Below are 112,032 nucleotides of genomic sequence, written 5' to 3'. Positions count from 1 at the left end.
CCCCCGGTGGTGCCGTCTCAGCCCGCGTGCCGCAGCCACCCGTACGCGACCGGCTGCGGCACGTTCCACTCCGCGGCCTGCACCGCGGGGACCGGGACGGAGCCCGCCCCGAGGTGGCACCGCAGTGCGGCGGCGTTGTCGGGGTGGACGCGCAGGAAGACCTCGGCCAGGCCGGTCAGCCGGGCCCGGGCGGGCCAACCCGGCGACCGGACGCCGTCCGACTCCGCGGCCGCCGGCGGCGGGCCGCGACGATGAGGCGGGCCGGTTCGACCTCGTCCTCCTCAACGTCGAGCCGGAGTTCGCCGGTCACGGCGAACTCCCGCCCGTCGTGGAGCAGGTGAGCCTCCACGTCCTCCGCGTCCTGCTCGCGGCGGTGCTCCGCCGGCGCCCCCTCTGCGGGCGTGGCCGGCTCGCCTCAGGTCGCGGGCTGCGGGCTGGGGCCCGGAGGCGGGAGCGGTCCGGGTTCGGGTCCGGGGCCCGGCGGCGTGGGGTCCGGGGGCACGGGGTCCGGCCCGGGCGGCGCGGGCGTGGGCGGCAGCGGGTCCGGGCCGCCCGGCGGCACGGGACCGGGCGCCGGACCGGGCTCCGGGCCCAGGGGGCCGGGCGACGGGGTGGGGTTCGGGGGCACCGGATCGTTGGGGGGCGTGGCGTTCGTCGTCATGCGTTCCTCCCGGTTCGGGCCGTTTCGGCTGAGGGGCGCGTACCCGGGAGTCCGCCGCTCACGCGGCCCCGTCGCAGGGACCGTGGCCCCGACCGTCCGCCGGCCGTGCCCCCGGCAGCCTGCTGCGGGCGGCGGCCAGCGCGGCCTCCACGTCCGTGGTCCCCGTGGCGACGCACAGCGTGTACGCCACGTCCTCCACCCGGCTGCGCGCCTCGGATCCGCCGTCGTCGGCGTTCGCCGCCCGCAGCGTCTCGTACTGCTCGACCAGCATGTGCAGAACCACGGGATGGGCCATCAACATGATCGGGATCCCTCCGTCACGACACCGGGACATTCTCCGACTCCGCGACCGAGTACCCCTCATCCCTTCCGCCATTCGGGGTAAGGGACAGGCATGGGTGGGTGGTGGAGGGGGCGGTGATGGAGGGTTCGGGGCTCACGGAGCGCGAACGGCGTGCGCTGGCGGAGATCGAGGACCTGCTGCGCGACGACGACGTGCTGGAACGTCAGTTGCGCACGATGCGCTTGGACCCGGAGCCGGACCCACGCCCGGGCCCGGGGCCGGCTGACCTGTTGCGGCGGCCACGCGCCCTGCTGCTGGCGCTGCTGGCGATCGTGTGTTTCGGGCTGCTGATCGCCGCGACCGTCACGACGCTGCTGGCGGTCGTCTGCGCCTTCGTGGTGACGTGGCTGGTCACCCTGTTCGTGGCGGTCCGCTTGCCGGGTCCGGCCCGTCGCGCGGGCGCCCGGCGCCGCCGCGGCCGTCGCCGCTGACCCGCCGCCGCGTCCCACGGCCGTGTGGGCCCCCGGGCGCCCCGGCCGGGGCGCCCGGGGGCGTCCGGGTCAGGGCGGGTGCCGCCCACGGGTGGCACCACAGGGGACGCGATCGGGGCGGGGGGACCGCTCACCCGCTGCGGGCGGCACGGCGGCGCAGCGCGCGGCGCTCCTCCTCGGACGTGCCGCCCCAGATGCCGGGGGACTGCCCGGTACTGAGTGCCCACTCGAGGCAGTCGCCGACCACCGGACACCTCTCGCAGACCGCTTTGGCGCGGGCTTCCTGCCCCGCACCCGGGCCTGAGGAGCTGACCGGGAAGAACAGTTCCGGATCCTCGTCTGCGCAAGCGGCGCTTCGCCACCAGCCCATCGTTTCGACTCCTTCCGGAGGAAGCGTTCGGGGGTGCCACGGACATTGCCGTGCTGCGTCGCGTACCCGGTGTGGCGCAGCCGATGCCGCCCGATCCGGAGCCGATCCGGAGCCGATCGCGCGGAGGCTCACCGAGGCAGGCGGTCCCAGAACGAGCAGTGGTGGGCGGAGTACGCGTCGACGGGGTGGATTCCGCCTGGTCCGGGAGCCAACGACTGCACCGACCGCGCGAGAGGTGACGAAGGGTGCAGGGCAGGCCAGAGCGGGGCGCCGGGGGTGTTCGGGTTGCCGGTGCGCGCGAAGTTCGTCCAATAGTCGACCATCCGGTCGGACAGGGCGCGCTGGGCGTCGGTCAGCGGTCGCTCGGTGGGGAAGGCGGCGAACAGGAACGGCATCTCGAAGCCGTGCGCCGCGCCGTAGGGGAAGCCCGGGTTCACCGGCAGACCGGCGAGGACGGGAGCGTCCGGATCGCTGAACTCGTAGCCGTAGAGCGGGAGGGCGGGGGCACGGGCGGCGATGGCCCGGCCGGCTGCCAGCGTGGTGCACGTGAGGGATCGATCGGTCAGCACCGCGGCCCAGGCCAGTGCGGGCGTGGGGTGTCCTGCTGCCGGGTACCGTGCCTCGACGGCGGGGGCTGCGGGCCCGAAGGCGTCCACCAGACGGGCGCGGTAGTCGTCCTCGGTGCGGATCGGGAACGCGGCGAGCGACAGGCCGACGAACATCCGCATCTCGTCGTGGTTGGTGCCCTGGACGACCGGCACGCGGTGGAAGCGTCCGGTCGCCAACGCCTGGTCCGGCGCCACGGGCAGCAGCGGATTGCCGAAGGCGGGCCGGTTGAAGGACTGCATCAGCTGCGCGGTGGCCAGGCGATCCGCGCCCTGCCCGCGCAGGCACGCCAGCACCTCGTCTCCGCCGCCCTCGGTGCAGCCCAGTTGCCGGGCGGCTTCCGCCCCGGCCGTCTGGACCTCGCGCTGTGGGGCGAACGGCTCGTACGCCGGTGTGCCGGGTCCCAGAGCGCCGCGTGGAAAGGACATGTGGCAGGAGCCGCTCTGGAGCACGGCCCGCCGGAAGAGTCCGGCGGCCGCCGACGAGGTGAGGTGCGCACAGATGCTGAGGGCGCCCGCGGACTCACCGAAGAGCGTGACATTGCCCGGATCGCCGCCGAAGCGCTCCGCGTTCGCCCGCACCCAGCGCAGGGCGGCCTGCTGGTCCGCCAGGCCGAACGGCGGGGCGGAGCCCAATGCGGGGTGGCCGAAGTAGCCGAAGATCCCCAGCCGGTAGTTGACCGTCACGACGACCGTGTCACCCCGGACCGCCAGTTGTCCGGTGCCGTAGTCACTGCCGGAACCGCCCAGGAACGCACCGCCGTGCGTCCACACCAGCACGGGCCGCTTCCGCCCGGCTGGCTTCGGCGTCGGCATGGTGACGTTGAGGTAGAGGCAGTCCTCCGACCCGAGCACAGCGCCCGCACCCGGTGCCGGCATCTGCACACAGCGCTGAGCCGCCGCCGTCGCATCCCGGACACCTTGCCACGCGGCGGCGGGCACCGGGGCGCGCCAGCGCAGTGGTCCGGTCGGCGGGGCAGCGTAGGGAATGCCGTCGAAGGTGGCGTACGAGCCGTGTGACACACCGCGTACCAGGCCGTGGTCGGTCCGTACGACGGTACCGCTCGGCCCCGCGGAGTGCGCGGAACCGGGTGGTGCGCCGGTCGCCGGCACGGCGGTGCCCGCGAGTAGTGCCACCGCGCAGAGCAAGGGGAAGAGCACCGCACGGAGCCTGTCTCTTCGGCCTGGACGCGGTGCTGTCATGGTCGGGGACATGCGTATCCACCCTTCGTGGTCGGACGAGGTCGCATGAGGCCGGAACAAGGCCTGAGCGGTGGGGAAAACGATGCGGACCGACGTGGCCGGTGATCAGTACGCTAGGACCTCCCGCGCGCTGGAGGTTCAAGAGCCCGTGACGCAAGACACGTGGAGCATCGGTGAACTCGCGGCCGGAACGGGGGTCCCGGTGAAGACCCTCCGCTACTACTCCGACAGCGGTCTGCTGCCCGTGGCCGGCCGTAGCGCCGGTGGTCATCGCCGCTACGGTCCTGAAGCGTGGGAACGGATCCGTCTCATCAGACGCTTACGGGCGCTGGACACTCCGATCGCCACCATCACGCAGGTGGTCACCGGTGAGCGCTCCCTCGGCGAACTGGTGGCGACCGAGCTCGAAGCGGTGCAGGAACGACTGACCGAACTGCGGTGGCGCCAGGCCACACTCAAGTCCCTGGACGAGGCCCCGAGCGAGGAACGGCTCCGGCGTCTGGAGATCCTCTCCCGTGTGCAGCGGCTCCCGCAGGCGCATCGCACCCTCACCGACCACTGGTATCGCGAGCTGTCCGCGGCCATGCCCAAGCGCCGGCTCGACATCATGATCGGCATGCTCTGCCCCGACCCCCCGCAGGACCCCGATCCCGCTACGGTCCTGGCCTACGCCGAGCTTCATCTGCTCATCTCCACACCCAGTTTCACCCGCTGGACCCAGGACCACGACGAGGAGATGAGGGACGGCCCGGCCTTCTACGCGGAGATCGACGATGCCGCCGCTGCGACGGCCGCCGCTTTGGCCCAGGGCCTGCCGCCCGGCGCCGGGGATGCGGTGAACGCCTTCGTGTCCGCCCACGCGCGAGCCCGCCGGGAGTCGGACACCCCCGCCTTCCGCGCGTACCTGCACGGGCTGGTGTCGAGGTCGTCCGGCTTCGACCCCCGCCTGGAACGCTATTGGGCCCTGGTCGGCACCGTCACCGGCGGGCGGGTGCTGAACATGACGGTGGCCCACAGATGGCTGACCGAAGGGCTGTCGATCTCGATGGCCGACGGTGCACCTGCGGGGAGCCCGGTTCCGCGGACTCCCGACCGCGCGCACCGAGTGGTTCCGGGCGAGATCGACCGCTGAAGCGCGCGTACGGCGGTCGGCGCGGCGAACGGCTTCCCCGTCCTGCCGTGGCGCGGCCGGCCGTCGCGTTTCCTACGATGGCGTCATGACGATCTCCGGGCCGGAGCAGCCACAGATACGCGTCCTGTACGACGAGTCCCGCCAGGACTGGCGGGAGCCGGCTCGTCCGCGCCCCGTGCGGCTCTACCTGTGGGAGCCGGCGCAACCCCCGGCCGCCTCCTCCCCGTTGGTCGTCGTGTCGCACGGCACCGGAGGTTCGGGCGGCGCCATGGAGTGGCTGGTGGATCCGTTGCGCGAGGCGGGTTTCCGGGTGCTGGCCCTCGACCACCACGGCAACAACTTCGTCGGCGGCTACGAGCCGGAGGGCTTCCTCCACGTGTGGGAGCGGCCACGGGACGTCTCCTTCGCCCTCGACGTGCTCGCCCGGGAACAGCCGTTGGGGCCGGTCGGCGCGGCGGGCTTCTCCGTGGGCGCCCACACGGCGGTGGCGCTCGCCGGGGCGCGCCTCGACCCGGACGTCCTGCGGGCCGTGCTGTCGGGGGCCGTACCGGTGCCGGACATCCCCGAGTTCCCCGGTGTGCTCGAGGCGCACCGGAAGAAGTACCCGGACGACCCGTCGGCGCGGGGGGCGCTCGACGGAGCGGGGGCCGACCTGTCGGACGCGCGGGTGCGGGCAGTCTTCCAAGTGGCCCCGGGCGTCGGGGGATTCGTGACCCCGAGGAGCCTGGCGGCCGTGCGGGTGCCGGTGGGGATCCGCTGGGGTGGTGCCGACACGGTCAACCCGTACGACGTCGACACCAGGCCGTACGCGGAACACGTCCCCACGGCTAGCGTCCGCTGCGCCGGCCCCCACGTCCGCCATGACGACTTCTTCGCGCCGGAGCCCGCCGACCCGGACGTCCGCGTCCGGGTCGGCAGGGAGGCAGCCGACTTCTTCGTGCGGCACCTGCGCTGACCGTGTCCACGCGGTGTCCACGGTGGTGGCCGGAGCCGGGAGAGGGCCTCACCCACCGCCAGGCTCTGGCCCCCGGGCGGTGCGACCCCCCGCCTCCCGGACCGCGGGGAACGACGCCTGGAAGGCCAGCCGGCGGTCGGCGTCGGCGGCGATGTCGCCGAGGAGCCCGTCCAGCGCCAGGAACACCTCCCAGCGTTCGGCGCCGGTCGCCGCGGCCAGCCGGTCGAGGACCAGGTCCTCGAGCTCCGTGACGCGGTTGCCCTTCCAGACCTTGTCGGCCACGCTCACCAGCAGGTCCTCCATGGTGACGGCCGCGTCCGTCCACGAACCGTGGGTCGCCGCGAAGCGCGCCAGGCGCGGCGGGACGCCCTGCGCCCGCAGCAGTGCACGCCCCGCCGTCTCGTGGGCGTTGCCCGGCCCGGACAACTCGGCGACGTGCAGTGCCTTGCCGATGTCGTGGGTGGCCGCGCCGAAGAGCACGGCCTCACGGTCGACGACCAGGGCGGGGCCGTACTGCCGGACCCAGTCGACCAGTTCACATGCCGCGTCGTGCACCAGCCGCAGATGGGCCGCGAGCCGCGACGGAGCCCCCACCTCGCGCAGCAGACGCGCCACCTCCGGCGGCAGCGGCCGCTCCCGTCCCCAGGTGAGGGCCCGGTCGAGGTCCGGCGCCCGCTCGGGTCCCCCGACCTCGGCGGTGGCCCCGGCGGCGCGCAGCGCGGCGACGGCCGACTCGGCGTCCTCCTTCGGCGCGTTCCGCAGCACGACGAGAGGGGTCCCGCGGATGAGGGCCCGGCAGTGCTCCGTGCCCAGACCGGTCAGTCCGCCCAGCACGGCGACGACCTCCGCCGCGCGTGGCCCCACCTCCCTCAGCACGGCCGTCACCGGCACCTCGTCGCCCCCGGCCCTCATGTGCTGCGCCCCTGTCATGAGCCCTCCCCGTCGCTCCCGGCCGTCCCGCCGCGGACAGCGTGCCCGAAGCCCCGCCCGAGGGGAACTCCGCGTACCGTGCGCCCGCGCACGGCCCGGGCGCCGCCACTTCCCCGCCGCTTCCTGTGAGAATGCCCGCGACCGCTGCCCCGCCCCCGACCGCTGGAGGACGACGACGCATGGGTGGACACCCACACCCGGACGGCACCCCCGGCCCCGCGCCTGCGCAGGCGCCGCCGATCACCTGCGACGAGCCCGGTTCCTTCGCCCGCAGCGTCTTCCAGGAGCGGCACCCGGTGCTGGTCCGGCGCATCCTCGACGCCGTCCCGTACGGCCCGGAGCGCCGCCGGGACTTCGCGGCGCTGCTGGAGGAGTCGCGGTCCGGCACGGTCGCCCCGCTGCCGCGGGACGCGCCGGACCTGGCGGCGTGGGAGGAGTGGGGCGAGGGCCGTTTCGGGCGGCCGTGGGCCGAACTGCCGTTCCTGTGGTCGGAGTCGTACTTCTACCGCCGGCTGCTCGACCCCGCCGGTTACCTCGCCGCGGGGGCGTGGCACGGCGTGGACCTTTTCGCGCCGTTCAAGGACGCCGAGCTGGACGGTCCCGGCTTCGCCGCCGACCTCGCCGCCCTGGACGGGCTGCCCGGGCTCGCCCCCGCCGAGCGGGAACACGCGCTGCTCGCGGCCGCCGTGTGGGGCAACCAGGCGGACCTCGGCTTCACCATGGTGGCCGATGCCGCCGCCCCCGAGGCGTCCGGCACCCTCGTCGCCGACGAGTCGGAGCGGCTGTGGTCCCTGCTGGACGGCGGCACGGTCGTCGTGGTCACCGACAACAGCGCCCGTGAGGTCCTGGCCGACCTCGCCCTCGTCGACGGCCTTCTCGCGGGCGGACGCGCCGACGAGGTCCACCTGCTCGTCAAACCGCGCCCGTACTACGTCTCCGACGCCACCACCCAGGACGTCCTGTCCTGCCTGCGCCGGATGACCGCCGCCCCCGGCGAGGCCGCCCGCATCGGCGGGCGCCTGCTCGCGGCCCTGCGCGAAGGGCGGCTCACCCTGGCCGCGCACCCCTTCGCCTGCGCGCCGCTCGGCTACCGCGACATGCCGGACGACCTGCGGGAACGCTTCGCGGCCGCGCAGCTGACGGTGATGAAGGGCGACCTCAACTACCGGCGCCTGGTGGACGACCGGCTCTGGCCCCCGACGGTGCCGTTCGGGGACGTCACCGCCTACTTCCCGGGGCCGGTCGCCACCCTGCGCACGCTGAAGTCCGACACCGTCGCGGGGCTCACCCCCGGGACCGTGGCCCGGCTGGACGCCGCCGGCACCGCGTGGCGCACCAGCGGCACGCACGCCCTGATCCAGGTCACGGTCCCGGGGTGACGGCCCGCGCCGTCGGTGCGGCCTGCCCGGAGGAGGCCAGCCCCGGCGGGGCCGCCGCCAGCGCGGAGCGGATCGCGTCGACCAGCGCCAGCGCCGCCTCCTCGGTGAGCTCGACGGCGACCCGGGCCGAGGGCCCCAGGGCCGGGTTGAGGAAGTCGATGTTGACGGTGTGCTCGTACGGCGCGTGCTGCGGGTGGTCGACGTAGACCATGGCCTCGGTCAGCCCGAAGTAGCCCTGGGCGCCCTTGCCGCTGCCGTCGATGCGGATCTTCTCGGTGAGGTACGTGCACATCAGAGGTGCTTCTTGAAGAAGGCCAGGACCTTCGACCAGCCGTCGACCGCCGCCTCGGTGCGGTAGCTCGGCCGGTTCACGGCGAAGAAGGCGTGGCCGGCGTTCTCGTAGGTGTGGAACTCGTACGGCTTGCCCTGCGCCTTGAGCTCGGTCTCCAGTTCGGCGACGTGCTCGGGGGAGGGGTAGCTGTCCTCCGCGCCGAACAGCCCCAGCAGCGGGCCGCGCAGGTCCTTCGTCAGGTGCACGATCGGCTCGACCTGGAGCGGGAAGCCCTCGGGCGGCGTGCCGGCGACGAACGCCCCGTAGCAGTCGACGCCGGCCTGCACGTCCAGCGAGGCCAGGGCGAGGAACGCCTGGCGGCCACCGGAGCAGTAACCGATCACGCCGACCTTGCCGTTGGAGGAGGGCAGGCCCCTCAGGTACTCGGCGGCGCCGGCGGCGTCCCCCAGGAACCGCTCGTCGGGCACGCCGCCTCGGGCCCGCGCCGCCGCGGCCGCGTCGTCCGGCGACGCGCCGGGCGCCTCACGGCTGTAGAGGTTCGGGCAGACGGCGGCGAAGCCCTCCGCCGCGAATCGCCGGGTGATCTCCTTGGTGGGGTCGTCGTAGCCGGGCATGTGGTGGATCACCACGACGCCGCCGTACGGACCGGGGGCCATGGGGCGGGCGGAGTACGCCTCGATGCGGTCGCCGCCGTGACCGGTGACGGTCACCGTCTCGGCGAGCAGTGCGTCATACATGTACGCGGTCCTTCCGGGGGACGGATGATCAGCACTCTATTCCGCATGCGCTTTCCCCCTGCCGCCGCCCCGCCCTGGACCCCGGCGGGAGCCGCTCCGTAGGGTCGCCTCATGAGGCAACGGCCCGAGGGAGTCGGCGAGGAGGAGCTGGGCGAGGCGCTGCGCGCGTGGGGGATCGACGCCGCGTCATGGACCTACGAGCCCGTCGGCTTCGGCGACCACCACTGGACGGCGGCCGACGCCCGCGGCCGGCGCTGGTTCGTCACCGTCGCCGACCTGACGCACAAGCAGCACTGCGGGGCGGACGCCGAGTCCGCCTTCGAGGGACTGAGCCGGGCCATGGACACCGCACTCGCCCTGCGGGAACGCGCGGGCCGGGAGTTCGTGGTCGCCCCGCTGCCCGCCGCCGGGGGCGGCACGGTACGCAGGATCGGCGCGCGGTACGGGGTCAGCGTCTTCCCCTACGTGGACGGCGTCGCCGGCGACTTCGGCGACCGTCTCGACGCGTGCGGACGCGGCGCCCTGCTGGACACCCTCGCCGTGCTCCACCGGACACCGCCCCCGGCCCCCGTCCCGCGCCCACGACTCGCGCTCCCCGGGCGGGCCGCCCTGGAAGCGGCGCTCGCCGGGTTGCGCGACCCCTGGCACGGGGGCCCGTACGGCGAGCGGGCGAGGGCCCTGACGAGCGAGCACGCCGGGGCGATCCGGCGGCGGCTCGGGGAGTTCGACCGGCGTGCCGCCGCGCTCGAACGCGCGGGAGGGGAACACGTCGTCACCCATGGCGAGCCGCACCCCGGCAACCTGCTGCGGCAGGACGCGGGGCACGTGCTCGTCGACTGGGACACCGTCGGTCTCGCCCCGCCCGAGCGCGATCTGTGGCTGGTCGTCACCGGGGCCGAGGACCTCGACCGCTACCAGGACGCGGCCGGCCGCCGCCCCGACCCGGACGCCCTCGCCCTGTACGGGCTGCGCTGGCGACTGGAGGACGTCGCCTCCTTCCTCGGCGACTTCCGCTCCCCGCACCGCGCCACGCCCGATTCCGACCTGGCCTGGCGGTCCCTGGCCGCCACCGTGCGCGCCTTGGCATGAACACCCCTCAGCGGTCGAGCCGTTCCTCCCGGCTGTGACGGAGCGGGCCGCCGGAGCTCATCGCCGCGCCGGCCGCAGGGCTCACCGGTCGGTGGGGCGCAGTGCCTCGAGGACGCGGGTCGCCGTCTCGACGTCCTGCCCGGAGAGGGTGACCGTGACGCCGTCGTGCTCGAAGGTCATGTCGGGGGCCGAGGAGCGGGCCGCGCGCCAGGCGAGCCAGGCCAGGGCGAGGTTGGCCAGCCGGAAGCCGCTGTCGAGGGCGATCCGGATGCCTTCCAGGGTGCCGCCGACGCCGACGCCGACGCCGCCGATGCGGCCTACCGCGGGCCCGCGCCCCTGGAGGGCGACCTTGGCGTTGCGCCGCACATAGGAGTCGTCCAGCAGCCAGGTGTGGAACGAGCGCAGCTCGTCCTCGGCGTCCCGCGCCTGCGTCGTGACGATGAGGTCCATCGGCACCGTTCCCCCTGGGTGAGCACCGCCGTGCCGTCACTCTGGCACAGTCGCACGCGGTGACGCAGGCATCCGCGCAAAGCGGTACGAGACGTACGGCGGCGTGCGCCACCCGTCGCTTGCCGTGGCCGGGCGGCGGGCGCAGGCTGGAAACATGGCTGCTCAGGGCGGGCCGACGCTCATCACGTCCGTCCAGCGGGCCTTCCGCCTGCTGGAAGCGGTGGGCGCACACGAGGGCGGCGTACCGGCGAAACAGCTGGCGCGCGAGACGGGGCTGCCGCTCGCCACCGCCTACCACCTGCTGCGGACCCTCACCCACGACGGCTACGTGCGCAAGCTCGCCGACGGCGGCTTCGCCCTCGGCGAGAAGCTCGAGGCCCTGCACGCCGCGAGCCGCCCGCAGATGCCGCTCAGCCGTATCCGGCCGGCACTGGCCGCGCTGCGTGACGACCTGTCCGCCGCCGCCTACCTGACCTTCTACGAGGACGGCGAGATCCGGGTGGCGGACATCGTCGACGGCCCCCGGACCCCGCGGGTCGACCTCTGGGTGGGCTTCGAGGAGGCGGGGCACGCCACCGCGCTCGGCAAGTGCGTGCTGCGCGAGCTGGACGAGGAGGCCCGCAACGACTACCTCGCCCGTCACCCGCTGGCCGATCTGACCCCGCGCACGATCACCCACCGCGCGGAGCTGCTGCGGTGCCTGGAGAGCGCCCCCGCCCCTCCCGCCGTCACGGACCTGGAGGAGTACGCCCTGGGGACGGTCTGCGTCGCGGTGCCCGTCTACAGCGGCAGCACGCTGGGCTCGCTCGGTGTGTCGCTGCGCGCGGACCGGGTCGCCGCACTCGAAGACGTGCGCGCCAAGCTGCTCTCCACGGCGAGCCGGGTGACCCGGGGTCTGTCGCTCACTATCTGAAATTCCCGCCCTTGTGGTCGGGGTGCATACACCCATTAACTGGTGGAAACGGACATCGGCGGTGTGACGCCTCGCACAGGCAGGGATTGCGGACGAACATGAGTCAAGCCCCGGACCAGCGGCATGGCGGCCGGCCGACCTGGCACGTCGCCGCGGGAGCGCCCTTTGCGATCATCTGCGGGGTGGCCCTCGTCGCCTTCGTCAGCGGCAGCGGCCCCGACTGGCTGCCTCTGCTCGCCGTCGGGCCGGCGCTCGCCGCCGCCGTAGGGGGACCGTGGCGCGTCCTGCGGGCGGGCGTGCTCGCGGTGGCGCTGGCCGCGGTCCTCGGCGCCTACAAGGGCACGCACGGCGACAAGCTGGCCATCGTGGTGGCCGCGCTGGCCGCGGTCACCCTGGCGAGCGGGCTGGGAGCCGCGGTCCGGGGGCGCCGTGAGCGGGTGCTCGCGGCCGTCCGGTCGGTCGCCGAGGCGGCACAGCACGCGCTGCTGCTGCCCGTGCCGGAGACCGTCGGCCCCTTCCAGGTGGCCGTGCGCTACAGCGCCGCTGCGGCGGAGGCCCGGATCGGCGGCGACCTGTACGCCCTGGTGCCCACCCCGTACGGGGTGCGGCTGATCGTGGGCGACGTCCGCGGCAAGGGGCTGCCGGCGGTGAGCACCGCCGCCCTGGTGCTGGGCGTGTTCCGCGAGGCCGCCTACGACGAGCCCGACCTGCTCGACGTCGTCGACCGCATCGAGCGCAGCCTGGCCCGCAACCTCGGCCCGGACGACTTCGTCACCGCCGTCGTCGTCGGGCACCCCCGCCCGGGCCGCATGGAGGTCGTCAACTGCGGTCACGCCCATCCGCTGCTGCTGCGCGGGGGCGACGTCCTGGCCGTCGAGTCCTCCGGCCACGTCCCGCCGCTGGGGCTGCGCGCCCTCGCCGGGGAGGAGCCGGTGCTCCAGGTGCTGCCCTTCTCCGAGGGCGACCAGCTGCTGCTGTACACCGACGGCGTCATCGAGGCCCGCGACCGCGGCCGCCGCTTCTACCCCCTGGACGAGCGCGTCACGCGCCACCTCACCGACGACCCCGCGCGCACCCTGGCCGCGCTCCACGACGACCTGCTGGACCACGTCGGGGGCAGGCTGCACGACGACGCGGCGCTGCTCCTGCTGCGCAGCACCTCCAGCGCCGCGTCCGTCACCGAGCTGCCCGTCCCCGTCGTGTCCGGCGGCGCCGACAGGGCCCAGGCCGGCTGAGCCTCCGGTCGCGGGAAGGCGCACGAGTGGCGCACTTTTTCGGCGATTTGCTGCACTTCAGGCGATATGCGATACGTGGAGGAGGGGCCTTTCACCGCTCGCCGAGGAAGTGCCATGACAGGAGCGCACGAGGACGTCGGGCGCGTGGTCACCGGTCGCTACCGGCTTCTGCGCCGGCTCGGCGTCGGCGGCATGGGACGGGTGTGGCTCGCCTACGACCAGGAGCTGGCCTGCGAGGTCGCCGTCAAGGAGATCGTCCTGCCGCCCGGAGTCCCCGAACGCGAGGTGAGCTCCCGCATCGCCCGGGCCCGCGGCGAGGCCCGGCACGCCGCCCGGCTGCGGAACCACCCCCACGTCGTCACCGTCCACGACATCGTGGAGGAGGACGGCCTCCCGTGGATCGTCATGGAGTTCGTCCCCGGCGCCATGGACCTGGAGGCGGTGGTGCGCGAGCGCGGGCCGCTGCCGCCCGCGGAGGTCGCCCGGATCGGGCTGGCCGTGCTCGACGCCCTCCTGGAGGGCCACCGGCTGGGCATCCTGCACCGCGACGTCAAACCGGCCAACATCCTGCTGACCCATCCCGGCTCGCGGCCCTCCTACCCCACCGAGGGCGGCGGCCGGGTGATGCTCACCGACTACGGCATCGCCCTGGAGCCCAGCTCGGGCGAGACCCGCCTCACCGCGACCCTGGAGATCCTCGGCACCCCGCGCTTCATGGCGCCGGAGCGGGCCAACAACCGGCCGCCCACCGCGGCGGGCGACCTGTTCTCGCTCGGCGCCACCCTGTACTACGCGCTGGAGGGCACCGGGCCCTTCGACCGCGAGACCGCCCTCACCACCCTGAGCGCCCTGCTCTTCGAGCCGCCCGCCCCGCCACGCCGGGAGACCCGGCTGACACCCGTCCTCGTGGGACTGCTCGCCAAGGACCCCGCGGACCGGATGGGCGCGGAGGAGGCCGCCCGGCGGCTCTCCGCCGTCGCCGCCCAGCCGTACCACCTCCACCCGGCCCCTGCGGGGGAGCCGGCGGCCCCCGCCGAGAACCCACCGCCCGAGCGGTCCCCCGCACCGGAGCCGCCGCGCCCCCAGTCGTCGGCCGCCCCGACGACCGAACTCCCGCCGTCGGCCGAACTCCCGCCGCCGGCCGGGCAGGAGGAACACGAACGGTCCGGCCCGCCCCCGGGGCCGCTGCCGCCGAAGGGCGGCGAGGGCCCACCGCGGTCCGGTCCGCCCCGGCCACGGCGCCGGCGGGCCGGGCTCGTCGCCGCGGTGGTGCTGGTGGCGCTGGCCTTGGTGGGCGGCGGCATCTACCTGGCGCAATCCCCTTCCCCGGGCCCTGAGCACGCCACGCCGGCATCCGTGCAGTCGATCAAGGTCGGCGACTCCCCGCACGGAGTGGCGATGTCCCCGGACGGGGGCCGGGGCTACGTGGCCAACTACAGCTCGGGGTCGGTGTCGATGATCGACACCGAGCTGAACCGCACCGTGGGCGATCCCATCCCCGTGGGCCGCTTCCCGAAGGGGGTGGCGGTCTCACCGGACGGGCGCAAGGTCTACGTGACCAACAACTACGCGGGCTCGGTCTCGGTCATCGACACGTCGAGCAACCGCACGGTGGGCGATGCGATCTCCGTGGGCTCCAGCCCGGAGGGGCTGGCGGTGTCGCCGGACGGGAGCCGGGTCTACGTGGCCAACGGGACGTCCGGTTCGGTGTCGGTGATCGACACCGCGGAGAACCGCACGGTCGGCGACCCCATCCCCGTCAGCCGCTTCCCGCGGGGGGTGGCGGTGTCCCCCGACGGGCGCAAGGTCTACGTGACCAGCTTCGGCCGCAACAGGAGCTCGGCCTCGGTGTCGGTGATCGACACCGCGGAGAACCGTACGGTGGGTGATCCCGTCCTCGTCGGCCGACGCCCTGAGGGGGTGGCGGTGTCGCCGGACGGGAGCCGGGTGTACGTGGCCAACGGGGGATCGGGTTCGGTGTCGGTGATCGACGCCGCGGAGAACCGTACGGTCGGCGATCCCATCCCCGTCGGCTCCAGCCCCGCGGGGATGGCGATGTCCCTGGACGGGCGGCACGTCTACGTGGCCGACGGGGGTTCCGGTTCGGTGTCGGTGATCGACACCGCCGAGAACCGCACGGTGGGCGGCGCGATCGCGGTGGGCTCCAGCCCTGAGGGGGTGGCGGTGTCGCCGGACGAGCGCCGCGTCTACGTGGCCGACGCGACCTCCGGTTCGGTGTCGGTGATCACGTTCTAGCGAACGTGCGGGTGGGCCGGCTCAACTCAAGGCGGGGTGCAGCCCGGCGGCTCCCAGACGGGGTTGCCGTCGCCGTCGTTGTGGTAGCTCGTGCAGTCCTCGCTGGGCGCCAGGCGTGAGGTCTCCGTCGTGGCTCTCGTCGTTTGAGGCGCCGCCTGGGCGCTCGCCACGCCCACCGTTCCGGCGAGCAGCGCTGCGGCGCACGACGCTCCTACGAGGTGCCGGATTCGGCTGCCTTTCTCCCTGCCTATCGCCATGATTAGCCCCTTTTCAGTAGAAATGTCGCTCACGTATTCACCAGGGTGGGAGTTCGGCCGCGACGGTGTCAACGCCATCGACGGCGAACCGTCCCGATGTTGCAGAATCGGGAAGTTCGCCGGGTCGGGCCCTGCCGGGCCCGGGTCCGGTCAGCCGCCGTCGGCCCCGTCCGGTGCGGGTAGCGGCTGCTCGGCCCAGATGGTCTTGCCGCGGGCGTGGTAACGCGTGCCCCACATGGAAGCGAGCTGCGAGACCAGGTAGAGCCCGCGTCCGCCCTCGTCCGTCTCCAGGGCGCGCCGGACGTGCGGGGAGGTGCTGCTGCCGTCGCCGACCTCGCAGATCAGCCGGCGGTCGCGGATCAGCCGCAGTCGCACCGGCGGTGCGCCGTAGCGGATCGCGTTCGTGACGAGCTCGCTGACCAGCAGCTCGGTGGTGAACTCCAGTTCCGCGAGGTCCCACTCGGCCAGTTTCCCGGTCACCAGCCCGCGCGCCCGCCCGACCGACTCCGGCGCGCCCGCCAGGTCCCAGGTGGCGTGGCGGTCCGGCGGCAGACGGTGCAGCCGTGCCACCAGGAGTGCCACGTCCTCCCCGGGATGCCCGCCCGGCACGAGCCGGCGCAGTGCCTCGTCGGCGATCTCGCCGGGCCCGCACCCGGGACCGGCCCCGGCCAGCGCCTCGCCGAGCCGGAGCACCGCCGCGTCCCCGGACGCCGGGGCGAGCAGCCCCTCGGTGTAGAGGGCCAGGAGGTCACCGTCGGCATGGGCCACCTCCGAGCATTCGAAGGGCACGCCGCCGGTGCCCAGTGCGGGCGTCGCCGGGGCCCCGGCCACCGAAACCTCGCCGTCGGGGCTCACCCGTGCCGGCATCGCGTGCCCGGCGCTCGCGACGGCGGAGCGCATGGTGATCGGGTCGAAGATCGTGTAGAGGCACGTCGGGGCGGAGATCCCGGGGGTGGGCCCGCCCTGTTCCTCGTGGAACCGCTTGACCTGGTCGCTCAGGTGCGTGAGCAGCTCCTCCGGGGCCATGTCCAGGTCCGCCAGCGTCCGCACGGCCGTCCGCAGCCGGCCCATGGACACCGCCGAGTGCAGCCCGTGCCCGCCCGCCTCGCCGATCACCAGGGCGGTACGCGCGCCGGAGAGCGGGATGACGTCGAACCAGATGCCGCCGGGCCCGGCGTGGCCGCCCCGTGCCACGTGGCGCGCGGCGGCTTCCACGGTCGCCAGCGCCGGCAGCCGCTGCGGCAGGAGGTTCCGCTGCAGCGCCAGCGCCGTGGCCCGTTCGCGGGTGTAGCGGCTCGCGTTGTCGATGCACACCGCGGCGCGTGCGACGAACTCCTGCGCGAGCATGACGTCGTCCGCCTCGAACGAGTGTGCCCGGGTGAACCGGATGAAGAGCACCACGCCCAGCGCCGCCCCGCGCGCGAACATCGGCACCAGGAGCCAGGACCGGACGGCGAAACCCTGGATCAGCTCCGCCCGGGCGGGATCGGCGGCCTCCAGCTCGACCAGCAGTTCCTCGCCCGTGAGCAGGACGGGCTTGCCGGTGGCCAGGGCCCGTGCGGCCGGGGTGCCGGGCAGGGACGCAAAGCCGTCCACGTCGCCCGGCGCCACCACGGTCCGCGCCGGGCCGCCGGGGACCATCGTCGCCGCGGCGCGGCGCAGGGGCACCGTGTCGGCGACCGGCCCGGGCAGCGGCTCCTCACCACCGATCACCGAGTCCACCAGGTTGACGTAGGAGAAGTCGGCGAACCGCGGCACGGCCACGTCCGTCAGCTCCTGCGCCGTGTGCAGCACGTCCAGGGTGCTGCCGATCCGCGCGCTGGCCTCGTTGACCAGGTCGAGCCGTTCCCGCGCCCGGGCCTCCGTGGTGAGGTCGAAGACCATGTGCGCCAGGGCCACCACGTCACCGTCGGCGCCGCGCAGGGGCAGGATCGTCTCCGACCAGACCGTGTCCCGGTCCGGGTCGCGGGGGTCGCGGCCGCGCACCTCGCTGCCGATCATCGCCCGGCCCGAGCTGAGCACCAGCCGCTGGCGCGCCTCGAAGGCGTCCGGGTCCAGCAGCCCGGACGGCGCCACCTCGCGCATGGTGCACCCGACGAAGTCCTCGGGGAAGCCCGTCGCGCGGATCTGGGAGTCGTTGCGGGCCAGGAAGCGCAGGTCCGTGTCGAAGACGTCGATGATGAACGGTGACTCGGTGAACAGGCCGCGCAGCAGCGCGCCGAGCAGGTCGTCCTGCCGCACCGCCTCGGCGTCCTCCGCCTGCAGCAGCCAGCGGTCCGGCGCGAGGGGATGTCCCCACAGCACCACCGCGACCGGCTCGCCCTCCCGGTGCCGCAGCAGCAGGGGGCCGAGGAAGACCGAGTGCTCCGCGTTCATGATGCCCGCGACGCGGGCGCCGTCGGGGCGTGACCACAGCAGCCGGGACACCGGCCCGCAGGCCTCGGCGGTCGTCCAGCCGAGCAGCCGCTCCGCGCCGGGGGTCCAGTTCGTCACGGTGCCCCGTGCGTCGACGACGGCGAAGGCGGCGCCTCTGGACCGGGGGAAACCGTCAGGGGCGTCGGCGAACAGCGTGCCGCGCATGTCCACCCGTCACGCCCACCCGGCCCTGGCACACCCAAGGATTCCCACAGACCAATACTGCCCGCCGTCAAGATCTGAGGCACGCGGTGCGTGCCTCACCGCCGTGACCTGCCGGGACGCGACCGGAGGAAGGCTGTCCCCGCGTCCCGCGATGAGTTTCCGGCACCGCACCGGTCCTCACCGGTGACGACAACCGACACCCGGGGGAACCCCATGACGCACCATCCCGACCTCCGTCCGGCCGCCCGGGACGTGAGCGCACTCCTGGAGCGGATCGACGACGAGCAGCTCGACGCGCCCACGCCGTGTCCCGACTACACGGTGGCCCACCTCATCGGGCACATCGCCGGGCTCTGTGCGGGCTTCCGCGACGCCGCCCGCAAGGACTTCGGCCCCACCACGGACGGCGATCCCGGCGCGGTGGTCCCCGAGCTCCCGCCCGCCTGGCGCGACGTGCTGCCCGTCCTGCTGACGGAGGTGTCCGCGGCCTGGCGGCACCCCGGGGCCTGGGAGGGCGAGACGAGGGCCGGCGGAATCACCCTGCCCGCGGACGCCGCGGGCCGTTTCGCCCTGAACGAGCTGCTGGTCCACGGCTGGGACCTGGCCCGCGCGACGGGGCTCGACCACCGCCCCGACGAGTCCGCCGTCGAGGCCGCGATCGCCCTGCTCACCGGCTTCCGGACGGCCTCCGGCGACCGCTCGGGGCCCTTCGGCCGGCCGGTTCCCGTCCCGGACTCCGCGCCGGCGCTGGACCGGCTGGTCGGACTCACCGGCCGCGATCCGGACTGGAGCCCGCCGCGCTGAGCGGCCGGCGACCCCAGGCGGAGACCATGGGCGCCGTGGCCAGGTCGAGCGTGCCGGTGGCGACGTTCGCCAGATGGCGGTCGACCTCCTCGTCGGTGGCCAGCCCGGCCGCCACGAGCCCGTCCCTGATGTGCCGCACCGTTGCCGCCTCCAGGACCGCGCACGCCGGTGACGTGATCGGGAAGTACGCGTCGGCCCCGACCTCCTCGAGACCTGCCTCCCGCAGCAGCCGCGGCAGCGTCCGCCCGTAGGCCAGGTCCGCGCCGCGCCCGGCCATCAGCGTGCGGAAGCCGGAGCGCAGCCGGTTGGCGAGCCGCTGCTCGGGTCCGGACTCGTCCGGGCAGAGCAGCGGCTGCAGCCCGGGATCGGCGTCCTCCAGCAGCAGCAGGCCGCCCGGGCGGAGGGCGCCGATCATGCGCCGCAGCGCCTCCGCCCGGTCGGTGACGTGCACCAGCACCAGCCGGGCGTGGACGAGGTCGAACCCGCCCGGCGGTGCGGGGTCGGCGGCGACGTCGTGCCGCAGCACCTCGACCGCACCGCCCGCGGCGTCCCGGGTCCACGACACGTCGATGTCGGTGGCGACCACGGCACCGCCGGGGCCGACCCGTGCGGCCAGTCCGAGGGGCACCGAGGCGCCGCCGGCACCCACCTCCCAGCAGCGCATCCCCACCCCGATGCCGAGCGCGTCGACGTGCCGGAACGTCACGGGGTCGAAGAGCTCGGCGAGGGCGTCGAAACGTGTCCCCGCCTCGGCCCGGCGGTTGTCCAGCAGGTAGCCGTGGTCGTGTCCCGGGCCGCCCCCGTGGTCCGTGTCGCGTGTCGTCATGGCGCGATTCTCCGTTACGGGGGCCTCCCTCCGGCCGCCGGGGGCCGCCCGACGATCAGGGCACTCGTGTGGGTGACACGGAAAAGCCCGGGCGGCGGTGCCCGCCGGGTGGATGCATCGCGCAGGTAGTCGATATTTCAGTCGAGATTGACAGATGTCGCTTACAGCTAACAGTTACGGATATGTCCGCATTATGTAACGCGAAGCGATTGTTCCGGTTGTGCGCGTCGCCGCTGGGTCAGAGTTGGGTCATCGGCAACCGCCGAAGCATCCGCACCGCGGGAACGGCCCGAAAGGACCAGGACCGCACCTTTGTTGAGGGGGCATCATGTCTGCTCGTATCACCCGTCGCGTCATCGCCACCGTCCTCGCCTCCGGAGCGGTCGTGGCCGCCGCCGCCCTGCCGGCCACCGCTGCGCAGAGCCGCGACCACGGCCGCCACTCCGTGGTGATCGGTGACGTCAACACCCGCGACGGCCACGGCCACGGCCGCGGCGGCCGCGGCGGGCGCGGCGGTGACGAATGGATCGAAGTGGTGAACACGGGCCGCGGCTCGGTCAACCTGCGCGGCTGGAGCCTGTCGGACCGGGACGGCAACCGCTACCGCTTCAACAACGTGTGGCTCGCCGGGCACTCGAAGGTGCGCGTCCACACCGGCTTCGGCCGCGACGGCCGGCGCGACGTCTTCCAGGACCGCCGCAACTCCGTCTGGGACCGCCGCGACGTCGCCACCCTGCGCAACGACCACCGCCAGGTCGTGGACGTCAAGTCCTGGAGCGGCCGCCGCTGACCGGCACCCGAGCCGGGCCGTGCCGCCGCAGCCCCGTGGCCGGCACGGCCCACCCCGTCACCCCTTCACGGCGTGCCGCGGCGGAATCCCGCCGCGGCACGCCGCCGTGTTGCGCGAGGGCGGCGGCGAGGACGGAGCGCCGTGGTCCCGGCCGGAGAAGAACCGGCCGGGACCACGGCGCTCGCGCGTCCCTCCGCTACGGGTTGGTGTTGATGGTGAACGTGGACGTCGTGTTCTTGATGTTCTGGTAGTTGTCGCTCATCGTGAGGTTGTTGAAGGTGACGGAGCCGACCGCGGGACCCTGTCCCGCCTCCGGCATCTCGTTGGCCCACAGGCCGAAGCCCGACTTGGCGTCGTAGGCGTCACCACTGCGGTGGGCGCCGGTGATGGACACGTTGGTGAGGACCGTGTCCTTGATCGGGTTCTGCGGCTGACCGCCCACGTAGTTCGTCTGGAACATGATCCCGCTGTAGGTCGGGTCCACGATGTCCACGTCGCTGACGCGGATGCCCTGGAAGACCTTCGAGGCGGAGAAGAGCCAGATGCCCGGGAAGGTCTGGCTGCCCCAGAAGTGCCCGCCGCAGCGGACGATGGAGATGTTCTGGAGGTTGGTCGGGTCGGTCCCGAAGCCGTTCATCGGGTAGCCGAAGTCCAGGGAGCTGATCGTGACGCCCGAGTAGACCAGCGTGTCCGCGACGAGGATGTTGCGGAAGGTGTTGGCGTAGCCGCCGTAGACGGCGATGCCCGCGGCGCGCCAGGTCAGCAGGGACGTCAGGTTCTCGTAGAGGTTGTTCTTCTCGTCCGCCCCGCCGGCGTCGATCGCCGAGAAGAGGGCGAAGCTGTCGTCACCCGTGGCACGGGCCTCGATGTTGTCGAGGTGGTTGTCCGTGCTGCCGTTGGTCATGTTGACGCCGTCGGCGAAGGTGTCGCGGATCCGGGAGTTCGTGATGGTGATGTTGTCGGTGTTGGCGCCCCAGTAGAGGCAGACCGTGTGCTCGTTCCAGACGTTGTCGATGGTCATGTTGGCGACGCCCGCGAAGTCGAAGACCTTGCCGGGACCGTCGATGCGCGAGGTGTAGTTGCCGAAGAAGGAGAAGCCCGAGAAGGACGAGCCGTTGGCGGTGGAGTCGGCGCGGAAGCCCGCGTCGGTGTTGGACTGGCTCGTCGGCGTGTGGAAGCGGGTGTACCAGGGGCCCGCGCCGATGATCTTGACGGTCTTGCCGTAGACCTGGAACTTGCTGCCCGTCTCGTAGTCGCCCGGCGGCAGGTAGACGCCCTTCAGGGTGCCCGTGGTGTCCATCCGGGCATTGTCCAGGGCGTTCTGCACGTCCTGGTGGGTGAACCCGGTCGGCGCGGTGTAGGCCGCGGGGTCGGGGTTGGCGATCGGCGCGACCTGCTCGGTGTTGACGAAGTCGATCGCGTACTGGCTGCCGTTGGCGGCGTCCTTCTGCAGTTTGATCTTCGCCCCGGCCTGCACGGTCGTGCCGAGCATCAGGTTGGCCTCGTCGTAGATGTGGCGGGGATTGCCGTCACCGGGGTTGTTGCCGGGGGCGGTCTCGCTGCCGTACAGCCACGCGTACTTGGAGGTGAGGTCGATGGCCTTGAGGAAGCTGCCGTTGACGTAGACGTTCAGGGTGGAGTTGATCCCACCGCCGCCCGCGGCGTCGGGGATGGAGTAGCGGACGACCAGGGTGTTGGTGCTGGCCCTGGTGGTGAACTCCACCGAGCTGCCGGTGCTGTTCAGCGTGACGGCCTTGCGGCCGGACGCCTCACCGGCCAGGTCGCCGACGGTGCGGTTGGGGCCGACCACGGCGGCGCTCCCGCCGAGGACCCCGTCCTCCGCCTCGTACATGTCGTACGGCATGTTGGCGCCGCGACCGACGAAGAGCGACTGGGTGCTGGTGTTGTTCTGCTGCTTGACCGCCAGTTCGTTCGCGTCGGGCGCGATGACGGTCTTGACGGTGTACTTGCCGTTGGCGGCGGTCCAGGTGCCCAGCGAGACGGGGCTCGTGGTGGCGCCCGCCGCGATGGCGCCGCTGTAGGAGCCGGTCAGCGTCTTGACGACGGAGCCGGAGGTGGTGTCGGTGACCGTGAGGGTGATGCCGTGGGAGCCGCCGGCCGAGGCGACCGTGCCCTGGTTCTTGATCGCCACCGAGAAGGTGACGGTGTTGCCCTTGGCCGGGTTGCCGGGGGACCAGCCGGTGGGGGAGGCGATCAGGTCGGAGCTGTCGACCGGCCTGACGACCAGCGGGGTCGGGCTGTTGTAGGTGTTGTTGGTGTCGTTCTGCTCGATGACGTCCCCGGACTCGTCGACTTTGGCGCTCAGCGGGTAGCTGCCCGCGTCCCGTACCCCGATGTTCGCCGTCACCGTGGTCGAGGCGCCCGCGGCCAGCGCGCCGACCGCGGCGGTGCCGACCTTGGTGGTGCCCAGGTAGAAGGTGACGTTCGTGGCGCCCGAGGCGAGCTCGCCGATGTTGCGCACGGTCGCCGACAGGCTCACCGAGTCCGTCTCGACCGGTGCGCCGGGGGAGACGGACATGCCGGTGACGGTCAGGTCCGGGTTCGGCGCCGGGGTGCCGATCACCTGGAACTCCGCCACCTGGCCCGCGGCCGCACCGCTGTTGGCGGTGAACTGCAGCCGTACGTCGGCGACCCGGGCGCTGACCGGGATGGTCACCGTGTTCCCGGAGGACGGGTTGAAGGTGTAGTCGGCGGCCGCCTTGAGGCTGGTGAAGCCGCTCGCGCCCTGCTCCCGGCCGAGCACCTGGACGGTCTGGGTGCGGGTGCCCCAGGCGCTGTCGGGGTTGAGCTTGAGCACCAGCGAGGTGACGTCGGCGTTCGCCCCGAGGGAGACGGTCAGCGTGTTCGGGTAGCTGCCGCCGGCGCCCTCCCAGTAGGTGGTGACGCTGTTGTCGTTGGCGTTGGCCGCGACGAAGTTCTGGGTGCTGGACGACGCCGTGATCGGCTTGCCCACGGCCATGTTGGAGCCGGTGCCGCCCGAGCCGTTGCGGGTGACCGTGGCGCTGGCGACGCTGCGGTTGCCCGCCGCGTCCTTGGCCTTCACGTAGTAGGAGACGGTCGCGGTGTCGGGCTGGCTGTCGGTGTACGTGAGCGTGGTGCCCGACACCGTGGTGCGCAGGACCTCGTTGGCGTAGACCTCGTAGCCGGTGACGCCGACGTTGTCGCTGGAGGCGGTCCACGTCAGCTTGATCTGGCCGGAACCGGGCTGGGTGAGGGTGAGGTTGCCGGGCTGGCTGGGCGCCTGCGTGTCGCCGCCGGAGCCCGTCCGGGTGACGGTGTTGCTGTTGCCGGAGACGTTGCCGGCCGCGTCCTTGGCGCGCACGAAGTAGCTGACGGTGGCGCTGTCGGGCTGGTTGTCGGTGAAGGTGAGCGTGCTGCCGGAGACGCTGGTGCGCAGCTCGCCGTTGGCGTAGACGTCGTAGCCGGTGACGCCGACGTTGTCGCCGGCGGCGTTCCAGGTCAGTCGGATCTGGCCGGAGCCGGGCTCGGTGTAGGCCAGACCGGGGGGCGCGTTCGGCGCGGTGGTGTCACCGGTTGCGGGGCCGTAGACCTCCAGCTCCGACAGCTGCGCGGCGGTCCAGCCGGTGTTGCCCGTGACGTTGACGCGCAGGTAGCGGGTGGTCGTGCTGCTCAGGCTGATCGTGACGGTGTTGTTGTCGCCCGGGTTGAAGGTGTAGTCGCGGGACGCCACCAGGTCGCTGAAGGACGAGCCGTTGGTGCTGCCGCGCAGGGACAGCGTCTGCGTCCGTGCCTCCCACGAGGGCGGCAGCTTCAGCACCACCTTGGTGACCGCGACGGAGGACCCGAGGTCGGCCTGGATCCACTGCGGGAAGGCGTTGTTGGCGCTCTCCCAGTAGGTGGTCTGGTTGCCGTCGTTGGCGTTGGCGGCGACGTAGGGTGCGTTGCCGCTGCTCGCGGTCAGGGTGCGGCCCTGGGCGAGGTTGTCGGTGGAGACGGCGGAGCCGTGCACCTCGAGCTCGGAGACCTGGGCGGCGGGCCAGCCGGTGTTGGCGGTGATGTTCAGCCGTACGAACCGGGTGGTGGTGGCCGAGAAGTCGATGGTCACCGTGTTACCCGAACCGGGGCCGAAGTTCCGCCCGGCCGAGCCGGACAGCGTGGAGAAGGTGGAGCCGTCGGGGCTGCCCTGGACGGCGAAGGTCTCGGTCCTGGCCTCCCAGGAGGCGGGCAGTTTGACGACGACCTGGTCGATGCTGGTGCTGCTGCCCAGGTCGACCTGGACCCACTGCGGGAAGGAGCTGCCTGCGCTCTGCCAGTAGGTGTTCTGGTTGCCGTCGGTGATGTTGGCGACCCCGTACTCGGCGTGGGAACTGCTCGCGGCGGCCGGCGCCCCCGCGGCGAGGTTGGGGCCGCCGGCGGCCGCGGCGGGCAGCGCCGACTGGCCGAGCAGCACCAGGCCCGCTGCGATCACCCCCGCCAGCAGCCGTTGGATGAACCGTTTCCTTGGCATGTCGTCCCTGTGCCTCTCGTCAGAGTTGTTGGTGCCATGACATGTCACATGCGGTACGGCTGCCACGCAGAGGAAATTGCATCGATTGCTTTGGTAATTGCGCGGCCCGAGCCGATAGTTGCAGAGGTGTTTCCGGGCGTCTATGCCCTCGACCGGGCTTTCATCTCACCTGGCATGGGCTTGCGCTGGAGTGTCGTGCAGCCGACAGGGCGTTGCGGAAGCACCGCAAAAACTTGCGCGTCCTACTCCGTGGTGCGCAGTGCCTGGTACATCGACCAGAGGACGGAGACGAGCGGGACCGCCACGACCGCGCCGATGACCCCGGCGGCGATGGCACCGCCGATGACGGTGAGCGCGACGACCACCGGATGCAGGCGCACCGCCCAGCTCATCACGATCGGATGCAGCACGTGGCCCTCGATCTGGCCGATGACGACGATCAGGCAGACGACGACCGCCGCCACGACGGGCCCGTTCGCGGCCAGCGCCACCACGGCGGCGACCGCCAGGGCGATGGGGGAGCCGATCAGCGGCACGAAGGCGGCGAAGAACTCCAGCAGCGCCAGCGGCAGCGCGAGCGGCACCCCCAGCAGGAACAGCGCGACCCCCACCAGGATCGCGTTGGTCGCCGCCACCAGCACGATCCCGTGCGTGTAGCCGGTGAACGTGCGCCATGCGGCACGGCCGGCCACGGACACCCGGCCGCGCACCGTCCGCGGCAACTGCCCGCAGAACCACGACCACTGCCGGTCCCCCGAGTGGAGGAAGAACACCGAGCAGAACAGCGCCAGCGCGAAGACCGTCAGCACCTCCACCAGGCGCCCGGCGCCGCTCAGCGCGGTGCTGATCAGGGTCGACCGGTGGGTGGACAGCCACTGCCCGACCTTCGACTGGAGGTCGTCGAGCGCCTCGGGGTCGAGCCGGAACGGCGGGGCCTCCAGCCAGCGCTCGATCCGCGCCAGCCCCGCGCCGAACTCGCGCTGCAGCCCGGCCGTCTCGCCGGCGACCACCTCGCCGACCATGGCCAGGATGCCGAACACGACCAGGATGCTGCCGATCAGCGAGACGGCGACGGCCAGCGAACGCGGGATCACGCGGGCGAGCAGATCGGCCAGCGGTCGCAGCATCGCGGTGCCGACCAGTCCGAGGAAGACGGCCACCGCGATCTCGTGGAACCGTCCCAGGGTGGCGAACACGGCGTAGACGACCGCCCCCACGACGAGCAGCCGCCAGGAGTAGGCGGCGGCCGTGTTCAGCGCGGGGAACACCCGGACGCCGGGCCGCCTGGCGGGCCCGCGCACCTCCCGGCGCCCCACGCGGATCCGGCTCCGCCGTCCTCGGGACACCGTTCGCACCTCCCCGTCGAGCCCGTCGTGCGCCCGCGTCCTGCGCGCCTGTCCCTGCTTGCTACCACCGGCGGGGTCCCGGCCAACGCGGCGCAAGCCGCATTCGCCCGAAGGCACCCCCGGGCCGGCGGTGGATCCCCGGGGCGCCCGACTGCTAAATTGGTCTAAACCAGTTACGGTCTCCCTCACCAGATCGGCGGTCCCGAAGTGGAAGTCGTCATCGTCCCGGACGCCACCGCAGGCGGCGAACTCATCGCGGGTGCCATCGCGGACCTGCTGCGCCGCAAGCCCGACGCGCTGCTCGGCGTCGCCACCGGTTCGACCCCGCTCCCGGTCTACCGGGCCCTCGCCGGCCTGGCCGGCGAGGGCCGCGCCGACGTGTCGCGGGCCCGGATCTGCCAGCTGGACGAGTACGTCGGACTGCCCGCCGGGCACCCGGAGTCCTACCGCTCCGTGGTGCTGCGCGAGGTCGTCGAGCCCCTCGGCCTCGCCCGGGAGTCGTTCATGGGACCCGACGGCACCGCCGAGGACATCGTCGAGGCGTGCGCGGCGTACGAGCGCACGCTGGCGGCGGCCGGCGGGGTGGACCTGCAGCTGCTCGGCATCGGCACCGACGGCCACATCGGCTTCAACGAGCCGTGCTCCTCGCTGGCCTCCCGGACCCGGATCAAGACGCTGACCGAGCAGACCCGCAAGGACAACGCGCGCTTCTTCGACCGCCCCGAGGCCGTGCCGCACCACGTCATCACCCAGGGCATCGGCACCATCCTGGAGGCCCGGCACCTCGTGCTGCTGGCCACCGGCGAGGCGAAGGCCGAGGCGGTCGCCCTGGCCGTCGAGGGCCCGCTGGCGGCGGTCGTCCCCGCCTCCGCGCTCCAGCTGCACCCGCACGCCACCGTCGTCGTCGACGAGGCGGCCGCGTCCAAGCTGAAGCTGGCCGACTACTTCCGGGCCACCTACGCGGCGAAGCCGTCCTGGCAGGGTCTGTGATCCGCTTCGTTCAGGCGCGGGGCGCCGGGGCGGGCGGCAGGAACAGCGTGCCGCGGGCCCCGGCGCGGACGGTCCGCACGGCGACGAGCGCCCATGCCGCCACCAGGCCCGCGTACAGGATCAGCGCCGCCCCCTGAAAGGCCGTCGAATGCAGCCGCAGCGCCAGCGCGCTCGTCCCGGTCACGCACGTGCCCAGCGGGAAGGTGAAGCTCCACCAGCTCAGGGTGAACGGCAGTCCGCGCCGCGCGGTGCGCACGGTGAGCGCCGCCGCCAGGGCCAGCCACATCATGGCGAACCCCCAGGTGGGCACGCCGTAGAGGTAGCCGAAGACCTCGGCCCCGGTGGCGTAGGGGCGGGGCAGGGCGGTGGGCGCCGCGTGCCCCAGGAGATTGGCCGCCGTGACGGACTGCCCCAGCGGGCCGAGCACGATCCACAGGGTCGGCACCATGGCCGCCGGGCCCGTCTTGTGGCGCACCAGCCGGCCCCAGATCTGCGGGATGATCACCAGGCTCGCGATCAGGCTCATCCCGAACATCGCGTAGCACGCCAGCAGCAGCGTCAGCCGTGCCTGCCCGGCGGGGAGGTGCGGGACGAGGGCGGCCCCGGTGGCGGCGGAGACCATCGGCGGGACGACGGGCATCAGCCAGCCGCCGAACGCCGAGTCGTCGCCCACACGGTGCTCGGTCATCGCACGGTACGGGATCCACACCCAGGTCACCAGGCCCAGCAGGGTGCCCGCCGACCAGAGCACCGCGTCCACCGCCAGGGCCGCGTGCGGCCCGATCCAGTCCGAGCCCAGCGCCAGCGTGCCGGCGCCCACGGTCAGCAGCGCCATCGCCGGGGCACCCCAGAAGTGCGCCATCACCGGGTGGCCGGCGTGCGCCCGCGCGCGGTCGCGGTACCGGGTCCAGTGCACCGCCCAGCCCGCCGAGAGCGCCACCAGCCAGGCGGCTGCCAGCGCCCATACGACCGTGGCGGCCGTCCGCAGCCCCGGTATGTGCGCCGGGAGCCCGGCCGCCGCCGTGGCGACGATGCCCGTGCCCATCACCGAGGCGAACCAGTTGGGGCCGAGGTCGCGGAAGAGCTGGGAGGGGTGGTCCAGCTCCCGCAGCAGCCCGGTGCGCGGGTGGGCGCCGGGCCGGGAGGCAAGGGCGAGCGTCGAAGGCATGTCCGTAGCGTCGCCCCGGCCGGGCACGACCGGTAGGGAGCACTTCCGGATGGGCTCATAGACTGGGCTTATGCCCCTGCCCGAGCGCGTGAGCGACCTGGCGGCGTACGACCTGCTGCTGTCGGTCGCGAGCCTCGGCAGCGTCGGTGCCGCCGCGCGGGCCCACGGCGTCAGCCAGCCGGCCGCGAGCTCCCGCCTCCGGCACCTCGAACGCCGGCTCGGTCTGCAGTTGCTGGAACGCTCACCGCGCGGTTCGCGGCTCACCGAGCACGGCGCGCTCGTCGCGGACTGGGCGCGCACCGCCGTCGACGCCGCAGCCTCGCTGGACGCCGGGGTCACCTCGCTGCGCGGCACCGCGGAGAGCCGGCTGCAGGTGGCCGCGAGCATGACGGTGGCCGAGTACCTCCTGCCGCAGTGGCTGCTCATCCTGCGGGCGGGCGCCCCGCGCACCACGGTCGCGCTGACCGCGGGCAACTCCGAGGACGTGGCCGCGGCCGTCCTGGCCGGCGAGGTGCACCTCGGTTTCGTCGAGGGCCCGGACGTCCCGCGCGGGCTGGTCGCCCAGCCGGTCGCGCACGACGAGCTGACCGTCGTCGTCGCCCCCTCCCACCGCTGGGCGCGCCGCCGGTCCGGCATCGGCGCCGCCGAACTCGCCGCGACACCCCTGGTCAGCCGTGAACGAGGCTCCGGCACGCGCCGCTACCTCGAGCACGCCCTGGCCGAGGGGACGGGGCTCGCGCTCACCGATCCGCTCCTCGAACTCCCCTCCACCACCGCCATCAAGACCGCCGTCGCCGACGGGCTCGCCCCGGCCGTCCTCAGTTCCCTCGCCCTCACCGCGGAACTCGCGGGCGGCAGCGTCGTCGCCGTCCCCGTGGCCGGACTCGACCTGACGCGGACGCTGCGCGTGGTGCGCGCCCGCGGGCGCGACCTGACCGGGCCGGCGCGGGAGCTGGCAGGGATCGCCCGGCAGGGCGCGGTCAGTGCCCGTCAAGGGGTGGGAAGCGCAGATTCCGCAGGTCGGGCGGGACGGGGGAGTTCGGTCGGTACAGCGGCGGGACCTCCCCGTCGGCGGCCGCGGCCGGGGCGTCACTGAGCCGGAAGCGGTCGCGCACCCGCCCGTAGAAGTCGGTCGGGCCCAGCCGGATCAACCGCAGCCGGTGCCGGGCCTTGTACACCCCGACCCAGTCACCCGGATCGAGGACGCCCCTCAGCTGGCCGTCGATGCTGACCGCGACCCGGCCGGAGCGGGTCAGCACGCGGACCCCCAGGACCTCGTCAGGGGCCGCCACCAGGGTCCGGTCGAAGGCCATGTGCGGCGCGACGGGGGTGAACACGATCGCGTCCATGTGCGGGGAGACCACCGGGCCCCCCGCGGCGAAGCTGTACGCGGTGGAACCCGTCGGGGTGGCCACGACGACCGCGTCCGCGGAGTAGGACGCGAACAGACGGCCCGCCAGGTACACCGCGAGACTGGCCTGCCGGTCCCGGGCGAGCTTCTCGAAGACCACGTCGTTGACGGCGTTGACGGCCATCGGCACGCCCCAGCCCACGTCCTCGGGGTCGCCGGGCCGCACCCGCGGCGGCGGCAGCGCGGGGCCGCGCCCGTACCGCAGCAGGGACTCGATGCCCTCGGGGATCTCCAGCGGCCGGGACGCCCGCAGCGTGAGCGTCATGCGGTCCTCGACGGTCGCCCGGCCCTCGTGCACGCAGTCGAGCGCCCGCTCCACGTCCTCGGTGCACACCTCGGTGAGGAAGCCGACCCGCCCCAAGTCCACGCCCAGCACGGCCGCCCCGCACGCGGCGGCCACCCGCGCGCCGCGCAGGAAGGTGCCGTCGCCGCCGAGGGTCACGATCAGGTCCGGGTAGCCGGCCGTGGCCGCCTCCTCCTGACCGCTGTGCCGGGGCCGGTCCTTGCGCCATACGTCGATCTCCACCGCGGGGACCCCGTGCCGCGCGCACCAGCGGTCGACCGCCGCGGCGGCCTCGCTCGCGTCCTCGCGCGCACCGTGCACGACCATCCCGATCCGGCCCACTGGCATCACGGCCTCCCCGGCGGCGTCCGCTCCGGCGTCATGCCCCCATGGTCCGCCTCCCCGGAGCGCGCGTCGCGTCGGGACACCGCCGTCCCGCCGCCCCGCCGTCGTGCGGCGGCACCCTGGGCGGAGTACCGTTCCGCTGTTCCACTGCTGCAGGGAGGACGAACGTGGAGACCAAGCCCGAGCCGGGTGTCCTCGCCCAGGTGGCGGATCTGATCGGCCGTACGCCCGTCGGGCAGCGCGGAGCGCTGTGGCGGCTCGGCGCGGACCGCCGCCAGCTCGACGCCAACGTCATCCGCCTTCCGGCGGGCACCGAGGTCCGGCCGCACGTCGAGGCCGACCTGGACGTCCTGCTGTACGTCGTCGACGGCGGCGGGTACCTGTCGGGCGACGACGGCGGACGCCAGACGACCCTGGCGCCCGGCGCACTCGCCTGGCTGCCCCGCGGCTCCTGCCGCGCGCTGTCCGCCGGCGCCGTGGGGCTGACCTACCTCACGGTGCACGCCCGCCGCCCCGGCCTCACCATCGCCGGGCTCGCCCCCGCGCCGGACGCGGGCGAAGCGGTCTGCCTGCTGCACCGCGTCTGCGCGGACTGCGGCCGCCTGGCCGGCGAGAGCGACGCCCTGTACTGCTCCCGCTGCGGCACCGCACTGCCGCCCCGCTGAGCCCCGTGCGGGGGCGGGTCGTCGTACGGGCGGAGGGCGACCGACGGGCCTGCACCGCCTTCGGGCCGTCAGCCACCGAGACGCGGTGCGGGACCAGCGTCGGTTGGGACGCCGGGCAGGTGCGGTGCCCACGTGCCGTAGCCGCTCAGAAGGCGGCCTGCAGGGGCTGCTCGGCCCAGATCGTCTTGCCCTCGCGCGTGTAGCGGGCGCCCCAGCGTTCGCTGAGCTGCGCGACCAGGAACAGCCCGCGCCCGCCCTCGTCCGTCGTCCGCGCCCTGCGCAGGTGCGGGGAGGTGCTGCTGGTGTCGGAGACCTCGCAGATGAGGTGGCTGTCGCGGATCAGCCGCAGTGTGATGGGCCCGCCCGCATAGCGGTACGCGTTGGTGACCAGCTCGCTGACGATCAGTTCGGTCACGAAGGCCGCCTCCTCCAGCCCCCAGGTGGCGAGCTGGGACTCCACCAGCGTGCGGGCCCGTCCGGCGGCGGTGGCGTCCGGCGGGAGGTCCCAGGTGGCGACCTGTTCCGGCGCGAGGACGCGGGTCCGGGCGACGAGGAGGGCCACGTCGTCGGCGGCCTCGGTGGAGCTGCGTGCCTTGAGGAGGGTGTCCTCGACGGCGCTGCAGGTCTCCTCCAGGGAGCCGGACGGCGCGGTGAGCGCCCCGCACAGCATCGCGAGGCTGTCGTCGAGGTCGCGGCAGCGGGTGCACAGCAGGCCGTCGGTGTAGAGCGCGAGGATGCTGCGCTCGGCCAGCTCGATCTCGGCGGTCTCGAAGGGGAGGCCGCCGAGGCCCAGCGGCGGGCCCGGGGGGATGTTGACCAGGCTCGCCCGTCCCTCCGGGGTGACGACCACGGGGGGCGGATGGCCGGCCCGGGCGAGCGAGCAGCGCCGGGAGACCGGGTCGTAGACGGCGTAGAGGCAGGTCGCGCCGACGACCGGTGGGGCGTTCTCGTGGCTCTCGCGCTGTTCCGAGGCGAGCCGGTCCACGAGGTCGTCGAGGTGCGACAGCACCTCGTCCGGGGTGGGGTCCAGGTGGGCCAGGGTGTGCACGGCGGTGCGCAGCCGGCCCATGGTGGCCGCCGCGTGCAGACCGCGGCCGACGACGTCGCCCACCACCAGGGCGATGCGGAGACCGGAGAGCGGGATGACGTCGAACCAGTCGCCGCCGACCCCGGTGGCGGTGTTGGCGGGCAGGTAGCGGTGGGCCACCTCGGCGGCGGGGTGCCAGGGCACGTCCCCGGGGAGCAGGCTGTGCTGGAGGGTGAGGGCCGCCTGGTGCTGCTGGGTGTAGCGGCGGGCGTTGTCGATGCTCAGGGCCGCGCGGGCGGCGAACTCCTCGGCGAGGGTGAGGTCGTCGGCCTCGAAGGGCTCGCGGCCGCGGGTCCGCCAGAGGCTGATCAGCCCGAGCACGAGCCCGCGGGCGAGCAGCGGCACCACCATCAGGGAGTGCGCGCCGACCGCGCGGGCGGCCCTGGCCCGCACGGGGTCCTCGTCGAGCCAGGCGAGGGCCCGGCCCATGTCCGACTCGAAGACCGGGCGGCCCTCGGCCAGCGACCGCGCCTGCGTCGACCCCGGAGGGATGCGGATGGTGTGCCCCACCGGGTACATGATCTTCTGGGTGTCCGGGAAGACCGACTGGACCGCCGCGCGGCAGACCGTACGGAACGAGTCCTGGGCGGGCTCGTCACCCTGGGGCACGGCCTCCAGCAGGTCGACGGAGGCGCTGTCGGCCAGCCCGGGCACGGCCACCTCGGCCAGTTCGCGGGCGGTGCGGCCGACGTCCAGCGTGGTGCCGATCCGCGCCCCGGCCTCGCTGAGCAGGGACAGCCTGCGGCGGGCCTGGTAGCGCTCCGTGACGTCCTCGACGGTCTGGGTCACCCCGAGGACGTGCCCGTTGGCGTCCTGCATCCGGAACGCCGAGACGGACACGTACAGTTCGCGCTGCGGGTCGCGGCGCAGCCGGCAGGGCTGCTCGGAGAAGATCGAGGAACGGCCCGTCTCGAGCACCCGCCGCAACTGGTGGTCCACGGCGTCGGCGTCCGGCCCGAAGAGGAAGTCCCCCGTGCGCAGGCCCTGGTGCTTCCCCGCGGGGACCCCGCTGAACTTGGTGATCGCCCGGTTCACCCGCAGGAAGGTGAGGTCGGGGGCGTAGACCGCGAGCCCGATGGGGGAACGGCGGAACAACCCCTCCAGCACCCACCGGTCCGTCTCCCACCGGACGACCTCGGCGGCGGGCGCCGCGACCACGTACCACTCGCGGCGCCGGTCCTCCCGCGCGATGGCGCGGACCCGGCAGCCGACCTCCACCCGCCGTCCGTCCCGGTGCAGCACGGGTACGACCCCGAACCAGCCGCCCGCCCGGACGCAGGCCGCGGTGGCGGTCAGGACCAGCTCCAAGTCGCCGGGGTGGAGCAGGAGTTCGGGAGCCGACCGGCCCAGGACGTCCTGGGCCCGGTGGCCGAGCAGCGTCTCGGCGCGGGTGCTCCACCCCACCACGGACGCATGGTCGTCCAGCACCACCGAGGCCGCGGCGTGCACCGAGAACGGGTCCTCCGGTGACTCGCTGAACGTCTTGGCCGGGTTGTCCATCGCTATCACCGTCGCACGTGCGGGAGAAGCGGGCGAGCTGCGTCACCTGGGGTGGTTCTCCGCCGGGGCCCGGGAGGGACGCCCATGGGGGCGTGGTTCCAGTATCGGCCCGCACGGCCGGTCCCGCGTGGCCCGCAGGGCGCCGGCGCCCGCTCAGTGCGCAGGCTCATGGCCGGTGGCGGGGTGGAGCGGCCGGGCCAGCAGGATCGCCACGTCGTCCTGCGCGCCGTGGGGCAGGAGACGGGCGAGGACGCGGTCGCAGACCCGGGAGAGCGGCTCGCCGGGATCGCGCAGGGCGCGGGTGAGTTGGCGCATGCCCTGGTCGAGGTTGCGGTCGCGGGCCTCGATCAGGCCGTCGGTGTAGAGGACCAGCACACCTCCCGGCGGCAGGAGCACCCGTTCAGTCTGGAAGTCCCGGCGGCCCACGCCGAGGGGTGTTCCGCTCGGGCCGTCCAGGAAGGCGACCTCGTTCCCGGCCCCCGCCACCGCCGGCGGCGGGTGCCCGGCGCGGGCGACCAGGCAGCTGCCGTCGGCCGGGTCGTGGACGGCGTAGACGCAGGTCGCCATCTCGTTCTCGCCGACGTCGGCGACGGCCGCGTCCAGGGAGCGGAGCAGCTCGGCCGGGGGGATGTCGTGGCGGGCCAGGGTGCGCACCGTCGTCCGCAGCTGCCCCATGACGGCCGCCGCGTGCACCCCGTGGCCCATGACGTCCCCGATGACCAGGGCGGTCCTGTCGCCGGGCAGCGCGATGACGTCGAACCAGTCGCCGCCCACCTCGTGGTCGCTCGCGGGCAGGTACCGGCCGGCCAGTTCCAGCCCGGGCACCGTGGGCAGCGCGGTGTTGGCGAGGCTGCGCTGCAGGGTGAGGGCGGCGCGGCGCTGGGCGGAGTACATCCGCGCGTTGTCGATGCCGAGCGCCGCGCGGGCGGCGAGTTCGTCGATGAGCAGGTCGTCCTGGTCGTCGAAGGGCTCGCGCCTGCGGGAGCGGGTGACCATCATGATGCCCAGCACCGTGCCGCGGGCCACCAGCGGGACCATGCGGGCGGAGCCGAGGGTGCGCAGGTAGCCGCGCAGCCGCTCGTACTCCGGGCCGGGCACCAGCCGGGGTATGTCGGCCCTGGTGAGCCGCATCGGCCGGCCCTCCACCATGACCTGCTCGTACGCGGACGCCCGGGGGACCTGGTGCGTCATGCCGACGGCCAGGTCCTCGGCGGGCGCCGCCGGATCGGCGAAGGAGACCGCCAGCCGGCGCACCATGCCGTGGGCGGAGGCGGCGGCCTCGTCCGGGTCGAGGACCTCCTCCAGCAGGTGCACGTCGGCGGAGTCCGCCACCCGGGGCACGAGCACCTGCACCACCTCCTCCGCGGTCCGCCGCAGGTCGAGCGTGGTGCCGATGCGGGTGCCGGCCTCGGCGAGCAGGGCGAGCCGCTGCCGTCCGCGGGTGGCCTGGAGCTGGGCCCGCTCCTCGCGGGTGATGTCGATCAGGGTGGCGATCACGCCCAGGCGGCGGCCGCCGCCGCCGAGGAGCGGGGAGAAGGAGCACGACCACACCCGCTCGTTGAGGGGGTCGCCCCCCGTGCGTCCGACGCCCCGGAAGTCCACCACCGGCTCGCCGCGGGCGAGCACCTGGCGCATCACGGTCTCCAGCGCCATGGTGTTGAGCCCGGGGACCACCTCGCTCACCCGCCTGCCGATGTGCTGGGCGGCGGGGACCCCGTTCATACGGGCCAGAGCCTCGTTGACCCGTACGTAGCGCAGGTCCGGGCCGAGCATGGCCAGGCCGATGGGGGACTGCGTGAACAGGCCCTCCAGCGCCGCCAGCGAGTCCCGCATGCGCAGCACCGCGGAGGTCTCGGCGGCGATGCCCATCAGCCCGGTGCGCCCCTGCGGGTCGGCGGTGGGGCAGATCCACATCTCCATCGTCACCAGGTGGCCGTCACGGTGGCGTACGGGGAGCGTGCCCACGACCGCCTCGCCCGACAGCACCCTGCGCGTCAGCTCGTCGGCCAGGTCCCAGTTCCTCACGGGGACCAGCAGGGGTGTGGCGCTGCGGCCGAGCACCTCCTGCGCGGTGTGCCCGAAGAGTTCCTGCGCGGCCAGCGACCACTGGGAGATCCGACCCTCGGAGTCGATCCGCCACATCGCGAGGGGCAGCAGGTCACGGAACACCCCTGCCTGCCCCACCGCCGTCTGGGGCTGACCGACATCCTTCGCCGACTGCTGTATGTCCACCGCGACGACCCATCCCCGGGAACGAGGCGTTCTCATCCGGTCGAGCACCGCCGGTCGCCACCTGGTGCAGTAGACCGGCCAATGTCGCTTATTGTCGGGCAATTCTGACAAAACGGCCTAACGGAGAAGCCGGGCACCGCCCCGGGGAGCCGGCTCCCGCAGCGCCGCGCGCACCCGATCTGGGTTAGCGTCGTAACCATGGGGACCGTCCGGCGGATCCTCCGCCTCGTGCCGGTACTCGCCGTGATCCTCGGCGTGCTCTGCCTCGTCGCCGCGACGGGCTCCGGGGCGCGCGCCACGGGCGGGCTCGACGCGGCCGCGGCGGCCCTGCGCGACGGCGGTCCCGTGTACGTCGACCCCCGGGCGCGGGACGTGCTGTCGCCGGGCGACGCGGACACCCTCGCCGGGCGCATCGAGAAGGCCGACCGGCCGGTCTTCGTCGCCGTCCTCCCGGACACCGCGGAGTTCCCCGCCGCCACGCTGCTGAAGGACCTGCGGACCAAGGTCGGCATCACCGGTGTGTACGTCGTGGCCCTCGGCGACCGCTTCGACGCCGGGGCGGACCCCGCCGTGATGCCGCACAACGCCGTCGAGAACCTGGCCGGGGCCGTACGGCGCTCCGACCCCGGCGACCCCGCGGCGATGGTCACCGGCTTCGTGGACGAGGCGCTGCCGCAGGCGCGTGGCCACGCCCCGGCGTCCTGGGGCGACGACTCCGTCGGCGTCGGCGCGGGCAGCGGCGGCGCCGGGCTCCTCGTCGCGCTCGGCGTCCTGGTCGTCGCCGGCGGCGGCGGGGCTGTCCTGCTGTCGCGACGCGCCAAGCGGCGCCGCGAGGCGCAGGACTGGGCCCGGCTGGACGAGCTGCGCCCGGTGGTGGACGAGGACATCACCGCCTTCGGTGAGGAGCTGAGCCGGATCGGCTTCGACCCGGGCGGCGCGACGGCCGACGACGCCATGCGCGAGGACTACACGCGCGCCCTGGACGCCTACGACACCGCGAAGACCGCGATGGACCGGGCGCGTTCCGCGGAGGACGTGCGGCCGGTCAGCAGCGCCCTGGAGGAGGGGCGCTTCGCGCTCGCCACCTTGGAGGCGCGCATCGAGGGCAGGCCGCTGCCCGAGCGCCGCCCGCCGTGCTTCTTCGACCCCCGGCACGGCCCCTCGGTCCAGGACGTGCCCTGGACCCCCGAGAGCGGCGGGGCCGAGCGGACCGTTCCCGTGTGCGCGGCCGACGCCGCCCGGCTCGCGGACGGCCTGGAACCCATGGCCCGCCAGGTCGGCACGCCTCGCGGCCCCCGCCCGTACTGGGAGGCGGGCCCGGCCTACGCCCCCTGGGCCCAGGGCTACTTCGGTGGCGGGATGCTGCCCGGGATCCTCGTCGGGACGCTGCTCGGCAGCTCCCTCGGCGGCCCCGGCCCTTACGCCTACGGCGACTACGGCGGTGCCGCGCCGGACCAGCAGGGCGGCGACTACTCGGGCGCGGACTTCGACCCCGGGGACTTCGGTGGGGGTTTCGGCGACGGGGGTGGCTTTGGCGACGGCGGAGGTTTCGGCGACGGCGGGGGGTTCGGGGGCAGCTGAGTCCGGTCGTCGTGTGCGGGTGCGTTGTGGTTGCGGCGGGCGTCCACCCGCCCGCCCGCCCGATTGCCCGGCGCGGTCAGTGCGGGTCTCGCACCGTGTGCCTGGGTCGGTGCCGCGCCGGGACACGTCCTCAACGCTCGCGGTTTACCCCCACATCATTCGGCGCCGGGTTCGCCGCTCGTCGTTTCCGGGCGCACCCCGCCACACCCCCTCCCGTCGTATGGGCGCATGACGGCCGGTGGGGGGTGAGTAAGGCACTTGCGGCAACCCCGGACCGCTCTCTGAACCCCCACCGGCCGTTAGTCGCCCCCACGGCAGAAGGGGGTGTGGCGGGGTGCCCCCATGAGGGTCCCCCCGGCCGAAGGCTGGGGGCGTGCCCCGGCGCGGCACCGACCCCATACGTACGCAGCGGGGCGGTCACTGACCGCGCCGGGCAATCGGGAGGGCGGCGGGGAAACCCCCAACAGCAACCACAACGCACCCGCATGCGGCGACGCGGGCAGCCCGGCGCGGCCTACGCGGACAAGGCGGCGCCGCCGCCCGCCTCGTCGGCCTCGAGGACGCAGGCCGAGGCGAGCTCGTCCAGGGAGATGTCCAGGGCCGCGGCGAGGGCGGCCACGGTGAAGAAGGCGGGGGTCGGGGCGCGGCCGGTCTCGATCTTGCGCAGGGTCTCGGCGGAGACGCCCGCCGCCGCCGCGACCTCGACCATGCTGCGGTCGCCGCGGGCCCGGCGCAGCAGCGTGCCGAAGCGCTCGCCGCGCTGCCGTTCCCAGGGGGTCAAAGGAGTTCGCACCATGCCCGTGATACTAATACCGGTATAAGAATTGGGTGCACCCAGGGAACGGAAAGAGGAGCCACGGACATGGTGGAGATCAAGACGGATGCCGCGCTGGCGGCCATGCGGGAGGCCGGCCGCGTCGTGGCGCACGCGCTCGCCGCCGCCCGTGAGGCGGCGCGCGTCGGCGTGTCGCTGCGGGAACTGGACGAGGCAGCCCGGGCCGTCCTGGACGCGGCGGGCGCGCGGTCGCCGTTCCTCGGCTACCGGCCGTCGTTCGCGCCCACGCCCTTCCCCGCGGTGCTCTGCACCTCCGTCAACGACGCGCTCGTGCACGGCATCCCCACCGACTACCGGCTGCGGGACGGCGACCTGGTGAGCGTCGACTGCGGCGCCGAACTGGACGGCTGGACCGGCGACGCCGCGATCAGCTTCACCGTGGGCACGCCCCGCCCCGCGGACGTCCGGCTCATCGAGGCCACCCGGCGGGCGCTCGACGCCGGGATCGCCGCGGCCACCGTCGGCAACCGCATCGGCGACATCTCGCACGCCATCGGCACCGTCGCCCGCGAGGCCCGGTGCGGCATGCCCGCGGACTTCGGCGGCCACGGCATCGGCCGCCGGATGCACGAGGATCCCCATGTGCCCAACCAGGGTCGCCCCGGCCGTGGTTACCCGCTGCGGCACGGGCTCGCCCTGGCCATCGAGCCGATGCTGATGGCTGGGGGGCGCGGCGGCTACCGCACGGCCTCCGACGGCTGGACGCTGCACACCGAGGACGGCAGCCGGGCCGCCCACTTCGAGCACACCGTCGCCGTCACGGAGGAGGGTCCGCGCATCCTCACCGCGCCGTGACCTGGTCCTCCAGTGCGGAGCGCAGCCAGGTGTGGGAGGCGCCCGGGGTCGGCTGCCCGGGGCCCCGCAGCTCGCCCACGAGCTGCCAGTAGCGGTCGATGCGGGGCTCCACGGCCAGCATGCCGCTCAGCCGGCGGCGGAAGCGGGGGGTGTCCCGCGCGCCGAACGACCGCGCGTGGGCGGTGACGAAGCAGTCGAGCGCCTCGCCCGCGCCCGGCGCGCGTCCGGCCAGGACGTCCGGCGCGGCCAGTTCGTAGGCCTCGTACAGCCCCTCGTACAGGACGGCCGGACGGGGGCCCGCGTCGGGCCGGTGCGCCGCGAGCCGGTGCACGGCGCCGGGCGGGCAGGAGGCCGAGGTGAAGGCGTGCAGCCGGGCGAAGGCCAGCACCTGCGCCGGGCTCGGCTCGTCCGGCGGTTGCGGCACGGCGAGTTCGACGACCCGGGCCAGCACCGGGGCGGGCAGCCGCGCGGGCTGCAGCCAGCGGCGCCAGAAACGGGCCATCGGGTCCGTGCTGGGTGGTACGGGGACGGCTCCGACGAGCTCCAGCCGCTCGGCGCGTTCCTCGGCGGTGCAGTCCCGCAGCAGTCGCAGGGCGGCCTCCCGCCAGCGCAGCGCGGCCAGTTGGGAGCCGAGGGTCCGCAAGTGGCGCGCGACGACGTCCTCCAGGGCGTCCTCCCGCTCCAGGGCCCGCCCCACATCCGGCACCGGCAGGTCCAGGGCGCGCAGGGAGCGGATCAGGCGCAGCCGGGTGAGCGCCTCGGGGGCGTAGCGGCGGTGGCCGCCCGCGCTGCGGCCGGACTCGGGCAGCAGTCCGCGGTCGGAGTAGAAACGGACGGTCTTGACGGAGACGCCGGCCCGCTCGGCGAGCTCCCCGATGCTCAACGTGCTGTCGGCTTCCACCGCTTGAACCTCCCTCAGGGGGAGCTCCTACCGTACCGGCAAGCGCGGACGGCCGGGACGGCCGCTCCGCGGACCACCGCGTGCGGGGAGGCACACATGACCGTGTTCGTACTCGTTCCCGAGGCCCACACGGGCGGCTGGGTGTGGGAGGACGTCGCCGGCCGGCTGCGCGGGGCGGGCGCCGGAGCCCACCCGGTGACCCTCACCGGCATGGCCGGCTCAGGCCGCCCGGCCGGGCCCGGCACCGTACTGGAGACCCATGTCGAGGACGTCCTGCGGGTCGTCGACTCCCTGGACGCGACGGATGTGGTGCTCGTCGGCCACGGCTACGGCATCCACCCGGTCGTCGCCGCCGCCGACCGGCGGCCCGGCCGCATCGCCCGCGTCGTCCACTTGGACGCGGGCATGCCCCGGGACGGCGACCCGCCGCTGGCGCTCCTGCCCGACCAGGAACTGCGCGCCCGGCTCTCGGCCCCGGCCGCCCCGGGCGACGACGAGTGGCGCGTCGCACCGCCCGCGCCCGGGGCATGGGAGCGCTGGGGCAGTACGGCCGGCGTGCCCGCCGCGGCGCTGGCCCGGCTCGCCGCCGACGCCGCACCCCAGCCGGCCGGGACGCTCACCCGGCCGCTGCGCCTGTCGGGGGTGGCCGCCGCCCTGCCGGCGACCGGTGTCCTGTGCACCGGCAACGGTTCGAGCATCGCCATGGTGGAGGGGCTGGTGGCCCTGGGGCACCCTGAATTCCAGGCGCTCACGGACCCCCGCGTCGGCTTCTTCGAACTCGCCACCGGCCACTGGCCGATGCTCTCTGCACCCGGCGAACTCGCCGGCGTCCTGCTGAAGGCCGCCGCCGGTGAGGGCCACCGGATCGCCGCGACGGACGAACCACCGGCGCACCTGCGGCCGTTCCTCCTCGACGTGCCCGAACGGGCCCGTGAGCGCCGCGGACGGACCGACCTGTACCTCCCGGACGGCGGTGGCGGACCCCGCCCGGCCGTGGTCTTCGTGCACGGCGGCCCGGTGCCGGCCGGCGCGCGGCCCACTCCGCGCGACTGGCCGGCCTTCGTCGGGTACGGCCGCCTCGCGGCGGCTCTCGGAGCGGTCGGCGCGACGGTCGACCACCGGCTGCACGAACTCGGTGACTTCCCGCGCGCCGCCGGGGACCTCGCCGAGGCGGTGGAGCTCGTCCGCGCCGATCCGCGGGTCGACGCCGGCCGGGTCGCGCTGTGGTTCTTCTCCGCCGGCGGGCTGCTGTCCGCGGACTGGCTGGCGGCGCCCCCGCCGTGGCTGCGCTGCGTCGCCGCCACCTACCCCGTCCTCGCGCCGCTGCCCAACTGGGGCCTGGCCGCCTCCCGTTTCCGGCCGGTGGCCGCGCTGCACGGCGCGAGCACGCCGCCGGTCGTCCTGACCCGGGTGGGACGGGAGCGGCCGGAGATCGCGGTGACCGTCGAGGAGTTCCTCTCCGCGGCCAAGGACGCCGGGGCGGACGTGGAGGTCGTCGACGTCCCCGACGGCGGCCACGGCTTCGAGACGACGGACCACGGCGCGCAGGCGCGCGGCGCCGTGGAGCACGCGATGCGCACCGTCCTCGGGCACCTGCGGGGCTGAGGCTCAGACCCCGGCGGGCAGCCGGGACGGGGGTACGGCCAGCACCGGGCAGGCCGCGTGCGCGACGCAGTAGCGGGCGACCGAACCGCGCAGCGCACGCGGCAGCAGGCCGCGCGACCCCGTGCCGACGACCAGCAGGTCCTCGCTGCGCGCGGCCGCCTTCACCAGCACGTACCCGGCGGGCCCGCGCGCCGTCACGGCGCGGAAGTCCGGCATCCCGGCCAGGGCGCCGGCGCCGAAGGCCTCCTCCAGCGCGACGTTCAGGCGTTGCCGCGCCTCCTGCTCCCAGTCGAAGCGCCGCGGCGGAAGCGGCACCCGGCGGTAGGTGAACTCCTCGGGGGGCGGCTCCCACGCCAGGACCGCCAGCAGTCCCGCGGACCGGGACCGGGCCTCCGCGACCGCCCGGTGCAGCGCGGCCAGACTGCCGGGGGAACCGCTCAGGCCGACGACCACCCGCCGGCCCCCGCCCGCTGTGCCCCCGTACGGCGACTCGATCACGGACTGCCTCATTTCTCGACGTACGACGAACGACCACGCGACCGGCCGCACCGAAGCGACCTGTCAGCCCATCCCGGGCGCATCGATCACCGCTCGTGCCGTGCTGCCGTCGATCCGCTCGCTGAGCCGCCCGAGCACCTCGGACCCCTCGCGGAGCGTGCCGGCGGTACGGGAGCGCCGCGCGCCCGCCTCCAGCCGGTGCCACAGCAGCGGATTCGCCTCCAGGACGCGGGGATCCAGCTCCAGCCACCGGCCGTGGGCGTCCCACAGGACCAGATGCCGCGACACACCGGCGGACTGGCGGACCACGGTCAGCGCGTCGGTCCGCACCCGCCGCTCCCGCAGCGTGCCGCGCACCGCCAGCCACCCGTCGCCCGCGGTCACCCGGGCCGGGTGGAGCAGCGCGAGCACGATCAGGGCCAGGACCAGCCACAGTGCCGCGCGCCGCGGGGTGAGCGTCCCCGCGACCGCGTCGAGCGGCACCGCCAGGCACAGGAAGGCGACCGCGTACCCCAGCGCGCGCCGCAGGTCGGCGCGCCAATGGCGGTCACCGACGGTGCCCTGCTGCCCGGGCCGGGGAGCCGTTCGCCGTTCCATGGGGCCGACCGTAGGCAGGGCGGCGGCCGCCAGGCGTGGCCCTGACGGCCCCTTGACGAGCGCCGGTCCGGTCTTTGCGCACCCCTGACGGACGGGGGCTCAGCCGACGTGGACGCGGGGCCTGCGGCTGCGGTCGGGCTCGGCCTCGCGCAGCACCTCGCGGGTGACCGGGGCGACCTCGCCCTGCCCGAAGAGGAAGAAGCGCAGGAAGTTGGCGAAGGGGGTGCCCTCGGTCCACTCGAAGTAGATGTGCGGACGCTGCCCGGTGGTGTCGCGGACGTGCAGCAGGAAGGCCGCCAGCGCGTTGGGGATGGAGGAGCTCTCCAGGGTCAGGACGCGGTAGCGGTCGTGGAGGACCTCGCCGCGGACCACCAGGCCCGCCTCGAACTCGGACGGGTCGGCGACGGTCACCTCGACGAAGACGAAGTCCTCCTCGGCCGGCAGGTCGTTGTCTGACCGGATCTGCTTGATCTTGTCCCGGTACTCGGCGGCGTCCCGCCGGTCGGGCTCGTTGGCGATGAAGCGGATCGTGCGGTGGGAGATGTCCCGTACGAAGCGCTCGGCCATGTCGTCGGTGGTGATGCCGGTGATGCGCAGTTCGAAGGCGCGGGCGAGCCGCGACAGCAGGGAGATCAGCATGATGCCGACGATGAAGCAGGCACCGATCTTGACGCCGTCCGGGCGCTCGAAGACGTTGACGACCGTGGTGTAGAGGAAGACGGCCGAGATCACCCCGAAGGCGATCGTCCAGTTGCGCTGCCCCGCCTTGCGGGCGGCGATGGTCACCGCGATCGCCGCGGAGGAGATGAGCACCAGGACACCGGTCGCGTACGCGCCGCCCTGGGCGTCGACGTTGGCGTCGAAGATCCAGGTGACCAGGAACGCGACCAGGGTGAAGACCAGCACCATCGGCCGCACCGCGCGCGCCCAGTGCGGCGCCATGCCGTAGCGCGGCAGGTAGCGCGGCATGAGGTTGAGGAGGCCGGCCATCGCCGAGGCGCCGGCGAACCACAGGATGCAGATCGTCGACACGTCGTAGACGGTGCCGAAGGCGTTGCCCAGGTACTCGTGCGCAAGGTAGGCCAGCGCGCGGCCGTTGGCCTGGCCGCCGGCCTCGAACTCGTCGGCGGGGATCAGCAGCGTGGTGATGAAGCTGGTGGTGATCAGGAAGCAGCTCATGATCACGGCGGCCGTGGTCAGCAGCTTCTTCGTGTCCCGGATCCGCCCGGCGGGACGCTCCTCGGTGTCGGACGGGTCGCCCTTGACGTGCGGCATCACCGCCACACCGGTCTCGAAGCCGGACAGGCCCAGCGCCAGCTTGGGGAAGACCAGCAGCGCCACCCCGACCATCACCAGGATGTTGCCGTGCTGCGTGGTCAGGGCGTTCGACCAGTCGGTGACCACGTGCCCGGCGGTGGCCACGTGCCACAGGCCGACGACCACGACGACCACGTTGAGCGCCAGGTAGAGGCCCACGAGGGCGACCGCGACGCCGATCGCCTCCAGGAAGCCCTTCATGAAGACCGCGCCGAGCAGCGCGACCAGCAGCAGCGTGATGAGCATCTGCTTCCCGTGCAGCGCCTCGGTCAGGTGCGGGTTCTCCACCAGGTGGGTGGAGGCGTCGGCCGCGGACAAGGTGATGGTGATCAGGAAGTCCGTCGCCGCGAAGCCCAGCAGCGTCAGGACGAAGAGCTTGCCCTTCCAGAACGACAGCAGCCGCTCCAGCATGGCGATCGAGCCCTCGCCGCGGGGGCTCTCCTCGGCCACCCGGCGGTACACGGGCAGGGCGCCGGCCAGCGTGACGATCACCAGCACGATGGTGGCCACCGGCGAGAGCAGGCCCGCCGCCAGCGCCGCGATGCCGGGCTGGTAGCCCAGGGTGGAGAAGTAGTCGACACCCGTCAGGCACATCACCCGCCACCAGCGCTGGCCGTGGTCGTGCCGTTCCGGGACCGCCTGCCCGCCCTGCTGGTGCCGGGCCATGTCCGACAGGCCCTCGAGCATCCACGCGCGCAGCCGACTCGTAGGGACGGGGGAGGTCATCGATGCTCCTGACGTGCTGCCACTGGTTCCCGCCACCACGAGATGGCCTGGTCAGCGTACGCATCGGTCGGCGCCCGATTTCCCGTACCGCCGCTTCGCGCCGTTAAGATTCCGTCAAGAGTGGGGGTTACGTCCCTGATGCGCCCTTTACGCCCGCCGGCCCGGTCAGGACATGGGTACGAGGACGTCATGGTGCGGTCCGCCCAGGACGACCTTGAGCGCTCCGGTGTCGGCCGCCGCCGCGAAGACGTCGTAGGCCTCCGCCGTCTCGTGCAGTTCGAAGATGTGCGTGACGAACGCGCCGGTGGGCAGCTTCCGCGCCTCCAGCAGGCGCAGCAGGGTGGGCGTGGAGTACGTGTCGACCAGGCCCGTGGTGATGGTGACGTTGCGGTTCCACAGCTGCTCCAGGTGGAGCGTGACCGGTCGGCCGTGCACCCCCGCGTTCGCCACCCGGCCGCCGGGCCGGACCATCCGCGTGCACATCTCGAAGGTCTCCGGAAGCCCCACGGCCTCGATCACCACGTCCGCGCCGAGCCCTCCGGTGAGGTCGTCGACCAGCTGCTCGGGCTGCTCGCCCGCCGTGACCACGGCGTCCGCGCCCAGGTTCTTCGCCGCCTGCAGGCGCGCCGCGGCCAGGTCGACGGCGATCACCGTGTGCGGGGAGCACAGCTGGGCCGTGGCGACGGCGGCCAGGCCGATCGGACCGCAGCCGACCACCACGACCGTGTCCCCGGGCCGGACCCCGCCGTTGAGCACGCCCACCTCGTAGGCGGTGGGGAAGATGTCGGAGAGCAGGACGGCGTCGTGCCCGCCCACGTTGTGCGGCAGCGGGTGCAGGGAGGTGTCGGCGTACGGTACGCGCACGTACTCCGCCTGCGTGCCGTCGATCAGGTGCCCGAGCACCCAGCCGCCGCCGTCCTGGCACTGCCCGTAGGCCTGCTCACGGCAGAACCGGCAGCGTCCGCACCCGGAGACGCAACTGACCAGCACCCGGTCGCCGGGCTGGAGGGCGTCCACCTCCGCGCCGGTCTCGACGACCTCGCCCACGGCCTCGTGGCCGAGCACCGTACCGGGAGCGACGTCCGGCACGTTGCCCTTGAGGATGTGCAGGTCGGTGCCGCAGATCGCTGCGGTGTCGACGCGGACGATGGCGTCCCTCGCGTCCCGGAGGACCGGGTCGGCCACCTCCTGCCAGGCGGCCCGTCCCGGACCCTGGAAGACCCATGCCTTCATGGCGTTCCGCTCCTTCGGGCTGAGGTGTGTCCCCCCTACCAGCGTGGGCGCGGCGGGCGGCCCTCGCATCCGGCGCCGGGACCGCCCGTCACACCCGGTTCGGCGTCAGATCGAAGCGCACGTCGACGACGCCCTCGACGGACCGCACCAGGCGGTCCGCCACCGGCACCAGGGAGCGGTCCCCGAGCAGCCCGCTCAGGGTGACGACCCCTTCTTCGACGTCGACCTCGAGGGACCGCCACGCGCCGGGGAACAGCCGTGCGACCACGTTCTCCCGGACGTCGCGGGCGATGTCCTCGTCGGACCGCAGGAAGACCTTCAGCAGGTCGCCCCGGCTGACCACGCCCTTGAGCATGCCCCGGGCGTCGACGACCGGCAGCCGCTTGACCTGGTGCCGCGCCATGGCGCGGGCCGCCTGCGCGAGCGAGGCGTCGCCGCGCACGGTGACCGCGGGCGCGGTCATCAACTGCTCGGCGGTGAGCGCGGCCGCCCTGCCCGACGCGCCGGCCCCGCCCACCGGGGGCGGCCCGTCCACGCGGTGCTCCTCCTTGCGCAGCAGGTCGGCCTCGGAGACGACGCCCACCACGTGCGTCCCGTCCTCCACCACCGGTACCGCGCTGACGTGCCACTGCTCCAGGGCCCGCACGATCTCCTTGAACGACGCGCGGCGGGTGACCGCGACGACCCTGCACGTCATCACGTCGCCCACCGCCTTCGGCTGCCGGACGGCGTTCATGGCGGCCTCCTGAACCCGGGACGCGTCCCCTGGTTCCAGTCTCGGCCGGTGCGGCGGCGTGCGCACGGTCCGGCCGGGACCCGCTCACCCCGCGAGGGTGAGCGGCACCGTGTCGAGGACGACCCGGCGGCCGTCCTCGGCGGACAGCACGTACGCCGTGAGGGTGCCCGGCCCACCGGCCGCGCGGTAGGGCACGGTCACGTCGAAGGTGCCCCGGGTGCCGCTGCCCGAGGTGGCCGCCACCCGTACGTCGGCGACCGTGCGGCCGGCCCCGTCGGAGATCCGCAGCCGGAACTCCGCCTCGAAGGTGTCGGCCGTGCCGTGGACGCGCAGCGGGGCGGTCACGGTGTCGCCGAGGAGCGGTGACTCCACGAGGACGGCGGGGGAGAGCTCCTCGAAGTCGGTGCGGCCGACGGGCGGGCCGGTGGCGACCGTGCCGAGTCCGGCCGGCGGCCCGCCGTCCACGCGCAAGCGCACCTTCTCGACGCCGGGGAACGCCGTCGCGGTGAACACCACCTGGGCGAGCCGGGCTTCCACGGGTGTGCCGGGGACGGCGTCGTCGTAGCGGCCCGAGAGGTCGACGGTGGCGACGCGGTCCCGTACGGCCAGCGATCGCAGCGCCGTCCCTGACGGGATCGCCGTCGCCCGGCCGTGACCGCGCTCGAAGCCGTTCGGGCCGGCGAGCAGGGCCCGCAGGGCCGCGGCGGCGGTCGCCGGGCCGGTCACCGTGCGCGGCGCAGCCGACAGTTTGCCCTCGTGCAGGAAGTAGACGGCCGCGTGGACCCGGCGGGGTGTGGTGGATGCCGACGCCGATGCCGACGCGGTCGGGTCCGGCGACCCGCCGCCCGGCGTGGCCGGCGCAGTGCCGGGTTCGCCGGATGCGGCGGTCCGGGAGGGAGCCCCGGAGGCCTCCCGGCCGGAGCCGCCGCAGGCGGACAGCAGGGCGAGGAGCACGAGCGCGGCCGCGAGCGCCCGCGCGGGGCGTGCGGCGGCGGGCCGGGCACCGTCCATGTGGATCCTCCCCTCCGGCATGCGCACAGAGTGCCCGCTCCCGCCCGCGTACGCCATCACCCGGGAGGGTCAGCTACCGGGTACGACCCCTGCGGGGCGGCGGAACAGGGCCGCCCAGAGGAAGTCCTCACCGAAGCACGCGGAATCCGCCGGCTCACCGCGCATGCGGCGCAGCTCGACCTCCGCCAGTCCGGAGAAGATCCGGCGCAGCGCCTCCGGGCTGTAGGCCAGGCCGCCGTGCAGCCGGGAATCGCGGTAGAAGTCCGCGTCGTCGAGCTCGGACCCCATGGCGCCGGCGGCGAAGCACGTCAGCGCCAGATGCCCGCCGGGCGCCAGGACCCCGTCCAGCAGCGCGAGGTAGCTGATGCGCCGGTGCGGCGGCAGATGGTGGAAGCAACCCGAGTCGTGGACCAGGTCGTACGGGCCGCGCAGAACCGTCCCGGCCAGGGCGAAGGCGTCACCGCGGTGGAACCGCACGGCCGCACCGGCCTCGCGGGCCCGCTCCTGCGCCCAGGCGATCGCGGCGGGGGAGAGGTCGACCGCGTCCACCGTGAACCCCCGTGCGGCCAGGTACCGCGCGTTGCGTCCCGGACCGCACCCGAGGTCGAGGACCCGGCCGCCCGGCGCGATCAGGCCCCGGTCGAGCCACTCCACGAGGTTCTCGTCCGGCTTGTCCACGAAGAACGGCACCGGCCGGGACCGGTCCGCGTAGAACGCGTCCCACCAGTCGGCCGCCCCTTCCGTCCAGCGGTCGGCCCCCGCCGCGAACAGGTCGTCCAGGAGCCTCAGCACGTCGTCGACGTCGCGGATACCACGGTCCATCAGATCCCCTTTCCCGATGGGGAGACGCTAGGGTCCGCAGCCTCGAAAGCCCAGCTCAGCGCGGGTGCCCCAACCGCCCGTACGCCCGCCTCCCCCACCCCGGCACCACCCCCGGGCCGCCCTGCCCGCACCCCCTCCGCGAGTCCGCCCGCAACCCCTCCGGCGCCCGCCCCGGCCCCTTTCCCGGGCGCGCCAGGGACGGTTTCCCGACGGATTTCCCAGCCGCCGGCACGAGGGGCCCGAGTGGTGTCACTGCCCCAAGGTCGCCGCGTGGTCCGGGACGTAGGTCTGCAGGTCGCGGGGCGGGCGCTGGTAGCCGGTCGACTCGGGGCGGGGCGGGAGTTCGATGGCGGGGAGGGGGACCTCCTCGTAGGGGATGCCGGCGAGCAGGTGGGCGATCATGTTGATGCGGGCCGCGCGCTTGTCGTCGCTGCCCACGACGTACCAGGGGGCCTCGGGGATGTCGGTGTGCACGAACATCTCGTCCTTGGCGCGGGAGTACGCCTCCCAGCGGGTGATGGACTCCAGGTCCATCCCCGACAGCTTCCAGCGCCGGGTCGGGTCCTCCAGGCGGGTCCGGAACCGCTGCTCCTGCACGGCGTCGCTGACCGAGAACCAGTACTTGCGCAGGATGATGCCGTCCTCGATCAGCAGCCGTTCGAAGATCGGGCACTGGTGCAGGAAGCGCACGTGCTCCTCGGGGGTGCAGAAGCCCATCACGTGCTCCACACCGGCGCGGTTGTACCAGCTCCGGTCGAACAGCACGATCTCCCCGCCGGCCGGCAGATGGTCGACGTAGCGCTGGAAGTACCACTGGGTGCGCTCGCGTTCGGTCGGCGCGGGGAGCGCCGCGATGCGCGCGATGCGGGGGTTGAGGTGTTCCGTCACCCGCTTGATCGTGCTGCCCTTGCCGGCCGCGTCGCGTCCCTCGAAGACGATGACGAGCCTGTGCCCGCCGGCCCGGACCCACTCCTGCAGCTTGACCAACTCGACCTGCAGCCGCAGCAGTTCCCGCTCGTACATGCCGCGCGGCAGGCGGTCCTGGCGCTTGTTGTCACCCATGCCCCGGTGCCCTCGCTTCCGTAGGACGCCCACGGTACGGGTCCCCGGGCGGGCCCCGGGGGAGGCTCAGCCGAGCGGGCCGGTGCCGCCCGGGGCGCCGACGGCGTGACCGGGGGCGGTCGCCGGGAACGGGAGCCAGGGGCCGCGGGCGTGACCGCGGCCGTGGGCGTGCGGGTGCGGAACCGTGGCGAAGGGGGGCAGCAGTTCGGCGTCGTCCGCGCGCTGCGGGGCGGTCCGGGGGGTGGCCGCCGTCGGGGGCTCGGCCGCTTCGGCGGCCGGGGAGGCGGGTGCGTACGGGGTGTCCGTCGTGGGTGCCGCGGTCGGGGACGGGGTGGACGCCGGCGGCGTGGGGTCCGGCGTCTGCGTCGGGGGCGGCGTGGTCGGCGGCGGGGTGGTCGGCGGCGGGGTGGGCGTCGCCGGCGGGGTGGCGGTGTGGCTGGGCTTGGGGGTCGGCGTGCTCGCGGGGGGCTTCGGCTGGGCCGGCCCGGTGTGGGCGGGCTTCGGCGTGGTCTTCACCGGCTTGGGCTTCTTGGCCTTGGTCTTCACCTTCGCCTTGGCCGGGGCCGCCCCCTTCGACGGAGTCGCGCCGGTGCCCTTCGTCTCCTTCGCCTCCGGTGCCGCGTCACGCCGGCCGCTGTCGGCGTCGACCAGGCCGTGCTCCGGCTGCTCGGACGCGCTCGGCAGGATCGAGGTGACGTGGACCTTGGACGAGCCGGACGCGCGGTCCGCCCCGGTGCCGTCCGAGCCCGACTGCTGGAGCGCCCACGCGGTGCCGCCGAAGGCCGCGGCGGAGGCGACAGCCGCGGCGGACAGCTTGAGCCGCAGGGAACGCCCGCGGCGGTGCTTGGCCTGGTTGCGCATGTGAGACGAGGACCCTTTCAGCTAGCCCCCGCCCGGAATGCCGGCTGCCGCGCTGCGCGGCCGGGGCCGGATACGTCAGGACTCTGCGGGAGCATTCCCGCGGGCGCAAGGGCCTGACCTGCACAGTCGCCGGAAGCGGAGTATGTGATTCCGAAAAGCCGCAGGTCAAAGCCATGATGAACAGCGCAAATCGGTGCATGTGACATCGCCCACGTCGCTCACGGGACGGAAGTCCCGCAGTGGTGCACAGGGGTCTTTACGCTTTCCATTGGACATTGTGGACGGATCCCCCGGTGCAGCGCGGCGGGCCGTCGACGCGAAGATCCACCGGCTTGCATACTCGGGAGCGCGGTTCGGCAACCGAAGCCACCAAAACCACCTTGCGGAGGCATGGACGTGGAGTACACGAAACTCGGCGGCACGGGTCTGGACGTCTCCCGGATCTGCCTGGGCTGCATGAGCTACGGCACCCCCGAGCGCGGCAACCACCCGTGGACGCTGGACGAGGACGCCGCCCGCCCCCTGATACGCGGCGCCGTCGAGGCCGGCATCACCTTCTTCGACACCGCCAACGTCTACTCCGACGGCACCAGCGAGGAGATCGTCGGCCGGGCCCTCGCCGAGTACGCGTCCCGCGAGGAGATCGTGCTGGCCACCAAGGTGAACGGCCGCATGCGCCCCGGCGCGAACGGGGCGGGTCTGTCGCGCAAGGCCGTGCTCACCGAGATCGACGCGAGCCTGCGCCGCCTCGGCACGGACTACGTGGACCTCTACATCATCCACCGCTGGGACCCGCACACCCCGATCGAGGAGACCATGGAGGCCCTGCACGACGTGGTGAAGTCGGGCAAGGCGCGGTACATCGGTGCGTCCTCCATGTACGCCTGGCAGTTCTCCAAGGCCCAGTACACGGCGGAGCGCCACGGCTGGACGAAGTTCGTCAGCATGCAGAACCACTACAACCTCCTCCACCGCGAGGAGGAGCGTGAGATGCTGCCGCTCTGCGCGGACCAGGGCGTCGGCGTGACCCCCTGGAGCCCGCTCGCCCGGGGGCGGCTGACCCGCGACTGGGACACCGTCAGCGCCCGGCAGGAGACCGACGAGTTCGGCGGCACCCTCTACCTTGACGAGGACCGGGTGATCGTCGAGGCCGTCGCGGCCATCGCCGCACGGCGCGGACTGTCGCGGGCCCAGATCGCCCTGGCGTGGCTGCTGGGTAAGCCCGGGATCACGGCGCCGATCGTGGGCGTGGGCAAGGAGGCGCACCTGCGGGACGCCGTCGCCGCCCTGGACGTGCGCCTCACCCAGGAGGAGCTGAAGGAGTTGGAGAGCCCCTACCGGCCGCACGGCGTCGTGGGCTTCTCCTGAGCCGCCACCGTGCCGGGGCCGCGCCGGCCCCGGCCCCGGCCGCCGTCAAGGCGTGATGTTCTGGTTGAGGTGGAACAGGTTCCCGGGGTCGTACGTCCGCTTGACCTCGACGAGCCGGTCGTAGTTGCCCTTGTAGTTGGCCCGGATCCGCCCCTGGTCGTCCCCGGCCATGAAGTTGACGTACCCGCCCTCCTCCGAGAGCGGCGCCAAGGCGCGGTAGTAGTCGCGCACCCAGGCCACGTTGGCCTCGTTGGCCGCGGGATCCGGCCACATGCCGGCGATCACGGTGGCGAAGGACGCGTCGCGGTAGGCGAAGGCTGTCGCGTCCGCGGGGACGCGGTGGCAGGCGCCGTCGATCGGGTAGATGTGCACGGTCGAGTTCACGGCGGGCAGGCCGGCCGCGTGCTCGAGGTGCGCGGCGATGGCCTCGTCGGTCAGCTCGGTGACGAAGTTGGCCTTCCAGTAGTGCTGGAGGCCGGGCGGCACGAGGCCGTCGAAGGCGGTGTTGAGCGCCGGGTACGGCATCGGGCCGATGTGCTCGGCGACGACCGGCGCCATGTCGTGGAAGGGCCGCAGCGCCCGCTCGCCCTCGTCGAGCGGGCCGGCCCAGCAGCTCACGGTGGCGACGTGGACCCTGCCGTGCCGCTCCGGCGGGATGAAGGGCAGGGGCGGGGCGATCTGGAACGCCGGGAAGCTGCCCAGCTGTTCGGGGGCGTCGGCGATGACCTCGCGGTAGGCGTGCAGCACGCTGCCGGCGTCCTGGAGGTCGTAGAAGACGGGGCCGCCGTAGATGTCCTTGACCGGGCTGAGCCGGAACTGGAACGAGGTGACCACGCCGAAGTTGCCGCCGCCGCCGCGCAGCGCCCAGAAGAGGTCGTCGTACTCCTTCTCGCTGGCGACGAGGAAGCGCCCGTCCGCGGTGACGACGTCCGCCGAGATCAGGTTGTCGCAGCTGAGTCCGAGGCCCCGGCTGAGATAGCCGATGCCGCCGCCGAGGGTGAGGCCGCCGACGCCGGTGGTGGAGATGATGCCGCCGGTGGTGGCCAGCCCGAAGGCGTACGTCGCGGCGTTGACGTCGCCCCAGGTGGCGCCGCCCTCCGCGCGGGCGGCGCGTGATCCGGGGTCGACGCGTACGGAGCGCATCGCGGAGAGGTCCGCCACGACTCCGTCGTCGCAGGTGCCAAAGCCCGGTACGGAGTGGCCGCCGCCGCGCACGGCCAGGTCGAGCCCGTTCTCCCGGGCGTAGTCCACCGCGGCGATGACGTCGCCGGCGTTGGCGCAGCGCACGATGACGGCCGGCCGCCGGTCGATCATGGCGTTGTGAACCTGCCGTGACCCGTCGTAGGCCTCCTCGTCCGCGGTGATCACCGCCCCGCGCACGCGCTCCCGCAGCTGGTCGATTGAGGGCTTGCCCATGGCCGACGCTCCTCGTGCGCTGACGACGCAAGCCCGCCCGGGGGCGGGGCCCGCCTGGGGCCGGCGGTGCGGCTCGGCGCGACGCGCACCTTCCCCCGCGGGCCCGCCCGCCACCGGCACCGGCCTGATTCCACGCTACGCCGACGGGGCGGGGCCTCAACCCGGGGCCGTGGCCGGGCCGTGCGGGGGATGTTGGTCTAGACCTTGACAGGTATAGGCCAATCCGGTTCATTGCTGAGTGCGACACGCAACTCCCCCCACACAAGGAGCAGTTACGGTGATGCGACGTACCCTCGCCGCCCTGACCACCCTCACGGCCGCCGCCGGACTGGCGGTGGCGCTCCCCGCCGGCACGGCCTCCGCCGCGACCTGCGCCACGCCGTGGAGCGCCGGCGCCGTCTACACCGGCGGCATGACCGCCTCCTACAGCGGCCACAACTGGCAGGCCAAGTGGTGGACGCAGGGCGAGACCCCGGGCACCACCGGCGAATGGGGCGTCTGGGCCGACCAGGGCACCTGCGGCGGCGGCACGACCGACCCGGGCAACCCCGGCAACCCCTCCGGGTTCGTGGTCAGCGAGGCCCAGTTCAACCAGATGTTCCCGGGCCGGAACTCCTTCTACAGCTACAGCGGCCTGGTCGCCGCCCTCTCCGCGTACCCCGGCTTCGCCAAGACCGGGAGCGACACCGTGAAGAAGCAGGAGGCCGCCGCCTTCCTCGCCAACATCGCCCACGAGACCGGCGGACTGGTCTACATCGTCGAGCAGAACACCGCCAACTACCCCCACTACTGCGACACGAGCCAGCCCTACGGCTGCCCCGCCGGTCAGTCCGCCTACTACGGCCGCGGCCCGATCCAGCTCAGCTGGAACTTCAACTACAAGGCGGCCGGCGACGCCCTCGGCATCGACCTGCTCCACAACCCCTGGCTCGTCGAGCAGGACGCCGCCGTGGCCTGGAAGACCGGCCTCTGGTACTGGAACACCCAGAGCGGCCCCGGCACCATGACCCCGCACAACGCCATGGTGAACCAGGCAGGCTTCGGCCAGACGATCCGCTCCATCAACGGGTCCCTGGAGTGCGACGGCCGCAACCCGGCGCAGGTGCAGAGCCGCGTCAACAACTACCAGCGCTTCACCCAGATCCTGGGCGTCGCCCCGGGCGGCAACCTCACCTGCTGAACGCCTCGCCTGCGCGCAGCGGAACGTGCACCGTTGAACGGTGCATGACGCGGCCTCCCCCCGAGCGGCGGCCCGGGGGGAGGCCGCCGCTCGGGGTGCGGAACCCGTCGTGGAGCATGCCGATCCCCGTGACATCGCTGCTCAAGGCGGTCGTGGGGGCGGACGGCGGCCTGTCCCGCCGTGCGCGCCAACCTCAGATTTCCGCCTGATTCCCGGACGGCGGCAACCCGTCGTTCACGGGTTCGTCGCCGTGGGACGGCTTGCTGGGGGCGAAGTTATCTAGACAACTTTGCCCACCCGAACGCCGCCGCGGCGGCGCCGGGGCGGAGAGGACCCAACACCGTGCCATCCCTCTCACAGGTCGCCGCATCCGGAAGCAGCGTCGCGCTCGACTCCACGACGCCTCCGCAACGCGGCGACAAACTCACCTTCACCTGGTCGACGGACGCGCCCGACCCCAAGAACTGGATCGGCGTCTACGACGGGGACCGCCAGCCGGGCAGCGGCAGCGGCTCGCTGGTGTGGACGTACGTCACCGGAACCTCGGGGAGGACGACCCTCGACACCTCCGGGCTGAGCGGCGGCCCGTACACCGTCTACCTGCTGGCCAAGGACGGCTACGGCATCCTCGCCAAGACCGAGCCGTTCACCTTCGCCGGCCCGCCCACCGGCGACCTCGTCGAGCCGCGGACCCCCAAGCCCTTCGAGGGCGACAAGGTCTCCTTCCACTGGACGACGGACGCGCCCGACCCCAAGAACTGGATCGGCGTCTACGACGGCGACCGGGTCCCCGGCAACGGCGCCTCCCTCGCCTGGGAGTACACCCCCGCGGCGTCCGGCGACATCAGCATCGACACCTCCGGGCTGAGCGGCGGGCCGTACACGGCCTACCTGCTGGCCAAGGACGGCTACGGCATCCTGGCCCGCACCGCGCCCTTCAGCTTCGTGCCGCGTCCGGTCATCCCGCGTCCGCATGCGGTCGTGGACGCCGTCACCACCGCCGAGCAGACGGCGGGCACTTCCTTCTCCGTCGCGCTCGGCGGCCTGTGGATCCGGCCCGAGGGCAATGCCGAGGGCAGCGCGACCTTCAGGCGCGCCGGCGGCGACCCGTGGCTGACCGTCGCAGCGGACGGCACCGTCAGCGGCAAGGCCCCGGCCCTCGCGCCGCGCACCCCCGGCCGGCTGGTGGTCGCCGTCACCGACAGCGCCGTCGGCGGCGACACCGTCACCGTCCTGGTGCCGGTGCGCGCGAGCAGGGACCGGCTGACGCTGAAGGTCGCCACGCTCAACCTGTGGGACGCGGGCAGCCACATCGACGGCGCGCTGGAGAAGCAGCTGCGGCTGGTGCTGACCCAGGGCCTCGACGCCGTCGCGCTCCAGGAGTGCGGTGACGACGGCGCCCAGCGGCTCGCCGCCGCGCTCGGCTGGCACGTGCACCAGGCCGGCGGCCTCGGCATCGTGAGCCGCCATCCGCTCACCGGCACCGTCGCCCCCACCGCCTCGCTGCCGGCCGCCGCCGCGACGCTGCGGCTGCCCGGCGACCGCACCGTACGGCTGTGGACGGCACAGCTGGACGAGGCCGGCTACGGGCCGTACGCGGTGCTCGCGGGCCGCACGGCCGCGCAGGTCGAGGCGGCGGAGAAGGGCACCGCACGCTACCGGCAGACGCAGGCGCTGGTGGCCGCGATGCGCCGCGACATCGCCTCCCGCGGTCCCGTCGTGCTCGCCGCCGGCCTCGCCTCGCCGTCGCACCGCGACTGGACGAGCCGGACCTCGTCCGCGCACGGGGGAGCCAGCCGGCTCCGCTGGCCGGTCACCGAGGCCCTGGAGGACGCCGGCCTCACCGACGCCTTCCGCGCCGATCACTCCAGCCCCGTGAAGGACCCCGGCACCACCTGGTCACCCGTCAGGCCGCGGCGCGAGGACGGCGGCGCGGAGCCCCAGGACCGCATCGACCAGGTCCAGTACGCGGGCCCGCTCAAGGTCGTCGAGGCGCACACCCTGGTCACCGGCTGGCCCCGGCCCGTCCCGGACACCGCAGGCAACGGCTGGCCCTCCGACCACGCCGCCGCCGTCGTCACCTTCTCCCTGTCCGCCCGCGGCTGACCCCGAACGACCTAAGGAACCTTCCCCATGACCGAGTTCAGCCGCCGCGCATTCATCGGCACCGCCGCGGGAGCCGCCGCAGCCGTCGGGCTCCCCGGCACGGCCGAGGCCGCCGGGCACGGCCCGCGGCACGGCAGCATCGACGACGTCAAGCACGTGGTGATCCTGATGCAGGAGAACCGCAGCTTCGACCACTACTTCGGCACCCTCAGCGGCGTACGGGGCTTCGGCGACCGCCAGGCGGCCGTGCTGTCCAACGGCGACCCGGTGTTCCGCCAGCCCGCCCGCGGACGCGAGGAGGGCCACCTCCTGCCGTTCCGCATGGACACCACCAAGTACAACGCCCAGAACGCCGGCGGCCTCCCGCACGACTGGGACAGCGGCCACTCGGCCGTCAACAACGGCGCCATGGACAAGTGGGTGTCCGCCAAGGGCGAGCGCACCATGGGCTACTTCACCCGCGAGGACATCCCCTACCAGTACGCGCTCGCCGACGCCTTCACCCTCTGCGACGGTTACTTCTGCTCGCTGAACGGCCCCACCGACCCCAACCGCCTCTACCTGTGGACCGGCACCGCAGGCCCCGGCGTCGACGGCACCACCGGCCCGTGGACCGACAACACCCCGGTCACCGACAACCCGGTGGCGGACTGGACGACGTACGCCGAGCGGCTGGAGGACGCGGGCGTCACCTGGCGCGTCTACCACAACCCGGACGGTTCGGACGACCGCAACGGCGACTACGACGACAACGCCCTGTCGTACTTCAAGCAGTTCCACGAGTTCCCCAAGGACGACCCGCGCTACGTCAACGCCATGACGAAGTTCGACCTGACGGCGTTCGACAAGCACTGCAAGGACGGCACGCTGCCCACCGTCTCCTGGCTGGTGGCGCCGTACCTGTTCTGCGAGCACCCCGCGGCCAGCCCCGACTACGGCGCCCACTGGGTCAACACCGCGCTGCAGTCGCTGTTCTCCAACCCCGACGTGTGGAAGCACACCGTCTTCCTGCTCATGTACGACGAGAACGACGGCTACTTCGACCACGTCATCCCGCCGTTCCCCGAGCCGGGCACCAAGGACGAGTTCGCGAACGGCAAGGCCATCGGTCTGGGCAGCCGGGTGCCGCTGTGGGTCGTGTCGCCGTGGTCGCGCGGCGGCTGGGCCAACTCCCAGGTGTTCGACCACACCTCGGTGCTGCGCTTCCTCGAACGCGTCACCGGGGTGAAGGAGCCCAACATCTCGGACTGGCGGCGCACCGTCTGCGGCGACCTCACCAGCTGCTTCGACTTCACCAAACCCGACTACAGCATCCCCGCGCTGCCGGACACCCTCGCGCTGATGGCCAAGGCGGACGCCAACAACGCGCTGCCCGCGGTGAAGGTGCCCGACCGTTCGGCCATGCCGCAGCAGGAGGAGGGGCGGCGGCCGCACCGCCCGCTGCCGTACCGGCCGTGGGCCGACGTGACCGTCGACCGCGACAAGGGCAAGGTCACCTGCAGGCTGACCAACGACGGCACCGTCGGCTACCACTTCACCGTGCTGCCCAACACGGCGCTGCCCTTCACCGGCACGCCGTTCACGGTCCCGCCGCGCTCGTCGCGCACGTACGTGTGGGACGCGGCGGACACCGACGGCCGCTATGACTTCTCCGTGCACGGCGCCGACGGCTTCGTCCGCCGCTTCTCCGGGACGGTCGTCCCCGACGGCCAGGACGACGTCGCCGTGCCGGGGGTCGCGGCCACCCTGCGGCACGACGGGCGCCCGGAGCACGCGGCCGTCGAGTTCTACCTGCGCAACGACGGCGGCACCGAGGTGGCCTTCACGCTCACGCCGAACGACTTCGCCGGCAAGGAGCAGACCGTGTGGGTCAAGGCGGGCGACCGCACCCGGGTGACCTGGCGGACCGACGGCGGCCGTTACGACGTGACCGTCACCGCGGGCACCGGCACCCGCTTCGTCCAGCGGTACGCGGGAACCGTCCACTCCGTGTGAGGCACGCCGGAGGGGACGGGAGGCGGGGGTCGGGGGACGGGGGACGGGCCGGCGCCCGTCCCCTCCGGGTAGGGTCGGGGGAACCGCCCGCAGGGGCGGCCCGCACGGCACGAGCAGCGCAGGAGACCACGGTGCGGCAGGAGCAGGGCACCCCGGACGACGAGCTGCGCTACCGCAAGGTCGCGGCCGGACTCCGCGAGGCGATCATCGCGGGCGATTACGCCGCCGGCACCAAACTGCCCCCCGAGGGCACCCTCGCCGAGCGCTACGGCGTCTCCCGGGGCACGGTCCGGCACGCGCTGGCCGTGCTGCGCTCGGACGGCCTGGTCACCTCGCGCCGCGGCACCCGGCGCACGGTGCTCGGCGGCCCGCGGGCACAGAGCTTCTCGGAGCTGCTGAGCTTCACCAACTGGGCCCGCTCCATCGGGGAGACCCCGGGCGGCCGCGTGGACAGCGTGGTGCGGCGGCCCGCAGAGCTCTCCGAGGCCGATCAGCTCGGCCTGGAGGACGGCGCCGAGGTCTACCTGGTGCTGCGGGTGCGGACCCTGTCCGGGGAGCCGGTGATGGTCGAACGCTCCCTCTACCCGGCCCGGATCGGCGCGCTGGTGGCCGAACTGCCGCCCGACACGGTCTCGCACACCGAGGCCCTCGTCGCGCACGGCGTCCTGTTCACCGACGCCGACCACACCATCGACCTGGCCTGGGCCGACGCCGACGACACCCGCCTCCTGGACTGCCCGCCCGGGCAGGTCCTGCTGCGCGAGCGGCGCCGCACCACCGATCCGGAGGGCGCGCCGGTGGAGTGGTCCGAGGACCGCTACCTGCCCGGCACCATCGCCTTCACGGTGCATAACTCCGTGGCGGCCTCCACGCTCGGCCGCCGCCACAGCCCCCGTCCCGGGAAGGACTGAGTGTCCCGGGGCCTGGACCAGGTCACCGCCGCCCTCGCCCACCGCCTCGGCGCCATCGCCGGCGACCTCCGCGGTGACCTCTCCGACGAGCACGAGCGCTGGGTCCTGTACCGGCGGGCCCTGGACGACCCGGCCTGTCTGCCCGACCTGTACGACGCCGTGCCGTCGAACCCGACCCGAGCGTGGCCCTCGGCATCGTCCTGCACGTCCTCGGTCGCCTCCCGCCCTCCGGCCACTCGGCCTGGACCGACCGGCTCGGCACCGAGCGCGGCCGTGCGTACGCGGCCCGGCGCGCCCGCGAACTCGGCGTCCTGCAGAGCGCGTCGGTGACCGCCCTGCTCGGCGACGCATCCGTTCCGGATTCCTGGTCGGACTGGCTCCAACTGCGCCTCGCCGCGTCCTCGGACGAACCCGCGGTGCTGAACCGGCTGGCGGCCGCAGGCCGCACGCAGCGCATCCGCCGGCTGGCGACCGAGCGGGAGCGCTCGATCCGCCCGGTCTGATGCCCGGTGCCGAGCGCCTGGAGCAGGAGCATTCGCGTGCGGCAGCTGTTGCGGGGGCGAGATCGGGCTCGCTCTCGCCGTACCGGACGGCAAAGGTGAGCCCGATCCCGGGGAACCACCCGCAGACGCGGGTCACGGGGGGCGCGCCCACCACAGGCAGTGGGCGCGGCAACCGGCCATCTGCACCCGCGGACGGCAACGAGGCCCATGCCACCGGAGAGGCGGGCCGCTCCGGCGCCCGAACCCCGGCCATCCACCAGCCGCGCAGCGCCGGCCGGCCCCAGGCCGCCACCTTCCCCTCCGCAGCCCGCATCTGTGCCCCCGAAGGGCGTGAGACGGCGGGACGGCCGGACGACCGCCTCCGGCACCCCGGGGATTGCCGTCTACCCGCGCATCAGCGCGGCCAGCAGCGGGAGGAAGTGCGCGAAGGTCGGGGTGAGGGCGTCGGGGTCCTTCGCCTCCTCGTCCCAGCGGCGGACGGCGACCGCGTCGGCCGCGCCCGGCAGCCCGGCGAACTCGGCCGCCTGGCGGGGGGTCATCACACCGCCCTGGACCTCCAGGGTGTAGTTCGACGCCACCGACAGCCGGTCGTGGTACCCCGGTTCGACCGCGCACAGGTAGCGCTTGGCGGCCACGTGCAGCCGCACCGGTTCGGTGACCTCGGGCCCGAACCAGCGGCCCAGCAGGTCGGCGCCGGTGTGGCTATGCCGGTTGTCGTGGCCGGTCATCAGGTCCCGGCCGGTGACGACCCCGCCCTCCACGTGCCCGATGTCGTGCAGCAGCGCGGCGGCCACCAGGTGCGGCGGGGCACCGGCGGCCTCGGCCAGGGCTCCCGCCTGCAGCATGTGCTGGGCCATGGTGACGGGTTCGCCCAGGTACTCCGCGGACACCGCGCCCGCGAACAGTTCGGCGAGCGGCTCCAGGGTGTCCGCGCGGCGCAGCACGGCCAGGGTGCTCGCCAGCCCGTCCAGGTCGGCGTAGCAGCCCTGGAGGTGGCGCGCCCCGTCCTGGGCGAAGGCGGTGCGGGCGTGCAGCAGCCGGGTGTTGTCGAAGACCAGGCAGTCGCCGGGCGCGAGCCGCAGGTCCAGCTGCAGTTCGGGGCGGAGCAGCAGCTCGGCGAAGGTGCGGTAGGCCGTGTAGAACGCCTCCAGCTCGTCCGCGGCCATCCGCAGCGTGCCGATCGAGCGGTTGTTGAACCGCACCTCCCGCACGCGGCCCAGCGGGTCGGTGCCGATCAGCGGGCGGTCGGCCCGCAGTTCGGTCCCCGCGTCACGGAAGACGAACGGCACGGGCGTGCGGGTGAGCACGTCGTACGCCTCCGGGTCCTCGCGGCGCAGCAGCGCGGCCGCCGCGAAGCCGTCGACGAGACCGGAGTCGCCGCCGTCCGCGTCGTTGACCAGGCAGTGCAGCAACTGGAGCGTCGGAACGGGATCCCGGTACGGGTTGTCGGTGTGCGGCGTGATGGCGGCCGAGGTGAAGGCGAGGTTGTTCGGGTCCGGCTCGACGCGCACGTCGAAGAGCTTCCCGTAGTTGGTCTCGCGGACGAACCCGAAGGTCTCGGCCACCTCCAGCACCTGGCCCTCGCGCCCGGGCAGACCGCGCAGCAGCATGAAGCCGAGCCGCAGCACGGACTCCAGCATCCGGGCCCGCACACCCGGCTCGCCCACGTACTCCTCCCAGTCCGCCTCGGGCAGCCGCCCGGCGACCTCGCGCGCGGTCCACAGTTCCTTCCCGGCCTCGGTGCGCAGGTCACCGTGCCCGGTCCGGCCGGGCCGGGCGGCCTCCAGCCACGTCAGCGGGTACGACGAGCGGTGCCCGTCGGGCTCCCAGACCACGTCGACGGCGGGCGGGCCGTCCCCGGCGGCGTCGGCCGCCCGGCCCACCCGCAGCCCGGCGGGCAGGGAACCGATCTGGAACAGCTTCTGCCCGGACCGCGGGTCGCGGCACTCGGCGCAGGGGCAGTTGTCGCGGAGCCACATCGCCGGCAGGTCGCCGACGGGAAAACTGGACAGGGCGGACACGGTCACTCCTCGGGGCAAAGTTGTATAGCCAACTTCTCCGACCGTCACAGGCGGAGACGTCCCGGAGGTGACCGCGGCATGGCGCCGCGGCGAACGCCCGCCCCCTAAGGCCCCGCCCGGCCCAGCAGCTCCCCGACGAGTTCGCCGACCTGCGCGGTCTCGATGAGGAAGCCGTCGTGCCCGTACGGGGAGACCACGACCCGGACGGGCACCGCGCCGGGGATGCCGGCCGCCAGCTCCTCCTGCTGCGCGAGCGGGTAGAGGCGGTCGGAGGAGACCCCGGCGACCACGGTCCGCGCGGTCACCCGGCGCAGGGCGGCCCTCACCCCGCCGCGTCCGCGGCCGACGTCGTGCCCGTTCATGGCCTGGGTCAGGGCGACGTAGCTCCCCGCGTCGAAGCGCCGGACCAGCTTGGCCGCGTGATGGTCCAGGTAGGACTCCACCTGGTAGCGGCCGCCGCGCCACGGGTCCTCCGCCTCCTGCGGCGCGCGCCCGAAACGGGCGCCGAGCTCGGCTTCGCTGCGGTACGTCACATGGGCCAGCCGCCGGGCCAGGCCGAGCCCCGCGTGCGGGCCGTGCCCCGGCGCGGCGTCGTGGTAGTCGCCGTCCCGCCAGTGCGGATCGTCCCGGATGGCGTGCAGCTGCACGTTGGCCCAGGCGATCTGCTCCGCGCTCGCCGCGGCGGTGCAGGCGAGCAGCAGCAGCGCCTCCGTGCGTTCCGGCCGCGACACGGCCCATTCCAGGGCGCGCATCCCGCCCATGGACCCGCCCGCCACCAGCGCCCAGCGGCCGATGCCCAGCGCGTCCGCCACTTCGGCCTCGGCAGCGACCTGGTCGCGCTGCGTCAGCTGCGGGAACGCACCGCCCCAGCGCCGTCCGCCGGGCCGGCACGAGGACGGCCCCGTACTGCCCTGGCAGCCTCCCAGGACGTTCGGCGCCACCACGAACCACCGGTCGGTGTCGAGTGCGCGGCCCGGTCCGATCATCCCGTCCCACCAGCCCGGCGTGGGGTGACCCGGCCCGGCGGGCCCTGCGGCGTGGCTGTCGCCGGTGAGGGCGTGCAGGACCAGCACCGCGTTGGAGCGGTCCGGGGAGAGCCTGCCCCACGTCTCGTACGCGATCCGCACCCCCGGGAGCTCGCCGCCCGATTCCAGCGGCAGCGGCTTCTCCAGCGCGTGCCACCGGCGGCGGCCCGGCGGGTCCCCCTCCCGCCAGGCCCCGGAGGCCGGCGGGAGGGGGAGCGCGGCGGCAGGCGTGGTGTTCAGGACGCGCCCTTCGCGGCGCGGAACCCGGCCTCCAGGTCCGCCTTGAGGTCGGCGAGGTTCTCCAGGCCGGCCGAGAGGCGCACCAGTCCGGGCGAGGTGCCGGTGGCCACGAGCTGCTCCTCGTCCAACTGGCTGTGCGTGGTCGAGGCCGGGTGGATGATCAGGCTGCGGACGTCGCCGATGTTGGCCAGGTGGCTGAAGAGTTCGACCGCGTCCACGAACCGCTTGCCCGCCTCGACGCCGTCGCGCAGCTCGAAGGCGAGCACCGCGCCCGCTCCGCGCGGCAGGTAGCGCCGTGCCGCGGCGTGCCAGCGGTTGGACGGCAGCCCGGGGTAGTGCACGGCGGCCACCTCGTCACGCTGTTCCAGCCATTCGGCGAGGGCCTGGGCGTTGGCCGAGTGGCGCTCGATGCGCAGGCTGAGCGTCTCCACGCCCTGGAGGAGCAGGAAGGCGGAGTGCGGGGCGATGGCCGGGCCGATGTCCCGGAGCAACTGGACGCGCAGCTTGACCGCGTACGCCCCCGGGCCCAGGGCCGGCCAGTAGCGCAGCCCGTGGTAACTCGGGTCCGGGGCGCTGAAGTCCGGGAAGCGCTCGGCGTGGGCGCCGAAGTCGAAGCTGCCGCCGTCGACCACGACCCCGCCGATGGTGGTGCCGTGGCCTCCGAGGAACTTCGTCGCGGAGTGGACGACGACGTCCGCGCCGTGCTCGATCGGCCGCAGCAGGTAGGGCGTCGGCACCGTGTTGTCCACGATGAGCGGCACCCCCGCCTCGTGCGCGACGTCCGCGACCGCCCGCACGTCCAGGACGTTGCCGCGCGGATTGCCGAGCGTCTCCGCGAACAGCGCCTTGGTGCCGGGGCGGATCGCGGCGCGCCAGGCGTCGAGGTCGTCCGGGTCGTCGACGAAGGACACCTCGATGCCGAACCGGGGCAGGGTGTGGCGGAACAGGTTGTACGTGCCGCCGTACAGCGAGGTGCTGGACACGATGTGGTCCCCGGCGGACGCGACGTTCAGGACGGCCAGCGTCTCCGCGGCCTGCCCGGAGGCCAGCGCGACCGCGGCGACACCGCCTTCCAGGGCGGCGACCCGCTGCTCCAGGACGTCCTGCGTGGGGTTGTGGATCCGGGTGTAGATGTTGCCGGGCTCGGCGAGGGAGAACAGGTCGGCCGCGTGCTGCGTGTCGCGGAAGACGAACGACGTCGTCTGGTAGATCGGCACCGCCCGGGCTCCGGTCGTCGGGTCCGGCGCGGCGCCGGCGTGGATCTGCTTGGTCTCGAACGACCAGGCGGAGGTGCCGGGCCCGGTGCCGGGGCACTCCTCCGGGGTGTGGCCGGCGGTGACGGAGTCGATGGGCTGGCTCATGGTTCTCCCTCGGTGCGCATGTGGGTGCGGGTGCGGGGGCGGGCTCGGGCACGCCCAAGAGCAGCCGGGGACGGCAGGCGAACGCGTCCCGGGCAGGGGAAGGCAAGGAAGCGGAAGGGATGATCGGCGGCCGGTGACGGCGGCAGGAGGCCGGAAGCGCGGCGTCAGCGCTCGGCGCGACAGCCCATGCTGGTGACACGCACGTAGTCCACGTGGCGGCGGGTCACGAGCAGGGTCATGACGCAAGGTAACCACACGGAGGCGGAACGCACCAGCGGAACACCCGAGGTGACTTACCGTCAGCACGCCGTGCGGCGGGGCCCCGCCCGGCACCATGGCGATGGACTTCGGGGACGGGGCTGACGCCGAGTCGGACCGGCCCTACGATGAGCGCGTGAACTCGACCAGCCCGGCCATCACGGCCGCACGCACCGTCGGCACGCCGCGCGTTCCCGCGTCGCGCCGCTGTTGTCGCTGAGCGCTCAGGGTCGCCACCCCGCTCCGGTTCACCCCCCTTGTCACCGCGCCGCCGTGCGCGGTCCTCCGCACGTCCTCGGTCGTTCCCCGCCACTGGAAGCAGGACCGTCATGACCCGTGCCCCGCGCTCCACCGTTCCCGTCGACGAGGCCTCCTACGACCGCCTGCGGCTGCGCCAATGGCTCGCCGGACGGGCCCGGGGCGACGGGATGTCACGCCGTGAGGTGCTCACCCTGCTCGCCGCGGGCACCGCCGCCCTCGCCCTGCCCGGACCGGTGAGGGCCGCGGCCGCGACCTCCCCGGGAATCGTCAAGCCTCTGCCGGACGAGTGGTTCACCCTCCGCGGGACCAATGCCGAGACGAAGTGGGAGGCGCTGCGCGGGACCGGCTACCTGACCCCCGCCGAACGCTTCTTCGTGCGCAACCACACATCCACCCCCGTCGTCGACGCCGCGACCTGGCGGCTGAAGGTCTGGGGGAGCGGGCTGCGGGGCGGCCCGGGCCCGGACGACGCCGTGGAGTACGGCCTGGACGACCTGCGTGCGCTGCCGCCGGTGGAGCGCACCGCCTTCGTCGAGTGCGCGGGCAACGGCCGGAGCTTCTACACCTCCCAGCAGGGACAGACGGTCTCCGGCACCGCGTGGACCCTGGGTGCCGTCGGTGTCGCCCGGTGGCGCGGCGCGCGCCTGTCGGACGTGCTGCGGCGGGCGGGCGTCACCCGGCACGCGGTGGACGTCATGCCGCGCGGTCTCGACGGCGAGTACGTCACGGGCGGCGTCAGCCTGGGCCGCGTCCGCAGGCCCCTGCCCGTGGCGAAGGCGCTGGACGACGTGATCCTGGCCTACGCCATGAACGGTGCTCCGCTGCCGCACGACCACGGCCGTCCCGTGCGGGTGCTCGTGCCCTCGTGGGTGGGGATCTCCTCGGTCAAGTGGGTGGGTGACATCGAGGTCTCGGCCGAGCCGCTGTACTCGCCGTGGAACACCGACTTCTACCGGCTGTTCGGCCCCGGGTTCCCCGAGGCCGGCAGCGCGCCGCTCACTCGGCAGACCCTCAAGAGCGCCTTCGAACTCGAATCGGGGGCCGCATTCTCCGCGGGGGTCCGCAGCATCCTGCACGGCCGCTCGTGGTCCGGGGCCGGGGGAGTGCGGCAGGTGGAGGTCAGCACCGACGGCGGTGCCACCTGGCGGCGGGCCGCACTGCGCGACGTCCCGCGCCGGGACGGGTGGGTGCGCTGGACCGTCCCGTGGCGGCCGCGCACCCCGGGCCCGGCCGTGCTGCTGGCGCGCGCCACCGACACCGCGGGACGGACCCAGCCGGACGAGGCGGTGTTCAACACCCAGGGCTACTTCTTCGACGCCGTGGTGCGGCATCCGGTGGTCGTCGCCTGACGCGACGTCCTGGGTGAGGACAGGCCGCGCCGCTCCCTGTACAATGCGGTCCATCGAGGTTACCGGCCGGTAGGTATGCCGGTCGCGGAGCCAAGGCGGAAGCGCCCGCCCGGCTCCGCGTTCCCGCAGCCGCCCCGGCCGTCCGCCCCTTCGCCCCAAGGAGCAATCATGCCCACGCTCGACCGCCAGGACGACGTCTTCATCCTCGACCTCGGGGACACCGAGAACCGCTTCCACCCCGACTGGCTCGCGGCCGTCGACGCCCTGCTCGACGAGGTGGAGAAGGCCGAGGGGCCGCGGGCCCTGGTCACCGCGGCCACCGGCAAGTTCTGGTCCAACGGGCTCGACCTGGAGTGGCTGTTCGCCCACGCGGACCAGGCCGGCGCGTACGTCACGGGCGTGCAGGCCCTGCTCGCCCGTTTCCTGACCCTGCCGGTGGCCACCGTCGCCGCCCTGCAGGGCCACACCTTCGCCGCGGGCGCGATGCTCTCGCTGGCCCACGACTTCCGTGTGATGCGCGCCGACCGCGGCTACTGGTGCCTGCCCGAGGCGGACATCAACATCCCCTTCACCCCCGGCATGTCGGCCCTCATCCAGGCCCGCCTGCACCCGCAGACGGCCCACGAGGCGATGACCACCGCGCGCCGCTACGGCGGCCTCGACGCGCTGGCCGAGCGCATCGTGGACCGTACGGCGGGCGAGGACGAGGTCCGCGAGGCCGCCGTGGCCCTCGCCCGCCCTCTGGCCGGCAAGGCGGGCGCCACGCTCGGCACGATCAAGACCCGCATGTACGGCCCCGCGCTGGAGGCCCTCCGCCAGGAGGACGTCCCCCTCGGCTGAACCCGTACGCCGACGGGGCCCGGGGTCAGCGGGGGTCGTTGAGCCAGTCGCCCGGGAGGTCGTCGCGCACCCGGTCGAGCGCCTCCTCGGTGCGGGCCCGCGCCCACAGGCAGGTGCGGTCGTCCTCGCGGAGTATGACGTCGGGTCCGGCGTACCAGCGCGCACCCAGGTCCTCACCGGGCGGGTACGCGGGGAACGGCAGCGGGGTGAACCGCCCGTCCAGGGCGTCGAAGTGGGCCTCGTCGAGGTCGTCGCGGAAGTCGCAGAGCTCGAACGGCTCGTGCAGCGACTCCGACAGGACGATCTCGACGCAGGCCCACGAGAAGCGGTCCAGCCACGCCGACCACCGCTCGGCCTCCTTGTCCGCGAGGTCCGGCTTCATGACGACCGGCGGATCGGGCTTGTGCAGGTCGGCGAGGAGGATGCCCCACGACGCGGCGCCCTGGTTCTCGTACCGGAAGACCAGCGCCTCCTCGCGGGAGTCCACGTGGAGCTGCTCGGGCGCGAGCAGCGTGTCGTGGTTGCTGGTGAGGTCCGGGCGCCGCCCGAAGAGCCGGTAGGCGTCACGGAGCACGGCGGGCAGGGCGAAGCCCAGGCGCTCCTCGGCGGCGGTCAGTTCGGGCGCACCGTACCCGTCGCCCTCCTGCAGGGGCGCGAGCCAGTGCCCGGCGAAGCCGCGCACGAACCGTAGGGCCCTGGCCGGGTCCGTCATGCCCGCGGCCAGCTCCCGCCGCACGTCGAAGTCGTCTGTCATGCCGGGCACGCTATCGCGCCGCCGGACCACGCCCGCCCGCCGCGGACCGCGCGCGGCCGGTCAGCCTGCGTGGGGGAAGGAGTGGTGCTCGTGCACGACCACCCACCGGCCGTCCTGCCTGCGCAGCCCGAGCGTGAGGCGGAGCCGGATCCCGGGGTCCTGGGCGAAGTCCTCCGGGGTTCTGCAACGGAGCAGGGCGTACGCGAACGCCACGTCGTCGCCGGCGGTGACTTCCAGGGAGACGATCTCGAACGAGGCGCCGCGGGCCTGCCAGTCGAAGAACGGCGGCCACACCTGCCGGTACGCGGGCAGGCCGCGGACCCCGTCGTGGGGAGGCGGCACGTCGAACATCACGATGTCCTCGCCGTGGTCGGCGACCACGGCGTCCAGGTCGCCCCGGTGCACCGCCTCCGCCCAGCGCTCGATGAGCGCCCGGATCCGCGCCTCGTCGTCCCGCATGGTGCCGTCCTCCCGTGCCGCCGCCGCGGCGATCACCGTCCGTCGCCGTCCTGTCGGCCAAGGGTGATGGGGCGGAGGGGGCGGGTGGGCGGGAATCCGCGAGTTGGTGCGGCCGCGTGCCCGCCCGATTAGCGTGCGGATATGGCACTACGCTTCCCCGCTCCGGTCACCATCGACGGCCGGTACGCGCGGCTGGTCCCGCTCTCGCCGCTGCACGTCCCGGCGCTGTTCACCGCGGCGCGCGCCGACGAGGGGATGTGGCGCTGGCTGTCGACGACGCCCCCCGGTTCGCCCGGCGAGATGGCCTCGCTGGTGGAGCAGCGGCTGGCGCAGGCCGCGGCGGGGGAGTCCGTGGTGTTCGCGGTCGTCCCGCACGCCACGGAGCGCCCGTCGGGCTGGGCCGCGTACGTCGACGTCTCGGTCGTCGACGAGCGCGTGGACATCGGCTGGAGCTGGCTGGACCCGGCCCTGTGGGGCGGCCCGGTCCACCTGGAGACCCACTTCATGCTGGTGTACTACGCCTTCGAGGACCTGGGCTTCGGCCGCGTCCAGTGGCGCCTGGACGACCTCGACCTGCCGACCCAGGACGCGGTCTCCCGCATCGGCGGTATCCGCGAGGGCGTGCTGCGCCGGCACTGCCGCCGGGTCGACGGGTCGTGGCGCGACACCGTGTACTACTCCCTGGTCGCCACCGAGTGGCCGGCCGTGCGGGAGCGGTGGATGTCGGGCTGGATCCTCGAATGACGACGGGCCTCAGTGCCCCTTGCGCGTGCGGCGCCAGGAGAACGGCCCCGGGAGGTCGACGGATTCGGTGCGCTCACCGCGGGTGTTGACGGTGTGGTGGACGCCCTTGCTGCCCGTGGTGATGGACAGCGAGCGCTTGTTGATGTTCAGGCGGACGCCGGGCAGGATCCGGAACGACTTGCGGAAGCGAAGAGGCACGTGGTGCTCCTTTCCGAGGGTTCGGTCTGGAGTACGTGTGCCCTGCTGACGACCTTTCATCGGGGTCCGTTCCCGCGGGTGTCGCGGATGCCCGGTGTCAGGTCGCGCCGCCGCCCTCCGGCAGGCGTGCGGCGATGCCGTCGATGAGGAAGGCCAGGCTGAGCTCGAACTGCCCGTCCGCGTCCGGCCCGGAAGGGGCCTCCATCCACCGCGCGAGCAGCGGGTGCCGCCCGCCCGCCGCGGCCAGTTCGCGGGCGGCGGTGACGGCCGCGGCGAGCTGCTGCGGGGTGTGGATGCCGTGGCGGCGGCGCATGGCGAGCTCCTCGGCCTCCTGCTGCGCGCTGCCGAGGACGTGCCGGTCGAGGAGCGCCGCGTAGGTCATGGCCTCGCCGAGGGTGGCGCCCTGGTGCACGAGCACCTGGAGGACGAATTCGGTGCGGCGCATCATGTGCGGCCCCAGCGGCGGGCGCGTGGGGGCGAGCTGGGCGAACCACAGATGCCGCTTGACCGCGTCCCAGCTCCCGGCGGCCACCGCGTGCAGATCGGCCCGCCAGTCGGCGCCCGGCACCGGGGGCAGCGGGATCTCCGCCGTGACGGCGTCGAGCATGAGGTCGACCAGCCCGTCCTTGCTCATCACGTGACGGTAGAGGGCCATCGGCGTGTACGGGCCGAGCCGCTTGGCCACCGCGGCCATCGTGAGCGCCTGCGGGCCGCCCTCGTCGGCGACGGCGATCGCGGCGCGCACGATGTCGTCCCGCTCCAGCGGGCTCTGGCGGCGGCGCGGCGCGGGCTGCGTCCAGATCAAGGGGGCCGGGGCGCCTTCCGGGGTCTCCTGCGTCTCCTTCACGGGGGAAGTTTATAACGTCAGCTAAAGTATATGACGTATACGCAAGAGCGAGGGAGCAGTCATGAGCCAGCCCACCGCACCGGCCGGGATCCGCCTCGGCGTCGTCAGGGGCATCAGCTACGGGATGTTCGGAGCGCCGGACAGCTTCGTGCCGGAGACGCGGGAGCTCGGCGCGAGGCTGGTGCGCGTCTTCCTCTACTGGGGGCAGGTCGAGCCGGAACCCGGACGGTACGACTGGTCCGTCGTCGACGCCGTCCTCGGGCAGCGCGACCCGGCGGCCGAGCTCTGGGTCACCGTCTGTTCCAGCTCCCCGTGGGCGACCCGGCAGCCCACCGGCTTCCTCCCGTCCTCGCCCGCGCTCGACCCCGCCGGGTACGAGCGCTTCGTCGGCGACCTGGTCACCAGGTGCCGGGGCCGCGTGGACCACTGGCAGTGCGGCAACGAGCCCAGCAACACCGGACTCCTGTGGGCCGGCAGCGCGGCGGAGTACGTCGCACAGCTCACCGCCTTCCACCGCGCCGTACGCGCCGCGGACCCGGCAGCGTCGGTCGTCCTCGGCGGCTGCGGCCACGACGTGCTGTCCGGCCCCGCGGACGGCGAGGCCCGGCGGTTCTTCGACCACGTCGTCGAGCACGGCCGCGACGCCTTCGACCTCTTCGACGTCCACCTCTACGGGGACCCGCACGCGATCCCGGACCAGATCGCCCAGGTGCGCGCGATGATGCGGCGGCACGGATACGAACGCCCGGTGGTGGCGGGGGAGTACAACGGCCCCACCCTCTTCGAGTTCCCCCGGGCCCAGGCGGAACTCGAGCGGGCGATGACGGCCGCCTTCACGGGGGCGGCGGAGCCTGGCGAGGCGCCGGACCGCGCGACCATGCGCCTGCTCTACGAACGCTCCCCCGAACTCCCGCCGGAACTGCGTATGTTCATGGAGGACTGCCCTCCGGAGCTCGCCGCGCGCCGCGACCGCATCAACCGCCGCCAGATCGTCACCCGCACCGTCCTGGCCCTCGCCTGCGGTGTCACCCGCACGGCCTGCTGGAACCTGGCCCCGGAGATCCCCGGCTACCGCGACCGCCTCAACCTCATGGGCTTCCTCTTCGGCAGGCTCGCCCTGCTGGACTACGAGGGCACCGCCCTGACCCGGCGCCGCCCCGCCGCCGACGCCTTCGCCCTCCTGGCCGCGTACCTCGACGGCGTCACGGCCGTCCGCCGCCTCGCCACGGAGGACCGGTCCGGCCTGTACGCCTTCGAGGTGTCCCGGGAGGGCCGCGGCGCGCTCCAGGTCCTCTGGCGCTCCGGCGATCCCTACACCGGCGAGGACGCCCCGGGGACCCTCGTCGACCTCCCCTGGCCCCCCGCCGCCGCCCACGCGGTCGACGCCTTCGGTGCCGTCGTCCCGCTGCACCGCGCCGACGGCACCGTCGGCGTCCCGCTCTCGGTCACCCCGGTCTTCCTCTCGACGGAGTCCCGGGAGGCGTGACCGGGCGGCCCCGGCGGCTCAGGCCCCGGCCGCGTAGGCCCAGAAGGCGCGCATTGTCGCCGGGGCGGCCGGGCCGGTCAGTTCGACCTGCGTGAGCAGCACCGTCACGGTGTCCGTGGACGGCGTGATGTGCGCCGCCGTGCCGGTGCCGCCGATCCAGCCGTAGCGTCCCGGTACGTTCCACGGGGCGACGGCCGCGACGTCCACCGAACCGCCGAAGCCCCAGCCCTGCCCTTCCAGGAAGACCGCGCTCGCGTCGCGTTCGGCGGGCGGCAGGTGGTCGGTGGTCATCAGCCGTACGGACTGCGCCGACAGCAGCCGGCGGCCGCCCGCGGTGCCTTCGGCGAGGAGCATCCGGCCGAAGGCGTACCAGTCGTCGGCGGTCGACACCAGGCCGCTCGCGCCGGACGGGAACGCCGGAGGGGTGCTCCACTGCCCGTCGGGGGCGTCCACCAACTCCAGCCCTCCCTGCGGATCCGGGCGGTAGAAGGCGGTGAAGCGGCCGAGGCCGGCACGCGGCACGGCGAAACCGGTGTCGGTCATGCCGAGCGGCTCGAAGATCCGCTCGGACAGGAACTCGTCCAGCGGGCGGCCCGACACCCGGGCGACCAGGACGCCCTGGATGTCGGAGCAGGTGTTGTAGAGCCAGGCCTCGCCCGGCTGGTGCAGCAGGGGGATCCCGGCCAGCGTCGCCATCCAGGCGTCCGGTGCCATGACCTGCTGCGGCCGCGGCGGGCCCTGCTTGAGCTCGCCGAACAGCGGGGCGAGCGCGGGCAGGGAGAAGTCCGCGGGGAAGCCGTAGCCCGCGCGCGAGGCCAGCAGGTCGAGGACGGTGATGGGCGCCGCGGCCGGCACCACGTCGTCGAGCGGACCGGCCGGGGTGCGGACGACCATCGGTTCGGCCAGTTCGGGCAGCCATGCCGCGACGGGGTCCGACAGGGCGATCCGTCCGTCGTCGACGAGCATCATGACCGCCGCCGCGACGACCGGTTTGGTGATCGAGGCGATGCGGAAGAGCGAGTCCCTGGTCATGGGGGTGGGGTCCCCGACGGCGAGGGTCCCCGCGGCCGCCACCTCGACCCGGTCGCCGCGCGCCACCAGGCCCACGGCCCCCGGCACCGATCCGTCGTCCACGAACGCCTGCAGGATGTCGTGCAACCGCTGCTCCATCGCTCCACCTTCCCTCGTACGCCGTCACGGAGAGGACTCCCGCCACGGCGCGGACTCATCGGTCCGCCGCCGTGCGGCCCGTTCGGCGGTGTGTTGCAGGGGCGGCACCCGGGCGTCCGCGTAGCGTACGGAAAGCTGGCCCGTATCGGGGTGTACACGGAGGAAAGGCACCGGATCCATGCAGCAGGAGCGCGGTGGCCGCTGTGACGTGATCGTGGTCGGGGCGGGCGCCGCCGGGCTGGCGTGCGCGGCGGACCTCGCCGTGGCGGGCCTGACGGTGCGGGTCCTTGAGGCCTCGGACGGAGTCGGCGGCCGGATGCGCACCGACCGGCACCGCGGCTTCCTCCTCGACCGCGGCTTCCAGGTCTTCAACACCTCCTACCCCCAGGTGAAGCGGCGCCTGGAGCTGGAGCCGCTGCGGCTGCGGCCGTTCACCCCCGGCGTCCTGGTGCACACCTCCGGCGGGCGACTGCGCTTCGCCGACCCGACCCGCCCGCCGTACGCGACCGCCGACCTGCTGCCGGGACGGCTCGCGTCGGGACGGGACCTGGCGGCGCTGGCGGTCCTGAGCGCCCGTGACATGGCGCTGCCCGCGGGAAGGCTGCGCGCGGGCGCGGACACCACGACGCTCACCGCGCTGGCCGCGGCGGGCATCTCGGCCGAGCTGGTGGAGACCCTGTTCCGGCCGTTCCTGTCGGGGGTCTTCCTGGAGGACGAACTGGAGACCTCCAGCCGCTTCTTCCACTTCGTGTGGCGCAGCATGCTGCGGGGCACCCTCGCCCTGCCCGCCGAGGGGATCGGTGCCGTGCCCGTCCAGCTCGCCGGGCGACTTCCCGGGGACACCGTCCGCACCGAGGCCCCGGTGCGCGAACTGACCGGCGACGGGGTGCTGCTGGAGGACGGCACGGACGTCACCGCGCCCGTCGTGGTGGTGGCCACCGGACCGGGGGCGGCCGCACGGCTGCTGCCCGGTCTCACCGTCCCGCCGACGCGGACCGTGACGACGTACTACCACGCCGCCGACCGGTCGCCGCTCGCCGAACCGACGCTGATGGTGGACGAACGCCGTCGCTTCCTCAACACCGTGGTCCTCACCGAAGTGCAGCCCGGACTGTCCCCGGACGGCCGGGCCCTGGTGGCGACCTCCGTGCTCGGCGCGCCGGGCCCCGCCGACGAGCCCGCCCTGACCGCGGCGCTGTCGGACGCGTACGGCACGGACGCCTCCGCCTGGGAGCCGCTGCACCGCTGCACCGTGCGCGAGGCGCTGCCCGCGATGCCGGCACCGCACCCGATGACCCGCACCACCCGCTTCGCGCCGGGGCGCCACGTGTGCGGCGACCACCGGGCTACCGGGTCGCTCCAGGGCGCGCTGGCCTCGGGCACGCGGGCCGCCCGCGAGGTGCTGTCGGACCGGCGCCGCGCGGCGACACGGCTGCGCTGAGGCGCCGGGACGGCCGGGGCGCGGGGCGCTCAGTCGATCGCGGCGTCCACGAGCGCGACGGCGATGGCGCGGGCGTGGGCGCCCGGCCCGGTGGCGTTCAGCGCGGTACTGCGGGCGACGGCGCCGTCGTAGAGCAGGGCGAGCCGTTCGCCGAGCGCCTCGGGGTCGTGGGCCCCCGCCACCCGTGCCAGGGCCGTCAGCCTGCGGGCGAACTCCCTCTTGTAGGCGGCCACCAGCAGGTGCACCGGGTGGTCGGGGTCGGGCACCTCGACGGCGGCGTTCAGGAAGGGGCAGCCGCGCAGCGGTCCGTCCGTCCGCCCCGGCGGCCAGTCGAAGATCGCCAGGAGTTGCTCCCGCGGGTCCGGGCAGGGCTCGCCGGGGATCACCTCGGCGGGGAGCAGGCCGTCCTCGAGTTCGCGCAGATAGGCCTGGACGAGGTCGTCCTTGCTCGCGAAGTGCGTGTACAGGGTGCGCTTCGACACGTTGGCGACGGTGGTCAGCTGGTCCATCCCGGTCGCGTTGACCCCCTGGGCGGTGAACAGCTCCGTCGCCGCCTTGAGGATCCGCTCCCGGGCGCCTCGGCCACTGCGCCGGCGTACGGGGGAGGGTGCGTCGCTCATGCCGTTAAGGATACCGATCGTTTTACTTCACCGGAAACGGCTGTTACGGTGGAGCGCGTAAGGAGACCGATCGGTTTACTTAAGGGCTCGGCGGACCCTCGCGCCGCTTCGTCCCGCGGACGCGGGCCGTGTCCCCGCGCACGCCTCCGCTTCCTGCCGCAGTGCCGCGGCGCCCCCTGTTGTCCCCGTCGACCGGGCCGCCCGGCCCGCGTACGGCGCGACCGTGCCTCTTCCCCGGAGACAGACCCATGACCCGTACCCCCTCGGACCCCGCCGGCGGCACCGCCGTCGTGCGGGCGCCCGCCCCCGGTGGCCCGGCGGCCGCGCGCCGCGCCCCGTGACGCGCCAACGGAGTTGACACCGCCCGCGACCACTCCCCAGTGACCACCCGCCACTGACCCCCCAGTGACGACCCCCGCGGAACACCGCACATCACCCCCCACGACAGCACCACCCCGTCAAGGAGAACTGATGCGTTACACGACCTTCGGACACCGGACCGGACTGCGCGTCTCGGAGTACGCCCTCGGCACCGGCAACTTCGGCACCCGCTGGGGCGCCGGCGCCGACCCGGACGAGTCCCGCCGGATGTTCGACAGGTTCGCCGAGGCCGGCGGCACCTTCCTCGACACCGCCGACAACTACCAGTTCGGCGAGTCGGAGGAACTGCTCGGCCGCTTCATCGCCGCCGACCGCGACCACTTCGTCGTCGCCAGCAAGTTCAGCGTCGCCTCGACACTGCAGGTGGACATCTCCAGGACCGGCAACAGCCGCAAGAACATGATCCACTCGGTGGACGCGAGCCTGAAGCGCCTCGGCACCGACTACATCGACCTGTACTGGGTCCACTTCCCGGACGACCTGACGCCGATCGAGGAGATCCTGCGCGGCCTGGACGACCTGGTGAGCTCCGGCAAGATCCTGCACGCCGCGCTGTCGAACTTCCCCGCCTGGCGCGTCTCCCGCGCCGTCACCCTCGCCGAGCTGAAGAACTGGGCCCCCGTCGCCGGCATCCAGGTCGAGTACAGCCTCGTGGAGCGCACCGCGGACCGCGAGGTGCTGCCGATGGCCGAGAGCCTCGGGCTGGGCGCCGCCCTGTGGTCCCCGCTCGGCGGCGGCCTGCTCACCGGCAAGTACCGCGGCGGCGACGAGGGCCGGCTCAGCGACCTGAAGACGCTGATCCACACCGAGTCGTCCGCCCAGAAGACCGCGGTCGTCGACACCGTCCTGGACATCGCCAAGGAGACCGCGGCCACTCCGGCGCAGGTGTCCGTGGCCTGGCTGCGCGAGCGGGGCGCCCGCGCCGCGACGTCCTTCGTGCCGATCATCGGCCCGCGCAACACCGCCCAGCTCGAGGACTACCTCGGCGCACTCGACGTGCAGCTCACCCCGGAGCAGTACACGCGGCTGAACGAGGTCAGCGCCGTACCGCTCGGCGCCCCCCACGAGGCCACCGCCGGCGTGCTGGAGCGGGTCCGCGGCGGCGACTCCTCCCTGGTGGTCGAGCCGCCCCGGCCGGTCGCCTGACCCCCAGTGACGGCGCGGCCCCGGTCACGACCGACCGGGGCCGCGCCCGCCCGGGGCTCCGGTGGACCGGATTCCCCCGGTCCGCGATGCTGGGGTTCCGCACCACGACTGCGGGGCGGCGAGGAGAGGAAGGACGGCGCGGCATGCCCATCATCTCGCGGGGATTCCACGGCCGGCGCCCCACATCGGGCAACGAACTCCCGCCGGGACAGTACGAGACCTTCGACTTCCCCGTCATGTCCGCAGGACCCACCCCGCGGATCACCCGGGACGACTGGGAGTTCACCGTCACCACCGAGGACGGCACCCGCCACCGGTGGGACTGGGCGGAACTCATGGCACTGCCGGCCGAGACGCCGACCGTCGACCTGCACTGCGTGACCAAGTGGTCGAAGTTCGGCACCCACTGGCGGGGCGTCTCCCTGGACGTGCTGCTCGCCGACGTCGAGACCGCCGCCGAGTACGCGCTGGTTCACTCCTACGGCGGCTACACCACCAACCTGCCCCTGGAGGACCTCCTCGACGGGCAGGCGTGGATCGCCCACGAGTACGACGGTGACGAGCTCGCCCCGGAGCACGGCGGCCCCGCCCGGCTGCTGGTCCCGCACCTGTACCTGTGGAAGTCGGCGAAGTGGGTCCGCGGCATCCGGCTGCTCCTGGACGACGAGCCGGGCTTCTGGGAGAGCGTCGGCTACCACGACTACGGAGACCCATGGCGCGAACAGCGGTACCAAGGCGACTAGGCGACCGTCTGCGCTGGCAGGCCGCCGAACTGGTGGAGCGGCGCGCCGAGTCCGAGGCGGCGTGGACCCTCGTGTTCGACGTGCCCGGCTGGCCCGGCCACCTGCCCGGACAGCACCTCGACGTCCGGCTCACCGCGGAGGACGGCTACAGCACCCAGCGCAGCTACTCCCTGGCGTCCGCGCCCGACGGCGACCGGATCGAACTGACCGTCCAGCGCGTCGAGGACGGCGAGGTCTCGCCCTACCTGACCGACGACCTCGCCGTCGGCGACGCCGTCGAGATCCGCGGCCCCGTCGGCGGCTGGTTCGTCTGGCGCCCCGAGCAGACCGAACCGGTCCTGCTGGTCGCGGGCGGCTCCGGGCTCGTCCCGCTCATGGCGATGGTCCGCGCCCGCGCCGCGGCGGGCAGCCGCGCGCCGTTCCGGCTGCTGTACTCCGTGCGCACGCCCGGGGACCGGTTCTACGCGGCCGAACTGGACCGGGGCGAGCCCGGTCTCGACACGACGTACGTCCACACCCGCTCGGCGCCGGACGGCGGGACCCGCCCCGCGGGCCGGCTCCAGGCGCGCGACCTGGCCGAATGGGGCTGGCCCGCGGACTTCGAGCCCACCTGCTACGTGTGCGGCCCCACCGGCTTCGTCGAGACGGCCGCGGGCCTGCTGGTGGCCCTGGGCCACTCCCCGGACCGGATCCGCACCGAGCGTTTCGGTCCCAGCGGGGGATGACCTCGCGCCACCGCACCGGAAGGAGACCACCCCGCCCATGACCGAGCGCTACGCCGCCCGCGTGATCGAGGTGCCCGACGAGGGCATCCGCCTCCACCCGACGGAGGGCTCGGCACCGCCCGAGCAGCCGACCGAGGTCAACCTGCTCGGCATGGCCGTCGCCATGGCCCTCGGTGCGGCCGGCTACGAGCACCACCCCACCCTGCGCGACCCCCGGTTGCAGACCCTGGACGCGCTGCTCGCGGGCGAGGCCGTGATGCCCTGGCGTCCCCCCGCCGCCGAGACCGGGACCGCTGCGTACGTCGAGTGCGAGCGGTCCGGCTCCGGTGTCTTCACGTGCGCGGTCCGGTACCGGCCCGCCGACGGGGCCTGAGCGCTGCCCGTGCCCCTGGGGGTGGTACCGCGGTTCCCAGGTTCACCGGGGCCTCCCCGACCTGCGATGGAGGGCGCCGCGCCCGCTGTTCCAACGGATCGACGGGTGGTGGTCCGGAGACGGACGCCACGGAGACCGCGGATGAGGAGAGCAGTGCCGATGCTTGCCACCGTCACCGCCCCCGAGGACCGATGGTTCGTGGGATTGCGGTTCAGCACGGCCCGGGGTGCCGTGCGCAGCCACTACTACGTGGTCGGCGAGGCCGCCGACGCGGAGGACGCCGTGCGGACCGCCATGCTGCGCGCCGCGGACGCGTACGAGTGCGCGGCGCGGGGGAACGCCGTGATCGACGGCGTCGAGGTGCGCCGTCTGCGCTGGAACCCCCTGGGCTGGGCCTACCTCACCGCCTCGGACCGGGACGCCGGCGCAGCCCTGTACCTCGGGCACGGCGCCACGGCGGACTCCTGACCCTCGGCCGGGCGGGGGACGGAGGCGGGACGGCGTGGAGCACCTGATCACCCGGGACGACTCCGGGCGCATCCCTCTCGACCGACCCGAGCCGCTGCGCAGAGTGGGCCTGGGACAACCTGTTCCTGGGCCACCACGAGGAGGCCGTCGCCCTCCTGGAGTGCTCACTGGCGCTCGCCGGCGGGCGGTTCGCCGTCGCCGTGCCCTCCGTGCGGGCCCTGCGCCTGGCCGAGGCACACGCCCCCGGGGCCGCCCCCGAGGAGGTGTGCGACGAGATCGTCTACAAGGTGCTGCGCGGTGCGACCCCGCAGGACGGCGCCGCCCTGCTGCTGGCCAGGACCCGGACCATCGCCCCCGACCCTGTCTCCAGCTGGACCTTCCCCGCCGAGGCGCCCTCCGTCCGCGAGGCCCGCCGCGCCGCGCACGGCCGGCTGGCGCAGTGGGGGCTGGAGAACCACGCCCCGGTCACCGACCTGGTCGTCAGTGAACTCGCCACCAACGTCATCCGGCACGCGAAGGGCCCCATCCGGCTGCGGCTCATCCTCGACCGGGGGCTCACCGTCGAGGTGCACGACGACGCCGACACCGCGCCGTACCTGCGCCACGCCCGCCTGCAGGACGAGGGCGGACGCGGTCTGTTCATCGTCGCCTCCTTCACGCGGCACTGGGACACGCGGTACGAGGAGTCGGGCACGACGATCTGGGCCGAGCAGGAGCTGCCGAACCCCTGAGGCGGGCCCCCACTGGGGCCCGTTCGCCCGCGCCGCCCGTTGGGATGATCGCACCGCGCGGCACGTCCGATGTGCTGGGCGGGTGCGGTGCGAGCGTCTAACGTCACTGTGTGTCGCGACAGGTGACACCCCGCGACCGGCGGATACCGTCCGCCTCGGCGTCCACCGGGCCCCTGGGAGCACTGCGCACCATGAGCGAGCGATCCACCGTCCAATCGGTGACCTACGACCTGCTGCGGTCACTGCGGCTGACGACGGTCTTCGGCAACCCGGGATCCACCGAGGAGACGTTCCTCCAGGACTTCCCGGACGACTTCACCTACGTCCTGGCCCTCCAGGAGGCCTCCGTCATCGCCATGGCGGACGCCTACGCCCAGACCACCCGCCGCCCGGCGCTGGTGAACGTGCACTCGTCGGCCGGGCTCGGCAACAGCGTCGGCAACCTGGTCGCCGCGTACCACGGGTACACCCCGCTGATCGTCACCGCGGGCCAGCAGCACCGCGAACTGGTCATCGGCGAGCCCTACCTGGGCAACCGCGAGGCGACGACCCTGCCCAAGCCGTGGGTGAAGTGGTCGTACGAGCCGGCGCGCGCGCAGGACGTGCCCGAGGCCTTCATGCGCGCCTACGCCGCGGCCCTGCAGCCGCCCGCGGGGCCGGTGTTCCTGTCCATCCCGCTCGACGACTGGAACCGGCCGCTGGCCGGCCCCGCCGTCCTGCGCGACGTCAGCACGGCGTACGCGCCGGACCCGGAGCGCCTGCGGCGCTTCGCCGCGCGCATCACCGCGAGCCGGCGTCCCGCCCTGGTCTTCGGGCCCGAGGTGGACCGCGCCGGCGGATGGCAGGCCGCCGTGGCGCTGGCCGAGCGGCTGAAGGCGGCGGTCTACAGCCCGCCGCTCGCGGACCGCGCGTCGTTCCCCGAGGACCACCCCCTCTACCGGGGCCCGCTCGGCATGTCGGTGCGGGCCATCGGCGAACGGCTCACCGGCCACGACCTGGTGGTCGTCATCGGGGCCGAGGTCTTCCGGTACTACCCGTACGTGCCCGGCGAGATCCTGCCGCCGGGGACCGAACTGCTGCACATCACGAGCGACCCGGCGGTCGCTGCGGCCGCCCGCGTCGGCGACAGCCTCCTGGGCGACGCCCGGATGGCGATCGAACTCCTCACCGAGGAGGTCGCCGACGGCGGCGACCGCGAGCGGCCCGAGCCCATGCCGCGCCCACGGCAGCTGCCGCAGACCCCGAGCAGCCCGCCGACGCCCGCCGAGGTCTACGCCGCCCTCGGCGAGGTCCGCCCGGAGCACGCCGTCTTCGTCAACGAGTCCACCTCGACCATGGCCGAGCACGCCGAGTGGCTGCCCACCGTGGAGCCCGGGTCCTTCTTCGCCACCGCGAGCGGCGGCATCGGCTGGGCCCTGCCGGCCGCCGTCGGCATCGCCCTCGGCGACCGGGACCGCGGGGTCAGACGTCCGGTCGTGGGCCTGATCGGGGACGGTTCCTTCCAGTACTCGGTGCAGGGGCTGTGGACCGCGGTGCAGCAGGGGCTGCCCGTCGTGTACGTCGCGATGCGCAACGGGGAGTACTCGATCCTGAAGTCCTTCGCCGACCTGGAGCGGACCCCGGGCGTGCCCGGACTCGACCTCCCGGGACTGGACATCGTGTCCGTGGCGCGGGGCTTCGGCTGCCGTGCCGTCGAGGTGGCGAGCACGGCGGAGCTGGAGAAGGAGTTCACGGCCGCCCTGGAGTCCGGAGTCACCTCCGTCATCGTGGTGACCACCCGGCCCCAGAAGATCACCCTCTGAGGCGCGAGGAACGGAACGCCGTCATGGATCTGGGATGCCGGGACCACGTCCACCTGCTGACCGGCGGCAGCCGGGGACTCGGCCGGGCCGTGGCGGAGGTGCTGACCGCCGAGGGCGCCAGGGTGGTCACCGGACGCAGCGCCGCCTCCGTCGCGGACGCGGCCCGGGACCTGGGCGGTGACGCCCGCGTCGTCGGCGTGGTCGCGGACAACGCCGACCCGGGCTCCGCCGACGAGTTCGTGGGCGCGGCGCTGCGGCACGTCGGCCGGCTGGACGGCGCCCTAGCCAGCGCCGGCGGGCCGCCCGCCGGCGCCGTGATGGACGTCGCGGACCAGGTGTGGCGGGATGCCTTCGAGTCCACGTTCCTGGGCGCGGTGCGCATCGCCCGGGCCGCCGCGAACGCGTTCACCGGCGAAGGCTCCCTCGCCTTCGTCCTGTCCTCGTCGGTCCGCGAACCGATCCCCGGGCTGGCCGTCTCCAACGGGCCCGGGCTGGCCATGGTGGCCAAGACGCTCGCCGACGAACTCGGCGGATCCGGCACCAGGGTGAACGGCCTGCTGCCGGCGCACATCGACACCGATCGGGCCAGGGGACCGGCCGTCCCGACCGGCGTGATGCTGCCCGTCGACGGCGGTGACCTGCGGGCGCTCTGACGGCGCGGCGAACCGCGCGATCAGCCAAAGGCACCCGGAGCGGCCGGGTGTGCGGGACGGAAGGGGAACGGTGCTCGGCCAGGCTATCGGGGCCGTGCTGCCCGCGGCCCTCGCGGTGGCACTCAGCCCGTTCCCCGTGATCGGCGTCGTCATGATCCTGGGAGGAGGCGAAGGCCGGCGCAACGGCCCGCTCTTCGCGGCCGGATGGATCGCCGGACTCGTCGCCGTGGCCGCCGTCGTCGCCATGGCGTTCGGCGGCGCCCACGACCCCCACAGCCCCTCCTCGGCGGTCGCCGACTGGGGACGGGTGTGCGCCGGCAGCGCGCTCCTCGTCCTCGGCGCGCGCAAGTGGTGGCGGCGCCCGAGGAACGGTGACGAGGCGCAGGCGCCGGGCTGGACGAGGTCGCTGGACGAGGCGAGCGCCGCACGCGCGCTGCTGCTCGGCCTCCTGCTGTCGGCGGCGAACCCGAAGAACCTCGTCCTGACGGGCTCGGCCGCCGCGTCGATCGCGGAGACCGGCGCGCAGGGCACGGACCTCGCCCTCGCCGTGGTCGCCTTCGTCCTCGTCGGTTCCTGCGTCGTGCTCGGCGCGGTGCTCCTGCACCTGGCCGGCGGGGAGCGCGCGTCCCGCGTCCTGGACGGCCTGCGGCGGTTCATGGTCGCCAACAGCACGGCGATCCTGGTGGTCGTGCTGCTGCTCCTGGGCGCGAGCGTCCTCGGCGACGGCCTCGCCGGTCTCGACCGCTGACCCTCCTGGCCCGTCGGGACGGTCGGTAGGGCGACGCGCGTTCGATCGGGGCCTCCAGCCGCAGTTCACGGCCGCTCCAGCGGGCACGCACTCATGAGCCGGGCGGCGCCCGCCGTGCCCGGAGGTGTAACCTTCAAACACGCAATGAAGGGTTACCCGGGAATGGGGGCGCCGAGCATGACGGCCGACACCACGGACGACGACTTCCTGCTGGAGCTGCTCAACACGACGCCGGTCGTCGACGGGACCCAGGCGGACGAGCTGGCCGGCCCGGACGCCGGCCGCCGCTGGCTGCGCGCCCACGGCGGAGCCGGCACGGCGCAGGAGCTGCGCCACCTCCTGGCGGCGCGCGAGGTGCTGCAGCGCGTCGCGCGCGGGGACGGTGAGCCCGGCGACCTCCAGAAGCTGCTCACCGGGGTCGTCCGGGTGCCGCGGGTGACCGCGCACGGCATCGACTGGGAGCTGGAGGCCCCGGCGGACCGCAGGCCGGCCGTGCGGGCCGTCACGGTCTGGGGCGCGCTCCAGGAGGGCAGGCCCGGACGCCTGCGGCCCTGCGCCAACGAGGAGTGCCGGCTGTTCCTGCTCGACCGCAGCAAGGCCAACACCGCCCGCTGGTGCTCCATGGCCGCCTGCGGCAACCGGATGAAGGCCCGGCGCCACCACCGTCGCGCCCGCGCCACCGCCGCCGACTGAACGTACGACGGCGGCCCGGAGCCGCTGAGGCCCCGGGCCGTGTCGGGCCGCCGCGCCGCCCGAGCCCGTCACCAGGGCGGCGCGACGGGGTCGGTCAGCCCTTCGTGCGGGCCGGCAGCCGCCAGTTCGGCCGCGGGAAGTGGCAGGTGTAGCCCTCCGGGTAGCGCTCCAGGTAGTCCTGGTGCTCGGGTTCGGCCTCCCAGAAGGGCCCGACGGGCTCGACCTCGGTGACGACCTTGCCGGGCCACAGGCCCGAGGCCTCGACGTCGGCGATGGTGTCCTCCGCGACACGCTTCTGCTCGTCGTCCACGTAGTAGATCGCCGAGCGGTAGCTCATGCCGATGTCGTTGCCCTGGCGGTTCTTCGTGGTCGGGTCGTGGACCTGGAAGAAGAACTCCAGCAGTGCCCGGTAGTCCGTCCTCTCGGGGTCGAAGAGGATCTCGATCGCCTCGGCGTGCGTGCCGTGGTTGCGGTAGGTCGCGTTGGGCACGTCGCCGCCCGAGTAGCCGACGCGGGTCGCGACGACGCCGGGCTGCTTGCGGATCAGGTCCTGCATGCCCCAGAAGCACCCGCCCGCGAGCACGGCCCTCTGTGTCTGTCCTGCCATGTCAATCCTCCGAATCGGTCCTGTCACCATTGTCGAACAACCCGAGGTAGGCCCCGTAACCTTCCCGCTCCAGGTCATCGGCGTGGATGAAGCGCAGTGAGGCGGAATTGATGCAGTACCGCAGGCCGCCCGCCTGCCGGGGGCCGTCGGGGAAGACGTGCCCCAGGTGGCTGTCGCCCGTCGCCGAGCGGACCTCGGTGGCCAGCCGGCCGTAAGCGGGGTCGGGCCGCTCCACCACGGTGGTGCGGTCCAGCGGCCGGGTGAAGCTCGGCCACCCGCTGCCGCTGTCGTACTTGTCGACCGAGGCGAACAGCGGCTCCCCCGAGACCACGTCCACGTAGATCCCGGGCTCCTTGTTGTCCAGGTAGGCGCCCGTGAAGGCGCGCTCGGTGCCGTTCTCCTGCGTCACGCGGTACTGCTCCGGTGACAGTCGCGAGACGGCCTCCGGGTTCCTGCGGTAGCCGGTCACGGTCCCTCCTTGCTCGCGGCTCTCTTTTCCGTACGCCCATTGGTGACGGGGAACGCGCGGGTCTTACCTGCCGGGAACGACCGGTTTTCCGCGGGGCCCCGGGGGCGCCGCCGTGGAGGTGGGGGCGGGCGGCCGCGTCTAGGATCACTGCATGGGTTCCGCAGAACACGACGGCCGGGCCGGTGACGGGGCCCGGGGAGGCCGGTCCCTTGACGCGGAGTCCGCGCAGTGGGTGCGGGCGCTCTCGGCGGACGGTGAGGCGTACGAGGAGGCGACCGGCCGGCTGCACGCGCTGCTGTTGCGGATCGCCTACGCCGAGCTGAACCGGCGTGGGTCGCGGCACGGCATCACCGGGCCGGAGCTGGACGACATCGCCCACCAGGCCGCGGCCGACGCGCTGCTGTCGATCACCCGGAAGATCGGCGATTTCCGCGGTGACAGCCGCTTCACGACCTGGGCGTACAAGTTCGTCATGAACGAGGTGTCCAGCAAGCTCGGCCGTCACTTCTGGCGGACGGCCGGCGTGCAGCTCGACCCCGAGGCGTGGGAGCGGCTCCCCGACCGGCTCGGCATCGACCCCGTCCGGCAGAGCGAGGCCCGTGAACTCGTGGACGCCCTGCGTGAGGCCGTCGACGAGGAGCTCACCGAGCGCCAGCGCACGGTGTTCACCGCGCTCGCGGTCAACGGCGTGGACGCCGACACGCTCGCCGCGGAACTCGGGACGAACCGCAACGCGCTCTACAAGACGATGTTCGACGCGCGGCGTAAGCTCCGTGCCCGGCTCGCAGCCAATGGACATCTGCCCCTGACGACAGCGAGGCGCTCATGAACGACTGGCAGGGCCTTGACGACCTCCTGCGGACCGACCCCCTGGACCCCGGCTGCGACGCGGCGCTGGACCTGATGGACGTCTACCTGGAGCTGTTCCTGGCGGACGCGGCACCGGAGCGGCAGTACCCCGGTGTCGCGGTGCACCTGCGCGGCTGCCCGGCCTGCGAGGAGGACTTCCGCGGACTGCTGGCCGCGGTGACGGGCGGCTGATCCCGGTCAGGCGGTGAGCGGCGGGTTGAGCCGGTAGGGCAGGACGGCGTCCGCCCGGACCGGGACCCGCCCGGTGGCGACGTGCCGCGGGGTGAAGCGGACCCGGCGGCCGGTGCCCCCGTCGTCGCCGGCGGCACCGGGCGCGGTCCAGTCGACGACCGCGGTGCCGGACAGCTGCAACGTCGTCCCGGCGGCGAAGTCGACGAAGAGCAGGGCCGCGGCGGGGTCGCCGGCCAGGTTGCCGAGGCTGTTGAACATGTTGTTGCCGGGGTAGTCCGGCCACCACAGGCTGCCGTCGGGCGCCGTCCGGACGAATCCGGGCGGGCCGCCCCGGTGGGAGACGTCGGCGCCGTGTTCGGGGTGGGCGGTGCCCAGGAAGAAGGTGTCGGCGCGACCCACCAGGGCCGCCTGCGCCGCGTCGAGCCGGTTGGCCGGCCGCGCCCCGGTCGTGGGCGTGTCCTCGCCGTCGGGGGCGTCCGCCGGCGCCGGGCCGAGCAGGCGCTGCTGGATGTACTGGGGGCAGTTCCCGTACGCCTGGTCGACGGCGAGCTCAAAGCCGGCGTCGTCGGCCGCGGCGAGGGTGCCGTTGAGACGCAGCCGGCGGCGGATCGCGAAGTCGATCACGATCAGGGCCGCGGCCCCGCCGACGGGGAGCACGGCGAGGGGGTCGCCCGTACGCGGACGGGCGGCGACCCGTATGAGGTCGCCCCGGGTGGAGAGGAAGCCCGGGGTCCCCGTCAGCGGGGAGACCCACAGGCGTCCGTCCTCGTCGTGCGCGCCGAGCACGGCCAGGTCCCGCTCGGCGAGGAAGTGGGCCACGCCGCCGCCGAGGTGCGGCGGGTCGAGCATGCCCCGCAGGCGCGCGGCCTCGTGTGCGACGCCGGCACGTCGCTGGACGGCGAGTTCGCCCTCGTGGAAGCCGGTGTGGCGGGTCATGGCCCTCGCAATCGTCGTACGGCGGTGGGGTGGGGGATGCGGGAACTCAGCGGGGCAGCCCGGCCTTGTCGAGGAAGCCCAGGATCAGCTCCGCGACGGGCTCGACGTGCGTCTCCAGGAGGAAGTGGCCGCCGTCGAGGAGGTGCACCTCCGCCCGCTGCGCGTCCTTGGCGAAGGCCCGGGCGCCGTCGGGCCCGAAGATGGGGTCGTTCTCGCCCCAGACCGCGAGCACGGGCACGGGGTGGGTGCGCAGGTACTCGTGCAGGCGCGGGTAGAGCGGGAGGTTCGACGCGTAGTCACGGAAGAGCGTGAGCTGCACGAGGTCGTTCCCGGGCCGGGAGACCAGCTGGAAGTCGTGGTGCCAGGTGTCGGGACTGACGGTGGTCCCGTCCGCCACTCCCGTGACGTACTGCCACTTGATGCCCTCGAGGCTCAGTGCCACACGGACGCCCGCCTCGGTCTCGGGGGTCTGCTCGCGCTGGTAGGCGTGGACGTCCTTCCAGAACTCCTCGATGAACCCCGCCTCGTAGCCGTTGCCGTTCTGGGTGACGATCGCGGTGACGGCCCCGGGGTCGCCCAGCGCGAGGCGCCAGCCGATCGGCGCTCCGTAGTCCTGGACGTAGAGCGCGTAGCGCGTGACGCCCAGCCGGTCGAGCAGGCCCTTGGTGAGTCCGGCGAGGGCGTCGAAGGAGTACGCGAACGCGTCGGCGGCGGGGGCGTCGGAGAATCCGAAGCCGAGGTGGTCGGGCGCGATGACGCGGTAGCGGCCGGCGAGCCGCGGGATCAGCTCGCGGAACATGAACGAGCTGGTCGGGAAGCCGTGGAGGAGCACGAGGACGGGGGCGTCGGCCGGGCCCGCCTCCCGGTAGAAGAGCCGGTGCCCCTGGACCTCGGCGTAGCGGTGGTGCACGGTGACCATGTCTAACCCCTTAGATTCACTTCGATGGTTACATCGAAACAGGATCGAGGTAACCTGTCAAGCGAGTGATGAGGGTTAGGTGGGAGCGGGGCGGGAAGTGACGGCGGCCTCCTGGTGTTGTGCAGGGGCACAGGGGACTTCGGGCCTCCGCCGGACGTACGGCCGGCGGAGCCCGCGACAGGGACGGAAGACGCAGATGACTGGTACGGCCACGGCGCAGCGCGCGAAGGGCAACGAGGAAACCCGGATCGTCACCCCCCGGCTCGTCCTGAGGCCATGGCGCGGCGACGACGCCGAAGCGGCGCTGGCCGTCTACGGGGCGGACGACGTGACGCGCTGGCTCGCTCCGGCGATGACCCGGCAGCCCGACGTCGCGTCCATGCGGGAACTGCTGCGCTCCTGGGAGGAGGGCGGCGCCGCCCTCGAACGGCCGGCCGGGCGCTGGGCGATCGAACTGCGCGAGAGCGGAGAACTCGTCGGCGGAGCCGCCGTCCTGCCGCTCCCGCCCTACGGCGTCGACCTCGAGATCGGCTGGCAGCTCGCCCACCCCTACTGGGGCAGGGGCCTGGCTACCGAGGCCGGGCGCGCCCTGGCCGGGTACGCCTTCGCGTCGGGCGTCGACGAACTCTTCGCCGTGGTCCGCCCGCGGAACGACCGCGGCGCCGCCACGGCCCGCAGCGTCGGCATGGAATGGGTCGGGGAGACCGAGAAGTACTACGACCTGCGGCTGCAGGTGTACCGGCTGCGCAAGGGGGAGTTCGAGGCCTCCGCCGCGCCGGGGCCCGTGGCCTGACGCGGGGCGACCGCCTCGGGGCGCAAAAAGACGGGTGCCGGACCGTACGGAGCACGGTCCGGCACCCTTGTGTCATGCACGGCGCGTCACCGCACCGCCGTCAGCGACCGGGGGTCAGTGACGGGCCGCGGCGCGACGCTTGCGGTTCGCGAAGAGCAGACCGCCGCCGGCGAGCAGCGCGACGGCCGCACCGCCCGCGATCAGCGGGGTGGAGCTGGAGGCGCCGGTCTCGGCGAGGTCGCCGGCCGGGGACTCGTCGGTGGACGGGGTGGAGGGCGCAGCGGAGGGGGCCGTGCTGGCCGACTCGCTGGGCGTCTCGCTGGGCTTGGGAGACTCGGTGGTCTTCGTCTCCGTCGGCGTGGGCGTGGGCGTGCTCTGGTCCTGGCACGCCGGAACGGTCAAGTCGTCCTCCTTCGAGAACTGCTTGCCGTCCCCGGCCACCACGCTGAGGTGCAGGTGCACGTCGGCGGTGTGGGCCGGCACTTCGTGGGTCCAGTCGAAGGACGAACCGAACTCCGTGGTCTTCAGAAGTTCCTTGCCGTCCGCGGTGACCGTCACGGTGTTCGTGACGCGCCCGTTGTACGCCTTCAGGTGGAGTTCCACCGTGTGGCAGTCCGCCCTCCAGTTGGGCGTGTGGGCGGACGCCGGGGTGGCGCACAGGCCGAGACCGATGACACCGGTCGCGGCGGCTGCTATCAGGGTGCCGGGGCGGTACCAGGCACGGCGGGGGGATGCGGTCACAAGTTCTCCAGGCTGTGGTGAATTCCGATGCCAATGGCAGCCGCAATGTACTCCCCCCTCCCCACATCGCTCACTGCCGCCCCACAGTTAACGCGCGAACACGGGTGAAAGGGCCGGATTCGCCTGATGTGCGCGGCCGTTGTCGGACCTCTGCGGCAGACTGCCGCCATGTCCGCGAACGAAGACGCCGCCACCGCCCTGCCCGAACCCGCCGCCCTGTTGCCGGCGACCGACTGGGCAGCCCTCGCCCACGCCTACGGACCCGCGGACGGCACCCCGGACGACCTGCTCGGGCTCCTGCACGACGACCCGGAGGTGCAGGCGGAGTCGCTCGGCCGGCTGGAGATGTCCGTCCTGCACCAGGGTTCGTTGTACTCCGCCACCGCGCCCGCCGCGCTGTTCGTCGCGGGCATCCTGGGCGACCCCCGCACGCTCGCCGTTCACGAGAGCTACTTCTCCTGGGACGACCGGGTCCGGCCGCTGCGTGCCGCGCTCCTGGAATGGCTGGGCGAACTCGCCGACTCCGCGGCGGACGAGGAGGACGAGGAGGACGAGGAGGACGAGGAGGCAGAGGAGGACGGCGAGGAGGACTGGGCCGAGGAGATCGCGGCGATCGAGGCGTGCCGTGCCGTCCGGCCGCAACTGTTCGGCGCGGTCGTGCCCTGGCTGGACGACGCGGACGCCACCGTCAGGGAGGCGGCCCTCGGCGCGGTGACGCATCTGCTGCGGGCGCCCGAACTCGCCGACCGCGTACCGGCCGCGGCCGAACGCCTGGAGCGGATCGCCCGGGCCGACGGAGACCGCCGCGAGCGGGCGGGCGCCCTCCTGTCGCTGCGAGCCTGGGGGCATGACACCGGCGGCTTCCTGGCGGATCCCGACCCGGCGGTGCGCGCCTGCGCCGCGCTGGGCACCTCCGGCTCCGAGGCCGTGCCGGCGCTGCTCGACGCGCTCGCGGACCCCACGGCCGCCGACGAGTGGTTCGACGAGCCGCTGCCCCAGTTCGACGGCTGGTTCCGCTTCACCCTGCTGCGCGGACTGCTCGACCGCGCCCGGCACTTCGACGAGGTCCTCCCGGCCGCCCTCGCGCTGGTGCCGAAGTACCACCAGCACACCGTCGACAGTGAGTGGGGCCCGCTCCTCGCGTGCGCCTTCCCGACCCCGTACGCCCCCGGCCGGCCGCTGACGGAGGCCCAACGTGCCTTCCTGGAGGCCCTGGTCGGCCAGGACGCCTGCTGGGGCACCATGGCCAACCGCGTCTCCTGGCTGCGGGCCGCGGGACTCCCCACGGAACGCGAGCCGCTGCGGGACCTCCTCGTCGCCGCGCTGCCCGCCACGAGCTGAGAGCGCGCCCCGGTCCGCCGGGCGGCGGTTCCGCGCCGCCCGCGGCCGCCGCCGGAAGTCATGCGGCACATCGCTGCGGGGCCTCGCCCTGGTCAGCCGCCGTCGCGGAGGTAGCTCGCGCGTCCCTCGTCGTCGAGCTCGAACGGCCCCTCGGGGACGACGCAGAATTCGTTCCCCTCGGGGTCGGCCATGACCAGGAACCCGCCCTCGGTGTACTCCTCGAGCATCCGCCCGCCCAGCGCCTCGATCCGCGCCCGCTCCGCCCCCGGATCTGGCGAGGCCACGTCGAAGTGGACCCGGTTCTTCCCGGACTTGGGCTCCTCGGTCCGCTGCAAGCCCAGGCCCGGCCCCTCGCCCCGCGCGAGCCACACGTACGGGCCGATCCGCGCCACGACCGCCCGCCCCAGCAACTCGCCCCAGAACGCGGCCAGCCGCTCCGGATCCGCACAGTCGACGACGACGTCCTTGACGCTCAGGTGGGTTCCGCTCATGGCCCGATGCTCCCAGACCGCGCTGTCCGACCCGGGCCGGCCCAGGAACAGGGGCGCACCGACGGACCCAGTGACGCCCGGTTCGAGGAGGAGCCCCTGCCGCCGCCGCGCTGACGTTCGCCCGGCCGGGTGCCGCTTCAGCCGCCGTCGCGGGGCAGTGCCGCCACGAACTCCGCCAGGTCCGCCGCCTGTGGCGGGGCCTCGCGGGGGAGGAAGCGCCGGTAATGGTCGGCGACGAGGCGGCGCAGTGCCGTCTCGGCGGGTGCGGCGCCGGTGAGTTTGAGGGTGACCCGATGGGGTTCGCCCGCCATGCCCAGAGGGCGTGCCTGCGCGTCGAATCCGCAGGTGTACTCGTCCGGCATCTCCCAGTAGGCCTCCGCGTGGGCGACGTCCCTGAGGACGTACATGTGGAAGTCGTCGTCGAAGAGGATCACGGGGCCGGTCGGTGCGGTCACCCGGGCAGTATGGCGGAGGCCGTCGGCCTCCGCCGTGCCGTGCGACGGGGGAGGGGTCACTCCGCCGCGGCGGGTTGCCAGGGGACTCCCGGGACGACGAGGGGGCTGCCCGTGACCGGGTCGGGGACGATGACCGACGTGAGGCCGAAGACCTCGTGGACGAGGTCCGCCGTGACGATGTCGCGGGGCGGCCCCTGGGCGACGATCCGGCCGGCCTTCATGGCGATGAGGTGGTCGGCGTAGCGGGCGGCCTGGTTGAGGTCGTGGAGCACGGCGACGACCGTGCGTCCGCGCCCGTGGTTGAGGCGGCGGACCAGGTCCAGCACCTCCACCTGGTGGGCGATGTCGAGGTACGTGGTCGGCTCGTCCAGCAGGAGCAGGTCGGTCTCCTGGGCGAGGGCCATGGCGATCCACACCCGCTGGCGCTGCCCGCCCGACAGCTCGTCGACCGGCCGGTCCGCGAGGTCGGCGGTGCCGGTGTGCTCCAGCGCCTCCGCTACGGCGCGTTCGTCGGCCTCGGACCACTGCTGCCACCACTTCTGGTGCGGCTGGCGTCCGCGCGCCACGAGGTCGGCGACGGTGATGCCGTCCGGCGGCGTGGGGCTCTGCGGCAGGACGCCGATCGCCCGGGCGATCTGCCGGCCGGGGATGCGGGCGAGTTCGGTGCCGTCCAGCAGGACCGTGCCGGAGCGCGGCTTGAGCAGCCGGCCCAGCGCGCGCAGCAGCGTGGACTTGCCGCAGGCGTTGGGGCCGACGATGACGGTGACCCGCCCGTCCGGGACCTCCAGGTCCAGGCCGTCGACGACGGTGCGGTCCTCGTACGCCAGGGTCAGCTCCCGGGCGGTGAGTCGGCTGGTACGGCTCATGAGGTGGTGCCTCCGGAACGGCTGCGGGTGCGGGCGATCAGCCACATCAGGTAGGGGGCGCCCACCGCTGCGGTGAGGACGCCGACGGGGAGTTCGACGGGGGAGAACAGGCGCCGGGCCAGCAGGTCGGCGACGACGACCACGAGCGCGCCGGTCAGCGCCGAGGACAGCAGCGGGATCTGCGCCGTACGGGTCAGCCGCCGGGCGATCTGCGGGGCGAGGAGGGCGACGAAGTCGACCGGTCCCGTGGCCCCCGTCGCCACCGAGGCCAGGACGATGCCGAGCGCGGTCAGGCCGAGCCGTACCCGGTCCAGCCGGATGCCGAGGGCCAAGGCGGTGTCGTCGTCGAAGGAGGTGCCGCGCTGGGCCCTGGCCGCCCAGAGCGCCGCGGGGATCGCCAGGAGCAGCACCGTCGCCAGGGGAGCGGCCTGGTCGTAGCCGCGGCTGTTGAGCGAGCCCGTCAGCCAGACCTTGGCCTGCTGCGCGACGAGGAAGTCGCCCTTGGTGAGGAAGAGTTGCGTGAGCGAGCCCAGGGCGACCGAGACGCCGATCCCGACGAGGACGAAGCGCGACGCGTGGAGCCCGCGGCGCCAGGCGAAGACGTAGACGAGCAGCGCGGCCGCCAGCCCGCCCGCGATCGACACGTACGGGAGCGCGGTGTGCGAGGCGAGGCCGAAGCTCATCGCGGCGACCGTCGCGGCGCCCGCGCCGTGGGTCACGCCGATGACGTCGGGGCTGGCCAGCGGGTTGCGCGCGACGGCCTGGACCAGCGCCCCGGCGACGCCGAAGGCGACCCCGGCGAGCAGGCCCACGACCAGGCGGGGCAGTCGCAGCGTGCCGACGACGAGCTGGTCGGGGCTGGGACGGCCGAGGAGGACGTTGACGACCTCCGCCGGGGAGACGAAGGACTCGCCGACGCAGAGGTAGAGCACGACGGCCGCGAGCAGCAGCACGGCGAGCACGACGGCGACGAGGACCGCCCGGCGGTGGACCAGGAAACTGCCCCGCCCGGGACGGAACAGGGCGTGCCCGGCCGGGCGTACGGAGGGCCGGGCGGGCGTGGGCGTGGGCGTCGGCGAGGTCGTCGGCGCGGTCGCGCGGCTCATGCGGCCACCACCGTCCGGCGCCGCACCAGCGCGATGAGGAACGGCACGCCGAGCAGGGCGGTCATGACGGCCACCGGTACCTCCGAGGGCGGGAAGACGATACGGCCGAGCACGTCGGAGGCGAGGATCATCACCGGACCGAGGAGGGCGGCCACCGGCAGCACCCAGCGGTGCGCCGCACCGACCAGGGCCCGGGCGATGTGCGGAACGGCCAGGCCGGTGAAGGCGATCGGCCCCACGGCGGCCACGGCCGCGCCGGTCAGCACGGTCGCCCCCACCGCGCCCAGGACGCGCAGCAGCGCCACGTTGTGGCCGAGGCCCTTGGCGGCGTCGTCGCCGAGCGCGAGCGCGTCCAGGCCCCGGGCCATCGTCGCGACCAGCAGCAGTCCGGCCGCCACGAACGGCCAGATCTGGCCGATGACGTCGCTGCCGCGGCCGCTGATCGAGCCGACCTGCCAGAACCGGAACTCGTCCAGGGCGTGGGCGTCGGTGGTGACGATCCCGGAGACCACGGAGGCGAGGAAGGCGTTCATCGCGGCGCCCGCCAGCGCGAGCTTCACGGGGGAGGCGCCGCGGTAACCGCCCGCGGCGACGGCGTACACGGCGACGGCCGCGACCGCCGCGCCCACGAAGGCGAACCAGACGTACCCGGTGAGGGTGTGCACGCCGAGGAACGCGATCGCGCACACCACCCCGACGGACGCGCCCTGGCTGACGCCCAGGATGCCGGGTTCGGCGATCGGGTTGCGGGTGACGCCCTGCATCACGGTCCCGGCGACGGCGAGGGCGGCGCCGGCCAGCACTCCTATGACGGTGCGCGGCACGCGCAACGCCCGCACCACTTGGGCGTCGTCACTGGTGCCGCCGTGCAGCAGGGCCTGGATGACCTCGCCGGGGGCGATCTGTCGGCTGCCGACGGCCAGGCTCAGCAGGACGGCGATCAGCAGCATCACCGCGCACCCCACCAGCCAGGCGATACGGCGACGGGTCGGTCGCGCCATGCGCCGCGCTCACTCTCTCTTTCAGGGTTCCGCGTTGCGGATTGCGGGTCGTACGGGCGCGCGCCGGGCGCCGGCGGGCACGACGGCCCGCCGGCGCCCGGCGTACGGCTCTCGGTGGCCTCGCGGGCTCACGCCGTGAGGCGCTGCTCCAGGTCGTCGAGGACCGCGTTGGCCGCGGTGACGCCGAGCCCGAGGTACCAGGTCTCGTCCGGGACGTCGAAGGCGTGGCCGTCCTTGACCGCGTTCAGGTTCTTCCACAGCGGGTTGCCCTGGGCCTTGGACTTCTCGGTGGCCTTGGGGTCGCCGTAGACGCCGGTGAAGATGTAGTCGGCGTCGGCCTGGTCGATGTTCTCGGCGCTGATCTCGGCGGCCAGGTCCTCGATGTCCTGGTTCTTCGGCCGCGGGATGCCGACGTCCTTGAGGATGGTGCCGATGAAGGAGTCGTTCGCGTAGAGGCGGATCTTGCCCTCGGGCATGTAGCGCACCATCGACACGGTCGGCTTGTCGGCGCCCAGCTTCGTGCCGAGTACCTCCGCCTTCTTCGCGTACGCGTCGAGGTTCGCCTTGGCCTGCGCGGTCTTGTCCAGCGCGGCCGCGTTGAGGAGGTAGTTCTCCTTCCACGTGAAGCCGGGGCGGATGGAGAAGACGGTCGGCGCGATCTGCGACAGCTCGTCGTAGGAGTCGGCGGCGCGCAGCTGGCTGCCCAGGATCAGGTCCGGCTTGAGCGCGGCGATCGCCTCGAGGTTGAGACTGTTGATGGTGCCGATGTTCGCGGGCTTGCCCGCGGCGCCCTTGAGGTAGGACGGGAGCTCCGGCGAGCCCTCGGTGGGCGCGAGGCCGACCGGCTTGATGCCGAGCGAGACAACGTTATCGAGCTCGCCCACGTCCAGGACGACGACGCGCTTCGGCTGCGTCTTGAGGACGGTGCTGCCCATGGCGTGCGTGAGGGTGCGCGGCCACTCGCCCGGCTTGGCGGTGGTGCCCATGGCCGCGGTCTTCTCCGCGGCGTCCCCGAAGTCCTCGCCGCCCTGCGCGACGGACTTGGAGTCCTTGGACCCGGCGGTCGCGGAGGCGGCTGCGCTGCCCTTCTTCCCGTTGCTGCTGGATCCACCGCAGGCCGCGAGGGAGAGCGCGGCGGCGATGGCGACAGCGACGGCGGCTGTGCCGCGGCGCCGAAGAGACATGTGGAGGCTCCTGTACGTGGTTCACCTTTGAAGCATTAGGCGAGCCTAACCTTATGCGCTGCCTGTGCGCCCCCCGCAAGCGGGGGTCCCCGGGCGCTCCCGCCCGGTCCCGGCGCCGCCTCTTGGTCCGGTCTTGACCGGAGCTCGATAGTTACATCAGATTGATTTATCTATTGTTACTAATCATGGATGCGAAGGCACTCGAAGCGGGTGACCCGACCGAGGTCGGGGCCGCGTTGCGGCTGAGCGTGGGCCGGATCGCGCGGCGGTTGCGCCAGGCGCACGCCGTGGGGGACGTGACGCTGTCGGAGGTGTCGGTGATCGCCCGGCTGGACCGGGACGGCCCGGATTCTCCGGGGTCGCTGGCCGAGTTGGAGCGGGTGCGCCCGCAGGCGATGGCGACGACGCTGGCCGGGCTGGAGGAACGCGGGCTGGTGAGCCGCAGGCCGGACGCGAAGGACAAGCGGCGCGTCGTGATGACGGTGACGGAGGCGGGGCTGAAGGTGCTCGCGGACCGCCGGTCGGAGTCGGTGCAGCGGCTGGCCGCCGTGCTGGGCGGGCAGTTCACCCCGCAGGAGCGGCGGCAGCTCGTCGACGCGCTGCCGCTGCTGGACCGGCTGGCGGAGCAGCTGTGACCAGCGCGGACGTCGCCGACGGCCGCTATAAGTGGGTGGCGCTGTCGAACACCACGCTCGGCGTGCTGATCGCGACGATCGACGCGTCGATCGTGATCATCTCCCTGCCGGCCATCTTCCGCGGGATCGGCCTCGACCCGCTCGCCCCCGGCAACATCGGCTACCTGCTCTGGATGATCCTCGGCTACCTGCTGGTCTCCGCCGTGCTGGTGGTCGTGCTCGGCCGCCTGGGCGACATGTTCGGCCGGGTCCGGATGTACAACATGGGCTTCGCGATCTTCGCCTGCGCCTCGCTCGCCCTATCCCTCGACCCGCTCAAGGGCGGGGGCGGAGCCCTGTGGCTGATCGGCTTCCGGATCGTGCAGGCCGTCGGCGGGTCGATGCTGACCGCGAACTCGGCGGCCATCCTCACCGACGCCTTCCCCACCCGGCAACGCGGCATGGCGCTGGGCATCAACCAGATCACCGCGCTCGCGGGCCAGTTCCTCGGGCTGATCGCCGGCGGGCTGCTGGCCACCATCGACTGGCGCGCGGTGTTCTGGGTGAGCGTGCCCATCGGCGTCGTCGGAACCGTCTGGTCGTACCGCAGCCTGCGGGAGACCGGCGCACGGAAGCCGGGGCGCGTCGACTGGATCGGCAACCTCACCTTCACCGCAGGCGCCGGGGGCCTGCTCGCCGCCATCACGTACGGCATCCAGCCCTACGGCGGCCACCCCACGGGCTGGACCAACCCCTGGGTGCTCGGCGGCCTGGCGGCGGGCGTGCTGCTGCTCGTGGCGTTCTGCGTCGCGGAGACCCGGGTCGCGGAACCGATGTTCCAGCTCGGCCTGTTCCGCATCAGGGCGTTCGCCGCCGGCAACCTGGCGGTGCTGCTGACCGCGATCGCCCGCGGCGGCCTGCAGTTCACCCTCATCATCTGGCTGCAGGGCATCTGGCTGCCGCTGCGCGGCTACGACTTCGAGCAGACGCCCCTGTGGGCGGGCCTGTTCATGCTGCCGCTGACCGTCGGCTTCCTCGTGGCGGGGCCGGTGTCCGGGTACCTGTCGGACCGCTTCGGCGCCCGGCTGTTCTCCACCACAGGACTGGTCCTCGTGGCGGCCGCGTTCGTCGGCCTGCTCGCGCTCCCGGTCGACTTCCCCTACCCCGCCTTCGCGGCACTGCTGCTGGTGAGCGGCATCGGGCAGGGCATGTTCTCGGCCCCCAACACCTCGGCCATCATGGGCAGCGTCGCGCCGGATCAGCGCGGCGTCGCCTCCGGCATGCGCTCCACCTTCCAGAACTCCGGTACCGCGCTCTCCATCGGCCTGTGCTTCTCGCTGATGATCGCCGGCCTGGCCGGCTCGCTGCCGCAGACGCTCGCGGACGGACTGCGGGCGAACGGCGTGCCCGCCGGCACCGCCGAGCAGGTCGCCGGACTGCCGCCGGTGAGCACCCTGTTCGCCACCTTCCTCGGCGACAACCCCATCGGCCACCTGCTCGGGCCCAGCGGGGTCCTCGGCACCCTGCCCGAGCACCAGGTGCACGTCCTGACCGGCACGGCCTTCTTCCCCACGCTCGTCTCCGGTCCCTTCCACCACGGACTCGTCACCGTCTTCGGCGCGGCCACCGTCATGGCCCTGATCGCCGCGCTCGCCTCGGCGCTGCGCGGCCGCCGCGACACCCCCGCGGCGAGCCGTCCCGGTGGCGACGCGAACGACCCGAACGACCCGAACGGCACGGACAAAGGACAGCAAGAATGGCGCACAGCGCACTCCTCGTGATGGACGTCCAGCGAGCCATCACCGACCGTTTCACCGGGGACACCGGCTACCTGTCCCGGGTGCGTGACGCGATCGACGCCGCGCGTGCCGCGGACGTCCCCGTCATCCACGTCGTCATCGGCTTCCGCGCCGGACATCCGGAGATCAGCCCCCGCAACAAGACCTTCGGCGCGCTCGCGCAGGCGGGCGGCTTCGCCGCGGGCGACCCGGGCGCCGAGATCCACCCCGACGTCGCGCCCGCCCCCGGCGGCGTCGTCGTCACCAAGAAGCGCGTCAGCGCCTTCGCGGGCAGCGACCTGGACGTCGTCCTGAGGGCGCGTGGCGTCGACAGCCTCGTCCTGACCGGCATCGCGACCTCAGGCGTGGTCCTGTCCACGCTGCGCCAGGCGGCCGACCTCGACTACGGCCTCACCGTCCTGTCCGACGGATGCCTGGACGCCGACCCGGAGGTGCACCGCGTGCTCACGGAGAAGGTGTTCCCGCGGCAGGCCGACGTCGTCACCGTGGAGGAATGGGTCAAGTCCATGGCTCACTGACCCCGGTGGACGGCTCCCCGTGCCCGCCGAGGGCGCGGGCGAGCCGTTCCCCCTGGGCGGCGGTCACGCCGAGGCCCGGCAACGGCTCCGGGTACGGCCGCCCCTCGCCCTCCACGGTAAGGGAACCGCCACCGCTGAGCGGCGAGCCCCACGCCGGGTCGTGCCAGATCCCGTCCCCCGGACCGCCGATGAGGCACCGGGCCGCGAGCGCCGCCGTCTCCTGCGGCGCGCCGACCGCCGTGAGCGCGGCGGCGATCCGCGGCAGGGCCTCCGTGGCGTGCCGCCGGCCGTCGGTGAGCACGGGCAGCAGGAGCAGCAGCCGGGCGGCGGGATCGGACAGGCCCTCGTCCGGGCCGGCACCCGGCACCGCGTCGGCGACGTGCACCAGTTGGCGCCACCGCAGACCGGGGCCGTAGGCGTCGCCGGCGTACGAGAACAGGGTCTCCGCGCGGACCCAGCCGGGGTGGGTGAGAAGGAAGTCCAGCCCGGCGTCGCCGTCGAGGTTCCGGTGGACCAGGACGACGCAGTGGCCGTCCCCGAAGGGCACCCTGAGGACCGGCCAGGCCCGCTCGTCGTCCAGCACCTCGGCCAGGGCGTCGGTGTCGGCCCCGTCGTCCCCGAACCACTCCGGCTCGGGACGCTCGCCGGACGGCCCGGCCTCGCACCACCCCAGGAGGTGGTTCGCCCAGAAGCCGGGCCGGTCCGTCAGCGGCTCACCGGCCGTCAGCGGTCCGTGGTCGTACCCCTTGATCAGCACACCGGACAGGATGCCAGACGCCGCCGGTCAGGCCAGTGGCACGCTACTGCCCGCGGACGCGGCGGTGGACACGCGGCCGCGCAGGTCGAGACGGAGACGCACGAAGTCGGCGCCGCCGGGGCCGGGGCGGCGACCGCCCTCCGGGACCCAGCCGTGGCGGGTGTAGAAGGCGAGGGCGCGGCTGTTGCGCTCCCAGGCGTCCAGCAGCCCCGTCTCCAGGGAGGAGTCCCGCAGGAAGCGCACGAACTCGGCGTGCAACCGCCCCCCGACGCCGCGGCCCCAGCGGTCGGGGCGTACGTGGATCCAGTGCAGCTCACCGCACGCCGGCGCGGCCTCCGAGCCCTCCTTGGGCGGCCCCATGGCCACCACGCCGACCACCTCGGTGTCCTCGACGGCGCACAGCACCGTCGTCGCGCTCGACTGGATGGCGTGCGCCCAGGACGCGCGACGGCGCGCCCACCCGTCGGGGCTGTCGATCTCGGAACCGGGCAGGCCGCCCGCCTGGTAGTACGCGGCACGCGCCTGCGTGTGCACGTCCACGATGGCCGCCAGGTCGCCGAACCGCGCCGGGCGCATCAGGGCTGGAGAAGTCGTCACCTCCTGTCAGACGTCCGCGATGTGGGACGGGTTCCCGGCGCGCCGCATCGCCGTGGCGGTCACCCGGCAGGTGACCGCCAGGGCGGCGACGGGGGCTACGGCTGCGCGGTGACCGGCGGCACGTTGTAGCCGTCGACCCGCAGCTCGGGACGCTTCGACGGCAGCGCCCCGGCGGGCCAGGACAGCGTCACCGTGCGGCTCTCACCAGGGAGCAGCCACAGGTAGTTGTCGCTGTACAGGGTGGGCAGCACCCGGTCCCCGTCACGGGAGTCCAGCAGGGAGAGCCGGACCAGGGCGGCGACCGTGGATCCCCGGTTGCTCAGCCGCGCGGTCAGCCCGTGGCGATCGCCCGAGAGGTCCGTGTCCGTGACGTCGGCCAGGACCCGGGTCCGCGCGGCCTTGTTGAGCGCCTGCATGTGCTCGGGCTTGCGGTAGCGCCAGTAGACGTTCTCGGACAGCACGTCGCCGTGACGGTCCGTCAGTCGCAGCTTCAGCAGGTGGAAGTCCGGCAGGCCGTCCGTCCACGCCACGGTGAACGCCTCCGCCTTCGCGGACGCCGCGACGTCCACCGTGCCGCGACGCTCCGCGGACAGCGGATGACCGGACAGGTCGAGCAGCCGCGCGGACACCGTCGCACCCTCGAGAGCCGCGGGCGTGTGGTTGACCGCCACGACCTTCCCGGTCACGGGATCGGCCTGCACGTGGACGGGCTCGGCGGCCTTGCGGACCCCGTAGTAGGCGCCGTTGACGTCGAAGTCGTAGTCGTACGTCTGCCACACCGTGCTGTACCAGGCGGGGTGCGACATCCACAGCATCAGGCCGCCGGCGTCGTCCCACAGCCGGCCGTTCCAGGCCTCGAACATGGCGCGGAAGTTCTCGTAGTTGACGAACTGCGCCTTGCGGCAGAAGTCGTCGAGGTCCTCCGCGGTGCCGAGCCGGCCCTCGATGGCCGCGCGGTAGTTCTGCGGGGCCTGGTTGCCGCGGGTGCTCCAGTCGTGGTGGTACCAGACGCCGCCGACCGGCCACTCGGGCTCGTCGCCGGCCATGCGCCGCATGGTCTCGGCGGTCGACACGACGGGCATGCCGATCTCGGTGTGGAACCCGAAGCTGCCGCTGCCGTAGGTGGACGCGGAGTAGTACCGCTCGGGCTCGACCCAGCCGTACGGGCCGCCGCCGGAGACGATGCCGCCGGCCGAGTTGTTCTGGTAGAGCAGGGCGGGGGCCTCCGCGCGGACCGCGGAGCGCATCCCGTCGTCCACCGGGCCCGGAGGGTTGCCCTCGTTGGCGCCGCACCACACCACGACGCTGGGGTGGATGCGGTAGCGCCGCACGGTGTCCCGCGCCAGGTCGAGGAAGGCCTGGCGGTTGGGCGGGTCCATCGCCCAGGCGTTGGGGAAGTCGTTCCACACCAGCAGACCGTGCTCGTCGCAACTGGCGTAGAACTCCTCGCGGTTGCTGCTGCCGACCCAGTTGCGGATCATCGTGAAGTTCATGTCGCGGTGCATGCGCACGGCCGCGTCCATGCGCTCCGCGGGCATGCGGCGCAGCAGTTCGTCCCAGCCCCAGTTGCCGCCGCGGGCGAAGACCCGGACGCCGTTGACGCTGATCTTGAGCGGCACGGTGGAGTTGTCGACGGACTTCACGTCGGTCCACTCGTCGCCGTCGTCGGAGACCTGGACGGTGTACGTCCTGGCGTAGGCCTGCTCCCAGGTGATGACGACCCGGTCGAACCGCACCGCGGAACCCAGGTCGACCTGGATCCACTGCTCGTCCTCGTACTTCGAGGACCAGCGGGTGCCGGGCTTGCCGTCCACCGCGTTGCCCGGACCGCTGCCGTCGCCCTCGGAGGACGAGGCGGTGGCCTCCTTGCGCAGCGCCAGGTCGGTGCCGGGCGTGCCGCTGTCGACCACCGACAGGCCCCACATCGACGAGCCCCAGCTGGTGGCGCGCGTGTGGCAGAGGATCCGGAGGTAGCGGGCCGTGGTCGCGGCGAACTCCACGTCCTGCAGGCTCGCCGCGCCCGAGGTCTGGAAGGGCAGCGGGACCGCGGCGTTGTCGACGGACGCGGCGTCGGTCCAGTCGTCGCCGTCGTCGGAGACCTGGACGGTGTACGTCTCGGCGTACGCCTGCTCCCAGGTGACGACGACGCGGTCGAAGGGCACCGCGGAGCCGAGGTCGACCTGGACCCACTGGTCGTCCTCGAACTTCGACGACCAGCGGGTGCCCGGGTCCCCGTCGGTGACGTTGCCGGGGCGGTTGTTCGGGTCGTCGGTGGAGGAGGAGGTGGCCTCCTTGTGCAGGGCGAGGTCGAGGTCGGGCGCGGTGCTGTCGGCCACCGACAGCGCCCACATCGACGAACCCCAGTCGGTGGCCCGGGTGCGGCACAGGATCCGCACGTAGCGGGCGGTCCGCCGGGTGAACGTGACCGTCTGCGCGTAGGCGTCGGAGCCGGACTGGAAGGTGAGCGGGGTGTCGTACTCGTAGCCGAACTGGCGCAGGCCGAAGCGCGTGGTGCGCCGGTCGCTCTCCTGCCCGGCCACGGAGGCGGTGAGGGTGAGCCGGTGCAGTTCCGGCTCACCGTAGCCGTTGGGCCACCACAGCTTCGGGTTCCGCAGGCGCAGCTTCGGGTCCGAGGCCGGGTCGAAGACGACGTCGGTGCTGCCGCCCCCCGGCACGGTGACCGTCCGCTGCACGCGCACGCCGTCGAAGGCGGCGGTGACGGTGACGGACCTGGCCTCCCCGGCGGCGTTGCGGAGCGGTACGACGATGGTCACCTCGGCCGTGCGGGTGTCGGGCAGGTCCGGCAGGACGGTGTCGACACGGGGGTCGCCGAGGACGGCGTCGCCGGTGGAGCGCAGCCGTACGTGGTTCCAGATGCCGGCGGCCCGGTCGCGCACCGCGGGCATCCAGTCCCAGCCGGAGGAGGCCAGGTAGGTCGGCGAGTTGCGGTTCATCATGTTCGCGCCGGCGTCGACGAAGGCGAGGCCGGCCGCGCCCTTGTCGCCGGGGCTGCCCGGGAACGGCATGGGGCTGATCTTCACCGCGAGGGCCTGCGGGCCCTGCGCCGCCAGCAGCCCGGTCACGTCGTAGGCGGCCCGGGCGAAGGGGAAGGTGAGGGTGCCGGCCTGCTTGCCGTTGAGCCAGATGTCCGCCTCGTGGTTGACCCCGTCGAACTCGAGCCAGACGCGGCGCCCGGCCCCGGTGCGCAGGCCCTTGGGCAGGCGGAACTCGCGCCGGTACCACCAGGAGTGGCGGGAGAGGGCCTCGGGGATGTGCAGGTTGGCGAAGCCGGCGACCGGGTCGGGCAGGTGGCCCTCGGCCACGAGCGAGGACAGGACGGTCCCGGGCACGGTGGCCGGCAGCCAGGCGCTGGTGTCCACGGAGGGCGCGGACAGTTCCGCGGCGCTGCCGCCCGCCCAGTCGTCCATGGTCAGGTCCCAGCCGGACTCCAGCGGCACGGTGCCGTCGTCGGCGACCTCCAGGGCCGGGGGCGTGCGGTGGTGGGTGCCCCAGTCGGTCCAGCCGGTGGCCTCGGGGCGGTGTCCGCGCGGGGTGCCGTACACCTGGAAGCCGTTGAGGCCCAGAGGGTTGGCGTTGGAGCGCTTGGTGACCGTCATCCGCACCCAGCGGGCGGTGACGGGCCGGGGCAGGGCGATCTCCACGACCCCGCCCTTGCCGTCGTCGGTGCGGTGCGCGACGGTCCACGACTTCCCGTCGCGCGAGGTCTCGATCACGAAGGCGACCGCGCAACTCGACAGCACCTCCTGGCCGGTGGTGTTGTCGCGGGGGTTGCCACCGGTCCCGGGCGTGAACGGCGGGTCGTCGACCGTCGCCTCGAAGGTGAGGCGCACCGACCCGACCTCGCACAGGGCCTGAAGGTCGACGGCTATCCACTGGGGGTCGCCGGCGGCGGCCCGCCAGCCGGAGCCCCGCACGCCGACCTGGTCGAGGCCGTCGACGGCGAACTCGGCCGGTGTGGGGGCGTAGTCGGTGGAGGACACCGTGACCGGGCGGTACGCGGCGAGTTCGCCTCGGGCACCGGCCGGGTTCGAGGACCGCGTCTGTGCCGTGGCGGCGGCGGGGAAGGCCATGCCGAGCCCGAACCCCGCGAGGAGGGTGGAGCCGGTGGAGAGTACGGCGCGTCGGGAGGGCAGGGAGGACTGGTCCGGCATGAACAACGGCTCCGTTCAGGGATGTTCAATGAGGAGGCGGCCTGGCATCATCGAGGCGATGACAACGTTGCCATCGCGATGACAACGTTGCCGAACATGCACCCGCCGGGAAGGGCCTGTCAAGGTTTTGGGCACGCCGCGTTCCGGGATTCTCCTAAATTAGGAATACATATTGACATGAGTCGGGCTTCGCGTCAGAGTCGTTGGTCCGCCCGGGCCGATGGCCGTTCCGGCGCCGGTCCGGGGCAGGAGGTGTCGCCCGCCCAGTGGCCGTCAAAGATGTCCGTATGGCCGCGAAGAGAAGGATCGTGCTGCTGGGCGGCGGCTTCTCGTGGGCGCCCGGGTCGCCGCTCGACGCATACGTGTTGCGCACCGCCGGGCGGCGGCGCCCGAAGGTCTGCTTCGTGCCCACCGCCAGTGGTGACGCGCAGTCCTCCGTCGAGGACTTCCACGCGGCGTTCGCCGCGCGCGACTGCGAACCGGCGCACCTGCCGCTGTTCCGCCGTGACCACCGGGACCTGCGTTCCTTCGTCCTCTCCCAGGACGTCGTCCACGTCGGCGGCGGCAACACCGCGGCCATGCTCGCCGTGTGGCGCGTGCACGGCCTCGACGCGGTCCTCCGCGAAGCCCTCGACGCGGGCGTGCTCCTGTGCGGCATCAGCGCCGGCGCCAACTGCTGGTTCGGGGCCTGCCTCACCGACTCCTTCGGACCCGTCACACCGCTGCGCGACGGCCTCGGCCTGCTGACGGGCAGCCTCTGCCCCCACTACGACAGCGAGCCCGCCCGCAGGCCCACGTTCCGCGCTGCCGTGGCCGAGGGGGAACTGCCCGCCGGCTGGGCCCTCGACGACGGGGTGGCGGCCCTGTTCACCGACGGCGGTCTCACTGAGGTCGTCTCGGAACGACCGGGTCCGACCCTGCACCGGGTGGAGCCCGGGAGCGGTGGCGCGGTGCGCGAGACGGGACTGCCCGCAGGCCTGCTGACGTGAGGTCCGGTCAGGAACCGGGTGGGTTGCCGGTCTCCTCGTCGGGGCGGTCGGGGCGGACGGCGATGTGGTCGGGTTCGAGTTCGAGCATGACGCGGTTGCGGATGTCGAGGGCGTGGGTGTAGTCGCGGGGGAGCTGGAGGCGTCCGGAGCGGTCGACGGTGGCGTACTCGCTGGCGTGGACGGTGGTGCGGCCTTCGTCGTCGACGCTGGTGCGGCGGACGACTTCGGAGGCGGTGCGGCCGTCGCGGATGGCGACGGTGCGGTCGACGGCGGTGGCCACGGCCTGGTCGTGGGTGACGACGACGATGGTGGTGCCGAGCTGTTCATTGGCGGTGCGGAAGGAGTTGAAGACCTGCTCGCCGGTGGCGGAGTCCAGTTGGCCGGTGGGTTCGTCGGCCAGTACCAGTGAGGGGTGGTTGGCCAGCGCGACGGCGATCGCGGTGCGCTGCTGTTCGCCGCCGGACATCTGCTGGGGCCGGCGGTCGGCGCAGTAGCCCACGCCCATCAGGTCCAGCAGTTCGGTGGCGCGGTCGGTGCGTGCCTTGCGGCCCTTGACCCGGCCGGAAAGCCGCATGGGCAGCACGACGTTCTGCAGGGCGGTCAGGTAGGGCAGCAGGTTGCGTGAGGTCTGCTGCCAGACGAAGCCGACGACCTCGCGCTGGTAGCGCAGGCGGGCGGCGGCGTCGAGTGCGAGCAGGTCGAAGCCGGCCACCGAGGCGGCGCCCGCGGTGGGGGTGTCCAGCCCGGCCAGGATGTTCAGCAGGGTGGACTTGCCGCTGCCCGAGGCGCCGACCAGGGCCATCAGTTCGCCCTGCTGCACCAGCAGGTCCAGGCCCTGCAGGGCCTGGACCTCCACGCCCTGGGCGGTGAAGATCCGCACCAGCCGGTCGCAGACGATCAGCGCGTCATGCCCGTAGGCAGGCCGCTCCCGGCTCTCGGCGACGCGTCGCTCCAGCTCCGCCAGCGTCGCACCGCTCCGTGCCGCCGTCCCCGGTGTGTCCTGGCTCATTCCCGTTCCCCCATCCGCAGTTCCGTTCCCTCTCCCCGTCGCCCGGTCAGCCACGCCTGCCCCGCCAGCGCCGCGCAGGCCAGCACCACCAGCGCGGCCGCGGGCAGCAGCAGCGACAGCGGGTCCGTGCGCAGCACCGTCCCGGACACGCCGCTCACCGGCGCGGCCGCGGAGAAGGCGAGCGCGGTCAGGTTCACCCCCTGACGCAGCAACGGGACCGTGGCCAGGCTGACCAGGACGCCGCCGAGGGCGCCCAGGAGGACCTGCGGCAGCATCTCCAGCACCGCCAGCCACTGCCGCTGACGAGCCGTCATGCCCATCGTCCGCAGCCGCGCCAGCAGCGCCTTGCGCTGCGGCGTGTGCACCATCAGGGAGAGCAGCAGGGCCAGCGCGCTGTAGCCCGCACCCGCCGCCACCGCCGCCAGGTAGACCCGCCGGGCGCCGGTCTGGAGCGCCGAGGAGGTGAACGACGCGCGTTCCTCGGAGCGGAGGACCACCGTCAGGTCCGCCGAGGCGGCGCGCGTCGCGGCGTTCAGCGCCTGCCCGTCCAGTCGCGGCCCCGTCACGTAGAGCGCGGTCGCGGCCTGGACGGGGGAGCGGGCGGTCTCGGGGTGCGTGCGGGCCAGGCCGGCCGCGGAGACGACGACGAACTCGCCGCCCAGGACAGCGGGCGTCACGTCGCGCACCGCGGCCGTGCGCACCGGGGTCGCCCCGGCGAAGGCCTGCACGGACACGGTCGTCCTGCCGAACTCCCGCGCCAGCGCGGGGGAGACGATCGCGGGGAGCGGTCCGCTGCCGTCGCCCTCCAGTGTCGCGGCGGGGAAGGGGGCGCCGACGCCCGTGCTGGCCACCAGGGCGGCGTAGCGTGCCGGATCGACGACGACCAGGTCGTAGGGGGTACCGGCCGGCGCCGTCGACAGACCCGTCTCGATCCTCACGGGTGAGGTGCCGAGCACGCCGTGCACCCGCCGGACCTGCGCGTCCAGGCCGTCCGGGAGCGTGGTGAGGGACTCGATCCGGGCGTCGCCGCCGACCGCGCGCGTGGCGGCGCGGTCGCGGCCGCTCTCGACGCCGGTGAGGACCGAGCCGCCGAACGACGTCACGGCCAGCGCCACCAGCACGGCCACCAGCGGCAGCGCCGTGGCGGAGGGCGTGCGGCCGGCCCGGGCCAGCCCCAGGTACAGCACCGTGCCCCGCATCCGGGCCGCGGGCCGGGACAGCAGCCGCAACGGCAGCGGGTACAGCCTGAGCAGGACCAGCGCCCCGATCACCGCGACCAGCACCGGTGCCGCGGCGGTGAGCAGGTCCGCTCCGCCGTCCGCCGTGCCCCTGCGCCGCAGCGCCACGACCGCACCGGTCACGACGACCGCCACGGTCAGCTCCGCCACCGCGCGGCGGCGTGAGGGCCGGGCCTGCACGAGGTCGTCGCGCCGCTCCGGGCCCACCCGGCGGACGAGCGCCACCGCCCGCAACGGCAGCGCCGGAACGGCGACCGCCGCCACCAGCACCCCGGCGAGCAGGGAGGTGGCGGAGCGTTCGGCCGGCACCAGCAGCAGCGCGAGCAGCACCCCGGCCGCCGTGCACGGGACGACCACGACGGCGCTCTCCGTCAGCAGCCGGGCGCACAGACCCGTCAGGCTGCTCCCGCGCGCCCGCAGCAGCCGCAGTTCGGTAAGGCGACGGATCGCCGACAGGCCGCCCGCCATCAGCAGCACGATTCCTGCCACGGCGCCCACGCCCACCGTCGCGATCAGCACCAGTGGCGCGGCGGCCTCCCGCTCCCGTACGAACGGCCCCAGCAGCGCGGCGAGTCCGTCCTGGCCCACGGTGACCGCCTGGCTTCCGGTCAGTATGCGCAGCTGGGTGGAGTCCGGTCCGCCCGACAGCGACGCCAGCCGGTCGCGCAGCGCGGGCACGTCGTGGGCGCTCAACGCGCCGACGTCGGCGGGATGGTGCCAGTACAGGCGGGCGCCCTCCGGCAGGTCGAGCACCACGCCGCCGGCGTCCTGACCGATGAGCGCGGTGAAGTGCCAGTAGTGCTCCGGGTCCTCACCCGGCGGGCCGGGGACGCTCACCAGGGTCGGGGCGAGCAGGTCCTGCTCGGCGTTCCAGAAGGCCTCGCCGGGCGAGTGGGGTTCGACGATCCCGGTGATCCGCACGGTCAGCCCGGCCCCGGTCGTGTCCAGCAGGTGGACCGCGGAACCCGCGCGCAGGCCCATCACCTTCGCGGTCCGTGCGGTGACCACCGCCTCCACCTCACGCTCCCCGGCGGTGGACGCCGGCATGCGCCCGGCGACGAGCCGGGAGCGGGCGGCGAGGCCCGGCTGGGAGACGAGCGTGGCCCGCGGATCGCGGTCCCTGGTCGGCCGGGGCAGGCCGGGATCGGTCGCCGCCGCCGCCTCGGCGTTGCGCACCCCGTACACCGTCTGCGCGGTGTCCAGGGCCAGCGGCGGCCGCACCACACTCCGGAACATGTCCTCGGTCCTGGCGAGTTCCCTCGCCTGGAACGGCGAACCGCCACCGCCTCGCACCCCGGAGAACGACAGGTCCAAGGTGGCGGTGACGCTGCGGTCGGTCAGGGAGGCCCGGCGGAGGGTGTCCCGCAGTGCGGCGTCCTCGTACGCCTCGACGGTGCGGGGCAGCGCCGCCGCGAGGAACGCGGTCACCAGCACCAGGGCGGCCAGCGCCAGCGCACCACCGGGGGCGGCGCGCAGGCGGGCACCGGTCCACGAGGCCGGCCGCGCGGTACGTACGTCGGTCACGTCACTCCCCTCCCTGCCGGCGCAGCGCGCGGACCGGATCGGCCGTACGCAACGCCGCCACCGCCACCGCCAGCAGCGGCAGCACCGCCACCGCGGCCAGCAGTTCCAGCAAGGGCACGGCGGGCAACTCCACCCGCACCTCGGGCACCGGCCTGTCCGCGCGTGCCGTCAGCACGATCAAGGGCACGATCGACCGGGTCAGCGCCCCGCCCAGCAGCGCCCCGACCCCGACCGCCGTCAGCACCAGCAGCCCCTGCTCCGCCGCGATCACCCGGGCCAGCGACTTCCGAGGCGTGCCCAGCGCCCGTAGCAGCGCGAACTCCTGCGAGCGCTCCCGTACCGCTCCCGCCGCCGCGACCGCGAAACCCACCGCCGCCAGCACCGCGGCCGCCACCACCGCCGCCGGCAGGGCCGACAACGGACCCGCGCCCAGCGGGTCCCGCCGCAACTCCGCCCGCGCCTCGTCTCGGACCACGATCGTGGCGGCGTCCCCCCGGGCGCGCAGGGCCGAGGCCACACGGGGCCCTCCGGCCGGGCCGGCGGCGAGCCACCACTCGGTGGGCTCCAGCCCGCGCTGGTCCTGGAAGACCAGGGCGCGGTTCAGGCTCGCCAGGTCCAGCAGGACGGCGCCGCCGCCGGTGCCCGTGGAGCCGTCCCGCCCGGTGGTGGGCAGTGCGCGGAGCGACCCCGTGATGCGCAGGGACAGCCGTGTGCCCTCCAGTTCGACCGGGACGGTGCTGCCGGGCCTGGCGTCGACGGCGCTCAGGAAGGCGTCGGTGACGACCGCGGGCAGCACCGTGGGTGGCCGCGGCCCCGCCCGCAGGGTGAGGGAGGCGCCGTCGGCGCCGTTGGGGACGCCCTGCTGGAAGGGTTCCTCGCCGGTGTCGTAGCGGACGGTCAGCGGGGTGTCCGCGGCGGAGCGCGGTTCGCCGGTGCGTGAGGGGCGGTAGCCGAGGCCGGGGGCCTCGGGGAAGTCGGGGTTGTCGATCTGCGTGCGGGCGGACCAGGCCGTCGTGGTGGGGGAGGGCACCTCGCGTGTGCCGTCGTCGGCCGTCACCGCGCGGACGTCGGTGACTGTCAGGCTGTGCCGCTCGTTCCGCCGGGGCACCAGGTACTCCGCCCGGAGCCCGGTCAGACGCAGCGGCCCGGCCGGGCCCGCGCCGCGCGCCCGGCCCGTGACGGCCGCGAAGTCGGCTTCCAGCACGTGCCGTTCGCCGTCGGCCCGGACCTCGCCGAGGGAGAGCGTGTACGGGACGCCGTACCGGTCGGTCAGCGTCACGAACAGCTGGTCGGTCACCGTGCCGGCGACGGTGCGGTCCCCGGCCCCCAGCGACCGGAGGCGGACGGTCAGGCGGAGCCGGTCCGTGCCGTCGGGCAGGACGAATCCGGCGCTGCGGGCGGCGGGGCCGCCGTCCGCCCGCAGGGGTCGCACGAGGTCCGCGAGGGGTTCGGCGGACAGGTCGTCACGCAGTCGCAGGACACGGGCGGCAGAGGTGCTGTCCACGGCCAGGACGGTCGCGTCGCGGTCGCGGGGCAGGGACACGGTGGCGCGGCCCGCGGGGGTGACGGCAGCGATGCCGGGTACGTCGTCGTAGACGCCGCCCTGCCCGAACGCGGGCGTGGCGGAACCGGACACGCGCAGGTCGGCGCCGACCGCGAAGTCCGCCTGGTCGTCCTGCGACCGGGTCCACGTGCTGTTCTCGCCGATCGCGAACATGCTGATCGACACGGCGAAGACCAGCAGCAGGGCGGGCCCCGCCCCGCGGCCCGGGCGGCGTGCCAGCTGCCAGCCCACCAGGGACACCGGCAGCCCGCGGGCCTTCGCCGCGCGGCGCTCGCCGAGCCGGGCCGCCAGCGGCAGCAGCCGCAGCGCCAGCACCGCACCCGCCAGCAGGCACAGCGCGGGCGCCCCCACCAGGACCGGATCCAGACCCAGCCGTCCGGAGGTGTCCGTGCTGAGCGTCCCACTGCCCGCCTCGCGGCGGGACAACTGCCAGAACGCCAGGCCGGCCACGAGCACCAGGCCCGCGTCCGCACCCGCCTGCACGCCGGCGGGCAACGCCCGCCGGCGCCGCCGCGCCGTGTATTCCTGCGTGTACGTCCCCGTGCGCCGCAGTACGGGCCCGACGACGGCGAGACCGCAGGCGAGCGCGGTGAGCGCGGCCACCCACCAGGCGGTCAGCGGCGAGGGCTCCAGCCGTACCCCCGCCCGGGCCAGCGCCCCGTGACCGGCGAGCAGCCGCACCAGCCGGCCGGAGAGCAGCGGGGCCAGCACCACGGCCGGCACGGTCAGCAGCAGGGCCTCGGCCGTGGCGAAACCGGTCATCTGGGCGCGCGAGCCGCCGCGGGCACGCAACTGGGCGGTCTCGGCCGAGCGTTCCTCCGCGAGCAGTCCGGCGACGAGGAGCAGGGAGAGAGCGGCCAGCAGCATCAGCTGCAAAACGCTGATCAGCAGGGTCGACCGGCTCACCAACAGCGTTCTGTGCAACTCCGCCAGCAGGTCCGGAAGTTCGCTGCTCGCCACGACGGAGTTCGCGGCCTGCAGGGTGCCCAGCCGCTGCACCGTCCGATGGACGCTCCCGCTGACGCCGTCGGCGCGGGCCGTGGTCATCGCGGCGAAGTCCCCCTGCGCCTGCCAGGCCATCTCCACGGCGGGGACCCCGCCGGGGCCGAAGGCCCCGGGGGAGGTGACCATCGGCCCGTACGTGGTGAAGGAGAGCGTCCGCACTCCGCGCCCGCCCAGCGGGTCGAGCCGCCAGTACAGGGCATATCGGTCGACCGGCCGGTATGTCCCCGTCACGCGGACCCGCAGCGTGCCGTGGCGCAGCCGGTCGGTCAGGGTGAGCACCTGCCCGGTGCGCACCTTCAGCGCTTCCGCGGCCGCCTCGGGCAGCGCCACCGGGACCGGTCCGCCGGCCGCCGGGGCCGCGGGGAAGGTGCCCTCGGCCATGGTCACCCGTGCCCGGTCCAGCGTCGACAGCACCGTCAGGTCCGGGTCCCCGGTGCGCGGGGCACCGCGCGGCCGCAGCGCCATCGGCAGCCCGTACGGGCCGGAACGGGTGACCCCGGTGACGGACACCGGCAGGCCGTCGTAGGCCCCGGCGACCGTGGCGCGCACGGCCCCGTCCGCCACGCCCGGGTCCTTGCCGTCGACGTCGGCGGTGATCCCGACCAGTGTCCGTGCCGCCGACTGCTCCTGCAGCGCGCGCCGCAGACCGGCGTCCCCCACGGCCGCGCTGAACGCGGCGAGCGCGGCGACCGCGCAGGTGGTCAGGAGCACGGAGAGCAGGGCGGCGCCGAGCAGCAGACGGTGCGCGCGCAGACGCAGGAACACGAACCCCGGCACCATGCCCCCCGTTCTCGATGGCCCGTGCAATGAGATTGGCACAGACTACGCCCACCCGGCCCCGGGGCTAACTGATCGTTTCAGAATGAAGGTCGGAGTCGTCGGAGGCAGATGATGCTGCAGGCGAGTTCCAGGAGGCCCTGGTGGAGGTCGGCGCGGCGTTCGTAGC

At 73.8% G+C, this 112,032-nt stretch carries 98 protein-coding genes; 45 read left to right on the top strand and 53 right to left on the bottom strand.

All coding sequences use genetic code 11. The annotated features are described in order from the left end of the window. Positions 1-719 precede the first annotated feature (719 nt). Entirely contained in the window at positions 720-962 is a 243-nt protein-coding gene (locus PV410_RS20185; RefSeq protein ID WP_500326381.1) for a DUF5133 domain-containing protein, read from the bottom strand. A 119-nt stretch (positions 963-1,081) separates the two neighbouring features. Between PV410_RS20185 and PV410_RS20180 the strand changes: the two genes are divergently transcribed. Continuing rightward, complete coding sequence (locus tag PV410_RS20180) at positions 1,082-1,435, top strand: DUF3040 domain-containing protein (RefSeq protein ID WP_500326379.1); 354 nt, start codon at positions 1,082-1,084, stop codon at positions 1,433-1,435. Between the two features lie 130 nt (positions 1,436-1,565). Here the strand turns inward: PV410_RS20180 and PV410_RS20175 are convergent, their stop codons facing one another. Both PV410_RS20175 and PV410_RS20170 read right to left on the bottom strand, forming a co-directional pair. Beyond that, positions 1,566-1,805: a WhiB family transcriptional regulator gene (locus PV410_RS20175; RefSeq protein WP_499515665.1), complete on the bottom strand. Its 240-nt coding sequence runs from the start codon at positions 1,803-1,805 to the stop codon at positions 1,566-1,568. A 128-nt stretch (positions 1,806-1,933) separates the two neighbouring features. After that, the gene (locus PV410_RS20170) at positions 1,934-3,571 is read right to left on the bottom strand and encodes a carboxylesterase/lipase family protein (protein ID WP_500326377.1); all 1,638 of its coding nucleotides are present in this window, start codon (positions 3,569-3,571) and stop codon (positions 1,934-1,936) included. A gap of 190 nt (positions 3,572-3,761) precedes the next feature. Between PV410_RS20170 and PV410_RS20165 the strand changes: the two genes are divergently transcribed. Both PV410_RS20165 and PV410_RS20160 read left to right on the top strand, forming a co-directional pair. Beyond that, positions 3,762-4,745, top strand: a complete 984-nt coding sequence (locus PV410_RS20165) for a MerR family transcriptional regulator (protein ID WP_500326375.1) — start codon at positions 3,762-3,764, stop codon at positions 4,743-4,745. A gap of 85 nt (positions 4,746-4,830) precedes the next feature. Further along, positions 4,831-5,700 carry an alpha/beta hydrolase family protein gene (locus PV410_RS20160; protein WP_500326373.1) on the top strand — a complete coding sequence of 290 codons (870 nt, stop codon included), beginning with the start codon at positions 4,831-4,833 and terminating at the stop codon, positions 5,698-5,700. 48 nt (positions 5,701-5,748) lie between these two features. Here the strand turns inward: PV410_RS20160 and PV410_RS20155 are convergent, their stop codons facing one another. Then, positions 5,749-6,630, bottom strand: a complete 882-nt coding sequence (locus tag PV410_RS20155) for a ribosomal protein L7/L12 (RefSeq protein ID WP_500326372.1) — start codon at positions 6,628-6,630, stop codon at positions 5,749-5,751. 179 nt (positions 6,631-6,809) lie between these two features. Between PV410_RS20155 and PV410_RS20150 the strand changes: the two genes are divergently transcribed. After that, positions 6,810-8,009, top strand: coding sequence for a damage-control phosphatase ARMT1 family protein (locus PV410_RS20150; protein ID WP_500326370.1), 1,200 nt, complete (start codon positions 6,810-6,812; stop codon positions 8,007-8,009). On the opposite strand, the gene PV410_RS20145 is transcribed toward PV410_RS20150, so the two are convergent. Then, on the bottom strand, positions 7,993-8,301 hold the full coding sequence (locus PV410_RS20145) for a DUF6295 family protein (RefSeq protein WP_500326368.1): 309 nt from the start codon (positions 8,299-8,301) through the stop codon (positions 7,993-7,995). The two genes, PV410_RS20150 and PV410_RS20145, sit on opposite strands and share 17 nt — an antisense overlap. Continuing rightward, positions 8,301-9,038, bottom strand: a complete 738-nt coding sequence (locus PV410_RS20140) for a dienelactone hydrolase family protein (protein WP_500326366.1) — start codon at positions 9,036-9,038, stop codon at positions 8,301-8,303. Before PV410_RS20140 ends, PV410_RS20145 begins: the two co-directional genes overlap by 1 nt. 111 nt (positions 9,039-9,149) lie before the next feature. Between PV410_RS20140 and PV410_RS20135 the strand changes: the two genes are divergently transcribed. Then, a complete protein-coding gene (locus tag PV410_RS20135; protein WP_500326364.1) occupies positions 9,150-10,127 on the top strand; it encodes a phosphotransferase in 978 nt (325 codons plus the stop codon). 81 nt (positions 10,128-10,208) lie between these two features. On the opposite strand, the gene PV410_RS20130 is transcribed toward PV410_RS20135, so the two are convergent. Then, positions 10,209-10,577 (bottom strand): effector-associated constant component EACC1, encoded by a 369-nt coding sequence (locus tag PV410_RS20130; protein ID WP_500326362.1) that lies wholly within the window; start codon positions 10,575-10,577, stop codon positions 10,209-10,211. A gap of 154 nt (positions 10,578-10,731) precedes the next feature. On the opposite strand from PV410_RS20130, the gene PV410_RS20125 reads away from it, so the two are divergent. From PV410_RS20125 to PV410_RS20115, 3 genes are all read left to right on the top strand, one after another. Further along, positions 10,732-11,490 carry an IclR family transcriptional regulator gene (locus tag PV410_RS20125; protein WP_500326361.1) on the top strand — a complete coding sequence of 253 codons (759 nt, stop codon included), beginning with the start codon at positions 10,732-10,734 and terminating at the stop codon, positions 11,488-11,490. Between the two features lie 98 nt (positions 11,491-11,588). Then, on the top strand, positions 11,589-12,725 hold the full coding sequence (locus tag PV410_RS20120) for a PP2C family protein-serine/threonine phosphatase (protein ID WP_500326360.1): 1,137 nt from the start codon (positions 11,589-11,591) through the stop codon (positions 12,723-12,725). A 114-nt stretch (positions 12,726-12,839) separates the two neighbouring features. Continuing rightward, positions 12,840-14,981 carry a protein kinase domain-containing protein gene (locus PV410_RS20115; RefSeq protein ID WP_500326358.1) on the top strand — a complete coding sequence of 714 codons (2,142 nt, stop codon included), beginning with the start codon at positions 12,840-12,842 and terminating at the stop codon, positions 14,979-14,981. A gap of 407 nt (positions 14,982-15,388) precedes the next feature. Here PV410_RS20115 and PV410_RS20110 read toward each other — a convergent pair whose 3' ends face one another. Next, the gene (locus tag PV410_RS20110; RefSeq protein ID WP_500326356.1) at positions 15,389-17,818 is read right to left on the bottom strand and encodes a SpoIIE family protein phosphatase; all 2,430 of its coding nucleotides are present in this window, start codon (positions 17,816-17,818) and stop codon (positions 15,389-15,391) included. Between the two features lie 213 nt (positions 17,819-18,031). Here PV410_RS20110 and PV410_RS20105 point away from each other — a divergent pair, with 213 nt between their 5' ends. Beyond that, positions 18,032-18,622 (top strand): TIGR03086 family metal-binding protein, encoded by a 591-nt coding sequence (locus PV410_RS20105; RefSeq protein ID WP_500326354.1) that lies wholly within the window; start codon positions 18,032-18,034, stop codon positions 18,620-18,622. Here the strand turns inward: PV410_RS20105 and PV410_RS20100 are convergent. Beyond that, positions 18,585-19,448 (bottom strand): class I SAM-dependent methyltransferase, encoded by an 864-nt coding sequence (locus PV410_RS20100; protein WP_500326353.1) that lies wholly within the window; start codon positions 19,446-19,448, stop codon positions 18,585-18,587. The genes PV410_RS20105 and PV410_RS20100 overlap by 38 nt on opposite strands. Positions 19,449-19,776: 328 nt before the next feature. On the opposite strand from PV410_RS20100, the gene PV410_RS20095 reads away from it, so the two are divergent. Further along, entirely contained in the window at positions 19,777-20,238 is a 462-nt protein-coding gene (locus PV410_RS20095) for a lamin tail domain-containing protein (protein WP_500326352.1), read from the top strand. 196 nt (positions 20,239-20,434) lie between these two features. On the opposite strand, the gene PV410_RS20090 is transcribed toward PV410_RS20095, so the two are convergent. Both PV410_RS20090 and PV410_RS20085 read right to left on the bottom strand, forming a co-directional pair. Next, positions 20,435-24,727, bottom strand: coding sequence for a discoidin domain-containing protein (locus PV410_RS20090; RefSeq protein WP_500326350.1), 4,293 nt, complete (start codon positions 24,725-24,727; stop codon positions 20,435-20,437). Positions 24,728-24,969: 242 nt separating this feature from the next. Next, positions 24,970-26,028 carry an AI-2E family transporter gene (locus tag PV410_RS20085; RefSeq protein ID WP_500326530.1) on the bottom strand — a complete coding sequence of 353 codons (1,059 nt, stop codon included), beginning with the start codon at positions 26,026-26,028 and terminating at the stop codon, positions 24,970-24,972. 252 nt (positions 26,029-26,280) lie between these two features. Here PV410_RS20085 and PV410_RS20080 point away from each other — a divergent pair, with 252 nt between their 5' ends. Beyond that, entirely contained in the window at positions 26,281-27,063 is a 783-nt protein-coding gene (locus PV410_RS20080) for a glucosamine-6-phosphate deaminase (protein WP_500326348.1), read from the top strand. 10 nt (positions 27,064-27,073) lie between these two features. Here PV410_RS20080 and PV410_RS20075 read toward each other — a convergent pair whose 3' ends face one another. Then, positions 27,074-28,231, bottom strand: a complete 1,158-nt coding sequence (locus PV410_RS20075) for a TDT family transporter (RefSeq protein ID WP_500326347.1) — start codon at positions 28,229-28,231, stop codon at positions 27,074-27,076. 70 nt (positions 28,232-28,301) lie between these two features. Between PV410_RS20075 and PV410_RS20070 the strand changes: the two genes are divergently transcribed. After that, entirely contained in the window at positions 28,302-29,327 is a 1,026-nt protein-coding gene (locus tag PV410_RS20070) for a LysR family transcriptional regulator (RefSeq protein WP_500326346.1), read from the top strand. Here the strand turns inward: PV410_RS20070 and PV410_RS20065 are convergent. Beyond that, positions 29,212-30,273 carry an NAD(+)/NADH kinase gene (locus PV410_RS20065; protein WP_500326344.1) on the bottom strand — a complete coding sequence of 354 codons (1,062 nt, stop codon included), beginning with the start codon at positions 30,271-30,273 and terminating at the stop codon, positions 29,212-29,214. The two genes, PV410_RS20070 and PV410_RS20065, sit on opposite strands and share 116 nt — an antisense overlap. A gap of 164 nt (positions 30,274-30,437) precedes the next feature. On the opposite strand from PV410_RS20065, the gene PV410_RS20060 reads away from it, so the two are divergent. Next, positions 30,438-30,935 carry a cupin domain-containing protein gene (locus PV410_RS20060; protein WP_500326342.1) on the top strand — a complete coding sequence of 166 codons (498 nt, stop codon included), beginning with the start codon at positions 30,438-30,440 and terminating at the stop codon, positions 30,933-30,935. A gap of 145 nt (positions 30,936-31,080) precedes the next feature. On the opposite strand, the gene PV410_RS20055 is transcribed toward PV410_RS20060, so the two are convergent. Continuing rightward, the gene (locus tag PV410_RS20055; RefSeq protein WP_500326340.1) at positions 31,081-33,522 is read right to left on the bottom strand and encodes a SpoIIE family protein phosphatase; all 2,442 of its coding nucleotides are present in this window, start codon (positions 33,520-33,522) and stop codon (positions 31,081-31,083) included. A gap of 153 nt (positions 33,523-33,675) precedes the next feature. Then, on the bottom strand, positions 33,676-35,754 hold the full coding sequence (locus tag PV410_RS20050; RefSeq protein ID WP_500326338.1) for a SpoIIE family protein phosphatase: 2,079 nt from the start codon (positions 35,752-35,754) through the stop codon (positions 33,676-33,678). A gap of 198 nt (positions 35,755-35,952) precedes the next feature. On the opposite strand from PV410_RS20050, the gene PV410_RS20045 reads away from it, so the two are divergent. After that, complete coding sequence (locus tag PV410_RS20045) at positions 35,953-37,335, top strand: hypothetical protein (RefSeq protein WP_500326336.1); 1,383 nt, start codon at positions 35,953-35,955, stop codon at positions 37,333-37,335. A 514-nt stretch (positions 37,336-37,849) separates the two neighbouring features. Here PV410_RS20045 and PV410_RS20040 read toward each other — a convergent pair. Continuing rightward, positions 37,850-38,131, bottom strand: coding sequence for a helix-turn-helix domain-containing protein (locus PV410_RS20040; protein ID WP_500326335.1), 282 nt, complete (start codon positions 38,129-38,131; stop codon positions 37,850-37,852). Positions 38,132-38,197: 66 nt separating this feature from the next. On the opposite strand from PV410_RS20040, the gene map reads away from it, so the two are divergent. Then, on the top strand, positions 38,198-38,965 hold the full coding sequence (gene map / locus PV410_RS20035; RefSeq protein ID WP_500326333.1) for a type I methionyl aminopeptidase: 768 nt from the start codon (positions 38,198-38,200) through the stop codon (positions 38,963-38,965). Here map and PV410_RS20030 read toward each other — a convergent pair. Then, a complete protein-coding gene (locus PV410_RS20030; protein ID WP_500326331.1) occupies positions 38,952-39,866 on the bottom strand; it encodes a helix-turn-helix domain-containing protein in 915 nt (304 codons plus the stop codon). The genes map and PV410_RS20030 overlap by 14 nt on opposite strands. A gap of 96 nt (positions 39,867-39,962) precedes the next feature. Between PV410_RS20030 and PV410_RS20025 the strand changes: the two genes are divergently transcribed. Next, positions 39,963-41,471, top strand: a complete 1,509-nt coding sequence (locus PV410_RS20025; protein WP_500326330.1) for an alpha/beta hydrolase — start codon at positions 39,963-39,965, stop codon at positions 41,469-41,471. A 3-nt stretch (positions 41,472-41,474) separates the two neighbouring features. Here the strand turns inward: PV410_RS20025 and PV410_RS20020 are convergent, their stop codons facing one another. From PV410_RS20020 to PV410_RS19980, 9 genes are all read right to left on the bottom strand, one after another. Further along, positions 41,475-41,969: a universal stress protein gene (locus tag PV410_RS20020; protein WP_500326329.1), complete on the bottom strand. Its 495-nt coding sequence runs from the start codon at positions 41,967-41,969 to the stop codon at positions 41,475-41,477. Positions 41,970-42,032: 63 nt separating this feature from the next. Beyond that, entirely contained in the window at positions 42,033-42,566 is a 534-nt protein-coding gene (locus PV410_RS20015) for a hypothetical protein (protein WP_500326327.1), read from the bottom strand. Positions 42,567-42,665: 99 nt separating this feature from the next. Then, complete coding sequence (locus tag PV410_RS20010) at positions 42,666-44,609, bottom strand: APC family permease (RefSeq protein WP_500326325.1); 1,944 nt, start codon at positions 44,607-44,609, stop codon at positions 42,666-42,668. Positions 44,610-44,774: 165 nt separating this feature from the next. Continuing rightward, complete coding sequence (locus PV410_RS20005; protein ID WP_500326323.1) at positions 44,775-45,842, bottom strand: alcohol dehydrogenase catalytic domain-containing protein; 1,068 nt, start codon at positions 45,840-45,842, stop codon at positions 44,775-44,777. A gap of 88 nt (positions 45,843-45,930) precedes the next feature. Beyond that, complete coding sequence (locus tag PV410_RS20000; RefSeq protein WP_500326321.1) at positions 45,931-46,578, bottom strand: CBS domain-containing protein; 648 nt, start codon at positions 46,576-46,578, stop codon at positions 45,931-45,933. Between the two features lie 84 nt (positions 46,579-46,662). Further along, entirely contained in the window at positions 46,663-47,610 is a 948-nt protein-coding gene (locus PV410_RS19995) for a GerMN domain-containing protein (protein WP_500326319.1), read from the bottom strand. A 48-nt stretch (positions 47,611-47,658) separates the two neighbouring features. Next, on the bottom strand, positions 47,659-48,411 hold the full coding sequence (locus PV410_RS19990; RefSeq protein WP_500326317.1) for a class I SAM-dependent methyltransferase: 753 nt from the start codon (positions 48,409-48,411) through the stop codon (positions 47,659-47,661). A 249-nt stretch (positions 48,412-48,660) separates the two neighbouring features. Further along, entirely contained in the window at positions 48,661-49,473 is an 813-nt protein-coding gene (ppk2, locus tag PV410_RS19985) for a polyphosphate kinase 2 (RefSeq protein ID WP_500326315.1), read from the bottom strand. 66 nt (positions 49,474-49,539) lie between these two features. Then, positions 49,540-50,334: a hypothetical protein gene (locus tag PV410_RS19980; protein WP_500326314.1), complete on the bottom strand. Its 795-nt coding sequence runs from the start codon at positions 50,332-50,334 to the stop codon at positions 49,540-49,542. Between the two features lie 396 nt (positions 50,335-50,730). Between PV410_RS19980 and PV410_RS19975 the strand changes: the two genes are divergently transcribed. Continuing rightward, positions 50,731-51,702, top strand: coding sequence for an aldo/keto reductase (locus PV410_RS19975; protein ID WP_500326528.1), 972 nt, complete (start codon positions 50,731-50,733; stop codon positions 51,700-51,702). Positions 51,703-51,747: 45 nt separating this feature from the next. Here the strand turns inward: PV410_RS19975 and PV410_RS19970 are convergent, their stop codons facing one another. Continuing rightward, entirely contained in the window at positions 51,748-53,118 is a 1,371-nt protein-coding gene (locus tag PV410_RS19970) for an FAD-binding oxidoreductase (protein WP_500326312.1), read from the bottom strand. A 280-nt stretch (positions 53,119-53,398) separates the two neighbouring features. Here PV410_RS19970 and PV410_RS19965 point away from each other — a divergent pair, with 280 nt between their 5' ends. The 5 genes from PV410_RS19965 to PV410_RS19945 all read left to right on the top strand — a co-directional run bounded on the left by PV410_RS19965 (position 53,399) and on the right by PV410_RS19945 (position 59,813). Continuing rightward, complete coding sequence (locus PV410_RS19965) at positions 53,399-54,298, top strand: glycoside hydrolase family 19 protein (protein WP_500326311.1); 900 nt, start codon at positions 53,399-53,401, stop codon at positions 54,296-54,298. Positions 54,299-54,640: 342 nt separating this feature from the next. Then, positions 54,641-56,404, top strand: a complete 1,764-nt coding sequence (locus PV410_RS19960; RefSeq protein ID WP_500326310.1) for an endonuclease/exonuclease/phosphatase family protein — start codon at positions 54,641-54,643, stop codon at positions 56,402-56,404. Between the two features lie 27 nt (positions 56,405-56,431). Further along, a complete protein-coding gene (locus PV410_RS19955; RefSeq protein WP_500326308.1) occupies positions 56,432-58,399 on the top strand; it encodes a phosphocholine-specific phospholipase C in 1,968 nt (655 codons plus the stop codon). 131 nt (positions 58,400-58,530) lie between these two features. Continuing rightward, the gene (locus PV410_RS19950; RefSeq protein WP_500326306.1) at positions 58,531-59,310 is read left to right on the top strand and encodes a GntR family transcriptional regulator; all 780 of its coding nucleotides are present in this window, start codon (positions 58,531-58,533) and stop codon (positions 59,308-59,310) included. Between the two features lie 182 nt (positions 59,311-59,492). Then, entirely contained in the window at positions 59,493-59,813 is a 321-nt protein-coding gene (locus PV410_RS19945) for a hypothetical protein (RefSeq protein ID WP_500326305.1), read from the top strand. A 383-nt stretch (positions 59,814-60,196) separates the two neighbouring features. Here PV410_RS19945 and tmpA read toward each other — a convergent pair whose 3' ends face one another. The 3 genes from tmpA to PV410_RS19930 all read right to left on the bottom strand — a co-directional run bounded on the left by tmpA (position 60,197) and on the right by PV410_RS19930 (position 64,460). Continuing rightward, positions 60,197-61,834, bottom strand: a complete 1,638-nt coding sequence (tmpA, locus tag PV410_RS19940) for a 2-trimethylaminoethylphosphonate dioxygenase (RefSeq protein WP_500326303.1) — start codon at positions 61,832-61,834, stop codon at positions 60,197-60,199. A gap of 104 nt (positions 61,835-61,938) precedes the next feature. After that, positions 61,939-63,099: a homoserine O-acetyltransferase MetX gene (gene metX / locus PV410_RS19935; protein WP_500326526.1), complete on the bottom strand. Its 1,161-nt coding sequence runs from the start codon at positions 63,097-63,099 to the stop codon at positions 61,939-61,941. After that, entirely contained in the window at positions 63,096-64,460 is a 1,365-nt protein-coding gene (locus PV410_RS19930) for a bifunctional o-acetylhomoserine/o-acetylserine sulfhydrylase (protein ID WP_500326301.1), read from the bottom strand. The genes metX and PV410_RS19930 overlap by 4 nt, the downstream gene beginning before the upstream one ends. A 587-nt stretch (positions 64,461-65,047) precedes the next feature. Between PV410_RS19930 and PV410_RS19925 the strand changes: the two genes are divergently transcribed. Together PV410_RS19925 and PV410_RS19920 are read left to right on the top strand one after the other, a co-directional pair. After that, positions 65,048-66,328 (top strand): sulfite oxidase, encoded by a 1,281-nt coding sequence (locus tag PV410_RS19925; protein ID WP_500326299.1) that lies wholly within the window; start codon positions 65,048-65,050, stop codon positions 66,326-66,328. A 168-nt stretch (positions 66,329-66,496) separates the two neighbouring features. Further along, positions 66,497-67,168: an enoyl-CoA hydratase-related protein gene (locus tag PV410_RS19920; RefSeq protein WP_500326297.1), complete on the top strand. Its 672-nt coding sequence runs from the start codon at positions 66,497-66,499 to the stop codon at positions 67,166-67,168. A 25-nt stretch (positions 67,169-67,193) separates the two neighbouring features. Here PV410_RS19920 and PV410_RS19915 read toward each other — a convergent pair whose 3' ends face one another. After that, positions 67,194-67,922: an SMI1/KNR4 family protein gene (locus tag PV410_RS19915; RefSeq protein ID WP_500326295.1), complete on the bottom strand. Its 729-nt coding sequence runs from the start codon at positions 67,920-67,922 to the stop codon at positions 67,194-67,196. A 60-nt stretch (positions 67,923-67,982) separates the two neighbouring features. Next, complete coding sequence (locus tag PV410_RS19910; protein ID WP_500326524.1) at positions 67,983-68,381, bottom strand: YybH family protein; 399 nt, start codon at positions 68,379-68,381, stop codon at positions 67,983-67,985. 141 nt (positions 68,382-68,522) lie between these two features. Here PV410_RS19910 and PV410_RS19905 point away from each other — a divergent pair, with 141 nt between their 5' ends. Beyond that, positions 68,523-69,125: a GNAT family N-acetyltransferase gene (locus PV410_RS19905; RefSeq protein WP_500326293.1), complete on the top strand. Its 603-nt coding sequence runs from the start codon at positions 68,523-68,525 to the stop codon at positions 69,123-69,125. Between the two features lie 9 nt (positions 69,126-69,134). Here PV410_RS19905 and PV410_RS19900 read toward each other — a convergent pair whose 3' ends face one another. Together PV410_RS19900 and PV410_RS19895 are read right to left on the bottom strand one after the other, a co-directional pair. Continuing rightward, positions 69,135-69,323, bottom strand: coding sequence for a DUF4236 domain-containing protein (locus PV410_RS19900; protein WP_326570932.1), 189 nt, complete (start codon positions 69,321-69,323; stop codon positions 69,135-69,137). Positions 69,324-69,420: 97 nt separating this feature from the next. Beyond that, positions 69,421-70,170: a TetR/AcrR family transcriptional regulator gene (locus tag PV410_RS19895; protein ID WP_500326291.1), complete on the bottom strand. Its 750-nt coding sequence runs from the start codon at positions 70,168-70,170 to the stop codon at positions 69,421-69,423. 61 nt (positions 70,171-70,231) lie between these two features. Here PV410_RS19895 and PV410_RS19890 point away from each other — a divergent pair, with 61 nt between their 5' ends. Then, positions 70,232-71,656, top strand: coding sequence for a hypothetical protein (locus PV410_RS19890; protein ID WP_500326289.1), 1,425 nt, complete (start codon positions 70,232-70,234; stop codon positions 71,654-71,656). A gap of 18 nt (positions 71,657-71,674) precedes the next feature. Here PV410_RS19890 and PV410_RS19885 read toward each other — a convergent pair whose 3' ends face one another. Continuing rightward, the gene (locus tag PV410_RS19885; protein ID WP_500326287.1) at positions 71,675-72,826 is read right to left on the bottom strand and encodes a serine hydrolase domain-containing protein; all 1,152 of its coding nucleotides are present in this window, start codon (positions 72,824-72,826) and stop codon (positions 71,675-71,677) included. A 178-nt stretch (positions 72,827-73,004) separates the two neighbouring features. On the opposite strand from PV410_RS19885, the gene PV410_RS19880 reads away from it, so the two are divergent. Further along, positions 73,005-74,267 (top strand): FAD-dependent oxidoreductase, encoded by a 1,263-nt coding sequence (locus tag PV410_RS19880; protein ID WP_500326285.1) that lies wholly within the window; start codon positions 73,005-73,007, stop codon positions 74,265-74,267. A gap of 29 nt (positions 74,268-74,296) precedes the next feature. On the opposite strand, the gene PV410_RS19875 is transcribed toward PV410_RS19880, so the two are convergent. After that, complete coding sequence (locus PV410_RS19875; RefSeq protein WP_500326283.1) at positions 74,297-74,887, bottom strand: TetR/AcrR family transcriptional regulator; 591 nt, start codon at positions 74,885-74,887, stop codon at positions 74,297-74,299. Between the two features lie 471 nt (positions 74,888-75,358). Here PV410_RS19875 and PV410_RS19870 point away from each other — a divergent pair, with 471 nt between their 5' ends. The 10 genes from PV410_RS19870 to PV410_RS19825 all read left to right on the top strand — a co-directional run bounded on the left by PV410_RS19870 (position 75,359) and on the right by PV410_RS19825 (position 83,350). Continuing rightward, the gene (locus PV410_RS19870; RefSeq protein WP_500326281.1) at positions 75,359-76,414 is read left to right on the top strand and encodes an aldo/keto reductase; all 1,056 of its coding nucleotides are present in this window, start codon (positions 75,359-75,361) and stop codon (positions 76,412-76,414) included. A 143-nt stretch (positions 76,415-76,557) separates the two neighbouring features. Further along, positions 76,558-77,157 (top strand): sulfite oxidase-like oxidoreductase, encoded by a 600-nt coding sequence (locus PV410_RS19865; RefSeq protein WP_499515724.1) that lies wholly within the window; start codon positions 76,558-76,560, stop codon positions 77,155-77,157. Beyond that, entirely contained in the window at positions 77,127-77,882 is a 756-nt protein-coding gene (locus tag PV410_RS19860) for a ferredoxin reductase (RefSeq protein ID WP_500326279.1), read from the top strand. The genes PV410_RS19865 and PV410_RS19860 overlap by 31 nt, the downstream gene beginning before the upstream one ends. A 37-nt stretch (positions 77,883-77,919) precedes the next feature. Further along, positions 77,920-78,255: a hypothetical protein gene (locus tag PV410_RS19855; protein WP_500326278.1), complete on the top strand. Its 336-nt coding sequence runs from the start codon at positions 77,920-77,922 to the stop codon at positions 78,253-78,255. Between the two features lie 141 nt (positions 78,256-78,396). Further along, entirely contained in the window at positions 78,397-78,723 is a 327-nt protein-coding gene (locus PV410_RS19850; RefSeq protein ID WP_500326276.1) for a hypothetical protein, read from the top strand. A 200-nt stretch (positions 78,724-78,923) separates the two neighbouring features. Next, the gene (locus tag PV410_RS19845) at positions 78,924-79,454 is read left to right on the top strand and encodes an ATP-binding protein (protein ID WP_500326274.1); all 531 of its coding nucleotides are present in this window, start codon (positions 78,924-78,926) and stop codon (positions 79,452-79,454) included. Between the two features lie 191 nt (positions 79,455-79,645). Further along, positions 79,646-81,256: a benzoylformate decarboxylase gene (gene mdlC / locus PV410_RS19840; RefSeq protein WP_500326272.1), complete on the top strand. Its 1,611-nt coding sequence runs from the start codon at positions 79,646-79,648 to the stop codon at positions 81,254-81,256. Between the two features lie 23 nt (positions 81,257-81,279). Further along, positions 81,280-81,909, top strand: coding sequence for an SDR family NAD(P)-dependent oxidoreductase (locus tag PV410_RS19835; protein WP_500326270.1), 630 nt, complete (start codon positions 81,280-81,282; stop codon positions 81,907-81,909). 70 nt (positions 81,910-81,979) lie between these two features. Then, a complete protein-coding gene (locus PV410_RS19830) occupies positions 81,980-82,657 on the top strand; it encodes a GAP family protein (RefSeq protein WP_500326268.1) in 678 nt (225 codons plus the stop codon). 177 nt (positions 82,658-82,834) lie between these two features. Further along, on the top strand, positions 82,835-83,350 hold the full coding sequence (locus PV410_RS19825) for a CGNR zinc finger domain-containing protein (protein WP_500326266.1): 516 nt from the start codon (positions 82,835-82,837) through the stop codon (positions 83,348-83,350). A gap of 94 nt (positions 83,351-83,444) precedes the next feature. Here the strand turns inward: PV410_RS19825 and msrA are convergent, their stop codons facing one another. Then, positions 83,445-83,957, bottom strand: a complete 513-nt coding sequence (gene msrA / locus PV410_RS19820; protein WP_500326264.1) for a peptide-methionine (S)-S-oxide reductase MsrA — start codon at positions 83,955-83,957, stop codon at positions 83,445-83,447. Position 83,958: 1 nt separating this feature from the next. Beyond that, positions 83,959-84,426, bottom strand: a complete 468-nt coding sequence (msrB, locus tag PV410_RS19815) for a peptide-methionine (R)-S-oxide reductase (protein WP_499515733.1) — start codon at positions 84,424-84,426, stop codon at positions 83,959-83,961. Positions 84,427-84,577: 151 nt separating this feature from the next. On the opposite strand from msrB, the gene PV410_RS19810 reads away from it, so the two are divergent. Next, positions 84,578-85,255, top strand: a complete 678-nt coding sequence (locus PV410_RS19810) for an RNA polymerase sigma factor (protein WP_500326262.1) — start codon at positions 84,578-84,580, stop codon at positions 85,253-85,255. Beyond that, positions 85,252-85,467, top strand: coding sequence for a hypothetical protein (locus PV410_RS19805; RefSeq protein ID WP_500326260.1), 216 nt, complete (start codon positions 85,252-85,254; stop codon positions 85,465-85,467). Before PV410_RS19810 ends, PV410_RS19805 begins: the two co-directional genes overlap by 4 nt. Before the next feature lie 6 nt (positions 85,468-85,473). On the opposite strand, the gene PV410_RS19800 is transcribed toward PV410_RS19805, so the two are convergent. Together PV410_RS19800 and PV410_RS19795 are read right to left on the bottom strand one after the other, a co-directional pair. Then, positions 85,474-86,403 (bottom strand): pyridoxamine 5'-phosphate oxidase family protein, encoded by a 930-nt coding sequence (locus PV410_RS19800; protein ID WP_500326259.1) that lies wholly within the window; start codon positions 86,401-86,403, stop codon positions 85,474-85,476. Positions 86,404-86,449: 46 nt separating this feature from the next. Then, a complete protein-coding gene (locus PV410_RS19795) occupies positions 86,450-87,322 on the bottom strand; it encodes an alpha/beta fold hydrolase (protein WP_500326257.1) in 873 nt (290 codons plus the stop codon). A gap of 196 nt (positions 87,323-87,518) precedes the next feature. On the opposite strand from PV410_RS19795, the gene PV410_RS19790 reads away from it, so the two are divergent. After that, entirely contained in the window at positions 87,519-88,115 is a 597-nt protein-coding gene (locus tag PV410_RS19790; protein WP_500326255.1) for a GNAT family N-acetyltransferase, read from the top strand. Between the two features lie 114 nt (positions 88,116-88,229). On the opposite strand, the gene PV410_RS19785 is transcribed toward PV410_RS19790, so the two are convergent. Continuing rightward, positions 88,230-88,856, bottom strand: coding sequence for an LAETG motif-containing sortase-dependent surface protein (locus PV410_RS19785; RefSeq protein ID WP_500326253.1), 627 nt, complete (start codon positions 88,854-88,856; stop codon positions 88,230-88,232). Positions 88,857-89,024: 168 nt separating this feature from the next. On the opposite strand from PV410_RS19785, the gene PV410_RS19780 reads away from it, so the two are divergent. Continuing rightward, positions 89,025-90,197, top strand: coding sequence for a HEAT repeat domain-containing protein (locus PV410_RS19780; protein WP_500326252.1), 1,173 nt, complete (start codon positions 89,025-89,027; stop codon positions 90,195-90,197). 92 nt (positions 90,198-90,289) lie between these two features. Here PV410_RS19780 and PV410_RS19775 read toward each other — a convergent pair whose 3' ends face one another. The 6 genes from PV410_RS19775 to PV410_RS19750 all read right to left on the bottom strand — a co-directional run bounded on the left by PV410_RS19775 (position 90,290) and on the right by PV410_RS19750 (position 95,300). After that, the gene (locus PV410_RS19775; protein ID WP_500326250.1) at positions 90,290-90,688 is read right to left on the bottom strand and encodes a VOC family protein; all 399 of its coding nucleotides are present in this window, start codon (positions 90,686-90,688) and stop codon (positions 90,290-90,292) included. 137 nt (positions 90,689-90,825) lie between these two features. Beyond that, positions 90,826-91,143: a hypothetical protein gene (locus PV410_RS19770; protein ID WP_500326248.1), complete on the bottom strand. Its 318-nt coding sequence runs from the start codon at positions 91,141-91,143 to the stop codon at positions 90,826-90,828. A gap of 56 nt (positions 91,144-91,199) precedes the next feature. Next, positions 91,200-92,009: an ABC transporter ATP-binding protein gene (locus PV410_RS19765; protein ID WP_500326247.1), complete on the bottom strand. Its 810-nt coding sequence runs from the start codon at positions 92,007-92,009 to the stop codon at positions 91,200-91,202. Next, positions 92,006-93,115 (bottom strand): FecCD family ABC transporter permease, encoded by a 1,110-nt coding sequence (locus PV410_RS19760; RefSeq protein WP_500326245.1) that lies wholly within the window; start codon positions 93,113-93,115, stop codon positions 92,006-92,008. The genes PV410_RS19765 and PV410_RS19760 overlap by 4 nt, the downstream gene beginning before the upstream one ends. After that, complete coding sequence (locus tag PV410_RS19755) at positions 93,112-94,116, bottom strand: FecCD family ABC transporter permease (protein ID WP_500326243.1); 1,005 nt, start codon at positions 94,114-94,116, stop codon at positions 93,112-93,114. The genes PV410_RS19760 and PV410_RS19755 overlap by 4 nt, the downstream gene beginning before the upstream one ends. 128 nt (positions 94,117-94,244) lie before the next feature. Then, positions 94,245-95,300, bottom strand: a complete 1,056-nt coding sequence (locus tag PV410_RS19750; RefSeq protein WP_500326242.1) for an iron-siderophore ABC transporter substrate-binding protein — start codon at positions 95,298-95,300, stop codon at positions 94,245-94,247. Between the two features lie 185 nt (positions 95,301-95,485). Here PV410_RS19750 and PV410_RS19745 point away from each other — a divergent pair, with 185 nt between their 5' ends. The 3 genes from PV410_RS19745 to PV410_RS19735 are packed head-to-tail and all read left to right on the top strand — an operon-like array spanning position 95,486 to position 98,231. Then, a complete protein-coding gene (locus PV410_RS19745; RefSeq protein WP_500326240.1) occupies positions 95,486-95,935 on the top strand; it encodes a MarR family winged helix-turn-helix transcriptional regulator in 450 nt (149 codons plus the stop codon). Further along, a complete protein-coding gene (locus tag PV410_RS19740) occupies positions 95,932-97,695 on the top strand; it encodes an MFS transporter (RefSeq protein ID WP_500326238.1) in 1,764 nt (587 codons plus the stop codon). Before PV410_RS19745 ends, PV410_RS19740 begins: the two co-directional genes overlap by 4 nt. Beyond that, positions 97,671-98,231 (top strand): cysteine hydrolase family protein, encoded by a 561-nt coding sequence (locus tag PV410_RS19735; RefSeq protein ID WP_500326236.1) that lies wholly within the window; start codon positions 97,671-97,673, stop codon positions 98,229-98,231. Before PV410_RS19740 ends, PV410_RS19735 begins: the two co-directional genes overlap by 25 nt. Here PV410_RS19735 and PV410_RS19730 read toward each other — a convergent pair. From PV410_RS19730 to PV410_RS19720, 3 genes are all read right to left on the bottom strand, one after another. Continuing rightward, positions 98,212-98,988, bottom strand: a complete 777-nt coding sequence (locus PV410_RS19730; protein WP_500326234.1) for a hypothetical protein — start codon at positions 98,986-98,988, stop codon at positions 98,212-98,214. The two genes, PV410_RS19735 and PV410_RS19730, sit on opposite strands and share 20 nt — an antisense overlap. Positions 98,989-99,015: 27 nt before the next feature. Next, positions 99,016-99,585 carry a GNAT family N-acetyltransferase gene (locus PV410_RS19725; RefSeq protein WP_500326232.1) on the bottom strand — a complete coding sequence of 190 codons (570 nt, stop codon included), beginning with the start codon at positions 99,583-99,585 and terminating at the stop codon, positions 99,016-99,018. 95 nt (positions 99,586-99,680) lie between these two features. Next, positions 99,681-103,757, bottom strand: a complete 4,077-nt coding sequence (locus PV410_RS19720) for a discoidin domain-containing protein (RefSeq protein ID WP_500326230.1) — start codon at positions 103,755-103,757, stop codon at positions 99,681-99,683. Positions 103,758-104,044: 287 nt separating this feature from the next. Here PV410_RS19720 and PV410_RS19715 point away from each other — a divergent pair, with 287 nt between their 5' ends. Continuing rightward, positions 104,045-104,746 (top strand): Type 1 glutamine amidotransferase-like domain-containing protein, encoded by a 702-nt coding sequence (locus PV410_RS19715; RefSeq protein ID WP_500326229.1) that lies wholly within the window; start codon positions 104,045-104,047, stop codon positions 104,744-104,746. A gap of 7 nt (positions 104,747-104,753) precedes the next feature. Here PV410_RS19715 and PV410_RS19710 read toward each other — a convergent pair whose 3' ends face one another. From PV410_RS19710 to PV410_RS19700, 3 genes are read right to left on the bottom strand one after another with little or no spacing between them, the layout of a single operon-like run. Continuing rightward, complete coding sequence (locus PV410_RS19710; protein WP_500326227.1) at positions 104,754-105,755, bottom strand: ATP-binding cassette domain-containing protein; 1,002 nt, start codon at positions 105,753-105,755, stop codon at positions 104,754-104,756. Beyond that, a complete protein-coding gene (locus PV410_RS19705) occupies positions 105,752-108,517 on the bottom strand; it encodes a hypothetical protein (RefSeq protein ID WP_500326226.1) in 2,766 nt (921 codons plus the stop codon). The genes PV410_RS19710 and PV410_RS19705 overlap by 4 nt, the downstream gene beginning before the upstream one ends. A 1-nt stretch (position 108,518) precedes the next feature. Further along, the gene (locus tag PV410_RS19700) at positions 108,519-111,851 is read right to left on the bottom strand and encodes an ABC transporter permease (protein ID WP_500326224.1); all 3,333 of its coding nucleotides are present in this window, start codon (positions 111,849-111,851) and stop codon (positions 108,519-108,521) included. Positions 111,852-112,032: the final 181 nt, after the last annotated feature.

It is taken from the genome of Streptomyces sp. PA03-5A (genome assembly GCF_033792725.1).
Lineage (GTDB): Bacteria > Actinomycetota > Actinomycetes > Streptomycetales > Streptomycetaceae > Actinacidiphila.
The sequence above is the reverse complement of the archived record's forward strand: the minus strand, read 5'-3'. Positions and strand labels throughout refer to the sequence as shown.

What these genes read in the sequence shown, in the direction of transcription:
- PV410_RS19800 (WP_500326259.1), bottom strand. Translation starts at nt 86,403, where the DNA reads ATGACCCGCCACACCGGCTTCCACGAGGGCGAACTCGCCGTCCAGCGA.
- PV410_RS20075 (WP_500326347.1), bottom strand. Translation starts at nt 28,231, where the DNA reads ATGCCTTCGACGCTCGCCCTTGCCTCCCGGCCCGGCGCCCACCCGCGC.
- PV410_RS20025 (WP_500326330.1), top strand. Translation starts at nt 39,963, where the DNA reads ATGACCGTGTTCGTACTCGTTCCCGAGGCCCACACGGGCGGCTGGGTG.
- PV410_RS20065 (WP_500326344.1), bottom strand. Translation starts at nt 30,273, where the DNA reads ATGCCAGTGGGCCGGATCGGGATGGTCGTGCACGGTGCGCGCGAGGAC.
- PV410_RS20105 (WP_500326354.1), top strand. Translation starts at nt 18,032, where the DNA reads ATGACGCACCATCCCGACCTCCGTCCGGCCGCCCGGGACGTGAGCGCA.
- mdlC (WP_500326272.1), top strand. Translation starts at nt 79,646, where the DNA reads ATGAGCGAGCGATCCACCGTCCAATCGGTGACCTACGACCTGCTGCGG.
- PV410_RS19765 (WP_500326247.1), bottom strand. Translation starts at nt 92,009, where the DNA reads ATGAGCCGTACCAGCCGACTCACCGCCCGGGAGCTGACCCTGGCGTAC.
- PV410_RS20175 (WP_499515665.1), bottom strand. Translation starts at nt 1,805, where the DNA reads ATGGGCTGGTGGCGAAGCGCCGCTTGCGCAGACGAGGATCCGGAACTG.
- PV410_RS20015 (WP_500326327.1), bottom strand. Translation starts at nt 42,566, where the DNA reads ATGGAACGGCGAACGGCTCCCCGGCCCGGGCAGCAGGGCACCGTCGGT.
- PV410_RS19980 (WP_500326314.1), bottom strand. Translation starts at nt 50,334, where the DNA reads ATGCGCAACCAGGCCAAGCACCGCCGCGGGCGTTCCCTGCGGCTCAAG.
- PV410_RS19880 (WP_500326285.1), top strand. Translation starts at nt 73,005, where the DNA reads ATGCAGCAGGAGCGCGGTGGCCGCTGTGACGTGATCGTGGTCGGGGCG.
- PV410_RS19930 (WP_500326301.1), bottom strand. Translation starts at nt 64,460, where the DNA reads ATGAGCCAGCCCATCGACTCCGTCACCGCCGGCCACACCCCGGAGGAG.
- PV410_RS19825 (WP_500326266.1), top strand. Translation starts at nt 82,835, where the DNA reads ATGACGGCCGACACCACGGACGACGACTTCCTGCTGGAGCTGCTCAAC.
- PV410_RS20000 (WP_500326321.1), bottom strand. Translation starts at nt 46,578, where the DNA reads ATGAACGCCGTCCGGCAGCCGAAGGCGGTGGGCGACGTGATGACGTGC.
- PV410_RS19735 (WP_500326236.1), top strand. Translation starts at nt 97,671, where the DNA reads ATGGCGCACAGCGCACTCCTCGTGATGGACGTCCAGCGAGCCATCACC.
- ppk2 (WP_500326315.1), bottom strand. Translation starts at nt 49,473, where the DNA reads ATGGGTGACAACAAGCGCCAGGACCGCCTGCCGCGCGGCATGTACGAG.
- PV410_RS20125 (WP_500326361.1), top strand. Translation starts at nt 10,732, where the DNA reads ATGGCTGCTCAGGGCGGGCCGACGCTCATCACGTCCGTCCAGCGGGCC.
- PV410_RS20160 (WP_500326373.1), top strand. Translation starts at nt 4,831, where the DNA reads ATGACGATCTCCGGGCCGGAGCAGCCACAGATACGCGTCCTGTACGAC.
- PV410_RS20010 (WP_500326325.1), bottom strand. Translation starts at nt 44,609, where the DNA reads ATGACCTCCCCCGTCCCTACGAGTCGGCTGCGCGCGTGGATGCTCGAG.
- PV410_RS20115 (WP_500326358.1), top strand. Translation starts at nt 12,840, where the DNA reads ATGACAGGAGCGCACGAGGACGTCGGGCGCGTGGTCACCGGTCGCTAC.
- PV410_RS19715 (WP_500326229.1), top strand. Translation starts at nt 104,045, where the DNA reads ATGGCCGCGAAGAGAAGGATCGTGCTGCTGGGCGGCGGCTTCTCGTGG.
- PV410_RS19915 (WP_500326295.1), bottom strand. Translation starts at nt 67,922, where the DNA reads ATGACAGACGACTTCGACGTGCGGCGGGAGCTGGCCGCGGGCATGACG.
- PV410_RS19965 (WP_500326311.1), top strand. Translation starts at nt 53,399, where the DNA reads ATGCGACGTACCCTCGCCGCCCTGACCACCCTCACGGCCGCCGCCGGA.
- PV410_RS20145 (WP_500326368.1), bottom strand. Translation starts at nt 8,301, where the DNA reads ATGTGCACGTACCTCACCGAGAAGATCCGCATCGACGGCAGCGGCAAG.
- PV410_RS19995 (WP_500326319.1), bottom strand. Translation starts at nt 47,610, where the DNA reads ATGCCGGAGGGGAGGATCCACATGGACGGTGCCCGGCCCGCCGCCGCA.
- PV410_RS19745 (WP_500326240.1), top strand. Translation starts at nt 95,486, where the DNA reads ATGGATGCGAAGGCACTCGAAGCGGGTGACCCGACCGAGGTCGGGGCC.
- PV410_RS19810 (WP_500326262.1), top strand. Translation starts at nt 84,578, where the DNA reads ATGGGTTCCGCAGAACACGACGGCCGGGCCGGTGACGGGGCCCGGGGA.
- PV410_RS20070 (WP_500326346.1), top strand. Translation starts at nt 28,302, where the DNA reads ATGCCCCTGCCCGAGCGCGTGAGCGACCTGGCGGCGTACGACCTGCTG.
- PV410_RS19835 (WP_500326270.1), top strand. Translation starts at nt 81,280, where the DNA reads ATGGATCTGGGATGCCGGGACCACGTCCACCTGCTGACCGGCGGCAGC.
- PV410_RS20130 (WP_500326362.1), bottom strand. Translation starts at nt 10,577, where the DNA reads ATGGACCTCATCGTCACGACGCAGGCGCGGGACGCCGAGGACGAGCTG.
- PV410_RS19920 (WP_500326297.1), top strand. Translation starts at nt 66,497, where the DNA reads ATGCCCACGCTCGACCGCCAGGACGACGTCTTCATCCTCGACCTCGGG.
- PV410_RS19875 (WP_500326283.1), bottom strand. Translation starts at nt 74,887, where the DNA reads ATGAGCGACGCACCCTCCCCCGTACGCCGGCGCAGTGGCCGAGGCGCC.
- PV410_RS19750 (WP_500326242.1), bottom strand. Translation starts at nt 95,300, where the DNA reads ATGTCTCTTCGGCGCCGCGGCACAGCCGCCGTCGCTGTCGCCATCGCC.
- PV410_RS19790 (WP_500326255.1), top strand. Translation starts at nt 87,519, where the DNA reads ATGACTGGTACGGCCACGGCGCAGCGCGCGAAGGGCAACGAGGAAACC.
- PV410_RS20110 (WP_500326356.1), bottom strand. Translation starts at nt 17,818, where the DNA reads ATGCGCGGCACGCTGTTCGCCGACGCCCCTGACGGTTTCCCCCGGTCC.
- PV410_RS19855 (WP_500326278.1), top strand. Translation starts at nt 77,920, where the DNA reads ATGACCGAGCGCTACGCCGCCCGCGTGATCGAGGTGCCCGACGAGGGC.
- PV410_RS20100 (WP_500326353.1), bottom strand. Translation starts at nt 19,448, where the DNA reads ATGACGACACGCGACACGGACCACGGGGGCGGCCCGGGACACGACCAC.
- PV410_RS20155 (WP_500326372.1), bottom strand. Translation starts at nt 6,630, where the DNA reads ATGACAGGGGCGCAGCACATGAGGGCCGGGGGCGACGAGGTGCCGGTG.
- PV410_RS19905 (WP_500326293.1), top strand. Translation starts at nt 68,523, where the DNA reads ATGGCACTACGCTTCCCCGCTCCGGTCACCATCGACGGCCGGTACGCG.
- PV410_RS19890 (WP_500326289.1), top strand. Translation starts at nt 70,232, where the DNA reads ATGAGCCAGCCCACCGCACCGGCCGGGATCCGCCTCGGCGTCGTCAGG.
- PV410_RS19910 (WP_500326524.1), bottom strand. Translation starts at nt 68,381, where the DNA reads ATGCGGGACGACGAGGCGCGGATCCGGGCGCTCATCGAGCGCTGGGCG.
- PV410_RS19865 (WP_499515724.1), top strand. Translation starts at nt 76,558, where the DNA reads ATGCCCATCATCTCGCGGGGATTCCACGGCCGGCGCCCCACATCGGGC.
- PV410_RS20040 (WP_500326335.1), bottom strand. Translation starts at nt 38,131, where the DNA reads ATGGTGCGAACTCCTTTGACCCCCTGGGAACGGCAGCGCGGCGAGCGC.
- msrA (WP_500326264.1), bottom strand. Translation starts at nt 83,957, where the DNA reads ATGGCAGGACAGACACAGAGGGCCGTGCTCGCGGGCGGGTGCTTCTGG.
- PV410_RS19870 (WP_500326281.1), top strand. Translation starts at nt 75,359, where the DNA reads ATGCGTTACACGACCTTCGGACACCGGACCGGACTGCGCGTCTCGGAG.
- PV410_RS19990 (WP_500326317.1), bottom strand. Translation starts at nt 48,411, where the DNA reads ATGGACCGTGGTATCCGCGACGTCGACGACGTGCTGAGGCTCCTGGAC.
- PV410_RS20120 (WP_500326360.1), top strand. Translation starts at nt 11,589, where the DNA reads ATGAGTCAAGCCCCGGACCAGCGGCATGGCGGCCGGCCGACCTGGCAC.
- PV410_RS19720 (WP_500326230.1), bottom strand. Translation starts at nt 103,757, where the DNA reads ATGCCGGACCAGTCCTCCCTGCCCTCCCGACGCGCCGTACTCTCCACC.
- PV410_RS20150 (WP_500326370.1), top strand. Translation starts at nt 6,810, where the DNA reads ATGGGTGGACACCCACACCCGGACGGCACCCCCGGCCCCGCGCCTGCG.
- PV410_RS20185 (WP_500326381.1), bottom strand. Translation starts at nt 962, where the DNA reads ATGTTGATGGCCCATCCCGTGGTTCTGCACATGCTGGTCGAGCAGTAC.
- PV410_RS20180 (WP_500326379.1), top strand. Translation starts at nt 1,082, where the DNA reads ATGGAGGGTTCGGGGCTCACGGAGCGCGAACGGCGTGCGCTGGCGGAG.
- PV410_RS20095 (WP_500326352.1), top strand. Translation starts at nt 19,777, where the DNA reads ATGTCTGCTCGTATCACCCGTCGCGTCATCGCCACCGTCCTCGCCTCC.
- PV410_RS20055 (WP_500326340.1), bottom strand. Translation starts at nt 33,522, where the DNA reads ATGGACAACCCGGCCAAGACGTTCAGCGAGTCACCGGAGGACCCGTTC.
- PV410_RS19760 (WP_500326245.1), bottom strand. Translation starts at nt 93,115, where the DNA reads ATGAGCCGCGCGACCGCGCCGACGACCTCGCCGACGCCCACGCCCACG.
- PV410_RS19755 (WP_500326243.1), bottom strand. Translation starts at nt 94,116, where the DNA reads ATGGCGCGACCGACCCGTCGCCGTATCGCCTGGCTGGTGGGGTGCGCG.
- PV410_RS19850 (WP_500326276.1), top strand. Translation starts at nt 78,397, where the DNA reads ATGAGGAGAGCAGTGCCGATGCTTGCCACCGTCACCGCCCCCGAGGAC.
- PV410_RS20135 (WP_500326364.1), top strand. Translation starts at nt 9,150, where the DNA reads ATGAGGCAACGGCCCGAGGGAGTCGGCGAGGAGGAGCTGGGCGAGGCG.
- PV410_RS19955 (WP_500326308.1), top strand. Translation starts at nt 56,432, where the DNA reads ATGACCGAGTTCAGCCGCCGCGCATTCATCGGCACCGCCGCGGGAGCC.
- PV410_RS20005 (WP_500326323.1), bottom strand. Translation starts at nt 45,842, where the DNA reads ATGAAGGCATGGGTCTTCCAGGGTCCGGGACGGGCCGCCTGGCAGGAG.
- PV410_RS19795 (WP_500326257.1), bottom strand. Translation starts at nt 87,322, where the DNA reads ATGGTCACCGTGCACCACCGCTACGCCGAGGTCCAGGGGCACCGGCTC.
- PV410_RS19775 (WP_500326250.1), bottom strand. Translation starts at nt 90,688, where the DNA reads ATGAGCGGAACCCACCTGAGCGTCAAGGACGTCGTCGTCGACTGTGCG.
- PV410_RS20090 (WP_500326350.1), bottom strand. Translation starts at nt 24,727, where the DNA reads ATGCCAAGGAAACGGTTCATCCAACGGCTGCTGGCGGGGGTGATCGCA.
- PV410_RS19805 (WP_500326260.1), top strand. Translation starts at nt 85,252, where the DNA reads ATGAACGACTGGCAGGGCCTTGACGACCTCCTGCGGACCGACCCCCTG.
- PV410_RS19710 (WP_500326227.1), bottom strand. Translation starts at nt 105,755, where the DNA reads ATGAGCCAGGACACACCGGGGACGGCGGCACGGAGCGGTGCGACGCTG.
- PV410_RS19925 (WP_500326299.1), top strand. Translation starts at nt 65,048, where the DNA reads ATGACCCGTGCCCCGCGCTCCACCGTTCCCGTCGACGAGGCCTCCTAC.
- PV410_RS19780 (WP_500326252.1), top strand. Translation starts at nt 89,025, where the DNA reads ATGTCCGCGAACGAAGACGCCGCCACCGCCCTGCCCGAACCCGCCGCC.
- PV410_RS20045 (WP_500326336.1), top strand. Translation starts at nt 35,953, where the DNA reads ATGGGGACCGTCCGGCGGATCCTCCGCCTCGTGCCGGTACTCGCCGTG.
- PV410_RS19860 (WP_500326279.1), top strand. Translation starts at nt 77,127, where the DNA reads ATGGCGCGAACAGCGGTACCAAGGCGACTAGGCGACCGTCTGCGCTGG.
- map (WP_500326333.1), top strand. Translation starts at nt 38,198, where the DNA reads ATGGTGGAGATCAAGACGGATGCCGCGCTGGCGGCCATGCGGGAGGCC.
- PV410_RS20140 (WP_500326366.1), bottom strand. Translation starts at nt 9,038, where the DNA reads ATGTATGACGCACTGCTCGCCGAGACGGTGACCGTCACCGGTCACGGC.
- PV410_RS19885 (WP_500326287.1), bottom strand. Translation starts at nt 72,826, where the DNA reads ATGGAGCAGCGGTTGCACGACATCCTGCAGGCGTTCGTGGACGACGGA.
- PV410_RS19970 (WP_500326312.1), bottom strand. Translation starts at nt 53,118, where the DNA reads ATGGGCAAGCCCTCAATCGACCAGCTGCGGGAGCGCGTGCGCGGGGCG.